The 115,343-nt window shown below is 51.2% G+C and carries 108 protein-coding genes, 1 tRNA gene, 1 other RNA gene and 1 pseudogene (1 of these 111 running past the window's edge); 36 read left to right on the top strand and 75 right to left on the bottom strand.

The window, feature by feature from the left end; genetic code table 11:
• The 7 genes in view from JJL52_RS15955 to JJL52_RS15925 are tightly spaced (at most 31 nt apart) and all read right to left on the bottom strand, a layout consistent with a single transcriptional unit that may run on beyond the window.
• Nucleotides 1–348, bottom strand: the 5' end (the start) of a protein-coding gene (locus JJL52_RS15955; protein WP_202053474.1) for a M48 family metallopeptidase. It extends 384 nt beyond the left edge of the window; the window shows 348 of its 732 coding nt (coding positions 1–348); its start codon is at nucleotides 346–348; its stop codon lies beyond the left edge, outside the window.
• A gap of 2 nt (nucleotides 349–350) precedes the next feature.
• Nucleotides 351–3,617 (bottom strand): type I restriction endonuclease subunit R, encoded by a 3,267-nt coding sequence (locus JJL52_RS15950; RefSeq protein ID WP_202053473.1) that lies wholly within the window; start codon nucleotides 3,615–3,617, stop codon nucleotides 351–353.
• On the bottom strand, nucleotides 3,614–4,375 hold the full coding sequence (locus JJL52_RS15945; protein ID WP_202053472.1) for a Fic family protein: 762 nt from the start codon (nucleotides 4,373–4,375) through the stop codon (nucleotides 3,614–3,616). Before JJL52_RS15945 ends, JJL52_RS15950 begins: the two co-directional genes overlap by 4 nt.
• Nucleotides 4,372–5,490, bottom strand: coding sequence for a restriction endonuclease subunit S (locus JJL52_RS15940; protein WP_202053471.1), 1,119 nt, complete (start codon nucleotides 5,488–5,490; stop codon nucleotides 4,372–4,374). Before JJL52_RS15940 ends, JJL52_RS15945 begins: the two co-directional genes overlap by 4 nt.
• A complete protein-coding gene (locus tag JJL52_RS15935; RefSeq protein WP_202053470.1) occupies nucleotides 5,487–6,551 on the bottom strand; it encodes a PDDEXK nuclease domain-containing protein in 1,065 nt (354 codons plus the stop codon). The genes JJL52_RS15940 and JJL52_RS15935 overlap by 4 nt, the downstream gene beginning before the upstream one ends.
• Entirely contained in the window at nucleotides 6,541–8,052 is a 1,512-nt protein-coding gene (locus tag JJL52_RS15930; protein ID WP_236994304.1) for a type I restriction-modification system subunit M, read from the bottom strand. The genes JJL52_RS15935 and JJL52_RS15930 overlap by 11 nt, the downstream gene beginning before the upstream one ends.
• A 31-nt stretch (nucleotides 8,053–8,083) precedes the next feature.
• Nucleotides 8,084–8,659: a restriction endonuclease subunit S gene (locus tag JJL52_RS15925; RefSeq protein WP_202053468.1), complete on the bottom strand. Its 576-nt coding sequence runs from the start codon at nucleotides 8,657–8,659 to the stop codon at nucleotides 8,084–8,086.
• A 265-nt stretch (nucleotides 8,660–8,924) separates the two neighbouring features.
• On the opposite strand from JJL52_RS15925, the gene mblB reads away from it, so the two are divergent.
• From mblB to JJL52_RS15910, 3 genes are read left to right on the top strand one after another with little or no spacing between them, the layout of a single operon-like run.
• Complete coding sequence (mblB, locus tag JJL52_RS15920; RefSeq protein WP_202053467.1) at nucleotides 8,925–10,100, top strand: anti-phage 6A-MBL system MBL-fold protein; 1,176 nt, start codon at nucleotides 8,925–8,927, stop codon at nucleotides 10,098–10,100.
• A gap of 4 nt (nucleotides 10,101–10,104) precedes the next feature.
• On the top strand, nucleotides 10,105–12,381 hold the full coding sequence (gene cap2-3, locus JJL52_RS15915) for an anti-phage 6A-MBL system cap2_3 protein (protein WP_202053466.1): 2,277 nt from the start codon (nucleotides 10,105–10,107) through the stop codon (nucleotides 12,379–12,381).
• 11 nt (nucleotides 12,382–12,392) lie between these two features.
• Nucleotides 12,393–13,031, top strand: coding sequence for a hypothetical protein (locus JJL52_RS15910; protein WP_202053465.1), 639 nt, complete (start codon nucleotides 12,393–12,395; stop codon nucleotides 13,029–13,031).
• Nucleotides 13,032–13,338: 307 nt separating this feature from the next.
• On the opposite strand, the gene JJL52_RS15905 is transcribed toward JJL52_RS15910, so the two are convergent.
• The 25 genes from JJL52_RS15905 to JJL52_RS15785 all read right to left on the bottom strand — a co-directional run bounded on the left by JJL52_RS15905 (nucleotide 13,339) and on the right by JJL52_RS15785 (nucleotide 44,485).
• Nucleotides 13,339–13,833: a flagella synthesis protein FlgN gene (locus JJL52_RS15905; protein ID WP_202053464.1), complete on the bottom strand. Its 495-nt coding sequence runs from the start codon at nucleotides 13,831–13,833 to the stop codon at nucleotides 13,339–13,341.
• Nucleotides 13,834–13,845: 12 nt separating this feature from the next.
• Nucleotides 13,846–14,148: a flagellar biosynthesis anti-sigma factor FlgM gene (flgM, locus tag JJL52_RS15900; RefSeq protein WP_202053463.1), complete on the bottom strand. Its 303-nt coding sequence runs from the start codon at nucleotides 14,146–14,148 to the stop codon at nucleotides 13,846–13,848.
• Nucleotides 14,149–14,231: 83 nt separating this feature from the next.
• Entirely contained in the window at nucleotides 14,232–14,930 is a 699-nt protein-coding gene (gene flgA / locus JJL52_RS15895; protein ID WP_236994302.1) for a flagellar basal body P-ring formation chaperone FlgA, read from the bottom strand.
• A 92-nt stretch (nucleotides 14,931–15,022) separates the two neighbouring features.
• Entirely contained in the window at nucleotides 15,023–16,837 is a 1,815-nt protein-coding gene (locus JJL52_RS15890; protein ID WP_202053461.1) for a flagellar hook-length control protein FliK, read from the bottom strand.
• Between the two features lie 66 nt (nucleotides 16,838–16,903).
• On the bottom strand, nucleotides 16,904–17,341 hold the full coding sequence (gene fliJ, locus JJL52_RS15885; RefSeq protein WP_202053460.1) for a flagellar export protein FliJ: 438 nt from the start codon (nucleotides 17,339–17,341) through the stop codon (nucleotides 16,904–16,906).
• Between the two features lie 3 nt (nucleotides 17,342–17,344).
• Nucleotides 17,345–18,703, bottom strand: coding sequence for a flagellar protein export ATPase FliI (gene fliI / locus JJL52_RS15880; protein ID WP_202053509.1), 1,359 nt, complete (start codon nucleotides 18,701–18,703; stop codon nucleotides 17,345–17,347).
• A 5-nt stretch (nucleotides 18,704–18,708) separates the two neighbouring features.
• A complete protein-coding gene (gene fliH, locus JJL52_RS15875; RefSeq protein ID WP_202053459.1) occupies nucleotides 18,709–19,443 on the bottom strand; it encodes a flagellar assembly protein FliH in 735 nt (244 codons plus the stop codon).
• Nucleotides 19,427–20,434, bottom strand: coding sequence for a flagellar motor switch protein FliG (gene fliG / locus JJL52_RS15870; protein ID WP_202053458.1), 1,008 nt, complete (start codon nucleotides 20,432–20,434; stop codon nucleotides 19,427–19,429). The genes fliH and fliG overlap by 17 nt, the downstream gene beginning before the upstream one ends.
• The gene (fliF, locus tag JJL52_RS15865) at nucleotides 20,427–22,214 is read right to left on the bottom strand and encodes a flagellar basal-body MS-ring/collar protein FliF (RefSeq protein WP_202053457.1); all 1,788 of its coding nucleotides are present in this window, start codon (nucleotides 22,212–22,214) and stop codon (nucleotides 20,427–20,429) included. The genes fliG and fliF overlap by 8 nt, the downstream gene beginning before the upstream one ends.
• A gap of 24 nt (nucleotides 22,215–22,238) precedes the next feature.
• Complete coding sequence (fliE, locus tag JJL52_RS15860; RefSeq protein WP_202053456.1) at nucleotides 22,239–22,556, bottom strand: flagellar hook-basal body complex protein FliE; 318 nt, start codon at nucleotides 22,554–22,556, stop codon at nucleotides 22,239–22,241.
• Between the two features lie 467 nt (nucleotides 22,557–23,023).
• Entirely contained in the window at nucleotides 23,024–24,496 is a 1,473-nt protein-coding gene (locus JJL52_RS15855; protein WP_202053455.1) for a sigma-54 dependent transcriptional regulator, read from the bottom strand.
• Between the two features lie 276 nt (nucleotides 24,497–24,772).
• Nucleotides 24,773–25,360 carry a chemoreceptor glutamine deamidase CheD gene (gene cheD, locus JJL52_RS15850; RefSeq protein WP_202053454.1) on the bottom strand — a complete coding sequence of 196 codons (588 nt, stop codon included), beginning with the start codon at nucleotides 25,358–25,360 and terminating at the stop codon, nucleotides 24,773–24,775.
• Between the two features lie 6 nt (nucleotides 25,361–25,366).
• Nucleotides 25,367–26,245, bottom strand: a complete 879-nt coding sequence (locus JJL52_RS15845; protein ID WP_202053453.1) for a CheR family methyltransferase — start codon at nucleotides 26,243–26,245, stop codon at nucleotides 25,367–25,369.
• Between the two features lie 183 nt (nucleotides 26,246–26,428).
• Nucleotides 26,429–28,729: a methyl-accepting chemotaxis protein gene (locus tag JJL52_RS15840; RefSeq protein WP_202053452.1), complete on the bottom strand. Its 2,301-nt coding sequence runs from the start codon at nucleotides 28,727–28,729 to the stop codon at nucleotides 26,429–26,431.
• 68 nt (nucleotides 28,730–28,797) lie between these two features.
• Nucleotides 28,798–29,286, bottom strand: a complete 489-nt coding sequence (locus tag JJL52_RS15835) for a chemotaxis protein CheW (RefSeq protein ID WP_202053451.1) — start codon at nucleotides 29,284–29,286, stop codon at nucleotides 28,798–28,800.
• A 438-nt stretch (nucleotides 29,287–29,724) separates the two neighbouring features.
• On the bottom strand, nucleotides 29,725–30,792 hold the full coding sequence (locus JJL52_RS15830; RefSeq protein ID WP_202053450.1) for a protein-glutamate methylesterase/protein-glutamine glutaminase: 1,068 nt from the start codon (nucleotides 30,790–30,792) through the stop codon (nucleotides 29,725–29,727).
• 139 nt (nucleotides 30,793–30,931) lie between these two features.
• Nucleotides 30,932–31,570, bottom strand: coding sequence for a chemoreceptor glutamine deamidase CheD (cheD, locus tag JJL52_RS15825; RefSeq protein ID WP_202053449.1), 639 nt, complete (start codon nucleotides 31,568–31,570; stop codon nucleotides 30,932–30,934).
• A gap of 344 nt (nucleotides 31,571–31,914) precedes the next feature.
• Nucleotides 31,915–32,262, bottom strand: coding sequence for an STAS domain-containing protein (locus JJL52_RS15820; RefSeq protein WP_236994301.1), 348 nt, complete (start codon nucleotides 32,260–32,262; stop codon nucleotides 31,915–31,917).
• 89 nt (nucleotides 32,263–32,351) lie between these two features.
• The gene (locus tag JJL52_RS15815; RefSeq protein WP_202053447.1) at nucleotides 32,352–32,861 is read right to left on the bottom strand and encodes a chemotaxis protein CheW; all 510 of its coding nucleotides are present in this window, start codon (nucleotides 32,859–32,861) and stop codon (nucleotides 32,352–32,354) included.
• A gap of 11 nt (nucleotides 32,862–32,872) precedes the next feature.
• Complete coding sequence (locus JJL52_RS15810) at nucleotides 32,873–35,005, bottom strand: chemotaxis protein CheA (RefSeq protein ID WP_202053446.1); 2,133 nt, start codon at nucleotides 35,003–35,005, stop codon at nucleotides 32,873–32,875.
• A 49-nt stretch (nucleotides 35,006–35,054) separates the two neighbouring features.
• Nucleotides 35,055–35,417, bottom strand: coding sequence for a response regulator (locus JJL52_RS15805; RefSeq protein WP_005371426.1), 363 nt, complete (start codon nucleotides 35,415–35,417; stop codon nucleotides 35,055–35,057).
• Nucleotides 35,418–35,914: 497 nt separating this feature from the next.
• A complete protein-coding gene (locus JJL52_RS15800; RefSeq protein WP_236994300.1) occupies nucleotides 35,915–40,837 on the bottom strand; it encodes an EAL domain-containing protein in 4,923 nt (1,640 codons plus the stop codon).
• Between the two features lie 8 nt (nucleotides 40,838–40,845).
• Nucleotides 40,846–41,340 carry a YfiR family protein gene (locus JJL52_RS15795; protein ID WP_236994299.1) on the bottom strand — a complete coding sequence of 165 codons (495 nt, stop codon included), beginning with the start codon at nucleotides 41,338–41,340 and terminating at the stop codon, nucleotides 40,846–40,848.
• 139 nt (nucleotides 41,341–41,479) lie between these two features.
• A complete protein-coding gene (locus tag JJL52_RS15790) occupies nucleotides 41,480–43,510 on the bottom strand; it encodes a TonB-dependent receptor plug domain-containing protein (protein ID WP_236994298.1) in 2,031 nt (676 codons plus the stop codon).
• A gap of 585 nt (nucleotides 43,511–44,095) precedes the next feature.
• A complete protein-coding gene (locus JJL52_RS15785) occupies nucleotides 44,096–44,485 on the bottom strand; it encodes a response regulator (RefSeq protein ID WP_202053444.1) in 390 nt (129 codons plus the stop codon).
• A gap of 505 nt (nucleotides 44,486–44,990) precedes the next feature.
• Between JJL52_RS15785 and JJL52_RS15780 the strand changes: the two genes are divergently transcribed.
• On the top strand, nucleotides 44,991–45,527 hold the full coding sequence (locus JJL52_RS15780; RefSeq protein WP_202053443.1) for a hypothetical protein: 537 nt from the start codon (nucleotides 44,991–44,993) through the stop codon (nucleotides 45,525–45,527).
• 40 nt (nucleotides 45,528–45,567) lie between these two features.
• Here JJL52_RS15780 and JJL52_RS15775 read toward each other — a convergent pair whose 3' ends face one another.
• The 13 genes from JJL52_RS15775 to JJL52_RS15715 all read right to left on the bottom strand — a co-directional run bounded on the left by JJL52_RS15775 (nucleotide 45,568) and on the right by JJL52_RS15715 (nucleotide 56,603).
• Entirely contained in the window at nucleotides 45,568–45,954 is a 387-nt protein-coding gene (locus JJL52_RS15775) for a DUF2802 domain-containing protein (protein WP_202053442.1), read from the bottom strand.
• Nucleotides 45,955–46,132: 178 nt separating this feature from the next.
• Entirely contained in the window at nucleotides 46,133–46,867 is a 735-nt protein-coding gene (locus JJL52_RS15770; RefSeq protein ID WP_202053441.1) for an RNA polymerase sigma factor FliA, read from the bottom strand.
• On the bottom strand, nucleotides 46,864–47,736 hold the full coding sequence (locus tag JJL52_RS15765; protein WP_272901748.1) for a MinD/ParA family protein: 873 nt from the start codon (nucleotides 47,734–47,736) through the stop codon (nucleotides 46,864–46,866). The genes JJL52_RS15770 and JJL52_RS15765 overlap by 4 nt, the downstream gene beginning before the upstream one ends.
• Before the next feature lie 4 nt (nucleotides 47,737–47,740).
• Nucleotides 47,741–49,153: a flagellar biosynthesis GTPase FlhF gene (gene flhF, locus JJL52_RS15760; RefSeq protein ID WP_202053440.1), complete on the bottom strand. Its 1,413-nt coding sequence runs from the start codon at nucleotides 49,151–49,153 to the stop codon at nucleotides 47,741–47,743.
• Between the two features lie 16 nt (nucleotides 49,154–49,169).
• Entirely contained in the window at nucleotides 49,170–51,266 is a 2,097-nt protein-coding gene (gene flhA / locus JJL52_RS15755; RefSeq protein WP_202053439.1) for a flagellar biosynthesis protein FlhA, read from the bottom strand.
• 2 nt (nucleotides 51,267–51,268) lie between these two features.
• Complete coding sequence (flhB, locus tag JJL52_RS15750) at nucleotides 51,269–52,402, bottom strand: flagellar biosynthesis protein FlhB (protein WP_202053438.1); 1,134 nt, start codon at nucleotides 52,400–52,402, stop codon at nucleotides 51,269–51,271.
• 28 nt (nucleotides 52,403–52,430) lie between these two features.
• Entirely contained in the window at nucleotides 52,431–53,204 is a 774-nt protein-coding gene (gene fliR / locus JJL52_RS15745) for a flagellar biosynthetic protein FliR (RefSeq protein ID WP_202053437.1), read from the bottom strand.
• Nucleotides 53,205–53,207: 3 nt separating this feature from the next.
• Nucleotides 53,208–53,477 (bottom strand): flagellar biosynthesis protein FliQ, encoded by a 270-nt coding sequence (gene fliQ / locus JJL52_RS15740; RefSeq protein ID WP_202053436.1) that lies wholly within the window; start codon nucleotides 53,475–53,477, stop codon nucleotides 53,208–53,210.
• Between the two features lie 16 nt (nucleotides 53,478–53,493).
• Nucleotides 53,494–54,216 (bottom strand): flagellar type III secretion system pore protein FliP, encoded by a 723-nt coding sequence (gene fliP / locus JJL52_RS15735; RefSeq protein WP_436231529.1) that lies wholly within the window; start codon nucleotides 54,214–54,216, stop codon nucleotides 53,494–53,496.
• Between the two features lie 25 nt (nucleotides 54,217–54,241).
• Nucleotides 54,242–54,682, bottom strand: coding sequence for a flagellar biosynthetic protein FliO (fliO, locus tag JJL52_RS15730; protein WP_202053434.1), 441 nt, complete (start codon nucleotides 54,680–54,682; stop codon nucleotides 54,242–54,244).
• A complete protein-coding gene (gene fliN / locus JJL52_RS15725; RefSeq protein WP_202053433.1) occupies nucleotides 54,682–55,047 on the bottom strand; it encodes a flagellar motor switch protein FliN in 366 nt (121 codons plus the stop codon). The genes fliO and fliN overlap by 1 nt, the downstream gene beginning before the upstream one ends.
• 44 nt (nucleotides 55,048–55,091) lie before the next feature.
• Entirely contained in the window at nucleotides 55,092–56,096 is a 1,005-nt protein-coding gene (fliM, locus tag JJL52_RS15720; protein ID WP_202053432.1) for a flagellar motor switch protein FliM, read from the bottom strand.
• A gap of 3 nt (nucleotides 56,097–56,099) precedes the next feature.
• The gene (locus JJL52_RS15715) at nucleotides 56,100–56,603 is read right to left on the bottom strand and encodes a flagellar basal body-associated FliL family protein (protein ID WP_202053431.1); all 504 of its coding nucleotides are present in this window, start codon (nucleotides 56,601–56,603) and stop codon (nucleotides 56,100–56,102) included.
• A 565-nt stretch (nucleotides 56,604–57,168) separates the two neighbouring features.
• Between JJL52_RS15715 and JJL52_RS15710 the strand changes: the two genes are divergently transcribed.
• Nucleotides 57,169–57,399, top strand: coding sequence for an AbrB/MazE/SpoVT family DNA-binding domain-containing protein (locus JJL52_RS15710; RefSeq protein ID WP_202053430.1), 231 nt, complete (start codon nucleotides 57,169–57,171; stop codon nucleotides 57,397–57,399).
• Nucleotides 57,400–57,421: 22 nt separating this feature from the next.
• Entirely contained in the window at nucleotides 57,422–57,820 is a 399-nt protein-coding gene (locus JJL52_RS21675) for a type II toxin-antitoxin system VapC family toxin (RefSeq protein WP_336885084.1), read from the top strand.
• A gap of 173 nt (nucleotides 57,821–57,993) precedes the next feature.
• Here JJL52_RS21675 and JJL52_RS15700 read toward each other — a convergent pair whose 3' ends face one another.
• The 5 genes from JJL52_RS15700 to JJL52_RS21440 all read right to left on the bottom strand — a co-directional run bounded on the left by JJL52_RS15700 (nucleotide 57,994) and on the right by JJL52_RS21440 (nucleotide 62,716).
• Nucleotides 57,994–58,299, bottom strand: coding sequence for a flagellar protein FliT (locus JJL52_RS15700; protein WP_202053429.1), 306 nt, complete (start codon nucleotides 58,297–58,299; stop codon nucleotides 57,994–57,996).
• Nucleotides 58,300–58,315: 16 nt separating this feature from the next.
• Complete coding sequence (fliS, locus tag JJL52_RS15695) at nucleotides 58,316–58,708, bottom strand: flagellar export chaperone FliS (RefSeq protein WP_202053428.1); 393 nt, start codon at nucleotides 58,706–58,708, stop codon at nucleotides 58,316–58,318.
• A 160-nt stretch (nucleotides 58,709–58,868) separates the two neighbouring features.
• Nucleotides 58,869–60,239, bottom strand: coding sequence for a flagellar filament capping protein FliD (gene fliD, locus JJL52_RS15690; RefSeq protein WP_202053427.1), 1,371 nt, complete (start codon nucleotides 60,237–60,239; stop codon nucleotides 58,869–58,871).
• 81 nt (nucleotides 60,240–60,320) lie between these two features.
• Nucleotides 60,321–60,731 (bottom strand): flagellar protein FlaG, encoded by a 411-nt coding sequence (locus JJL52_RS15685; RefSeq protein ID WP_202053426.1) that lies wholly within the window; start codon nucleotides 60,729–60,731, stop codon nucleotides 60,321–60,323.
• 86 nt (nucleotides 60,732–60,817) lie between these two features.
• A complete protein-coding gene (locus tag JJL52_RS21440) occupies nucleotides 60,818–62,716 on the bottom strand; it encodes a flagellin N-terminal helical domain-containing protein (RefSeq protein ID WP_236994296.1) in 1,899 nt (632 codons plus the stop codon).
• 358 nt (nucleotides 62,717–63,074) lie between these two features.
• Here JJL52_RS21440 and JJL52_RS15670 point away from each other — a divergent pair, with 358 nt between their 5' ends.
• Nucleotides 63,075–63,437: a flagellar basal body-associated FliL family protein gene (locus JJL52_RS15670; RefSeq protein WP_236994295.1), complete on the top strand. Its 363-nt coding sequence runs from the start codon at nucleotides 63,075–63,077 to the stop codon at nucleotides 63,435–63,437.
• 174 nt (nucleotides 63,438–63,611) lie between these two features.
• On the opposite strand, the gene JJL52_RS15665 is transcribed toward JJL52_RS15670, so the two are convergent.
• From JJL52_RS15665 to JJL52_RS15655, 3 genes are all read right to left on the bottom strand, one after another.
• A complete protein-coding gene (locus JJL52_RS15665; RefSeq protein ID WP_202053424.1) occupies nucleotides 63,612–63,911 on the bottom strand; it encodes an EscU/YscU/HrcU family type III secretion system export apparatus switch protein in 300 nt (99 codons plus the stop codon).
• Nucleotides 63,908–65,998 carry a flagellar hook-length control protein FliK gene (gene fliK / locus JJL52_RS15660; protein ID WP_202053423.1) on the bottom strand — a complete coding sequence of 697 codons (2,091 nt, stop codon included), beginning with the start codon at nucleotides 65,996–65,998 and terminating at the stop codon, nucleotides 63,908–63,910. The genes JJL52_RS15665 and fliK overlap by 4 nt, the downstream gene beginning before the upstream one ends.
• 104 nt (nucleotides 65,999–66,102) lie before the next feature.
• A complete protein-coding gene (locus JJL52_RS15655; protein ID WP_202053422.1) occupies nucleotides 66,103–66,252 on the bottom strand; it encodes a hypothetical protein in 150 nt (49 codons plus the stop codon).
• A gap of 367 nt (nucleotides 66,253–66,619) precedes the next feature.
• Between JJL52_RS15655 and JJL52_RS15650 the strand changes: the two genes are divergently transcribed.
• Together JJL52_RS15650 and JJL52_RS15645 are read left to right on the top strand one after the other, a co-directional pair.
• A complete protein-coding gene (locus JJL52_RS15650) occupies nucleotides 66,620–69,259 on the top strand; it encodes an MMPL family transporter (RefSeq protein ID WP_202053421.1) in 2,640 nt (879 codons plus the stop codon).
• A gap of 461 nt (nucleotides 69,260–69,720) precedes the next feature.
• Nucleotides 69,721–70,374 carry a hypothetical protein gene (locus JJL52_RS15645; RefSeq protein WP_202053420.1) on the top strand — a complete coding sequence of 218 codons (654 nt, stop codon included), beginning with the start codon at nucleotides 69,721–69,723 and terminating at the stop codon, nucleotides 70,372–70,374.
• 103 nt (nucleotides 70,375–70,477) lie between these two features.
• On the opposite strand, the gene JJL52_RS15640 is transcribed toward JJL52_RS15645, so the two are convergent.
• Both JJL52_RS15640 and ubiA read right to left on the bottom strand, forming a co-directional pair.
• Nucleotides 70,478–70,810, bottom strand: a complete 333-nt coding sequence (locus JJL52_RS15640; RefSeq protein WP_202053419.1) for a hypothetical protein — start codon at nucleotides 70,808–70,810, stop codon at nucleotides 70,478–70,480.
• A gap of 485 nt (nucleotides 70,811–71,295) precedes the next feature.
• Nucleotides 71,296–72,168 carry a 4-hydroxybenzoate octaprenyltransferase gene (ubiA, locus tag JJL52_RS15635; RefSeq protein WP_202053504.1) on the bottom strand — a complete coding sequence of 291 codons (873 nt, stop codon included), beginning with the start codon at nucleotides 72,166–72,168 and terminating at the stop codon, nucleotides 71,296–71,298.
• A gap of 101 nt (nucleotides 72,169–72,269) precedes the next feature.
• Between ubiA and arsC the strand changes: the two genes are divergently transcribed.
• From arsC to JJL52_RS15590, 9 genes are all read left to right on the top strand, one after another.
• Complete coding sequence (arsC, locus tag JJL52_RS15630) at nucleotides 72,270–72,617, top strand: arsenate reductase (glutaredoxin) (RefSeq protein WP_202053418.1); 348 nt, start codon at nucleotides 72,270–72,272, stop codon at nucleotides 72,615–72,617.
• Between the two features lie 2 nt (nucleotides 72,618–72,619).
• Nucleotides 72,620–73,219 carry an NAD(P)H:quinone oxidoreductase gene (gene wrbA / locus JJL52_RS15625; RefSeq protein WP_202053417.1) on the top strand — a complete coding sequence of 200 codons (600 nt, stop codon included), beginning with the start codon at nucleotides 72,620–72,622 and terminating at the stop codon, nucleotides 73,217–73,219.
• Nucleotides 73,216–73,572, top strand: coding sequence for a DUF2069 domain-containing protein (locus JJL52_RS15620; protein WP_202053416.1), 357 nt, complete (start codon nucleotides 73,216–73,218; stop codon nucleotides 73,570–73,572). The genes wrbA and JJL52_RS15620 overlap by 4 nt, the downstream gene beginning before the upstream one ends.
• Before the next feature lie 2 nt (nucleotides 73,573–73,574).
• Entirely contained in the window at nucleotides 73,575–74,282 is a 708-nt protein-coding gene (gene hda, locus JJL52_RS15615; RefSeq protein ID WP_202053503.1) for a DnaA regulatory inactivator Hda, read from the top strand.
• Nucleotides 74,266–75,246 carry a ketopantoate reductase family protein gene (locus JJL52_RS15610; protein ID WP_202053415.1) on the top strand — a complete coding sequence of 327 codons (981 nt, stop codon included), beginning with the start codon at nucleotides 74,266–74,268 and terminating at the stop codon, nucleotides 75,244–75,246. Before hda ends, JJL52_RS15610 begins: the two co-directional genes overlap by 17 nt.
• Nucleotides 75,236–75,751, top strand: a complete 516-nt coding sequence (locus JJL52_RS15605) for a DUF2380 domain-containing protein (RefSeq protein ID WP_202053414.1) — start codon at nucleotides 75,236–75,238, stop codon at nucleotides 75,749–75,751. The genes JJL52_RS15610 and JJL52_RS15605 overlap by 11 nt, the downstream gene beginning before the upstream one ends.
• A gap of 58 nt (nucleotides 75,752–75,809) precedes the next feature.
• The gene (locus tag JJL52_RS15600) at nucleotides 75,810–77,414 is read left to right on the top strand and encodes a potassium channel protein (protein ID WP_202053413.1); all 1,605 of its coding nucleotides are present in this window, start codon (nucleotides 75,810–75,812) and stop codon (nucleotides 77,412–77,414) included.
• Nucleotides 77,411–78,112: an NAD-binding protein gene (locus tag JJL52_RS15595; RefSeq protein WP_202053412.1), complete on the top strand. Its 702-nt coding sequence runs from the start codon at nucleotides 77,411–77,413 to the stop codon at nucleotides 78,110–78,112. The genes JJL52_RS15600 and JJL52_RS15595 overlap by 4 nt, the downstream gene beginning before the upstream one ends.
• Nucleotides 78,113–78,321: 209 nt before the next feature.
• Entirely contained in the window at nucleotides 78,322–81,075 is a 2,754-nt protein-coding gene (locus JJL52_RS15590; RefSeq protein ID WP_202053411.1) for a cation-transporting P-type ATPase, read from the top strand.
• Between the two features lie 597 nt (nucleotides 81,076–81,672).
• Here the strand turns inward: JJL52_RS15590 and JJL52_RS15585 are convergent.
• Entirely contained in the window at nucleotides 81,673–82,458 is a 786-nt protein-coding gene (locus JJL52_RS15585; RefSeq protein ID WP_202053410.1) for a carbonic anhydrase, read from the bottom strand.
• Nucleotides 82,459–82,551: 93 nt separating this feature from the next.
• Here JJL52_RS15585 and JJL52_RS15580 point away from each other — a divergent pair, with 93 nt between their 5' ends.
• From JJL52_RS15580 to JJL52_RS15560, 5 genes are all read left to right on the top strand, one after another.
• A complete protein-coding gene (locus tag JJL52_RS15580; protein ID WP_202053409.1) occupies nucleotides 82,552–82,788 on the top strand; it encodes a hypothetical protein in 237 nt (78 codons plus the stop codon).
• Between the two features lie 703 nt (nucleotides 82,789–83,491).
• Nucleotides 83,492–84,379: a 3-mercaptopyruvate sulfurtransferase gene (gene sseA, locus JJL52_RS15575; RefSeq protein ID WP_202053408.1), complete on the top strand. Its 888-nt coding sequence runs from the start codon at nucleotides 83,492–83,494 to the stop codon at nucleotides 84,377–84,379.
• A 47-nt stretch (nucleotides 84,380–84,426) separates the two neighbouring features.
• Nucleotides 84,427–85,380 carry an ABC transporter ATP-binding protein gene (locus JJL52_RS15570; RefSeq protein ID WP_202053407.1) on the top strand — a complete coding sequence of 318 codons (954 nt, stop codon included), beginning with the start codon at nucleotides 84,427–84,429 and terminating at the stop codon, nucleotides 85,378–85,380.
• Complete coding sequence (locus JJL52_RS15565) at nucleotides 85,377–86,138, top strand: ABC transporter permease (protein ID WP_202053406.1); 762 nt, start codon at nucleotides 85,377–85,379, stop codon at nucleotides 86,136–86,138. The genes JJL52_RS15570 and JJL52_RS15565 overlap by 4 nt, the downstream gene beginning before the upstream one ends.
• A gap of 75 nt (nucleotides 86,139–86,213) precedes the next feature.
• Complete coding sequence (locus JJL52_RS15560; RefSeq protein ID WP_236994294.1) at nucleotides 86,214–86,600, top strand: DUF5710 domain-containing protein; 387 nt, start codon at nucleotides 86,214–86,216, stop codon at nucleotides 86,598–86,600.
• Between the two features lie 150 nt (nucleotides 86,601–86,750).
• Here JJL52_RS15560 and JJL52_RS15555 read toward each other — a convergent pair whose 3' ends face one another.
• The 3 genes from JJL52_RS15555 to JJL52_RS15550 all read right to left on the bottom strand — a co-directional run bounded on the left by JJL52_RS15555 (nucleotide 86,751) and on the right by JJL52_RS15550 (nucleotide 88,750).
• Entirely contained in the window at nucleotides 86,751–86,954 is a 204-nt protein-coding gene (locus tag JJL52_RS15555; protein ID WP_202053405.1) for a DUF3565 domain-containing protein, read from the bottom strand.
• 6 nt (nucleotides 86,955–86,960) lie between these two features.
• Complete coding sequence (locus JJL52_RS21905) at nucleotides 86,961–87,197, bottom strand: hypothetical protein (protein ID WP_494545879.1); 237 nt, start codon at nucleotides 87,195–87,197, stop codon at nucleotides 86,961–86,963.
• Between the two features lie 875 nt (nucleotides 87,198–88,072).
• Nucleotides 88,073–88,750, bottom strand: a complete 678-nt coding sequence (locus JJL52_RS15550) for a cytochrome b/b6 domain-containing protein (RefSeq protein WP_202053404.1) — start codon at nucleotides 88,748–88,750, stop codon at nucleotides 88,073–88,075.
• Nucleotides 88,751–88,882: 132 nt separating this feature from the next.
• Here JJL52_RS15550 and JJL52_RS15545 point away from each other — a divergent pair, with 132 nt between their 5' ends.
• Entirely contained in the window at nucleotides 88,883–89,431 is a 549-nt protein-coding gene (locus JJL52_RS15545) for a helix-turn-helix transcriptional regulator (RefSeq protein WP_202053403.1), read from the top strand.
• Between the two features lie 209 nt (nucleotides 89,432–89,640).
• Here the strand turns inward: JJL52_RS15545 and JJL52_RS15540 are convergent, their stop codons facing one another.
• Together JJL52_RS15540 and JJL52_RS15535 are read right to left on the bottom strand one after the other, a co-directional pair.
• On the bottom strand, nucleotides 89,641–90,984 hold the full coding sequence (locus JJL52_RS15540) for an ATP-binding protein (protein WP_202053402.1): 1,344 nt from the start codon (nucleotides 90,982–90,984) through the stop codon (nucleotides 89,641–89,643).
• Complete coding sequence (locus JJL52_RS15535; RefSeq protein WP_202053401.1) at nucleotides 90,981–91,652, bottom strand: response regulator; 672 nt, start codon at nucleotides 91,650–91,652, stop codon at nucleotides 90,981–90,983. Before JJL52_RS15535 ends, JJL52_RS15540 begins: the two co-directional genes overlap by 4 nt.
• A gap of 384 nt (nucleotides 91,653–92,036) precedes the next feature.
• Here JJL52_RS15535 and JJL52_RS15530 point away from each other — a divergent pair, with 384 nt between their 5' ends.
• The 3 genes from JJL52_RS15530 (at nucleotide 92,037) to JJL52_RS15520 (ending at nucleotide 95,146) form a co-directional block, all read left to right on the top strand.
• The gene (locus JJL52_RS15530) at nucleotides 92,037–92,735 is read left to right on the top strand and encodes a hypothetical protein (RefSeq protein ID WP_236994293.1); all 699 of its coding nucleotides are present in this window, start codon (nucleotides 92,037–92,039) and stop codon (nucleotides 92,733–92,735) included.
• Nucleotides 92,736–92,864: 129 nt separating this feature from the next.
• Nucleotides 92,865–94,481 (top strand): phosphoethanolamine transferase, encoded by a 1,617-nt coding sequence (locus tag JJL52_RS15525; protein WP_202053400.1) that lies wholly within the window; start codon nucleotides 92,865–92,867, stop codon nucleotides 94,479–94,481.
• A 335-nt stretch (nucleotides 94,482–94,816) separates the two neighbouring features.
• Nucleotides 94,817–95,146 (top strand): c-type cytochrome, encoded by a 330-nt coding sequence (locus JJL52_RS15520; protein ID WP_236994292.1) that lies wholly within the window; start codon nucleotides 94,817–94,819, stop codon nucleotides 95,144–95,146.
• Nucleotides 95,147–95,386: 240 nt separating this feature from the next.
• On the opposite strand, the gene JJL52_RS15515 is transcribed toward JJL52_RS15520, so the two are convergent.
• Nucleotides 95,387–96,208, bottom strand: a complete 822-nt coding sequence (locus tag JJL52_RS15515) for a thermonuclease family protein (protein WP_202053399.1) — start codon at nucleotides 96,206–96,208, stop codon at nucleotides 95,387–95,389.
• A 92-nt stretch (nucleotides 96,209–96,300) separates the two neighbouring features.
• Between JJL52_RS15515 and JJL52_RS15510 the strand changes: the two genes are divergently transcribed.
• Nucleotides 96,301–96,699 carry a gamma-glutamylcyclotransferase family protein gene (locus tag JJL52_RS15510; protein ID WP_202053398.1) on the top strand — a complete coding sequence of 133 codons (399 nt, stop codon included), beginning with the start codon at nucleotides 96,301–96,303 and terminating at the stop codon, nucleotides 96,697–96,699.
• A 3-nt stretch (nucleotides 96,700–96,702) separates the two neighbouring features.
• Nucleotides 96,703–97,143, top strand: coding sequence for a D-aminoacyl-tRNA deacylase (gene dtd / locus JJL52_RS15505; protein WP_202053397.1), 441 nt, complete (start codon nucleotides 96,703–96,705; stop codon nucleotides 97,141–97,143).
• A gap of 8 nt (nucleotides 97,144–97,151) precedes the next feature.
• Here the strand turns inward: dtd and JJL52_RS15500 are convergent, their stop codons facing one another.
• The gene (locus JJL52_RS15500; protein WP_202053396.1) at nucleotides 97,152–97,292 is read right to left on the bottom strand and encodes a hypothetical protein; all 141 of its coding nucleotides are present in this window, start codon (nucleotides 97,290–97,292) and stop codon (nucleotides 97,152–97,154) included.
• 179 nt (nucleotides 97,293–97,471) lie between these two features.
• Between JJL52_RS15500 and rraA the strand changes: the two genes are divergently transcribed.
• From rraA to JJL52_RS15485, 3 genes are read left to right on the top strand one after another with little or no spacing between them, the layout of a single operon-like run.
• Nucleotides 97,472–97,957 carry a ribonuclease E activity regulator RraA gene (rraA, locus tag JJL52_RS15495; protein ID WP_202053499.1) on the top strand — a complete coding sequence of 162 codons (486 nt, stop codon included), beginning with the start codon at nucleotides 97,472–97,474 and terminating at the stop codon, nucleotides 97,955–97,957.
• A gap of 36 nt (nucleotides 97,958–97,993) precedes the next feature.
• Nucleotides 97,994–98,944, top strand: a complete 951-nt coding sequence (ispH, locus tag JJL52_RS15490) for a 4-hydroxy-3-methylbut-2-enyl diphosphate reductase (RefSeq protein ID WP_202053395.1) — start codon at nucleotides 97,994–97,996, stop codon at nucleotides 98,942–98,944.
• Nucleotides 98,945–99,349, top strand: coding sequence for an RNA-binding S4 domain-containing protein (locus tag JJL52_RS15485; RefSeq protein WP_202053394.1), 405 nt, complete (start codon nucleotides 98,945–98,947; stop codon nucleotides 99,347–99,349).
• A gap of 108 nt (nucleotides 99,350–99,457) precedes the next feature.
• Here the strand turns inward: JJL52_RS15485 and JJL52_RS15480 are convergent, their stop codons facing one another.
• From JJL52_RS15480 to JJL52_RS15470, 3 genes are read right to left on the bottom strand one after another with little or no spacing between them, the layout of a single operon-like run.
• Complete coding sequence (locus JJL52_RS15480) at nucleotides 99,458–99,790, bottom strand: TusE/DsrC/DsvC family sulfur relay protein (RefSeq protein WP_202053393.1); 333 nt, start codon at nucleotides 99,788–99,790, stop codon at nucleotides 99,458–99,460.
• Nucleotides 99,781–100,071 carry a sulfurtransferase complex subunit TusB gene (gene tusB, locus JJL52_RS15475; protein WP_202053392.1) on the bottom strand — a complete coding sequence of 97 codons (291 nt, stop codon included), beginning with the start codon at nucleotides 100,069–100,071 and terminating at the stop codon, nucleotides 99,781–99,783. Before tusB ends, JJL52_RS15480 begins: the two co-directional genes overlap by 10 nt.
• A complete protein-coding gene (locus JJL52_RS15470) occupies nucleotides 100,071–100,391 on the bottom strand; it encodes a DMT family transporter (protein WP_202053391.1) in 321 nt (106 codons plus the stop codon). The genes tusB and JJL52_RS15470 overlap by 1 nt, the downstream gene beginning before the upstream one ends.
• Nucleotides 100,392–100,506: 115 nt before the next feature.
• On the opposite strand from JJL52_RS15470, the gene JJL52_RS15465 reads away from it, so the two are divergent.
• The gene (locus JJL52_RS15465) at nucleotides 100,507–101,439 is read left to right on the top strand and encodes a histone deacetylase family protein (protein ID WP_202053390.1); all 933 of its coding nucleotides are present in this window, start codon (nucleotides 100,507–100,509) and stop codon (nucleotides 101,437–101,439) included.
• 66 nt (nucleotides 101,440–101,505) lie between these two features.
• Here JJL52_RS15465 and JJL52_RS15460 read toward each other — a convergent pair whose 3' ends face one another.
• Together JJL52_RS15460 and JJL52_RS15455 are read right to left on the bottom strand one after the other, a co-directional pair.
• The gene (locus JJL52_RS15460; protein ID WP_202053389.1) at nucleotides 101,506–102,924 is read right to left on the bottom strand and encodes a high affinity choline transporter 1; all 1,419 of its coding nucleotides are present in this window, start codon (nucleotides 102,922–102,924) and stop codon (nucleotides 101,506–101,508) included.
• Between the two features lie 173 nt (nucleotides 102,925–103,097).
• Nucleotides 103,098–104,618: a CYTH and CHAD domain-containing protein gene (locus JJL52_RS15455; RefSeq protein ID WP_202053388.1), complete on the bottom strand. Its 1,521-nt coding sequence runs from the start codon at nucleotides 104,616–104,618 to the stop codon at nucleotides 103,098–103,100.
• A 179-nt stretch (nucleotides 104,619–104,797) separates the two neighbouring features.
• Here JJL52_RS15455 and JJL52_RS15450 point away from each other — a divergent pair, with 179 nt between their 5' ends.
• On the top strand, nucleotides 104,798–105,301 hold the full coding sequence (locus JJL52_RS15450; RefSeq protein WP_202053387.1) for a SixA phosphatase family protein: 504 nt from the start codon (nucleotides 104,798–104,800) through the stop codon (nucleotides 105,299–105,301).
• A 61-nt stretch (nucleotides 105,302–105,362) separates the two neighbouring features.
• On the opposite strand, the gene JJL52_RS15445 is transcribed toward JJL52_RS15450, so the two are convergent.
• A tRNA-Asp gene (locus JJL52_RS15445) sits at nucleotides 105,363–105,439 on the bottom strand.
• Between the two features lie 319 nt (nucleotides 105,440–105,758).
• Between JJL52_RS15445 and ssrA the strand changes: the two genes are divergently transcribed.
• Nucleotides 105,759–106,151, top strand: a transfer-messenger RNA (tmRNA) gene (ssrA, locus tag JJL52_RS15440).
• Nucleotides 106,152–106,459: 308 nt separating this feature from the next.
• Here ssrA and JJL52_RS15435 read toward each other — a convergent pair.
• The 3 genes and pseudogenes from JJL52_RS15435 to JJL52_RS15425 form a co-directional block, all read right to left on the bottom strand.
• Complete coding sequence (locus JJL52_RS15435; protein ID WP_202053386.1) at nucleotides 106,460–106,993, bottom strand: hypothetical protein; 534 nt, start codon at nucleotides 106,991–106,993, stop codon at nucleotides 106,460–106,462.
• A gap of 286 nt (nucleotides 106,994–107,279) precedes the next feature.
• The gene (trhA, locus tag JJL52_RS15430) at nucleotides 107,280–107,810 is read right to left on the bottom strand and encodes a PAQR family membrane homeostasis protein TrhA (protein WP_236994291.1); all 531 of its coding nucleotides are present in this window, start codon (nucleotides 107,808–107,810) and stop codon (nucleotides 107,280–107,282) included.
• Nucleotides 107,737–108,504: pseudogene (locus tag JJL52_RS15425) on the bottom strand (IS5 family transposase). Before JJL52_RS15425 ends, trhA begins: the two are co-directional and overlap by 74 nt.
• Before the next feature lie 222 nt (nucleotides 108,505–108,726).
• Between JJL52_RS15425 and JJL52_RS15420 the strand changes: the two are divergent.
• A complete protein-coding gene (locus JJL52_RS15420) occupies nucleotides 108,727–112,737 on the top strand; it encodes an RHS repeat-associated core domain-containing protein (RefSeq protein ID WP_202053385.1) in 4,011 nt (1,336 codons plus the stop codon).
• A gap of 246 nt (nucleotides 112,738–112,983) precedes the next feature.
• On the opposite strand, the gene JJL52_RS15415 is transcribed toward JJL52_RS15420, so the two are convergent.
• The 3 genes from JJL52_RS15415 to JJL52_RS21435 form a co-directional block, all read right to left on the bottom strand.
• On the bottom strand, nucleotides 112,984–113,925 hold the full coding sequence (locus JJL52_RS15415) for a YihY/virulence factor BrkB family protein (RefSeq protein WP_202053384.1): 942 nt from the start codon (nucleotides 113,923–113,925) through the stop codon (nucleotides 112,984–112,986).
• Nucleotides 113,926–114,669: 744 nt separating this feature from the next.
• A complete protein-coding gene (locus JJL52_RS15410) occupies nucleotides 114,670–114,852 on the bottom strand; it encodes a hypothetical protein (RefSeq protein ID WP_202053383.1) in 183 nt (60 codons plus the stop codon).
• A gap of 243 nt (nucleotides 114,853–115,095) precedes the next feature.
• On the bottom strand, nucleotides 115,096–115,343 hold a 248-nt coding region (locus tag JJL52_RS21435), incomplete at its 5' end, for a hypothetical protein (RefSeq protein ID WP_236994290.1).

Genomic DNA, 115,343 nt, shown 5'->3' with positions numbered 1-115,343 from the left:
GACCTGCAATTGTCCATGCAGCAGTTTGACGGTTGGTCGATGGCTGTTGGTTAAATCCAGCACTTTTAACGGATAGCGCTTCCCCAAATAAAAATGGCTTTCGCCGCTGATGTACTGCCTGGGCAGGATCTCGGCTTGCGCATCCCGGATACGGGTCAGATTCTGCAGTAACCAGCGCGCACGTTTCTGCACTGCCTGCTTGATTTTAGACGGTTCAGCACCCAAAGGCGCATCGACCTGAACCACACCATCAGGATGGATATGAATGGCAATTTTGGTTGTTTTACCGGCAAGAAAAGTGACTTGATAACTAATTTCTTCAGTGCCGTAGCGGATGAACTGCTGCATCATTACTCTTTGGACAGGCCAACTCGTGTTATTTGCACGATATGCTCAATCACTTCCTTGGCCTTATCCATACCGATCATTTTGAACAGGCGCGGCAACAAGCCTTTACGAATTTCGGCTTCGATGTTTTGCGGATTGACGGAATTTTCCGCAACCGCCTTATCGACCAATTCATCAATGGCTAGTGCCTGTTCGACATAGCTTTGTCTGTTCATATCCGACAGGGCGTTGAACGCCTCTTCACCAAACACCAACTTGAATACCCCAAAGTACGCCTTGGCATGCGGATTGGCCGCTAATGGATCCGGCGTATCCGGCACCTCGCGCTCGGCCAACTTTTCTTCCAAATCCTTAAACAGCACGTATTGTTTGAATGGGTGCTCGAACATGGCTTCGGCGTCGCGAATGGCTTGATCCAACAACTCCGAAAACACTTTTTGCGCGTAAGGATCGTTTTGCAAATCCTGTTCGATGGTTTTCTTCAACCGGGTGCGAATGATGTCGGTTTCGTTGCGCGTCTTTTCATCGCTCCAGTCCTCGGGGTTTTGCTTGCCCAACTCGTTAACGATGAATACCCTCTCCGGCTCGCGAATGCCTTCTCCAACCACATGTTTATCGATCAGTTTTTTGATGCGCGTTGCGTACTCCGAATAATCGATGGTTTCACCGGCATCCTGCCTGGCAATTTGCCGGAGCTGGCTGAAAAACCGAACATCGCGCTTATAGGTGCGAATGTCTTCCTCGCCGAAACTGCGGTCTTCATAAAAGCTGGAAGAACCCAACGCAACTTCCAGACACAAATTAAACGCCGTCAAGGCCTCGTAAAAATCTTCCCGTACCTTTTGCTTAGCATCGTAACTATCCCCCGCGTCGTCGGTTTGGTAATGCGGAATCAACACCTGACGAAACTGTTCCAGATCGGCGCGATTTTTAACCTCTTTGAATATCGCCCACAGCTTGTCATGTAACACAGGCAGTTTCTTATACTCGGTACTCACTTGATGATAGAGCCCTATCAAATCGTCGATGTCATAGCCATCTTGAGTACGTTCAGCCAAATTTTGATAGGCCTCCAAAGTGGTATCCAATTCCTTCAAAATGCCGCGGTAATCGATCAACAAACCAAATTTTTTCAGTTCATGCAGTCGATTAACGCGAGCAATGGCCTGAATCAGGTTGTGCTGTTTAAGCGGCTTGTCGATATATAGCACCGCGTTACGGGGTTCATCGAATCCCGTCAGCAGCTTATCCACCACAATTAGAATTTGCGGGTCGTCTTCGTCGGCGAATCGACGAATCACTTCCTTTGTATAAGCCTCTTCGCTTTGGTTGCCGACATGCTCCAGCCACCATTGCTGCAATTCCGGTGACTGGCTTTCGTCCACTTCCTCGTGACCTTCACGGGTGTCGGGTGGCGACATGACAATGGCGCTGGAAACCAAGCCGGTTTCATCGAGATATTTCTTATAGCGAATTGCAGAAGTCCGACTATCCGTCGCTAATTGCGCCTTCAAACCATCGGTCACGTTCTTGACGAAATGGTCGGCAATATCGTGCGCGATCAGTTCGATGCGGCTTTCCGATTGATAGATTTGGCCTTTCTGCGCGAATTTCTTTTTCAAATCGGCGCGCTGTTTGTCGGTCAAGCCCTCAGTGATACGCTCGAACCAGTTGTCGATGGCTTTGGCATTGGTACCCAGCTCCGGCACCCGTTCTTCGTACAACAAGGGCGTGACTGTGCCATCTTCTACCGCACGTTGCATGGTGTAGGCATGAATGATGGGACCAAATTTATTGGTGGTTTTATCGTTTTTCAGCAGTGGCGTGCCGGTAAAAGCAATGTAAGCCGCGTTCGGCAAGGCCTGACGCATACGTTCGTGGGTTTCTCCGCCATGGCTGCGATGGCCTTCATCGACTAACACGATAATGTCAGAGCTGGGGTTGTGGCACTCGGGCTGCTTGGAGGCGGTCGCGAATTTATTGATGATCGAGAATAGAATCCGCTCGTTACCCTGGCTGATGCGCTGCGCCAAATCCTTGCCCGACGTGGCCTTGGCTTTTTCGATGTCGCGGGGCGAAGCCAAGGCACCGGCATTGGCAAATACCTTGCTAAGTTGATCTTCCAAATCGATTCGGTCAGTCACCACGAAGAAACGGCAGGGTTTTAGCTGCTCATGCAGAATCAATGCCTTGGCCATGAATACCATCGTAAACGACTTGCCGGAACCTGTGGTATGCCAAATCACCCCGCCCTGGCGGGCATCGCGGCTATCCTTACGCGTGACCTGATCGACCAGTTTCTTAATGCCGAAATACTGCTGGTAACGCGCGGCAATCTTGCCGCTCTTCTTGTCGAACAGGATAAAAAAGCGCATGAATTCCAGTAACCTGGCAGGCTTCAACAAGCTGATAATCAGCTTGTCCTGGCCGGTCACTAACAGTTTGCCTTGCGCCGCTTGACTATCGAAATACTGCCTCATCCAAGCCGGTCTGTGTCCGAACAACTGCGCAGCCTGGCTATCCGATAACGCTGTGTTCTTGATCGCGTCAAAGGTGGCGTCTTGCAGCAATTCTTCTCGCCATAGCGCCCAAAACTTGGCCGGTGTCCGGGTCGTACCGTAACGGCCATCCAGACCATTCACCGATAGTAATAATTGGCTGTAGGCAAACAAATGCGGAATCTCGGCGACGCCCTGATTTCTCAGGTGCTGTGATATGCCCTCCTTGAGCATATCCTTGTGCGGATTATGCGGATCGGGCCGCTTGGCTTCGATGCACACCAAGGGAATGCCATTCACGAAACACACAACGTCCGGCCGGCGAGTGCCGGTACCGCCAGCATTCAACACCTCAAATTCGTCGGTGACCTGAAAGCAATTGTTGGCCGGGCTTTCCCAATCGATAATAGGAATTGTCGGTTGGGCCTTTTTGCCGTCGATGAATTCGGTAACGGTAATACCCAGGGTTAAGCGGTCGTAAAGCCGTTCGTTGGCGGACAACAAGCCTTCGCCCAAACCGGGCGTGGCCAACTGGCGGATTATCTCGTCAATCGCATTATTGGAAAGCGGATAGTCCTGACCTTTCCAATTGAACCGGCGTTTGCGCAGTTCGTCGATCAGGACCGGACGCAATAAGATCTCGACGGTCTGGCCGTCGCGCAATTCCATGGCTTGCAACGGTGACAGGTACTCGTAGCCCATCGCCATCAGCACTTGCAGGGCCGGTATTTGCGAGCTGAAGACTTCCTTGGTTTCGGGGATGACGCTCATCGACTGGTATCCATATTGCCTTGCACGATCCGCAGGTAACGCTCCAAAGTGGCTTGTTCCAGGCTGGCTACCAGTTCGATAAACAGACTGTAATCACCCTGGGTGTGCGCGGTATCCAAAGCATCGTAATAAGCTAGGCGCTGTTCGACCGGAATGATCACCGGCAAAAAGCCGCGCCGCATTAATTCGAAGTTCATCAACAAGCGAGAGGTACGGCCGTTGCCGTCGACAAACGGATGGATGCCAACGAAATCGACGTGCAGCCGGGCAGCGCATTCCACGGGATGTAACGCGCTTGAACCGCTGTACCATGCCATCAATCTCTCCATTGCGTCCGGCACATTAAGGTAATCCGGCGGCACATGCTCTGCACCGGCGATCACCACGTTTTCCTGCCGGTATTGGCCGGCATTGCGGTCGTCGATGTTTTTCAACACCAGATGATGAATGGATTTGATTTGCCACTCGCTCAAGGCTTCCTGGTTTTGCACGATGGCCTCGACATAATCGATGGCTTCCTTGTGGTTGATCACCTCGAAATGCTCACGCAACGGCTTTCCGCCGATGGTGATGCCTTCCAGAACCACCTTGGTTTCCTTCAAGGTTAAGGTATTACCCTCGATCGCATTGGAATGGTAAGTCCATTCCAGCACCTGCTGTTCGTGCAGGGTGCGGACGGTGTGTTCCGGCAATGGCCGCAGGCTATCCAGGTGGGATTTGAGGCGGTCGATTTCGGCAAAGCGGGCGGCAGCATTCATAACTCATCGACCTTCACGCGGCATTTGCCGGTGAGTAGTTGTTGCATCAGGGCTTTTTTCTCTTGCTTCAGACAGGTGAGTTTTTGTTGCAGGGTTTCGATTTCGCGATCGGCGGCTGTGAGTATTCGGGCAATTCTTAGTTGTTCCGAGTCAGATGGTATTGCAATAAGAAAATTCGCAATAGCTCCTTTTTGAATGTTTGGAAGTCCTGAGCCGACGCGTAAAGTCATGATTTTTGGTTCATGAAATTTAAGAAACTGGAATAAATAATTAATATCGACTTTTATATCCTTTAAAGTATAACAATGTCCGCCACACCAAAACGGTTGTTTCATGTAAGCAATAAAGCCGCATGAATTGCCCCCTTCACTGATTGTTATAGTAGGAGCCTCGCAATTGTAATCGTCAGTATATCCAGACGGTGTGACACCACCATTAATTACAGGATATTTACCGGTAAGAGTTAAAGTTATTTTATTTATTTGAACTCCCTTATTGATTGAACATATTTTTTCTAATTCAAGTTGTCTCCATTTTTCTTTATTCTCACAATAGCGCAGTTTAAAAGTAAGTAATTGCTGCATTAATGCTTTTTTTTGCTGTTGACTGCTGGATAGCAGTTGTTCATTGATTGAGATTGCCTTATCCCAAGTCGATAGAATTTTTCCAATTTTTCGTTGCTCAGGTAACGACGGGATATTGACCGGAATACATTTGAAATCGTTGAAATACAAACGCAACCTATCGGAAGTTAATCCGTAGGAATACGCCCAAAGCAAATAAATGAGTCGAGAGCTTTTAAATAAATAGGATGCATATAAAGGGTCGATGCCTTTCTTGGGCGCTAGTACGACATAGGCCGGACTTAATAATCCATCCCGATCAGCCAAGCCAGAAGCACCTTGCCACATGCGCATCATGTTGTAGACAATATCGTCTTTCCGCACCAACAAATGCTCTTCGTCGGATAAATTGGTTTCCATCTTTCTATCCAGCGATTCCCGCATCACCACCCCATTATTCATGGTGACCGACAGCATCGGCAGGCCTGGCGTTCCGCGTTCCCGACGACTGGTAAAAAAATCCCCAAGCTTATGGTTGCCTTCATAAATCATGTTTCAACTCCATCGGCTCGACCTTCAGGATCATCCCCTTTTGCTACCAATCGCTGCTGCACCGCTAGTCGTTCCCGGTCCAGCTCAAGTCTCAACTCGTCCTCGGTCGGTAAATATGACAAATACTTGGCGGCGAATAATTGCTGGTTGTCGGCCAGTACCGAGTATTTGGCGATGGTTTCGCTTTTCTGGCTGCACAAGATCAGGCCTATGGACGGATTGTCGTCATCGCCTTTTTTGTGCTGGTCGTAAATCCGCACATAGCTATCCATTTGGCCAACGTCCTGGTGAGTTAGCTTGCCGAGTTTCAGGTCGATCAGTAAAAAGCATTTGAGCTTGAAGTTATAAAACACCAGATCGATGTAAAAATCCTGGTCGTCGGTGCTGATACGTTGTTGCCTGGCAACGAACGCAAAGCCCTTGCCCAACTCCAACAGGAATTGCTGCAAGTTATCGATCAAGCCTTGCTCCAGCTCGCTTTCCAGAAAGGTTTGCGACGGCAGATTCAGAAAGTCCAGCACGTAGGGATCGCGCAGATAGTCTTCCGGCTTGGCGCGCAATTCCGTGGTGTTTGCCTTGGCTTCCTGCTCGACGGCAACGCGATCCTGACTGGCTAACAGGCGTTCGTAATACAGCACGCCGATTTGCCGTTCCAATGCCCGCGCGCTCCAGTTTTGACCCATGGCTTCCTGCAGGTACCATTCCCGCGCCTTTGGATTTTCAACGCGGATCAGTAGCCGGTAGTGTGTCCAGCTTAATTTGTGACGCAGTGCGTCACGATTTGGAAAGCACAGATAAAAACTGCGCATGTTGCGCAGGTTGCTGACATCAAAGCCTTTACCAAACTCCCGTGTCAGTTGTTCAGACAGTTGTAGCAACTGCTGTTTGCCGTAAGCTGCGCGCTGCTGGCCTTGCTGTTCATCTTCGACGACCAAGCGGCCGATATGCCAATAGGCCTGCACCATCTCGCTGTTGACGGTTTGATAAACCTTCTGACGCGCCTGTTCGATGATTTGCCGAATATCCGACAACAGTTGATGGTTTGTGGCATCAAGCGTCATAACCCAGCTCTTTCAAGTAGTGGTTCATTTCGATTTCCAAATCAGCCAATTGCGCCTTTAACTGCTCACGCTCCTTGCGTACAGCTAGTAAATCGATTTCAGCCTCTTCCTCGAAGGTATCGACATAACGCGGAATGTTCAGGTTGAAGTCGTTTTCCTGAATGTCTTCCAGACTGGCGAGATAGGCGTATTTATCGACCGGTACGCGCTGGCGATAAGTGGCGACGATTTTTCGAATATCTTCCAGACGCAGGAAGTTCTGGTTTTTGCCGTCGCGGTAGTCGCAGCTGGCGTCGATGAACAGCACCTTGTCGTCGGTTTTGCGCTTTTTGAATATCAAGATGGCAGCGGGAATGCCGGTACCGTAAAACAGTTTTTCCGGCAAACCGATGACGGCATCCAGCAGGTTTTCTTCGATCAGTTTTCTACGAATCTGTCCCTCGGCGGCACCACGGAACAACACGCCGTGCGGCACGACCACACCCATGCGACCGGTGCCAGGCTTGAGGGTTTCGATCATGTGCAGGATAAAGGCGTAGTCGCCCTTGGTTTTAGGCGGGATGCCACGACGATAGCGGCTGAAGCGGTCATGCTGCGCGTCCTCATAACCCCATTTTTCCAGCGAGAACGGCGGATTGGCGGTCACGATGTCAAAATGTTTGAGGGTTTCATCGGCATTCAACAGTTTCGGGTTGCGTAAAGTGTCGCCCCATTCGATACGGTGATTGTCCTCGCTGTGCAAAAACATGTTCATTTTCGCCAGTGCCCAGGTGGAGCCGATGGCTTCCTGACCGAACAGCGCGTATTTTTTTGAGCCGTTGAAGTTATCGCGGATTTTACGGCCGCATTTCATTAACAATGAGCCGGAGCCACAAGCCGGGTCGCAGATCTCGTCACCTTCTCGCGGTTCCAGGATTTCTGCAATTAAGTCGGAAACTTCCGGCGGTGTATAAAACTCGCCGGCTTTCTTGCCAGCGCTGGCAGCGAAGTTCTTGATTAAAAATTCGTAAGCGCCGCCGATGATGTCCAACTTACCGATGCGCGACGGGCGCAGGTCGAGTGTGGGCTTATTAAAGTCTTCCAGCAAGTGGCGCAGGATGTTGTTTTTCTGTTTGTCATCGCCCAGCTTGTTGGAGTTGAAGGTGATATCCTGAAACACGTCGCGCAGCTTGGTGATGTTGGCTTCTTCGATGGCGTGCAAGGCTTGATCGATGCGCTCGCCGTTGCCGGGCTCATGCCGGCGGTCGAAAAGATTGTAAAAGCTGGCGAATTTTGGCAACACAAAGCGTTCGCTTTTCATCAGCTCTTCGATCAATTCCGGCTCGTCGCCATGTTCCTTTTGGTATTGGTCGTAGTGATCCTGCCAAACGTCAGAAATGTATTTCAAAAACAGCATGGTCAGGACGTAATCCTTGTAAATGCTGGGGTCAACGGTGCCGCGAAAGCTGTCGCAGGCGGCCCATACGGCTTTGTTGATGTCATCCTGTTTGATTGAATCCATGGTCTCATTCATAGCGAATTCTCTGGTGTTTCTAGTTATCACGCAGCAGCTGACGGGTTATACCGGTCATCGTACGCTGCATATTGTCGGTTAAGGCGGCCATCACCCGCAGCTGGTGTTGCCAGGTTTTGTTCAATGCGACGATGGCATGCTGCTTTTCGAGTGGTGGTATTGCCAATTGCATGTTTTCCAATTCTTGCCGACCGATAGCCTGCACCATGCTGCCATGCGATGACTTTTGCAAATATTGCTGAATCGGTTCCTGATTGATCTGCCACGCCAAAAATCCAGGTAGCACGTTAGCCTCGCGCTTTACGGTGAGGTGAAAAAAATGCGGCGATAGAACCGTGTTGAACGGAATCTCATCTAATTGCACCGCAAAGTTGCGATTACCTCTGGCTGCAAATAGCAAATCTCCGGACTTCAACCAATCCGGCTGCTTCTTCCCCGGCAAATCGGTCACCAACAAACCATCCCAATTTACACCGCGCTCGGCGTCAACATCCTTCATCTGAATCACGCGCGCATTTCCATCGAGATCTTCCTCGATCTTGCCGCGAAAAGGATGGCCAGCGCGAATAGTGGCGATTTGCTTTAAGAGCTTCATGTCTTGCTTACAACTGTGAGTGCTTTGATGCATATCTTAGTAAAAATAATTGCATCATACAAGTTGATGCAATATTTTCTTGACACGCTAAAAGACAGTGATAGCATTATTAGCGTCAATTACTTTGATGCGATAAATTTTTATTTAAAGGGAACCTTGAAATCAAATCAGGCAACCCTATATTGACGCTAGTCACTACATGTTGTGTTTATTTTATTAAATAATCATAACATGTAGTGTTATCTCTTCTTTTAGGAGCTTCAACTTGAGCACACGAATTACATTTTTTCCGGTTGGTAACGGCGATATGACACTGATCGAGCTTGACGACGCCAAGCAAACCAGGATTTTGATCGATATGAACATCCGCGAAAGCGCTGATGACGAAGCCAATGAGGATTACTTCGATGTCGCCAGCGAACTGAGAAGTCGCCTTAACAACGATTCGAAAGGCCGCCCTTACATCGATGTCTTCCTGCAAACTCATCCAGACCAAGATCATGTGAGAGGCTTGGCTAAACATTTCCATCTTGGCGCTATTGATGACTACAAAGAGCCCAAAGAAGGCGAACAAGCAAAAATCATTATTCAAGAAATTTGGTCGTCCCCAATCGTGTGGCGGCGCGCAGACCGGCGCACTGGCCACACCTTATGCGAAGATGCAAAAGCGTTTAATACCGAAGCGAAGCGCCGCGTCAACTTGTACAAAGAGACCCAAAAAATCGGCGAAGCTGGTGACCGCATACGCATTATCGGCAAGGATGAAAACGGCAAAACCGATGGCTTGGAAGCAATCTTGACTGAGGTTGATCAAACCTTCACCAAGATTAATGAGCAGGAAACGCAAATGGTCGAAGTGTATGTACTCGGCCCGTTGCAGTCTAAGGATGTAGAGGACGAAGATCGACTATCCAAGAATCACTCAAGTGTCATCATGCAATTTAAAATTGCAGCACAGCCTTATGGCCCTAAAACCAACCGTTTTTTGTGTGGAGGCGATGCAGAAGTCGCAATCTGGGGCGAACTATGGCGCAAACACCAATACGCCCCGCACTGTTTACGTTACGACATCTTATTAACGCCGCATCATTGTTCCTGGCACAGTTTGTCGGAAGACAGTTGGAGTCGCAGCAAAAACCCTAAAGTGGACGAAGACGCGAAATCGGCATTGTCTCAAGCAGAACGCTACGCCCAACTTATCGCCAGCAGCAACGCCATCAAAGACGATGATAACGATCCACCGTGCTGGGGCGCCAAAAAAGAATACGAAGCGATCGCGGCTAATGTCAGTGGTGAATTTATCTGCACAGGCACCAAAGACCAAGAGGTCATTGGAATCGCTCTAACATCTGGAGGACCGCAAAAAAGCCCCAAACGGGCAAGCAATATTACCTTAGGCGCCGGTCTTGCCTCAAGCGCAACCCCCAAGCCACACGGTTGATCGCATGGGATTTCTGTCACAGGAACTACCAATCGCTGTGAATGCTGCGATTGGCCAAATCTTAGCTCATCCTTCTGTCAACGAGGTAGTCACCACGCCCAGTAAGGACAAGCACGGTAATTGGATAATCGAAATTAACATGGACGTTCCATTGCCTCGCGATGCAAGGGATAAAGGGATAACGGCAACAGGTGTCAAGGCAATGGAGTGGGTAAGAATTGTGTTTCCAACATCTTTTCCCGCCCACGCACCCAGGCTTTTTTTACGCGCCGATTTCAATCGCGCTCATCCGCATATCAATCCTGGCAGACCAGGGGAGTTGGTCTCGCCTTGCATTTATGAAGGCAAACTTGACGACTTATTGCATGAGCCAGATTGGATAAATGGCATTATCAACCAACTCGCTGATTGGTTACGCAAGGCCGCGACTGGCGAGTTGCTTGATAGCTCTGGCCAGGGGTGGGAGCCCATTCGTAGGGATAGCGTAGATGGGACGATTGTTGGCGATATCTCCATCATTCGTGAGCGCATAGTCAACGCGAAGAACCCGATAAGTCAGTATTTTAGGTATGAATATTGGCAGTCTATCGTTGGACATTCGGGCCGGATTATTGATGAAAGTACCTTATACCCCAACCTTGGTGAAGCCGTTCGAAAGTTTAGGATAGGAAACAATGAGCACTCACCGTTTAGAAGCAATTTTTCGTTGGCAATGGTTATTTCAGGCGGCACCAAGAAAACGATTGATGTTTACCAGCCGGATAATGTCGATTGCCTTGAACAGTTATTGGTCAGAGCCGAAAGCTATGGCTGTCGAACTGGATTGGAAAACCGTCTGAAGGAGATTACCGAAAACATTGTCCTACCTTTGATAGAGCAGACGCTCGAGGTTGCAGTCCTATTTGCTGTGAAACGCCCCTGTAATCTGATCGGTGAAGCCAGTGATATTGAAATCATACCCTATGGAATTACTTTTACTTCGGACAAAAACCACCGATTGCAATTGACGCGAACATCGCTATTCCCATTAGTGCTGATTCAGAAAGTGAGTCAGCAGTTACTAGCCGAAACTTCGGATCGTAATTTCAATGAAGCAGACCGCCGCAAGGAAATTGCCATGATAGGCTGTGGCAGCCTGGGCTCAAAAATTGCCATGCATCTCGCTCGCTCTGGGCATGGTCCCTTTAGGCTTTATGATAAGGATTGTTTTTCGCCACATAATATTGCGAGACATGCTGTGGCGAATCTGGCCGCTGCCGAATTTATGGCACCCAAGTTTTGGTTAACGCAAAACCTCCTATCGCAAGTTGGTGCCAAAGTTACTCAAGTCAATAATTCCTATAAAGATGTCATTTCCCTTTTGCAAACCAAGCCCGATCTATTTACAAAATGTAACGGGCTAATTATCGATGCGACGGCTTCGAGATCTGTTCAAGATGCTCTTTGCATGACTAGCTCAAAGTATTTTGGTGCACCACTGCTGCAAGTTGCACTGTATGGTCGCGGAAAAGTTGGATTTTTCGGCCTGGAAGGAAAAGATCGTAATCCAAGAATCGATGATTTGGTTGCCCAACTTTATCAACTAGGCTGGGATTCCAGCCTGATTGGAACTGCGTTATATCAAGCCACTAATTTTGATCGTATAAACACCGGCCAAGGCTGCGCATCGTTCTCGATGAAAATGTCTGACGCAAAGATCTCGTTGTTCTCAGCGGGTATTTCTGAGCGAACATCACAGCTACTCGACAACGGCATTCCAAAAGCAGGAGAACTTCTGGTTGGATTGCTTACGGAAGATGGTCTAGGAGTGAACTGGCTGAGCCAACCTACGACCAAAATCGAAATTCTCTATATTGGTGACACATCAAAATGGGAGCTAAGAATTCCTGTTGCCTTAAAAGATCAGATGCGCATGGAGGCTGAGCAGCGCAGACCATTCGAAACCGGAGGCGTCTTAATTGGACACATCAATTGGGGGAGACAAGTCATTTATGTCACCGGCCTTCTTCCGCCTCCTACGGATAGTGAATTTCGAACTGACGAATTCGTGCTTGGTATTAAAGGCCTGAAAAAGCATATCAGTGTTATTGAAAAGACTACGAGCCATACGCTCACCTATTTGGGAACTTGGCACAGTCATCCGAATGGTGGCGGCGCGTCCGGGAAAGACCGAAGCACATTGGCGGAACTGACGAGAGAGCGGGGCAACGTTCCAAGCGTCTGTTTAATTTATCGGCCACAAGGGTTAATAGCAGTACCTGGTCCAGTCACAAATCCATAGGAGAATATCGAATGCCATCGTTAAAAACTCTCAATATGCCAAGTATCGTGCCCGTTACATTGATTAACACCGGGCTAATATATTTCTTCTCGCAGGGAGTCGAAATAGATACTCAAACCGTTGCTTCATTTCTGACCAACTGGAAACTTTCCGGATTAGCCGCAGCTGGGTCGACAGCGACCATCGGAGCATTGGGCCTGATGCTTCCAAGACAGATTAAAGATGCACTGGTTTATTTACGCTGGCCCTATGCAGCCCCCGGTTACCGAGCATTTTCAATCTATGCTCAACGCGATATGCGAGTGGATTATGATCGATTAAAAACAGAATTTCCTGAGTTGCAAGATCAATGGTCTTTAACACCAGAAATTGAAAACAAGGTTTGGTATCGAATATTCAAGAAACACGAAAAAGTCCCCGCGGTTTCCCATGCGCATCGCATGTGGCTAATGTTCAGAGATCTGACATCATTAGTTTATCTATTCCTCGGAGCATTTATTGTTGCTGGGCTGTTCTTCAAACCTGATGTCAACTGGGCATTTTATTTGAGTATTGTTCTCCTGGAATTATTGATTTTCTGGAGAGCTGCATGGAATTCAGGCGAGCAACTCATTTGTAATGTACTAGCATCGGCATCTGCTGCTAAGTAAAAAACGTCTAACTGTTATGAATTCGGTCGCCTCGGCGCGTGACAGCATCCAACTGATCAGTTAGCCTATCGAGCAGGTATTACGGAGCTTATTTTGCCTTTATGGTTGAAAATACGGTTAAGTCGGCAATCTCACGATGGATGAACCGCTATTTCAAAAAACATCCACGAAACGTACAACCCTCTGGAAAGCAACGTTGCCACAATTTCTTGCGCTTTGCGCGGGCGGATTACATCAACAACCATCTAAACATCAAAACCGTTAGTTTCGACACAGAGCCCCGGACTCAGAGCCGACAATTTTTGCACTATACCGATATGAGGGTGTGGCCCAAATAGTCGGTTTTGGCAATGCCGTCGGGCCCATAAGTATTTCCAATTTGCGGTTTGCCTTTAATAATCTGCAAAGAGCGCTTGGCATGGCGCGACAGAAGATCGATGCATGCCCCGTTGCGTTCGTTTAGCGCTTTACAGTCCGCGGAAAGCCGGACGACTTGTGCCCAGCTGCGGGCTGCTTCCGAGGTAGAAAATCCCGCAGCTTCGGCGCGCTGAAAGCATAGCGAAATCCCTTCCCGATTATTGGGCAACTTTTCCAGGGCCAATAACTCGCCCAGTTGCCGGTTCACCCGCTCCATCTGTTCGACGAGCTGACTTTTGTTGCTCGCGATAAAACCGATCAGCTCGGCTTGCGGCGTCTGTTTCAGGTTTTCGGCCTCCTGATTGAGCTGCTGATAGAGTAATTCAACCAACGGCAGAATACTGAGGATCTGTTTTTCGATGAGAGGAAATATTTTTTCTATCATGGTCAAGTACCGTTAATCCGGCGGCAATAATTTTTCAAATTCAATCATTTTTTGGGCGATCTTTTCAGCATCGATCTGATACTTTCCTTCGGCAAGCGCCTTCTTTACCGCGTTGATTCGATCAACATCAAGAGTGGCGGCGGGCGATAATTCGACCGCTTTTTTAAAGTCCCGTATAACCGTGGAGGCGAGAGTATCGTCTTCATGTTTGACGGTCTTGGCCGACACCTGCTTTTGATCGTCGGCGTCAGCCTTTTTGACGGGTTTAACCGGGGCAAGACTGCTAAGTCTTCCGGCGATGGGTTCTATGGCCATATCAAATACCTCTATTTCGCTCTATCTATACCTAACTAGCGGCAGGGTATAGTAAAACTTTAACAGTTTTTTTGATAGGCCCTTTAATAATCAACCGATACGATCCCCGATTCTACTACGGAGGCGCTAATGACGCGCCCCGAACTTTCGTTCTTAACCCGAATCTTTTGACCCCGCGCACCGTCCATCATCGCCTGGCCGTTCATTCGGACTTCAAAGCCGGGCCGGCTGGACGTAATGGCGATTTTTTCTCCCCGTCTTATCAGTATCGGCTCGGCAACCAATCGGGGGCTGAGAACGACTCCTGCCGGCAGAAAACGCGTGGCTTGTTTGTTTTCGAGCTGCTCGGGCTGGGCGGCGACAGCGTCGCCCAGCCGGGCGATTTCTCTTTTCTCGAAGGTAAAGTGTTGCCGGGTAATGATATCGCCACGATGTACGGGCTGCGTCAGGACCGGAACTTCCTGATAAAACTTGACGATGGCAGTAACGAATATCGACCATCTGTTTCCCGAGTTGCAGCGTACGCCTACCGCAACCCGCCCTGAGGCTTTGCTCAAATCGCTCGTCGTATAGGCTTGCAGCGGCTCCAAACAGGCGGACAACGTCAATAGATTGTCGATCGGAACCACGCTGACCTCATATTCGTACATCGGGCTGATATTTTGCTCGATATAATCCTTTACGGTTTCATAAATGCTTTCATGGGATTGCAAAGGCTGTTCCGCCCTGGCCGGATTCATCCACATCCAGGCCAATACGCAAATGCTATATAGAATCTTCATCGCAAAATTTGCCGGTTTTCTGACTCGGCAATTATCTAGCATATTTAATGCCAAAGCTTTCCACATTTTGACAGCCCAGACTTCCGCGCACATCAAGCATAAATATTCAATAATCCTTTATTGACGACGGCACCTCCGCTCTCAGGCTCTTCACCCGCTTCGGCCATGCTACCCGCCAGATGCCCCCCTCCTTCGAAATGCTTCGGCGACTGCTGAAAAGAGGATTGTTGCTGCTGTTGGCCTGAAGACGTATTTTGCGAAATATTGACGTCCGTCAGATTGAGCTGCTGCTCGCTCATCATCTCGCGCAATTTGGGAATGGACGCTTCCAGCACCTCACGTACCGCGGCGTGCTGCGCCGTAAACGCGATCGTTGCCTGATCGTTCTGCATTTCGATACGTACCGAAATCGGCCCGAGATGCTCCGGATTCAACTTGATTTCGGCGGCGGACAATTCTTTATTGTTCATCCACAAAATCCGTTCTCCCAAATCTTTGTTCCAGTCGGGATGATGTAGCGGCTTGGTCATTGCAGGCGTATCCGTCCGGTTTTCAGAAGGCTGCCGATTGGATTGGACAACCTCCGCCATGCCGCGGAGCGAGGCATTGTCCGTATCCGGAATAGAAAGGCCGGCTTCGTTCAAATTCGCATCGTTCGAAGACAGCGATTTTTCCGGGATATCGACATTCGGAAATTGAAATTCCTTGACGATCCGGCCAAATGCTCCATCCTGCTTCGAGGCGTCTTCGGATAGCGCCTGCGCTCCTACGCCATTCGATTTCAATTCTTCGAATAACGGCTTAATAAATGATTGGGGCGATATTTTGCGCCCTGCTTCTTCGTTTCCGAAATCATCAATGCCCTTTTCTTCGCCGACAGCCGGGGACATAGGCTGAGGCGGTACGGACGTCGACGTCAATGCGGTCATGGAGGGTATAGTCTGCGCCGGCTCGTCGGTGTCTTTATCTAACTCTTGTTCCTTCTTTTTTGCGCCATCCGCATGAACCGTAGAGTTGGCCTGGTCAATTTTTTGACGGGATAGTTCGATGGTCTCGGGTAGAAGCGCACTCTCGTTTGGCTTATTGCCGGCGTTTCCACCGGATTCAAGGCTTGACGGCCCGTTTTTTGCCGGTTGGACCGGATTTTGCGGATGTACCAGTCCGCCCCGATTCGAACCTTCGGGCGTTTGCACCCACTCCGGTCTAGTACCTTGACGCTCCGCCGGAGTTTCGCCCGTTTGCGGGCGGAATTCGATAGCTTCCACTAAAGACATTTCCTGAGCCGAAGCGACCGTCGGCACAACTTCGGAATCGCTGTCTTTGCTGATATCGGCGGGTTTCACGGAATGCTCCGCAACAGATTGCCGCTCTCCCGGATACTGTCCTGCAGGATGTTCCGCCGTAGGGAGCGATGCACCTTCGGCATTTCCTTTCGCACTGTAACTCAAGCTGTCCGTCACAGCCTCCAGGGCGGCTTTGGTATCGGCCGCCTGGTCGGCTGCGCCTGTCCCCGCATCCCCGGCGGTTGGTTGCGCCGAAGTTCGGCTGTTCTGAAAAGCCGCATTGGCCGGCAAGCCAAGATCGACGGCTTCCGGCTGCGTCAAAGCCTGATCGATCGGCTCCGGCAAAAGCGGCAGGGTCGTCGCGTCAGATTGCCGATCGCTCGGCAGCTCCGAAAATTCGGCAAGACGGGCCCGCGGATTCGCCTGTTGAAGCGCAACCGGAGCAGCGTACTGTCCCGGCGGTAACGTCCCCTTCGCTTTGGCCTCGCCCAATGACGCCAACTGTCCCCGCAAGGCGTCCGCAAATCCCCTTGTCGAGGGGCCGTTATCGATCAACGATTGTCCACTCCCTTCAGCCGCAACCGGCTGGAGTACGGAGGCTAATTTACTCCCCTCGATATTCATAACCACCCTCTTGTCAATTCTGTCAAAGATTTCCTTCGATTTTCGGGCTCTTTTTCGGATCGGCCTTTAGCGGCTCATAACGAATCTCGTAGCCCATTCATCCTGTTCCCCTTGCTCGATCTTGTCATCGAGCTTCTTTTCCGTCACGACAGCCGTATCGCAAACTTTCTGCAGACTCGTCGTCTGATTATGCTGGTTTTCCCAGTGTTTCTTTTTTGCCCGGAATTCCGCCTGGCTTCCATACAGGGAAAGTTCCTGGCCTCTGATCGCCGTATCCAGCTTATCCATGAACGACCTGAACTCCATCAATTGGGCAACACTGGTGCCCTCGCCTCCCAAACGATTGAACCGTTCCTGATAGTCTCGTCGGTAACTCTTTAAATTTTCCAATTGCGCTTCGATTTCCTGCATTTTCTTCCGAGAGGCGCTCAAAGCTTCCAGGGCATTTTTTTCCTGGACCGCCTTGATCTCCACAATCGCTTTGATTCGCTGGGATCTTTTCATCGTTTATCCCTTATTTCTTAATTCCAACAGTATTTCCAACTCTTTCAGGCTTCGTTCCACGTTGACCGCTTCGTTCATATCCTGTTTCAGAAACTCCAGAATCGCCGGATTTTTTTCGATAGCCTTGTCGATACGCGGATCAGAGCCGGTCTGGTAGGCGCCGACGCTGATCAAATCCAGATTTTGCCGGTAAATGGAGTATAAACGCCGGACCTCCAGCGCCATCTTCATGTGCTCACTATCGACGATATCCGGCATGACGCGGCTCACCGAAGCTTCGATATCGATCGCCGGGAAATGCCCGGACTCGGCTAAACTTCTGGACAGGAAAATATGGCCGTCCAACACTCCCCGGGCCGAATCGGCAATCGGGTCGTTATTATCGTCGCCCTCGGTCAGCACCGTATAAAAAGCGGTGATCGATCCGCCGCCCTCGCTGCCGTTACCGGCACGTTCCACCAGATGCGGCAGCTTGGCAAAGACGGATGGGGGATAACCTTTGGTAGCCGGCGGTTCGCCAATCGCCAAAGCGATTTCGCGATGGGCCTGGGCAAACCGAGTCAACGAATCCATCAGCAATAACACATCTTGCCCCTGATCGCGAAAATATTCCGCAATGCTGGTCGCCAGCAAAGCGCCGTGCACCCGCATCAGGGGAGGATCGTCGGCCGGCGTGGCGACGACAACGGCCCTCTTCAGCCCCTCTTCGCCCAATATCTTCTGAACGAATTCATTGACTTCGCGCCCCCGCTCGCCGATCAGCCCGACTACCACGATGTCCGCCGCCGTAAACTTGGTCATCATGCCGAGCAGGATGCTTTTTCCGACGCCGGTTCCCGCAAACAATCCCATGCGCTGGCCTCGGCCGACGCAGAGCATCGAATTGATCGCCCTAACGCCGACATCGAGCGGCGTACGGATCGGCTTTCGCGTCAAGGGATTGATCGTCGTGCCGTTGAGCGAAATACGCGCATCCGCGTTCAGAGGCCCTTTGTTATCGAGCGGTCTGCCCGCTCCGTCCAAGACTCTTCCAAGCAAGCTGGCACCTACGCCAGCCAGACTGTTTTCACCCATCGGAATGACGCGGCAATCCGGCTCCAACCCATACAGTTCGCCTGCCGACATTAAAAAGACCCGTTCACCTGCAAAACCGACCACCTCTGCCTCAATTTTTCTCCCGCCTTTCATCTCGATTCGGCAGCGCGAGCCGATCGCCGCTCTGCATCCCACGGCCTCCAGAGTCAGCCCCACCATTCGGGACAACTTTCCTTCAACCGCGAGGCCGGGCGTCTGCTCAATTCTTTGCGAGTAAGGCTTTAATCTGTCGACCCAAACCCTGGACCGGTTCGCTTCCGGAATCATCGGCTTCAATCTCCCTGCCGTTCGCCGCCGAACAGCGTTGCAATCACAGACGCCAAACGATTTTCTATCGAGGCGTCAATATGCGAAACTTCGGTATCGACTTTGCAGCCGCCGCGGGTAATCAACGGATCCTCGATCAAGTTCCAGGGGGGAGACAGCTCCGTCGGAGCCAGTACGGAGCGTACCAATTCCGCATCGTCCGGGTGCAGATGCAAATAGATTTTCTGAGAAGACAGCGGCAGTATCTTGATCGATTCTTTGACGGCGGCAATGATCTGCCCGGGGTCCATTTTGATTTCCCGGCGTATGATTTGGGTGGCGATAGCGATCGCCAATCTAACCAGCTCCTTTTCGACTTCATCGTCGAGTACTTTGAACGGTTCGCTCAAGGATTCCATAAGCCGGGCAAACTCCGCGGCCTGCTCCTGCAATAAGTGCTGATTTTCATCATAGCCTTTTTTGATGCCTTCGGTGAGTCCCTCATCGAAGCCTTTTTTTACGCCTTCGTCAAAGCCCTGCCGAAAACCGTCCTGTTTCCCTTGCGCAAAAGCTTCCTCATACGCCTGCTTTTGAACCGCTTCGATCTCCTCAACCGTCAACTTCGGTGTTCGGCCTGGAATAAAAATCGATGCTTCAGCTTTCTCCTGCGTAACCGGAGTGGAAACTTCCGGCAAATTCCATAATTCAAACGCTTCCGTTTCTGACGGGGAAAAGCCGGATGTTTTAGACGAGCTTGTCATCGCCGCCTCCAAATGTAATCGCCCCCGACTCGGCCAGGCTTCTTACTATCAGCAAAATTTCCTTCTGCGCCTGCTCTACTTCGCTCAGTTTGGCAGGCGGCGCGGCCTCCAGGTCATCGCGCAGCATATCTGCCGCACGCTTGGACAGATTGTTGAAGATTTTATTCTTCAGCGCCTCGCTAACGCCGCGCAATGCCAGCAGCAGCCGGTCCGCCGCCACCTCGCGCAGAAACGTTTGCATGCCCCTGTCGTCCAGATTGATAAGATCTTCGAAAATAAACATTTTGTCCTGGATCTTTTGCGCCAATTCGGAGCTGTTTCCCGATATTTCCTCCAACAAGCGGGTACTGACGGGGCTATCCATGTGATTCAGAATATTGGCTGCGACATTGATTCCGCCGACAAAGGAAGACTTGATGTTTTCGTTGCCCTCTAACTGCTCTTCCATGATTTCGTCCAGTTCGCGCAAGGCGGCAAGCGGCACCCCTTCCAGCGAGGCAATTCGCATCAACAGGTTCGGGCGCACTTCTTCGGGTAAGGACATGATCACATCCGCCGCCCGCTGACCATCGAGCAAAGACAGAATATTAGCGACGATCTGGGGGTGTTCTCCGCGCACCAGATCCGCTATCGAGCGCGTATCCATCCATTTCAATTGGTTAATGCCTTTCGACCTGCCTCCGATCAATATTCTGTCGATAATGATTTCCGCTTTTTCGGGACCTAAAGCATGCGTTAGAACGCTGCGAATATAGTCTTCCGAATCAACCCCCAACGCGGTCTGTTTTTTGACGGTAACGACAAATTCGTCCAAAACGGCATCCATCATTTCCGGCGAGATATCTTTCAACGACACCATGTTGGCGCCGATCAACTCTACTTCCCTGGGCTCCAGGTATTTCATAATCTCGCCAGCCCTTTTTTGCCCTAACGCAAAAAGCAGCAAGGAAGCGCGCTCAACGCCGGTTAAAGTTCCTTCGGAGCTATTCATCTTTGATCCACGCCTTAATCGTTTGAACCACTAATTTCGGATTTTCATCCACTAACCTTTGCACATACTCCATATGCCTTTCGTAACTCTGCGGCGCCGACAACAGCGAGAACTCATCCCCCCTCGCGGACGCCAACGCGGCATGTTCCGCTCTTTGATCATCAGCCGGCACGGCTTCGGGGACGGCTTTATCGGTCGGAGAATTCCCATCCACAGAGGAATTATTTACCTTAGCCTCAGCCTCGGCCGCCGCCTTGTCTGCCTGTTTTTTATCCTCGACGCGACCTATAAGGCCGCGCACGGCAGGACGCAATACGCCGAACAGCAGAAGCAGGATAGTTGCCGCGGCAATGAGTTGCTTCATCAGTTCCGCAAACCAGACTTGTTCCCAGACCGGAATTTCCGGCAAGCTCTCCATTTCTTCGTTCGGATTGAAGGAGACGTTGGTAACCGTGACCTGATCTCCCCGTTTACTGTCAAAGCCCACAGCCTGCTTTACCAAATCGCTGAGCCGGTTGATATCATCGGCGGTATAGGGTTGATTGGCGGTTTTGCCATCCTTTCCAACGGTATGGCGGTCGTCCACCACGACAGCGACAGTCAGACGGCTGACAGCGCCGGTTCCCATGCGAGTATGGGTAATGGTCTTGTCCAATTCGAAGTTTCTGGTGGTACTTTTGGAAAAGGAGCCGTTTTCCGTATTCGCCGCATTCTTTTGGGAATCCGCTGCCGCCACTTTTTCCGGCGCAGTGCCCGCAGGAGTCGGCTGGTTGGATAACGCCCCCGGCACCCCCTGAACTGCGGACAGCGTATTTTTTTCTTCCGCCGCTTGTTCACTTCTCAATACCGAACCTTCCGGGTTGAACATTTCCTGCGTTTTTTCGGTTTGCGTGAAATCGACATCCGCGGAAAGCTGGACGCGCATTCCGTTGGAGCCGACCAGGGGCGTCAAAATATTGGCTATCCGCTCCATCAGATGCTCTTCGATATTTTTTTTGTATTCCAATTGCCTGGAGGCGAGATAAACTTCCGACGACGAATCCTTGCTATTCAATAATTGCCCTTTCTGATCCACGACCGTCACTTGCTCCGCTTCGAGCAGCGGAACACTGGAGGCCACCAAATGGATGATCGATTGAATTTGCTCTTTATCCAACGATCTGCCTTGGTACAGATTGACCATGACCGAAGCGCTCGGCTTTTTACGGTCTCTGACAAACACCGACTGCTGAGGCATTGCCAATAATACTTTCGCCGATTTTACATTCTGGATCGACATAATGGTTTGCGCGATTTCGCCTTCGAGAGCCCGTTGAAAACGGAGCGCCTCGACACTCTTGCTCGTTCCGAATCCTTGGTCCTTATCCAGTAAATCGTAGCCCAGACTTTTGCTTTTGGGCAGCCCCTGGGACGCCAGCTTAAGCTTTAGCTCATGGACTTTATCGGCCGGCACCATGATCGCTCCGGATCCGGACTCTACCCGGTACTTGACGCCTTCCGACTCAAGAACTTCCAGAATTTCAGACGCATCCTTATCGCCGACTTCCGAAAATAATAACCCGTAAGAAGGCGCTTGCGACCAAAGCACAACCGCAACGCCCACTGCCACGCTGAGCGCCAACCCCAGCATCAAACCGATCTGACGCGCTATCGTCAGCCCGGCCAAACCTTGCATGACAGGATGAGCGCTGCCGGTTACCGCTAACGCTCCTTGAGCACCGGCATTCGTTAAATCTTGAGTGCCGGCATTCACTAAATTGTTACCGTTTTGCACGCTCATTTTTCAGTCGCTTTGCCGCATTCATTAAATCGGCATGTTCATTACGTCTTTATAGGCGTCCACAAGTTTGTTTCTGACTTGTAGCATGGCCTGAAACGAAACGCTCGCCTTTTGCGAAGCCAGCATGACTTCTGCCAGGCTGGCCCCGGACTCTCCGGTTTCGAACGCCTCCGCCATAGTTCGTGCCGTTTGTTGGGAGCCGTTGACGGAATCAATGGTCTGCCTCAGCAACGCCGAAAAATCCGTGTTACCGCTGCTGCCTGTTTCCTGCACTCGATTTCCGGCTTCAAGAGACATAGCCCGCATCTCGGCCAACATACGGTTTATGTTCATATCGTTCATTGCATTTCCTCTTGATTTATGTGCACAGGCTGACAAAGGGAAAAAGTCCGATGCCCGGACAATATCATTGTCCTATTTTTATGCATGAATGATGCCAATCCTGCTCCATACCCCTGCTCTACGCCGAGGAATGGCAGCCGGCTCTCGATACGTTACCCGATATTTCCCAATTAAATCCGTCAAGTGAATGACGGCGCATATTTTTGGAGCCGTTGCCGCATGGCAATTAATAAGGGATGACGCCTACTCGGAGTACCGCTGCATTTCCTGCCATCGTCAAAACTTTGACAAAAGCCTCGTTTGTAAATCGAGCGTACACAAACTCTGCAAACAAAGCGAGAGAAAAAATGCGCCCTTGCAAATGCATCGCTCGGTTGCCATTGCAACCGAGCTGTACGGATAAAAGCGGGAAAAAGGAATCGAGACTCAGGATCCGCCCCGGTCCGAGAAACGAGCTTGGGAACAGCTTAAAACTGCAAGTCCAATTTGCGTAACTTTTCAACAAGCGTAGTGCGGCGAAGATTCAACCGCTTGGCCGCGTGCGCAACAATGCCATTGCTTTCTTCCAGTGCTTGACGAATCAAATGGCTTTCCATCGTATCCAGGTACTTTTTGAGGTCGATGCCTTGCTCGGGCAAAGATACACCCTCCGCTTTCATTACATTTTCCAAAACCTTATCTGCTTCCGTAGGCTCCGCCAATTCGACGCTTTCCCCTACTTCTTCCGGGTCGGCCATGGCTTCATCCGAGAGATCGGCAAAACGCTGAAATTTTTCCGGCAGGTCGGCGGCATTAACCACTGCCCCGGGATAAATAATAGCCAGCCGCTCGATCAGGTTCGCCAACTCGCGGACATTACCGGGCCACTCGTATCGCATCAGCGCCGCCATGCACGCATTGCTCAATCTGACTGAGCCCCGGCTTGAAGCTTCCATTCTGGCGACGATGTCCTTGACTAAGAGGGGAATATCCTCCGGGCGATGCCTTAATGAAGGAACTTCGATAGGAAAAACATTCAGGCGATAGTACAAATCTTCCCTAAAACGGTTTTCTTTGATCTGATTCTCAAGGTGCCGATGCGTAGCAGCAATAATCCTGACATCGCAGTGTATGGGTTTGCTGCTGCCCACCCGCTCGAATGTCCGTTCCTGTAAAACTCTCAGCAATTTGACTTGCATCACCAGGGGCATATCGCCGATTTCGTCCAGAAAAAGCGTGCCGCCCTCCGCCAATTCGAAGCGCCCCACCCGGGAATTTAAGGCGCCTGTAAAAGCCCCTTTCTCATGGCCAAATAGCTCGCTTTCCAACAGCTCGCCCGGGATCGCCCCGCAATTAATCGGCACGAACGGCTTTGATCTTCGAAGGGAAGCGTCATGCAAAGACCGGGCGATGACTTCTTTGCCGGTGCCCGACTCGCCAAGAATCAAAACAGTGGCATCCGAATCCGCAACCTGATCGATGAGTTTTCGAACATTGACGATCGCCGGACTATTGCCTTGCAACCGCACAACCGATGACGAACGACGATCGTAGGCTCTACGATCCGAATGGGGATTGTTAAGCCCGATTTCCTGCCAGAAAGCGGTAAAGAGCTTGTCAGTGACACGCTTTAAGCTGGCGTACGTGATTGGCCATTCCAATATCTGATGGATCATTTTGTCGATCGCAGACGGAATCTCGTCAATAGTCCCCTTGTCCACCAGGAGAATAAGCGGTATTTTTCCCGCCTGGGCCGCGATATCCTTGATCACAAGCGCTCGTTTCTGCGGATCGACATCGCCAACAAAAACGCCCGCATATTGTTCGATCTGCCCGGTAATCGACCCATAATCGGAAGCATCGGCAAAAACGGCCTGATATTCCATAAATTGAAAGATGACTTCAAGCTGCTGGGATCTTGTAGTGTTATTGTCGATTACTAAAATTCTCGGCAAAACCATATTTCCACACTCGTACTCAAGTATAAACTCTAAGAGAAGGCATCTGTCACAAACTCCGAATTATAAATAACTCGACTGCAGCCGCGGACGAAACCGCCTATTCCCAGACAAGGCTTTCAATTATAGCCGGATAAGGTCATCATTCAACCAAAGCTTATTTTCGGCTTCGAAAAAGTTCTTCATCCATATTGAACAGAAAAAGGTCGACCCCGTTCGCGAAAGATAATGCGATAGAAAACAAGGTCGCCCTTTGAAAAGTTCATCGCACTCCCGACCTCATCCTCCATGCAACAGGCGATTAACGTATTCTTCCTCGCGCTGAATAATAGTGGCGTTATGGAGTCTTATCAGTTTCTTGACCATGACTTTGCCTTGCTCCGGAAAAAAATAGATTTTACGAGGATAGCGATCATATAAATCTTCGGCGACGATGGGTATCGCTTTAAGCTTCAGGTAGTTACGTATAAAGTCGGCAGTACGCCGCCCCAGGTTATCCAGCCTGTCGTTTCGGAATGGATCGCCGCCGCCGAACAATTTGGCCTCAAGATTTTCATAGCGCGCCCCCATCCCGAGCAAATGATCGATCAGAACCCCCATGGCACGGCTGCCGTAATCAGTCGAATCATAAACCGATTCTCCGTCCTTTCTCTGAGGCGGCAACATGAAATGATGCATTCCGCCGATACCGCTTTCCCGATCGCGAACGCAGACCGCTACACACGATCCCAATACGGTTACGATCAGGATGGGGCGTGCAGTGACATAATATTCGCCGGGTACAATCTTGACCGCATCAATATCAAAATAATTGTCATAATAAAAATTAGGAGCCGGTATCTCGTCGTCTGAAAAAAATTCGGACATGAATCCTTAAATCGAATTATGAAGATGACTTGATGGCAATGCAGCCTTTGAATGACGCACAGACGAGGCAAGTTCGTAAACGGTCTTGCCTCGCAATTTGAAGATATCCGCCGCGTGATGCAGGCTTTCCGAATGACCGGCGAACAGCAATCCGTTTGCTTCCAGTTTCGGGGCGAAGCGTTTGAGAATTTTGTATTGTGTTGGCTTATCGAAATAGATCATTACATTACGGCAAAAAATAGCATCGAAGCCTCCCCCGATAGGCCAATGTTCATCCAGCAAATTAAGTCTTCGAAAACTTACCAATTCGCGCAACTCTTTCCGTACCTGAACATATCCGTTATTATTTCCCGAACCTTTCAGGAAGAAGCGCTTGAGCGTTTCCCTGGGTAGCTTTTCCACCCGTTCTATTGGATAGATACCGGCTTCGGCCTTACTTAAAACGTTTGTGTCAATATCGGTGGCGATAATCTCCACAGGGGGATTAAAGGTGCCGAAAGCTTCCACCATGGTCATGGCTATGGTATAAGGCTCCTCTCCGGTCGACGAAGCCGAGCACCACAAACGAATGGGCCGCTTTGACAGACTCAGTACATGTTCCTTCAGAATCGGAAAATGATGGGGTTCACGGTAAAACGCCGTAAGATTGGTCGTAAGCGAGTTAATGAATGCTTCCCACTCCTCGCCTTGATCCCGTTCCACCCTTATCAGGTATTCTTTAAAGGTTTTTAAACCGGTAGCCCGCAATCGACGCCCTAGCCGTGTATAGACCATTTCCTTTTTGCTATCGTTGAGCTTGATGCCGCTGTGCTGATAAAGGATGGTCCGAATCCGTTCGAAGTCTTCCTTCGTGTATAAAAACTCCTTTTGTTCTTGTTTGCTCATCTTGCTCTTATCCTGACTGAAAATGAAATTATATTATTTAACCCATACAGGCTTCGGAAATGATATTGCCCTATGAATGGCTGAACCAAGACAGGAGGGACGGCTTGAAACGGTCCCTCAGCATCAATAGATAAAAATTAAAACCTTCAGTCAATGTATAGCGCCCGAGGTGATGCTTCTCGGCTAGAATTCCGTCCACTCATCGGCATGGGTTTGGTTCAGCTTGACATTGCCGGCGGTTAACCGAGCCGAAGGTTTATAGGCGGACGACAAACTAGCCACAGGACGCGGCGAGGAAGAGGTAAATCGGCTTGCGGATGAAGTGTCGAGGCGGAACTGATTCACCGTTTCCGATAGCGTTAACGACTGTTCCTCCAATGACTCTGCCGCTGCAGCAGCCTGTTCGACAAGCGCGGCGTTCTGCTGAGTCGCTTCATCCATCTGGGCTACTGCGGTATTAACCTGTTCGATACCGGAGCTTTGTTCTACAGACGCAGAGGCAATCTGCGACATGATATCGGTCACTCGCTTCACCGAGGAAACAATCTCATCCATTGTTTTGCCCGCTTCGAGCACCTGCTGGCTACCATCTTCAACCTTTTCCACCGAATCGCTGATCAGTCCTTTGATTTCCTTGGCCGCCGCCGCCGACCGCTGAGCCAGATTACGCACCTCACTCGCCACGACCGCAAAGCCTCGACCCTGTTCACCAGCCCGCGCCGCTTCCACGGCGGCATTCAACGCTAAGATATTAGTCTGTAAAGCAATCCCGTCGATCACGCTAATAATGTCGACAATCTTACGGGAGCTTTCGTTGATCGCGTGCATCGTATCGACCACTTGCTGCACGACACCGCCACCTTTAACGGCAACGTCTGCAGCCGACAGCGCCATTTGGTTTGCCTGCTTGGCATTCTCGGCATTTTGTTTCACCGTGGAAGCAAGCTCCTCCATGCTGGAAGCCGTTTCTTCAAGACTGGCAGCCTGCTGTTCCGTCCGATGTGACAAGTCGGCATTGCCGGCGGAAATTTCCTTTGCTGCCGTATGAATTGAATCGGTAGCCTCTCTAATGGTTAAGACAGCCTGAGCCAGATTATCTACCGAGACATTGACGTTGTCGCATAATCTGGCAAATGTACCTTGGTAATTTGTCGTAATTTTTTCAGTCAGATCTCTTTTTGCAAGCGCTCCCATCACCCAGACCACTTCATTGATGGGCCCCACGATAGCATCCAGCGTGTCATTAATCCCTTTAACGATGCGCTGATAGCCGCCCTGATGCCGCGATGCATCGGCGCGAGTATCCAAGCGGCCGTCCAAAGCAGCTTGAGTCAGCAAATCGGTATCCACGATCAGCGCCTTCAGATTAGTGCGCACCTGTTCGATCGTCTCGTTAACAAGCCCCTTCTTACCGGGAAACTTTTCCAATGGTGCATCGAAATTACCTTCCCCGAATTCCTTGATGCATTCCATTGCCTTCATATTCATCTCAATATGGCCGCTGACCATTTCATTGATGCGCTGCACGACGGTTTTATATACTCCTTGAAAGCGGTCGACATCAATTAACCAGTCGATGTTGCCATTGCCATGCTCCTCCGACATGAGCTGTTGACAAGTGAGAAGGCCGTTGAGCACACCTATGCTGACATTGAGATTCTTTCTAAGTGTATTGAAATCACCCTTATACTCATCCGTAATCCGCTCGGGGATATTGCCTTGGGCAATTTCCCCAATATATCGAGCAGTCATCGTTATAGGATTAATTAGCGCTTCCAGTACCTTATTAATACCTTCCAATATTTTTTTATGTTCACCTTCTTCCAGTTCCTCCGGTTTGGCTCGGACCGATAAAACGCCATTAACCGTACCGTTGACGATTTCGTCGATCTGCTTAAAGAAGAGCACTTCGGACGTATGGTCTACCCATTCGACAACAGAGCCTAGACGCACCCCCTTCTCATCGATAATGGGACTGGCCGTTAAACTGAAAATACGGGAGCCGACGGTAATCTGCGCCTTATGAATGCTGTTTAATTCCCCTAGAATCCGCTGTTGATGCGCCGGATTCTTATGAAAAACATCCATATTCGTGCCGATAAGGCGATTAGTATCAAAACCGGGAAACACCTTACGGAGATCGGCCTCCGCATTTCTCAGCATTTGAATAACCGCAGGATTCATATAAATGATGTTGCGCTCCTTATCGGCCATCATCACGCAGGAGGTTATGGTATCGAGGGCGGTTTTCATTCTACAAAGATGGACCCCCTGCTCTGCACTCGTGTCCGTAGCTCGACGGCTTTCCAATATCCGACGCTCAAACGTGACCTGACTATTTTTCAATGCCTTCATAAGAGGAGCAATGACATCACTGCCTGCTGTTTCGATATGGCCAGTAAAATCACCATCATTCATTTTATCGATGATTTTTACTGCCTCGTCAATGCGGGATTTCACCGCTTTATTGAGTAATAATGCCATTTTAATGCCTCTACCTTACCAATTAGCGAAAATATTATTTATTGTTATTTTATGGTTTAACTTAATTATTAAGCAGCGACTCTTTCAATGAGAGCCATATCTTTGGCCGACATGAGTTGCTCAATATCCACCAGAATTATCATACGCTCTTCGACTGAGCCTAAACCTATAATGTATTGAGTATCAATGCTCGCCCCTAATTCCGGTGTGGAATGAATTTGTTCAGGTGTTAATTCGATTACGTCGGATACACCGTCAACCACCATACCAATCACTCGACCACAGACATTTAAAACGATCACTACTGTAAACTGGTTGTATTCCACATTCCCTAATTGGAATTTTATACGCATATCAACAACGGGCACTATAACGCCCCGCAAGTTAATTACACCCTTGATGAAATCCGGAGTATTGGCAATCTTAGTGACCGTTTCATAACCGCGAATTTCCTGAACCTTAAGAATATCGATTCCATAATCTTCATCGCCCAGTTTGAAGGCTAGATATTCCCTGCCGGTAGATGCAGCTCCGCCGGGCTTCTGATTGTCTTGCATAAATAACCCCAATTCTTAATATTGTGAATATTTAATATCGAATTTCAAAAATGGTGCTGTGCATCCCATCGGTTAACTTTTGGCGGATTTAAGAATCCCTATCCTAAGGCACCTTTCCTGCTCGCACTACAGTCTTAATTAAGCATAGTAAAACAAAGCTGCAAGTCAAACCGTTATTGCAACTTTTTTATATCAAAAGTAATGCGGGATTGTTAAGCCAAGAACTTGTAGAAGCATCCCGGCAATAAAAGGAATCTATGAAACAAAAAGCTGGATGGCCCAAACTAATCATATTAATAAGCTTGGCGGAATGAGACAATTTAGCTAACTTGACATTTAATGAATTTTCCGCCCAGATAGAATTCTACAAATAAGAAACTTTCCGAAAGAAAATCAGAGAGCTTGAATTGCCTTATTGATGCATTCTGAAAAAATTTCTCAGATGAGAGACAGTACTTTATTAGCAATTCCATGGAGCGGCACAATATGATCAACGCATCCCAGTTTATAGGCTGCTCCAGGCATACCCCATACAATGCTGGTCCGTTCATCCTGAATAACAGTGATTGCCCCGGCATCATGCATTTCTCTCATTCCTTTGGCACCGTCAACCCCCATGCCGGTCAATAAAACGGCTATTGCATTTGCGCCGACGCTACGGGCAAGAGAGCTGAACATGACATCGACAGCCGGCTTATGACGATTAACGTACTCGCCATTATGCAAATGGATGACCAAACGGGAACCTTCCTTCATCACTTTCATATGCCTGTCTCCAGGAGCCAAATAGATATGGCCGGCTTCCACTATCTGGCCGTGCTTTGGTATACAGGTTGTCATTTCAGTCACAAGGTCAATATGCTTGGCAAATGATTCGCTGAAAGCTAAAGGAAGATGTTGTGTAATGACGACAGCCGGAGTGTCTGCCGGAAACCCCTTGACGACTGATTTAATCGCCTCGGTTCCTCCCGTGGAAGCTCCCAGAGCAATAATCTTATTGAAGGTCGTGGAGCTTTTCTTTATGAGATACGGTTTTTCATTGAGTTGGCCCGGTATTTTTTCGATATCGCCGGATTTTAATCCCTTATTTTCGAAGTTTCTGATGTTAGCCAATGCCGCCATTTTGACCTTGCCAATAATCTCTTCCGCATAATCGTTTAATGTATTGGCAACATCTACTTTAGGTTTGGGGACAAAATCGACAGCCCCCAAGGAAAGCGCTTCTAACGTAATATCAGCCCCTCTTTCGGTGAGAGTCGAAATCATTACAACCGGCGTCGGCCTCAAACGCATCAAATTTTTCAGAAAAGTAATGCCATCCATCTCCGGCATTTCGATATCCAAAGTCAGCACATCCGGATTGAGCTGCTTGATCATATCCCTGGCAATATAGGGGTTGGCCGCAGTACCGACCACTTCGATATCAGGCGATGAGTTAAAAATTTCAGTCAATATTCTTCTTATCAACAAAGAGTCATCAATGATTAATACCCGTACTTTATTCATGCGCTATTTCTTTATCAAATTACATGTCGCCCTGCATACGCACTTGGCCACTACTTCCCGGTTTGCTTAGACTCTATCGGCCATATGGCAGATCAACGATGAATCTCTTGCTCTATACTTTACTATAAGGGGACTTCAATCAAAAAAGTTCAACTTCGCCGGCAACAGGAGTATTTTTAAGACTATTAAAATATTGGCGCTCTCTTTGGATAACCGTATCGTTATGCAAGTCTTTTATTTTTTTCATTGCAGCTTTTCCGGTTTTCGGGAAATAAATTATTTTTCGGGGATAAATATCGCCCAAATCCTGAGATAGCAATTTTAATCCTTCCTGATCGAGATAATCCAAAACAAAATTAATATTTTTAATTCCAACATCCGTTAAAGTCGGAATAATCTTTCCGCCTCCGAATACTTTTACTTCCAGATTTTTACGTTTTCCGCCATTGCTCAATATGGTATTGATCAAATGTTCCATAGCATAGTTTCCGTAACGCGTAGAAGCCCCGATAATAGATTCATTGCTCTTTTTCATCTGACCGTAATTTCCTTCCGGCAGCATAAAATGATTCATCCCTCCAATACCCGATTCTTTATCTCTGATACAAGCCGATACACATGATCCTAATACTGTGGTAATCATCTCATCTTCTTGCGTCACATAGTACTCTCCAGGAAGAATCTTAACTGCTATGGTTTCCCGGTCTTTATCCCAATATCGATTAAGACGCTCAAACCCTGCAATCGACGGCCTATTAATCTTAATGTGCGCATTCATCAGTTACTTAATCTTCCTATAAATAGTATATGCAATCTATTCAAAGCCCTAAGAGCGAATTTGAGGATTCTGAATGCCCAATAAACAACTGCTAACAAATTCCTGAAAAAAATATTACGATTAATTTCGACATTTATTTAATTTATATTGTTAGATACCAAAAAAATCATATTTAAATCCATCCACAATAATAATTATCTTCGCTAACAGCACTAAAACACTTATACCTTATCAATCTGCAAATCTTTATCCAGTCATTATTTCATTATTAACTAATGCGAACATGACCCGTGTAAATAAAAATATAACTAGAATGCGCTTAGCCACTTCCCGATGCCATCTATTTATTGAGCAAAAGCATCGAGTTCCAACACTTCCAATAATCCCAGCAGGCCTGCGGATTCTATAAACCGTTGGGATGGCTCCATAACTACAATATTTTTTTGCTGTTTACCGGCTTCTTTTTTCAACGCGACTAATAACTGTAAGGTGGCCGTATCAATCGAGGCCACCTGAGAAGCGTTAATCTCAATCGAATCATGCAAAGCAAAGGAATTTTTAAGTTTTTCATGCAATTCAGTAATATTCTGAATACTTAAGACCGTATCTAAATTGATACCCGGTCCGGCATCCTCACACTCCGTATCTGAGTTAGAACTTTGGTCTTCCTGCACATCCGTCATTAAGTTCATATCGTTTTCGGTAGTCATCTTTAGAAAATTACTCACATTTTCCTGCTCAAGGTTATAAGAGTAGCCATTCCGTATCCCTTTTTAGGCTGCTAATTATTATGATTTTCCAATTCTTCCAGTTTGAGTAGTTTATCCACATCCAACAGAATCACCATACGCTCGTTGACTGATGTCAGGCCGGCGATGAATTCATTACTGACTTTCGAACCAAAATCAGGCGCTTTCTGAATCTTGTTTTTGTCTATGGTAATAACATCCGATACGGCATCAACCACTACCCCCATGGTCCTTGTTCTATTACCGTCTCGGGTTTGTAGTACAACGACAACGGTCAACGGGGTGTAGTCGGAAAACTTCAAATCGAATCGCTCTCTCAAGTCGATAATCGGTACGATGGATCCTCGCAAATTAACCACACCTTTTTCATAATAAGGAACATTGGGCACTCGGGAAACCGGCTCCCAACTGCGAATTTCCTGGACCCGAAGAATATCGACCCCGTATTCTTCATTTTCCATCGTAAAACTCAAATATTGGACCGCATCGATTTCCTTATGATAACGGTTCTGGTCCGAACTATTTTTTATCTCTTGTGCCATATTCGCTCTCGCTATGCCGCCGAAGACAGCTGCGTCTGACGATTGGAATACCTTACCAAACCCGGAACGTCAAGAATTAAAGCGACCGAACCGTCGCCAAGAATGGTAGCGCCTGAAATACCTTCCACTCTTCGATAATTCGCTTCCAATGATTTAACGACTACCTGTTGCGGTCCCAGTAATTCGTCGACAAACAAGCCGCACAACGCTCCTTGCCTTTCTACCACAACAATTACCCCCTCGGATGGCTTAGACTTGTCTTTGGGCGGAACATTGAATACCTCGTGCATCCGTATGATCGGAATGTATTGATTCCGCAGTTTGAATGCTTCGCCTTTGCCGGCTATCTTATTAAGCATTTTTTCGGTGACATTGATTGATTCGATAATTGAAACCAAAGGCACAATATAGATTTCATCGCCGACGGCAACGGACTGACCGTCAATAATAGCCAAAGTCAGCGGCAGATGAATGGAAATCGTCGTACCTTTTCCAAGTTGGGAAATGATTTCGATATTCCCTCCCAAAGCCTGGATGTTCTTTCTTACGACATCCATGCCGACACCGCGGCCGGAAATATCGGTAATACTTTCCGCCGTTGAAAAACCCGGCATGAAGATCAATTCAAAAGCCTGTTTGTCGCTCAACAGGCTATTTTCAGCAATTAACCCTTTCTCGACAGCCTTGGCGATCAACTTATTTCTATCCAGTCCCCTTCCGTCATCAATAATCTCGATAACGATATGGCCGCCCCGATGATAGGCATTCAGTTCTATCGTACCGGTTTCGGGCTTGCCTTCAGCCAGCCGGTCCGCAGGCATTTCTATGCCGTGATCCAGGCTGTTCCTGATTAAATGCACCAAAGGGTCATTGATTAATTCAACGACGGCCTTATCCACCTCGGTGTTTTCCCCCACTAATTTCAACTCAATTTTTTTGCCTAACTTGGCACTGATATCATGGACCAGCCGGGGGAATCGGCTAAATACAAAACTAATGGGCAGCATCCGTATGTTCATGACGCTTTGCTGCATGTCCCGGGTATGGCGTTCGAGCTGTGAAAGCCCTCTTTTCAACTGCTCCAGCTGATCCATGGTAAAATTCTCACTGATCAGGCCCAGCATGGATTGCGTTATGACGACTTCGCCCACCAAATCGATCAAGGCATCAATTTTTGCGGTATCGACACGGATTGAATTGGAGCCGGAAGATTTAGGAGATTTAGTTTGATCATTATCGGGTTGGGGGATGCTCTGTTTGATGCTTTCCGGATTGCCCGTCCCGGTTTTTGCTTCGGTTTCGTCCAATTCTGTTTTCGCTGCGCCGGTTTCAGGCAGAATCGGCTCCGGCTCGATTTTTTTTACTGCCGGAACTGTTTTGCCAGGCTTTGTTAAAGGCTGAATGTCGAGTTCGCAGTCCCCTTCAACCCAGGAAAATACCTCATTGACTTCCTGAAGAGAAATGTCGCCTTTTATCTGTAATGTCCAGGAAAGATTGCACTCCTCCGGGTCCAGCTCAAAAAGCCCCGGCACATCCCGCGCATTGACGGATACGGAATAGTCGCCCAACTCGGCGAGCTCGCGGAACATCCTCACCGGATCGTTTCCGGTCTTAAGCAGATCGAGGTAAGGGCAAAAGGCTATCTTCCAGCCTTGCTCCGGCATTTCGTAGGCTTCGGACGCGACAACCTCATCGTCCGCCTTTTCGGGCTCAGTCCGGGAAGAAGGTTGTTCAGGAGCCGGAGCTCCCCCCGCCGCGCCGCTCAGCTGAACTTCCAAGGCGTGTTTATATTTTTCTACCGCAGCCTGATCTACGCTTTCCCCTTCCTGAATTGAAGTCAGCATGGTTCTCAGACAATCCACCGAACCTAGCAAAACATCGACCGCGGGTTGCGTCACTTTCCTTCGCCCATCGCGCATCTCATCAAGTAAGGTTTCCATCACATGGGTAAAATCAGCCACATCGTGAAACCCGAAAGTGCCGCTTCCTCCCTTAATCGAATGCGCCCCCCGGAAAATGGTATTAATCATTTCCGCATCTATATCTCCAGTATCAAGGTTTAATAACCCGGACTCCATCGCATCCAATCCTTCGAAGCATTCTTCAAAAAAGACCTGATGGAATTGAGACATATCGATAGACATAGGCTTACCTTTGTAATACGAGAATTTGAGTCATTACTTTGACTATAAATTAGCCAAGAACCTTTTTTAATGTTCTTAATAGCTGTTCCGGATCAAAAGGTTTAACGATCCATCCCGTAGCTCCGGCAGCCTTGCCTTCTTGTTTTTTTTCAATCCCGGACTCTGTCGTCAGCATCAGCATGGGTATGTATTTATAATCGGGCAATGATCTCAAATCTCTGATGAGGGCAATACCGTCCTTATTCGGCATATTGACATCGGTGACGATGCAATCAAATTTCTTGATTTGGGCTTTTGTCAATGCATCAACCCCATCTACAGCCTCTTCGACTTCATAGCCAGCACCTTTAAGAGTAAAGGCGACCATTTTTCTCATAGAGGCTGAATCGTCAACTGCAAGAATACTTGCCATTGTTTTCTCCATTGTTGTACTTAAAGCAAAATCGGGCCAATAGCAGCGAAACGTCAATCGTTTCCTGAAAGTATAGTAAAAAAAATTTTTTTGTTGGATTTTGCGAATTGAAAAGGAAAGTAGACAGCCGAGGCGGAAGCTTTACAAGCTAGATAACATCAGCGAGTAGACAAGGTGACTCGCCGGGAAATGGAATTCCCCTGGATTAAGAATCTAGGAATGGAATTCCGCTATGACGCAACAAGGTAATAATTTTGCAAATCAAAGGAGAACGCCTCCGCTGTAAGCGCTATAGACAGTTACAGCGCCATGCTGACCTCTCTTCCGCTTCAATCAAGTGTTCTCCAGCGATAAGAATCCCTAACCGAACCTAAGCCGAAGGCAAATTATTGGCATAAAATTTGTTAATGCCGTTCAAGGCTCAATAAACGGAAATCAACAACACCACAGTATGATTCCGGCTTTTTCTAAGCGAGATTTGACGCTCATCCGCAGCTTTAAAACTCCGCTAGCTTCCTTTCGCCTGATAATTTTAAATGTTTAGCGAACAAATTCGGCAGCTCTCCGGCCGGAACCGGTCTGCTGAACAAATATCCCTGGATAATTTCACAGCCTTTTTCCTGCAATACTGCTAATTGCTCTGCGGTTTCAACCCCTTCGGCTACCAAATCGTAGCCCATGGCAGAGGTTATACTAATAATGGCGTCCAAAATAACCGGCGTTAGAGGATCGTATAATAAATCCTGTACGAAAGTCTTGTCGATTTTCAAACAGTCGATAGGCAGTTTTTTGAGCGAAGCAAGGGAGGAATAACCGGTACCGAAATCGTCAATGGCAATCTTGACGCCGAGTTTTTTCAAGTGCGCGAATATCTCTAAGTCGCCTTGAGTTTGCATCACGCTTTCCGTCACTTCCAATACCAAATATTCAGGAGCCACGCCCGCTTTGCTCAAGATATCGCTGACCGTTTCGATGAGTTGAGAATCTCGAAAATGCAGCGGCGAAATATTGACGGCCACCTGCAGGAGCGGCATACCCTGCCGATGCCATTGCACAATCTGTGCGCAGGCGGTTTCGATGACCCAGGTTCCGAGCTTCTTGATCAACCCCAGATTCTCGGCCAGCGTAATGAATTCAGCCGGCCCCACAAAGCCGCGGTGCGGATGCAGCCATCGCAGCAAGGCTTCGACACCGGTTATCGTGCCCGTAATTGAATTGACCTGCGGCTGGTAGAATAAAACGAACTGGTCCTTTTCAATGGCCTCGCGTAAAAGGTGTTCGTCCTGCAAGCGTTTTAAGGCCAGTGCCGTCATCTCGGGACGGTAGTAAGCATAACGTTGTTTACCGGAGTTTTTCGCCGAGTACATCGCGGCGTCAGCGGCTTTCATTAAGTCATGCTCATTTTTTCCATCCTGCGGATACGTCGCAATCCCTATACTGACACGCGGTTTCAAATGATGCGAACCCAACAGCAACGGCCGGTTGATCTCGATTAAACAGCGCTCGGCGACTTCGGTCGCCGGAAAGTCGTTCGTAATGTTGTCAACGATGATACAGAATTCGTCACCGCCGAGACGGGCGGCAAAATCGACATCCCTGATCACGGATTTAATCCGTTGCGCAATCGCTTTCAGGAATTGATCACCTACGTTATGCCCGAAACTGTCGTTCACATATTTGAATTCGTCGATGTCCAAATACAAAAAAGCGAACTGCTCGTGCCCGCGTTTTGCGCATTTAATAATCTGGTCGATGCGCTCATGATAGAAAGCGCGGCTGGCAAGCCCAGTCAACTCGTCGTAATAGGCTAACTGATGAATTATTCTTTCGGTTTCCTTCTGCCTTGAAACATCCTGTACAGTGCCGGTCAATACTTTTTCCGAACAGCCCGGCATCAGTACTGTTTCCTGGCGGACGGCAAGATACGATTCTCCGCCGGTTTGCAGTCTGTATTCCACATAGTCCGTGTCCTCGCCCTCCAGCGCCGTATAAATGACATCTTCAACCTTGAGACAGTCTTCGGGAGCGACTAAAGTCAGAAAGCCGTCGAGGGTTTCATCGAATGAATGCAAGTCAATGACGCAAAGCTCAGCCAAATAAGGTGAAACAACAAATTTATTCTGTTCCACATACCAGATCCAGTAACCCAGTCGGGCAATTTTCTGCGCTGCTGAAAGCTGCTGTTTGATGCCTCTGAGCTCGGACGTATCCCGGCTCGTACGCAGCAAGAACTGGATATGGTATTGCAACAGGGTGTAATTTACCGGTTTAAGAATGAAATCCGACGCACCGGCCGAATAAGCCTTATTGATCGACTCAATATCGTTCAGCCCCGTCGACATGATGATCGGCACATCCGCCAATGCGGGCAAGGCTCGAAGGGCTTTGCAGGTTTCAAAACCATCCATGTCATCCATCAGAGCGTCCAGAATAATTAAATCAGGCTGCGTGATTTTGACTTTTTGCAAAGCCGTATTTCCGTTTTTCGCTTCGATTACCCGGTAACCCAGGCTTATTAAAGTCTCGGCAGTAATCAAACGAAATGTTGCATCATCGTCCACCACCAATATGGTGACACTAAGCTCAATTTTTCGGCTTAACTGCTCGGGAAATGCCGCCTCGCCCATCCTTGTTTCATACTGGACACGCTCCAACTCCAGTTTTAGTGCATGTCGAACCTGAATAAAATGGCTTGCAAAATCACTATAAAGACTTTCTAACCTGCTCAAGTCACCATTTCTTCCCGCCGTTTCCAGAGCCTGGCATTGAGCGGCCAGAGTTTTTGCACCCAAATTGGCGCTGGACGATTTTAAGCAGTGGACCAGCTTGCCTATTTCATCCGTATTCCGACGGCTTACCGACGCGTGGATTTTTTCAGCGCAATCCGGCGCGGTCTGCAAATAAATAGCGGCCGCTTTCTCGAACAGGCTCACCCCGTGATTATCCTTGACCGATTTCAGGCTTGCCACGGTATCGCAGTCCAATATCTCCCTTGCGAAAATCTGTTGTTCATTTGCGCCTTCCGCCTTGATCCTGTCCCGTTTTTCTTTAGCATTCGTCAACCATATCTCGAGCACGTTTTTCAGTTGCGTAAGATCGAAAGGTTTACTCAGGTAATCGTCCATGCCCGCATTTCGGCATTGATCCTCTATTCCTTTTTGGACATCGGCGGTCAACGCAACAATAGGCGTCCGTTTTTTACACTTTGACGCTTCATGCTCACGTATTTTACGGGTAGCGGCAAATCCGTCTAATTCGGGCATATGGCAATCCATCAGGATCAAATCGTAATCTCTGTGAATAGCTGCTTCCATCGCTTCCAAGCCGTTATTCGAAATCACCGTGCTGCAGCCGATTGAGTCTAGAAAACCTTTTGTGACTTCTTGATTGACCAAATTGTCTTCCGCGAGCAGAATCAGCGCGTTGAACGGCGGCGATTTTATTACGTGAGCCTCCGATTCCGCCTTGGAATCAGGTTTTTTCGCCAACAGTTCCAAAAGGCAATCCAACAGTTTGTTCTGAAAGACGGGCTTGTTCAGAAAATAACTGATGCCGAAAAAATCGCTTCCATCCTGTTCAAAACTCATGCTTTCAGAACTCAGCATGATCAAGGGCAACTTAGAAATAAACGGAGAGGCCTGAATCGCTCTCGCTAAAGACAAACCATCCATATTGGGCATATGCCAGTCCAGGAGCGCCAACCGGTACTGAATATTCCGATGGCGGGCATCATGCAAAAGTTTAAGCGCCTTAGGCCCGCTATCGACGCTGGTTACATTGGCTCCCCATTGTATTAGCTGCCCTTCCAATATCTGGCGATTAGTCGCGTTATCATCGACAATCAGGACATGAATTCCCTTCAGCGCAATGATATCGGCTTTAGGGATTGCCTTCAGGGGCGATAAAGGCAATTGCAGCGAAAAATAAAAGCGCGCCCCCTGTCCGGGCATACTTTGTAGCATGAGCTGGCCTCCCATTAAATCGACCAGCTGCTTGGAGATGGTCAATCCCAACCCGGTACCGCCATAGCGCCGGGTAATGGTGCCGTCCTGCTGAGTAAAGCTTTCAAAAATATGACTTTGCGTTTCAAGCGCAATACCGGGCCCCGTATCGATGATTTCGAACAATAAATTGACGCTTTCAGCGGCATCGGCGGCGTCCTTCAGGGGACTCAATCTTAGCTGCACCTCTCCCGCATCGGTAAATTTGACGGCATTGCCGACAAGATTGACCAATACTTGCCGTAATCTTTCCGGATCGCTATAGGCTACGAGGTTAAAGTCGAAGGGAATATTCAGAATCAGCTCCACCCCCTTCCGATAAGCCTGTTCGGCAAATAATTCGACGGTTTCTTCCAGCAGGGCACGCACGTCAAAATCGATCGGCATCAGTTGAAGTTTACCGGCCTCAATTTTGGAAAAATCCAAAATATTGTTGATAATGCCTAGGAGTGACTTGGCGGACCGATACGCCTTTTCGGCCAACTGGCTTTGGCGCTCGTTTAGCTCCGTATTCATGAGCAACTCGGTCATGCCCAAAACCCCGTTCATCGGCGTACGGATTTCATGGCTCATCGTCGCCAGAAACTGCGACTTGGCTATGCTGGCGGCCTGCGCCGCTTCCATTGCTTGGCGCAAATCAGCGGTCCTGAGTTCCACTTCATGTTCCAGCCACCCGCGCTGATTTTCCAAATCCTTATCACGCTCCTGAACTTGCTCGATCATCCGGTTAAAGCTTTGAACGAGCTGCCCTATTTCATCTTTGCCCGTTTCTGTCGCACGCACGCTATAATTTTTTTCGCTGGAAACCTGGGTCGCCAATTTCGACAAGCGAATCAAGGGCGCAGCGATTCGTCTAGATAAACGCCGCCCGTAAAACGCCGATATCAGATAAGCCAGCATTATCACCAGAGAAATCCGGATGATATTGCTTAGCGCATTTTCCCACATGGTTTTTAAGTCGATTACCAGACGAAGAGTCCCAATCCTGTCTTTGTGGTGAATCACGGGATGAAGCAAGACCTGATTCATGAACTGATAATCCCGTTTGAGCAATTCGTCTTCAGCTTGTTTCAGCGTCGATGGAAAGGCCGCTCCTTTATGATCCGTCGATGTATAGTCTGCAAACACCGCCCCTTGGGCGTCATATAGCTGCGCCGCCATAATCTCGGAGCGGCCGCGCAAGGAGGCAAGAATATCCTTGCCGGATTCGGCATCGTTAAACAATAGCGCAGCGGCTGCGTTAAAACCGATCACTTCCCCTATCGAGACAGCTTCACGTATGTTATCCCGGCGCACTTGCCATACCTGCGTAAGGCTGCTGATGAATAAGATAAGCACCAACGCCAAACCGACCGTCAGCGCTTGCAGGCGCTGCAATTTCTTGGTGATAGGCAAATCACTCAATGCCTGATTGTTCATATGCATTATCAGCTTGCCCCCACAATGGTCTTGGCCAACTTCAGCAACGTAGCAAAAATACGGATGCGGGATTCTTTCGCAGCCTGCAGATTGACTTCAAATTTCAGACGATTCCCGTCCAACAACAAACCAATCATACCGCCTTCTCTAACGAAATCTTTATGATCACCGACGGTCAGCACTGGAAATCCTCTGAGTTCGTGAGCTATCGTCAGCGCCTCGTCCTTTCCCACGAATACCAAATGGCAGGTTTTTAGAACGTCCATACTTACTCCGCGAAGCAAATTAATCGGCTTGCCGTCAATGCTTTTATTCTTTAACACCAAAAGTTTGTCCCCCAAAGCATCCTTTGCGGAGGTGCACAGATTGAAAGCAGCCTGATCGTTTTGCCCCGGCCATTCGATAAATCTTAAAACGTTGAAGAGAAAAGCCACTTTTACTGCTTCGGCACTGCCCGATTCAGCACGGGCCTGAGCGGGAGAGATTAACAGAATAATTGTCAACAGGATACTCAGGCTTAGGCATATTGTCGGTAAAGCCTGTCTGGCCTCTGAACACGATAATAAGCACACAAGCACACGCTTATGCCCTTTTCGATCGAAGAAAACTTGAAGCCAGCCCACTGAAGAAAGGAACCGCATCTTAAAACTCAAGGACAGCTTTGAACCGAAATTCGCGACCGTTCATTCTTAGGATGTCTTGCCTTAAATCGTTATCGGAGCCGTCACCGCCCACCATTTGATAATGGTTGTCCAACAGGTTATAAACGCCAAAGGAAAGGTCCAAATTCGGTATCAACCTGTCCGAACTGAGGTTGACATTAACCAGATAATACGGTTCAGCCATGCCGCCCTGGAGGGTTTTACGCTGATCGACAAAAATATTTTCTATGCCAAGCATCGCTTTGTCGCCGAACAAAGGCTCGGCGTAATGAAGCTTGAACAGATTTTGCGGAGACGCAACTGCCCAGTGCCCGCCACGCGCTTCATCCGTCATTAAATTATAGGTGTATGAGGCCTTCAATAGCCGTCCGCCGTCCCAGCGTTTTTCAGATTCAAGCTCGAAACCGTAGGTCGTATAGGCGCCGTTGTTAAAGAACGACATCGCTTCCGCATTAACCGGTTCCGTCTCCAAGACCTGCGTCATTTCGTTATAGAAAAAATTACCGAGAACTTTCAGGCCATAGCCGTCCCGCCATTCCAGAATGCCTTCATACGTCCTGATCCGCTCTTCCTTCAAATTCGGATTTGCCACTATACCAAAGGCATCTAGATCGCTTTCATACGCATTGGGAGCGCGAAAGGTGGTACTGTACAGAATCTTGACGGTGGTTGAGTCCAGCGGATTCCATATGAGGCCCAATCTCGGATTGAGCTGCATGCTGTTGACCATGTGATGATAATCCAGCCGCAAACCCACGTTAAAAAGTAAGTCATCGCGTATTGCAAACTCATCCTGAACATAAAGCTCGACTCTGTGACCGCTTCCGTCACTGTCGAAATAAAGTACGTAAGGATCTTTATCGAAATTGGCTTGATGCTGCTTTTGGTCGTATTGATACTCGAGCCCCATCATCAGCCGATGGCGATCGATCGCGGTCGTGGTGAATTGTGCCTCACCGCCGCCCCAGCGCCCGCTGACTAGATCGCGATTGACGATGCGCCGGCCTCCGGCATAGGGCAAATCGGATCGATAGTCATAGCCCTGATAAAATCCGCGGAGCAGCAGCGTAGAATCATCCGTCAGCTTATTTTGATAGATGAGGTCGGTGTAGAATTGAGCGTCATCGGTATAAAAACCGGGATCGTTAAAAATTGTGCCGAAAGCTGCGGTCGGTACCCGCTTATAGCGATCGACATAGCCGCCCGAAAGGGTAAGATTTCCGTATTTAAGCTTGCCGAATAAACGGTCGGCGCGCTCGCCATCCATATTGTGCGCAATGCCGTTATTGGCCGACGGAGTATCGAATTCCCTGAAATAGAGATTCTCAGGACCGCTGCTGTCGTAGTGCGATGCCGACAATAACCCTTCGGTACCATTCTGCCAAACCTTGCTTACAGTCGCGCGCCCCTTATAAGCATTGAAAGTACCGATTTCACCCGCCAATTGCGCTCCGTCGATCGCCTGAGCATTCTTAGTGACCACGTTGATCATGCCGGTATATGCGTTAGCTCCGTAAATGCTCGCGCCGGAGCCCGGTATGAATTCGATACGCTCCACCAAATCCATATCGAGTACGAATTCCTGCCCGATATATGCTCCGTCGTAAATGTTCTCATTCATCCGTTTGCCGTCGATCATCAACAAAACTCTCGAATTGTAATCGCCCGTATGAATGAACCCGCGGACGCCCAGATAGTTGTAGTTCCGGTCGTTCGTATAAAATAAACCGCGCATGCCGTTGAGCGCATCACCCAACGTGCGCCAACCGAAGGTATGAATGTCCTTGGCCGTCACGACGGAAATGGAGGTAGGCGCCATATTCTCTTTCTGTCCTAAACGGGATGCGTTGATGACCTCGACGTTGAGCAACTGCTCCATCGAAAGACCGGTTAAATCTTCCTCCGAAGGCCTATCCGCCATAACAGGAGCGATAATCAGGGATAATAGCCCCATGTATACAACATGGATCAGGCTGAATCGTTTAAGACAGGCTAAATGGAATCCGCGCATAGTTCACCTCAGACTTGCAAAAGGATGATATCGGGGGAAGAAGTGACTGAAGGCGGGAACCTGAAAAAAAATTATTGTTTGATTGAGATGTAAATAGTTGAGAAGGAGTGTCTGAAAGGAAGACATTATGACTTTAATGAATATGACTTGATGAGCATCTATTTTTAATAGCCCATTAGCAGCAAGCGAGGAGAGTCTTTACTGAAACCTAAAAACAAGAAGTAAAGCACATTTTGGAAGGAAGTGATTACTTGGAACGAATAAATGTAGGGAGGAGGGAATTTTTGAACTGAATTTTCTGTCATCCGTCGGGGCAGCATTGAGCTCCGGTTCGCTCGCCTGACCCGATGAACCGTAAAATCCATCCCGAAAACCGAATCCCGCGGGCGGAACTCACCTTTCCAAGCATGGTAGAAGTCGACTCTTGTTGGGGAGCAAAGCGGCTGCAGCTCTCAGAGACATAGACAGGCTCCTCTGTCAAACGGGGGTATGCGGAGTTAACGAAGGAGCCTTGTATATTTTTTTGATCGGCCCATCCCCAATAACTTCAATGAAATGAATTATCAGGGGTTCAGGCTTACATAATCACGATAGCATAGTGCCAATTTTCTTTATTAAATCAGCAGGTTTATAAGGTTTTATAATATAAGCCGTTATGCCTGCCTCGATAGCTTCTTTGACTTTGCTGCCTTCTGACGACGAAGTGAGCATAATAAAAGGCGTACCTGACAATTTAGGCTCTGCCTTTACAGCTTTGAACAAATCCAGGCCGCTCATTCCCGGCATGTTCCAATCACAAACTACCAGATTAACTTTTATCCTTTTCATCAATTTGAGCGCTTCTTCTCCATCGGGCACATCAAAAACGTGTGCAAAACCAGCATCTCGTAAAACTGCTTTGGTCATGCTGCGCATAGATAAGGCGTCATCGACAACCAAGATTTTGTTCTGAAGTAATTCGTTCGTTAAGTCCATCGTTGTTCCAAAAAACAAGAGCTATAAATTTCCACGTGCTCAACAAAATTAGGCAAAATCAATAGGAAATCAGCTAAGCACTATTTTGACTAAAAGGAAGAAAAAAGACCTCAAAAACGCCAAGCGACTCAAGCCAATCAAGCTTTTAAAGCATTTCCTTCCCTGCTCGCACTCTATAATAATAGCAAAAACGGATAAATTGGCATGGGTAAAATGCCTTCCCGGCATCTTTCACATCCAGATAATGATAACGGCTTCTCAAATCCAAAAGATTAAGTCCGGAATAAACGCCTTCTTCCGGCCTTCCGGGCACTCACGATTTTTATTGAGAGGACACTATCCTGCTTATCCTGTGTAATTTGCCGGCACTACATTTCTTATGTAGAATTAGACACCTCATTTTTAGCTCGGAATATGAAAATGTCTAATGTTTTTCACCGATCGAAAAAAATTTTGGCGATTTTGTAACCCTTATTTGGCAGTTTATTCTTGCATGGTGAAATAATTGACTCATTCCGATTCGAAAAAACCCGATCTTGATTGGAGCCAGGTCCGAGAAACCGTCAAATTGTTGACATTGTCAGCCGCGCAGGTAGACGTGATCATGCAGGAAAGCGACTTGGCAGTCGATACACTGACCGACTCGTTTACCGAAATTGTAGAAAGTATGCAGGCGATGAACCAGCATCTTTTGGCCCTTGTGGATTCCAATGAGAGGGAACAGGCTTTAGCTTGCTGTTCGAAGACTCAGGAAAAGATTCAAGCAGCCATCGTTGCGTTTCAGTTTTACGACCGCATGCAGCAGTGCCTGTATCATGTCACATCAAACTTAAGAGGATTGTCCCATCTTGTTGGAAGTCCGGAACGCCTCTATAATCCTGATGCATGGCGAGAGCTTCAAGGAGAGATAAGATCCAGATTTACAATGGAATCCGAAAAAGTGATGTTTGACGCTATTCTTCAAGGCAAATCGGTCGATGAAGCAATTGCCGCAAAGACCGCCTTCCAGGAAAACGAGTCGGACAATATAGAACTCTTCTGAGTCTGACAAAAACTTCCTTCGTTCCGAACACAGAATAACTTCAGCCCGGCCCTGATCCGTGCAGGCGCATCAGTAATACGGCTTCGTCCCTGCACAAGCTACAATCGCGCATCAGCTCTTCCACACTCGCGCCATGGCGAATTTTCTGAATGATGGCGTTATAGGGATTTGCCGATTGCTCATTTTGCTGAAAAGCCGAAAGCTTTGCCGATAACCCTTTCAATTGCTCATCGATAAACGCCAGCCGGCTATCCGCCGCCAATGCGGACGAACTCAAGCCGGCTAAATATTGATCGTTTTTTTGAACAATATTTTGCAATACCTGCAATTCGCCCTTCAGTTTCGTATAAGTACGCGCCAACCATAACAGCATAACCACGACCGTTACCGTAACATGGGCAAGGACGATCAAAAACAAACTAGTCATCGATCAATTTCGTTTCATGAAGAGAGTGAGCCGAATGCTTTTTCCGGATTTTACAGTTTCTTGTTCATGTCTTACAGGCTGTGGTGGAATGAATTTTCCACTGTCCATCCGCTCTATTATCATCCAAATAAAGCCGACAGGAAGACACCGGGACAAAACATTATAACGCAAAAAAATTTTACCTACTCTGTTCCAACCAGCCTTTCATTCTGGAACGCAATCTCAACACCGCTTGCGAACTGATCTGGCTCACCCTCGATTCGCTGACATTTAACACCTCCCCAATCTCGCGCAGATTCAGCTCTTCGCCATAATAGAGCGACAACACGAGCCGTTCACGCTCTGGAAGTCCCGAGATTGCTTCAGCCAGGGCCTTTTGCAGCCCCTCCCGGCTCACATCCTCAAAGGGTGCCTCGGCAAAATTCGCCGCTTCGTCAAGATAATGATCGCCGGACTCTGACAATTCTTCGATACTGAAAATGCGGCAGCTACTGGAATCTTCAAGTATGCGATGATATTCTTCGAGAGAGATCCCTAAAAATTCGGCAATATCCTCCGCCCTTGCTTCCTGTCCCGTCTTATTTTCAATCATACGAATAGCGTCTGTCACCAGTCGCCATTTTTTATGCACCGAACGCGGCGTCCAGTCGGAACGCCTCACCTCATCCAGCATCGCTCCGCGAATACGTATCCCGGCATAGGTTTCAAAACTGGCGCCTTGGCCGATGTCGTAGTTTTTGATGGCGTCCAACAATCCCAGCATCCCGGCCTGAACCAGATCATCAAGCTGCACAGCATCGGTCAATCGGTTCAACAAGTGCTGGGCGATTCGCCTGACGAGCGGCGCATATTGCATGACGTGCTGATCAATGCCGCCGGTCTGAACCGCACTGTACATCGCTACTCCGCTCATACATAATCCTCATGGGAACTGTATTGAACCATTCGTTCAATGAAAAATTCGAGATAGCCGCCTGCCTGATATTTTACCGGCAAGGAATCGATTTTTTCGGCGATCTCCGTGATTGCCAGGGAGATGTCGCTCTTGGGGTATTCCAATACAACGGGGCTTTGCTGCTGGACCGATTTACGCAAGCTCAAGTCGTAGGGTATGCTGCCGATAAACTGCAGGTTAACGTCCAGGTAGGCGTCGGTAACTTTACATAATTTTTGAAATAACTTTCTGCCTTGCTCCGCGGTTTGGACCATGTTGGCGATGACATTAAAATCACTGACTGTATAGTCTCTATTCAGCAGCTTGATAAATGCATAGGCATCGGTTAGAGAGGTAGGTTCATCGCAAATCACCACCATGACCTCCTGGCAGGCGCGCACAAAGTTTACCACGCTCGCTGAAATTCCGGCCGCGGTATCCACGATCAGAACATCTATCTCCTGATCGATTTCGCTGAACGCCCGGATCAGCGCGGCCTGTTCCATGGTGGTAAGCTCCGACATCTTCTGAATACCGGAAGATCCCGGGATGACCTTCAAGCCCAACGGACCTTCCACCATGATCTCATTCATAGATTTCTCTCCGGACAGAACATGAGCCAGATTGAATTTCGGGTAAATGCCCAGCAAAATATCGACGTTGGCCAGTCCCATATCGGCGTCGAGCAAGGCAACGCGGCGGCCTTTTTTAGCAAGAGCAACCGCAACATTCACCGACACATTGGTTTTACCTACCCCTCCCTTTCCGCTGGCGACCGCAATGACCTTGACTGGCTTAACGCTTTTCATATTTCTAATCCCTTGAGCTTGATCATGATGCTGCTGCATGATTTTATGCCACAAACATTTCGTAATTTTCAAAATCGCCGAGGCTGTTATCCGCTTTCGATTCGGCTGCACATTGGCCGATAAGCGCTCTGGCCACAGGGACAAACATATCTTCGGGAACGCGCTGTCCATTCGTGATAAACGATACCGGCAGATTTTGCTCTATCAGCGCGGAAAGCCCCGGACCGGCGGTAACGGCCTCGTCGAGCTTAGTCAGGATACAGGCCTGCGGCTCAAAAAACCGGAAGGCATTAATGATTTCATTCATAACCCTGTATTCGGATGCGGCCGACATCACGAGATAAGCTTTAATCGAGAAAACGCTTTGCCGCAGCATATTGATCTGCTCTACCAGCTTCATATCCCGCTGGCTCATGCCGGCCGTATCGATCAGAATCAGGCGCTTATCGGCCAGGCCGAGGATAAGGTTCCGTAATTCCTCGCTGTTGGACGCCACCCGAACCGGCACACCGAGAATACGGCCGTATGTATTGATCTGCTCGTGAGCGCCGATTCGATAATTATCGGTAGTGATCAGGGCGACCTGCGACGGGCCATGCTTCAGAATGAATTTGGCGGCCAACTTGGCGATGGTCGTTGTTTTGCCGACACCGGTAGGGCCAATCAGCGCCACGACTCCGCCTATGTCCAATAGGTTGTCTTGGGCGATGGGCAGCATTTCCGCCATCAATTCCTGAGCTTCTGCAAAAGCCAAATCGATATTGGCATAACTGTTCAGTTGATTGGCGACGTTCATGCTCGTTTTTTTGGAAATGCCCATCTTGGCCAATTGCTGTAACAGATGAGCCCGGATCGGATTAGCTTGTGCAAGATTTGCAACGCCTGTGTCTACCATTTTGTTGTCGAAAGCGGCTTTCAAGGACTTAAGATCCCTGCACATTTCCAGCAGCAGTTTATCCGAGAGAGTGGTGGGGTGCTTCGTTTCCGCCGTCTTGGCTTTTTCGACCGGATTTTCTTTTTCAAAAGGACGAACGACAGCAGCCGGAGCCGGTTTAGTTTCTTTTACCGGCAACGCGTTTTCTTGACTGCGGAACTGCATTTTTTCAGCATAGCCGACAAACTGATCAGCCGCGGCCCGCGGAATGTGATTCGGCATCATGCCTCCGCGGCTTCTTTTTTCATCGTTACTCAAGCTCTCGGAACGATTCATTTCGGCCTGCAAACCCGGCGCTTGACGAGGAGGAGCCGCTCTATTCGATGCCGTCGGTAACGGCTCGCCGGATTGCTCCACCAGCTTGCTTTGAATCAATTGTTCGTCAAAATCACGGGCCGCAACAATTTCAATGCCGCCGTCAACGGATTTGTTCGACATGATCACTGCGTCCGCACCCAATTCTTCTTTGACCATACGCATCGCCTGGCGTATATCCGGCGCAAAAAAACGTTTTATTTTCATAGCGTTGCCTCATTTCTCATGTCCATCGCCCTATGGTTGAAACCACTTTGATTTGCCGGTCCGGCGGTATTTCGTTATAAGCCAGAACGTGCAGGCCGGAAATCGAATGGCGGACGAATCTGGCCAGCCAGGGACGCACGTAGGAAGAGACCAGCAAGACTGGAGCTTGCCCTTCCATTTCCATTTTTTGCGTATTTTCCTGTAACGACCTGTGCATTTTTTCCGCCAAACCCGGTTCGATGCCGGCACCGTGTTCGCCTGCGGTTTGCAAAGATTTATGCAATAACTGTTCCAAATCGTACTCCAGGGTCATGACCGACAATTCCTGCTGTATCCCATTGATCTCATGGATGATCAATCGACCTAACGAAGCGCGAACCGCTGACGTCAAGATGTCGGGATCTTGACTCTTGACCCCGTATTCCGCCAAAGTTTCGGCAATCGTGCGCATATCGCGGATGGGCACGCGCTCCTGAAGCAAATTTTGCAGGACCTTGACAACCAACCCCAAAGGCAGAATTTTCGGCACCAGATCATCGACCAGCTTCGGCGCCGTCTTCGCCAGGTTTTCAAGGACTTTCTGCGCTTCCTCGTAGCCGAACAATTTATGGGCATGAACCTGAAGCAGATAGCTTAGATGCGTAGCAACCACGGTGCTGGGGTCCACAACAGTATAACCCAATGTTTGTGCATAATTTTTCTGGGCCGGCTCTATCCAGACCGCTTCCAGTCCAAAAGAAGGATCGCGGCAGGCTTTGCCTTCCAATGTTCCGAATACGCGCCCCGGATTGATCGCCATTTCCAATTCAGGCATGATTTCGGCCTCCCCCACCGTAACGCCCATCAATGAAATCCTGTACTCGGTAGGATTTAAATCCAGATTATCGCGTATATGAACGGACGGAACCAAAAAGCCGAGCTCCTGCGAGAGTTTTTTTCGTACGCCCTTGATTCGCGCCATCAACTGCCCGCCCTGATTCTTATCGACCAAGGGGATGAGCCGATAACCGACCTCCAGCCCTACAACATCGATCGGCATGACATCATCCCAACCCAATTCCTTCACTTCGGGCACAATGGGAGCCGACATATCCACCGGATAATTTTCATCCACCATCTCGCCCTGCTTGCGCCGTTTATCGATCAAATAAGCGGAACCCGCCAGCAGCGAAGCCAGCAAAATAAAAACAAGATTCGGCATGCCCGGAATGATGCCCAGCGCCGCGATGACCCCTGCTGTAATCAGCAAGGCTTTCGGATTTTCGAAAAGCTGCGTGCTGACTTGCTGGCCGAGATTCTGGCTGGTGCTGCCGACTTTGGTCACCACGATCGCAGAAGCGGTTGAGAGCAGCAAGGAAGGAATCTGGGCGACCAAGCCGTCGCCGATGGTCAATAAGGTATAGATTTTCCCGGCATCGGCAAAGCTCATGCCGTGCTGACCGACGCCGATCGCCATACCGCCGATCATGTTGATGAATAAAATGAGGATGCCCGCCACCGCATCGCCGCGAACGAATTTGCTGGCACCGTCCATCGAACCGTAAAAGTCGGCTTCAGTCGCAACCTCGGCCCGGCGGGCACGCGCTTCATCCTGAGTAATCAAACCGGCATTCAGGTCCGCATCGATCGCCATCTGTTTGCCCGGCATCGCATCCAGCGTAAACCGTGCGCCGACTTCCGCGACCCGTCCTGCACCTTTAGTCACGACGACGAAATTGATCACGACCAGAATGGAAAAAACGACGAGGCCTACGGCAAAGTTGCCGCCGATCACGAAGGCGCCGAAGGCCTCGATCACCTTACCGGCCGCATCTCCGCCGTTATGTCCCTCCAGTAATACAATCCGGGTCGAAGCCACGTTCAACGCCAGGCGCAATAATGTCGCCAACAGAATCACCGTCGGGAAAGCCGCAAACTCCAGCGGCTTGAGGGTATAGACGACGACCAGCAGAATGATCAACGAGAAGGCGATGTTGAAGGTGAACAGCAAATCCAGCAAAAACGCCGGCAACGGCAACATGATCATCGCCAGGATCATCATGATGACGATCGGCGCCCCCAGCTCCGCCTTGCCTAAAAATTTGACGGCCGAAGTAATTTTACTTAATTCCATACTTATCTATCTTGTTTGAACTCGTCAGGGACTTGAATATTGACGGGAGGACTGGGCTCGTCCCAGTGATTTTCCCTGGCCATTTTTAATTGATAAACATAAGCCAGCACCTGTGCCACCGCCACATAAAGTCCTTGCGGTATCTCCCGGTCGATGTCGGTCGAATAATACAGCGCTCTTGCCAGAGGCGGAGCCGAGACCAGGGGCACGCTGGCGCCGACCGCCAGTGAGCGAATCTGGGCGGCCATTAAATCGGTACCTTTCGCTACCAGTATAGGCGCCCCCTTGGAATTCATGTCATACTTCAAAGCAACGGCGTAATGGGTCGGGTTGGTAACCACCACGTCGGCTTTCGGTACTTCCGCCATCATCCGATTCTGCGCCATTTCCATCTGAATCCGTCGCTGCCGTCCCTTCACTTCCGGCTTTCCTTCGGTTTCCTTCATTTCATCCTTGATTTCCTGCAACGTCATTTTCAGTTTGCGGTTGTGGTCCCATAACTGATAGGGCACGTCAATCATCACCACCACGATCAACGAAGCGCTGAGAACGAGAAAGCAGATCGCCACAATATGCAGCGCATGGAGGATGGACTGATTGACCGGTTCCACGCCCAACCCGATCAGTTCGCCGATGAAATGCCGATACAATAAAAAAGCGACAGCCAAGATCAATAGGAATTTCAACAGGGCTTTGAGCAGTTCAATCAATCCCCTCAGGGAAAACATTCTGGCAAGGCCTTTGATCGGATCGAGCTTTTCCAGCTTGGGCGCAATCGATTCCCAACTGAAAATCCATCCGCCCAGCGCCAAAGGAGAGATCACGGCGACGACGACCATCACCGCAATAAAAGGAGCGATCAACAACAAACCGTCAAGCATGGCCTGCTTGAACTGAATGACGGAACTTAAGGGATCGAAAATGGCTTCCCGTTTGAGTTGAAACTGCTCCCGCATGATGTTCAGCAATCCATTGCCCATTTGCTCTCCCGTCATCAGCAGGAGAATGGCGCTGGTTATCAGCATGGCGAAGGTGTTCAGTTCGCGGGAACGGGCGATCTGACCTTGTTTTCGGGCGTCTTCAAGACGCTTACTGGTGGGTTCTTCGGTTTTTTCCTGATCTGAATCTTCAGCCATGACGCACAATCTTCACTGACAATAAATCTCACAGCCGCAACATCTGCTCGATCAGCTCATAGGCGTCGGTCAAAAGACCGGAAAGTTGCCCTAATACATTGGGAAAAGTCAGCCAGATCAACGCCAGCCCCAACATCAGCGTTACCGGAAACCCCACTGAAAAAATATTCAGTTGCGGAGCGGCGCGCGTCGCCACCCCGAAACCGATATTGACCAGCAGCAAGCTGACAATGAGAGGCATCGCCAATAATACGCCCCCTGCAAACATGCGGCTGCTCCAGGCAATGATCGCCCAAAGGTCGGCCTTGGCAAGACCGTCAGGTCCAATCGGCAAACTGGTAAAACTGTCCAGCAACATTTTGATCAACAGCAAATGGCCATCCAGGCTGAGAAATACCAAAGTCCCGGTCATCGTATAAAGCTGGGAGATCAGCGGCGCCGGCTGACCATTTTGGGGGTCTACCAAGGAAGCGAATCCCAGCCCCATACTCAACGCGACACTTTGCCCCGCAAATGAAAGCGCAGAAAATACCATCTGCACAATAAAACCGATTACCAGGCCGATAGCGACTTGTTGGGCGATAATCAGCATGCCTTCATAACTCAGCATGTCGACAGCAGGAACCCGAGGCAATAACGGCATGACGACAAACGTCATCGCCGCCGTAAGAATCAACCGCGCCCGGGCCGGTACGGCCTGAAAACTGAACAAAGGAACAGCCGTAAACATCGCGCCGATACGGATCATGGGCAAAAAAAATGAAGCAACCTGATTCAAAATTTGGGCTTCGGTAAAATCCACGGTTTATCCAATCAATTGCGGAATCGTCTTTATCAAGCCTTGAAAATAATCGAGAAACAATTGCAGCATCCAGGGTCCGGCAATCAGCAGTACGAGCCCAATGATAATTAATTTAGGGACGAAGGTCAGCGTTGCTTCATTGATTTGGGTCGCAGCCTGAAACATAGCAATAATCAAACCAACCCCTAAAGAGGGCAGTAAAACGGGGGCCGTTAGCTTGATTGCAACGATCATCGCATCCTGACTGATATCATAAATGGTATTCGGCGTCATAATTTTGACTTTGATTTCAGTTGACGTAAAAACTCGCCGCCAACATCTCCATAATTAAGGACCAGCCATCGGCCAGCACGAACAACATGATTTTGAACGGCAATGAAACGATCATCGGGGACAGCATCATCATCCCCATCGTCATCAGCACACTCGCAACGACAAGATCGATGATCAGAAACGGCAGGAAAATCAGAAATCCTATTTGAAAAGCCGTTTTCAACTCGCTCGTGACATAAGCGGAAAGCAATAATGAAAAAGGAACCTCTTCGACGGAATTCAGGTCGCCATGTCCGGAGATCCTGATAAACATCTCCAGATCGGTTTCGCGGGTTTGCTTCAGCATAAACTGGCGGAACGGCTCCGAAGCTTTGGTAATTGCCGTAGCCGCATCGATTTTTTCTTCGAGGTAAGGCTGCACCGCCTCCGTATTGACTTTCTCAAGTACCGGCATCATGATGAAAATCGTCAAAAACAAAGACAAGCCCAATAACACCTGATTGCTTGGCGCCTGTCCCGTGCCTAGAGCCTGCCGCAGTAAACTCAGTACAATCACGATCCGGGTAAACGCGGTCATCGTCAGCAGCAACGCCGGCAACACGGTCAGCAAGGTCATTAACGCCAGAATCTGGATCGTGACGCTATAGGTCTGGCTGCCCTGTTTGCCGGTGGTTACGGTAACGGCCTCGATTCCGGCTGCGAACACAGGCGCCTCAGTCCATAGACAACCGGCGGCCATGAGCAAAACAGTCAACACGAGGGAGCTACGCATCGGAACGGGATTTAATCGCTTGCATGAGTTTTTGAGCAAATACGCCCTTGACGGAACTTTTGGCGGCGTCCTCTCCGGCCAAACAGTCATCTCCCTCCAGCACATGCAAGGTCTGAATCCGGCCGGGCGTAACACCTAGAACCAGTTGTTTTTTACCTACCTGCAACAGGATGACTTTTTCCCGCATGCCCAGGGAGAGTCCGCCGATCACTCGCATCCTCTCTGCACCGGCCGCAGTCATTCGGCTGAATTTGCCGATAACCCAAATGCAAAGAAAAAAAATCCCCAGTACAACCAGGAGCCCTAGAGTCCAATGGACCAGGTCAGCGGAAGCCACGCTTCGAAAGGGCGGTTTTGAAACATCCTTCGGCAAGGCAAAACTCACGGGTGAACATAGAAATAAAAAAACGCAAAAGATAGGTTTTATCGACATCAGGCCAGTCTTTTGACGCGTTCAGACAGACTGATAATGTCGGTCAGGCGAATACCGAATTTTTCATTGACGACAACCACTTCGCCATGCGCAACCAAGGTGCCGTTAACCAGGATATCGAGCGGTTCGCCCGCGAGACGGTCGAGTTCGACAATCGACCCCTGATTCAATTTCAACAAATTTCTGATGCTGATCTGGGTCCGGCCAAATTCCATGGAAAGGGTAACAGGGACATCCAGAATGACGTCGAGATTGAGTTCTTCCGATGAGGCGCTTAACGGTTTCTCGTATTCATTGTGAAGAGTTCCCGCTTCTTCGAATTCATTAACTTTAACTTCACCCGATTCAAGGGGATCTTTATTCATATTGTTTGTATAACCATTTGAATTGTTAACACTACCCGAATCACTTACACGGACTCGGTTCTCACTACCTTATCAATAATCTGCACGGCATAATGACCTTCCGAGGTGCAAGGTCTGCACGTAAAGACAGACACGCCTTCGGCCTTTAAGGACAGGGTTTTCGGCATGTCGATCGGGATGATATCGCCTTTCTTCAACCGCAAAATATCGCTGATGGACAGGTTCTTCTCGACCAACTGGGTATTCACTTTCAATTTAGCCTCCATCACTTCTTTTCTCAAAGCCGCCCGCCATTGTGTATCGGATTCCGCACTGTCCTCCCCCACCGTCTCCAACAATCCCTTAATCGGTTCGATCATCGCATAGGGCATCAAAATGTTGATATCGCCGCCGCCTCCCTCCAATGCAATGTTGACAGTGGTGATCATCACATAATCGTCCACTCCGACAATCGCCGCATAATTCGGATTGACTTCCGAACTTAAATATTCGAAATTGATCGCCAGCACCGGCTCCCAGGCATCTTTCAGGTCTTTGAAAATCATGTCCAGTATCTTCTGGATTACCCTCATTTCGGTCCGGGTAAATTCGCGGCCTTGAGAATTGTGATCGTACTGACCGTTGCCGCCAAAGAAATTATCGACCACGGTAAACACGAAGTAGGGGTCCATCACGATCAATGCCCGTCCCCGAAGCGGGGAAATCCGAACAATATTCAAGTTGGTCGGAGTGCGCAATCGGTCCATAAAATCGGAAAACTTCTGAAACTGAATCCCCGATACGAAAATTTCCGGAGAACGGTGCAACAATTTAAACAGCGATGTACGGAAAGAGTTGGAGAAACGGTCGTTAATCATCTCCAGCGTGCGTATATGGCGCCGCTGGACCACCCTTTCCTGGGTGTTGAAGTCATAGGCCTTGACGACATCTCGAGTATGAACTTTCTCTGCTACGCTTTCAATTTCGGTTTCAGGCTCAAAATCGCCCTCTTCAACACTATTGAGCAGAGCCTCGATCTCTTCCTGGGAAAGTAAATCCGACGTACTCATAATCTATTGCATGACGAAGGCAGTAAAAAACAATTCCTTAACCTGACTCTTTCCTGCCATTTTTTTCAAAATAGAAGTCACCTCATTCAACATGGCGGCGCGCAGTTTTTCCTTCTCCTCACGCATGTTCAAGTTTTCGGGTTTTTGAGCACTGATCAGCATTAATAAGTTATTGCGAATCATTGGCTCATGCTTTTTCAAAACTTCCAAGGCGTCCTCTTTGCCGGCAACCAGAAAAGCGAGCGAAATTTGGATCATCTGAATGGATGAGCCTCTGGGAAAATTCACCGTCAGGGGTTTAGCCATCTCATAATAAAGCTTTTCAGCTTCCTCTTCCTCTTCCTCTTCATCGTTATGCGCCGTTTTTTCGCCATTGTCCTTATGTTGGAGATAATAGAAGACGCCAGCGCCTATACCACCGGCTAATAAAACTCCCACCAGAACAATGGCGAGCAGTTTCATTGTAGATTTTTTACCGTTATCACCTTTTTGATCGGATTCTGCCATAATCGAAGTCCTTTGTATGCGTGAACCACCTGCCGTTGCCAACTGCCACGGTCCAGAGCTGTGAATTTGTTTTTTCCTTGATCAGAACCGATGACGTCAAGTTAACAAGCCCATCATTGCGATGTCGATGAAGCCGAAAAATTGGCGAAGTAACAGCCTGAGAACATCGGTTTAGAAAAGAGAAATTAAAATCAGCAGGAACCTGATCAGCCGGATCGGCATAAATTTTTTGATTCTAATATTATAGACATTGGCAGGGGAAAGCGATAGGAAGGGCTCAGAAACACACGCTTTCTCGTAGCCTTCAAGCGGATAAAAAAGAAAAGGGGTAAAAAAGACACGCCATACAGCCGGTGAAGGATTACAAAAAAGAAGAACTCTCACGCAGTACGGGGTTGGCAAACCCCATCCCTAACGTTTCTATACCTTGAAGCCTATGGAAACCGTGCGGCCACGGCAATATGCCTCCTCCGGCGAGAGGATATATATTTTTCCTCTCTCTATATTTACTTTTTCCGCTATAGAGTACTACTGTTAAAGTATTACTTTCCCCCTGGTAATCATCATGCGCGTTACAAGCAAAGGCCAAGTCACCATTCCTCAAAACGTCCGGGAAAGCATGGGCATTCTTCCCGCCGAAACCGAGATCGAATTCGTGCAGGACGAAAACGGGCGCTGGTACATCGCCAAAGTCAAAGGCCGGCCTCAAAAAGCCAGCCGGTTCCGAACCGCTCATAAAACGGCAAAATTAACGATGAACACCGGCGATATCATGGCCTTAACGCGAGCCGGCTGATGGCCGTTATCCTGATCGATAGCTGCATGGTCACAGACCTGTCCGACCCTGTGAAAGCGCCTGGTTCGAATGGAGCGTCGCAATCCTGGAGCAATTCGACCAGAACAATATCCTGGTCATTAACCCGATCATTTACGCCGAGTGCTCCATAGGATTCGAGCGCATCGAAGAAGTGGAATCGTTGTTCGAACATCTGGGCTTCGTCATCCAGCCGATCCCGAAAGAGACCCTGTTTTTGGCGGGGAAAGCCTTTTTACAGTACAAGAAGCGCCACGGCGGCAAAAGCAATGGGCTGCCGGATTTTTTCATTGGGGCTCACACCGCAGTAGCAAATTACCGGCTGATTACGCGGAACCGGGGGCGCTTTAGCACCTCCTTGCCCAGCGTCGAGTTGATTATGCCGAATCGCCTAACGCACTGAATTGATAGGGTCCTCAAGGAAATCCCACGCGGGATAGGATTTTTCAACCTCATTCCTAACGTTTGCATAGTGCAGACACCTTGAAGCCTGCGGAAACTCTGCGGCCTGGACAACATGCGGTGTTCGAGCTTCGCAGCCCCCTCGGTTCCGCGAAGCTTCATCAAGGCTACCTGCTAAATACTGTACGCCTTCACTGCTTTCTTTCCCTGCTCCATCTGCCGTAAAGCCAGGCTCGCCTCCTGTTTTTCGGCCAGTCCTAGCGTCGCTATTTCATGATCCATCGCCAGAATATTTCGGATACTTTCCGCAACCGGAGAAACCAATTCAGGCTCAACAGGGGTGAGAAAAAAGGCGGAAATCCGCTCGCGCCTATTCGCTTCTAAGGCGATCACCTCCTCCCAAAGCGAAACCTGGGCTTTTTCCAGCATTGCCCGGGTCAGCTCAACCAGTTGCTGAAGATCGGCTATCCTGTCGTTCATTTAGAACCAACCGGTCCTAAACGTTCAAAATACCGGGGATCTCGTCCCATCCGGCTTTAATTTCAAGCATCAAATCGGCAACCTCATCGAGAATCGCTTCGTTGCTCTGAATGTTGGCCATCAACAGCCGTTGAGACATATAGTCATACAGGCTATTCAGATTCTCCGCCAACTCGCCGCCTTTTTCCTTATCCAACGAGGCCTGCAATCCGCCGACGATCGTAATGGCTTTACTGATGTTCTCGCCTTTTTGAGCGATTTCTTTCCGAAGGATATTGCCTTTCGCCAGCGCGATTTTTTCGAGCACCCCTTCCATCAGCATCTGGATAAGGCGGTGCGGCGTCGCATCCATCACCGAGGACTGAACACGCACTTCTTTGTATTGGTTCATTGCCAGGCTAGCATTCATTTGACTCTCCTCTGTATTTTTTATGCTTTGAAATCAGAATTATCCGATAACTTTAGCGGCAGTTTTATCTGGAACTTTAGGGCTAAAAGAAAAAAAATTGCTAATTTTCTGATATTCCGATTTTGCTAAAACTCAGCAAAAGCGTCTTATCCATCTGTACTTACGACGCCACGACGCCGGGTAAACTGTCCAATTGTTGTGTCAAGAAGCTCCCGGTACTCTGCAATTGCGCCACCAAGGCATCCATCGCCGTAAACTGCTTGCGGTAGCGGGACTCCAGCGCGGTCAGCCTCACGTCAAGGGCTTTACGTTGATCGGTAATATCGGCAATGCTTTTGTTGACGCCGTTGAGGCGCGAAGACAAAGGGCCATCGGAAGCCAGATACTCTTTTAAAGTGCTGTCGAATTTTTTGGCCAAGCCGTTTTCGGAAGAAAATAAATTGGCGATGGCATCGAAATTGGCCGTCATCGCTTTGTCCAGTTTGGCGGAATCCAGCTGCAAGTTGCCGGTTTTATCGCTGACAATGCCGATATCGGCTAAAGCCGAGATACTGCCCCCACCTTGCACGACACCCGACAGCACTTGGCGAAGCTGATTCTGTACGCCGCGCAACGTGGCGTCGCCCAGCAACGGCCCGCCGGTTTGGGTCGCGGCGTTATAGCTGGACAAATTGCTCATCGTCTTGACGAGCGAATTGTACGACTTGATAAACTCATTGAGTTTGGAGGTGACGGAACTTTTGTCCATCGCGATGGTGACTTTGCCGGTCGTGGCCGGATCGGCTTTCACCAATGAGAGGGTAACACCGGTAATCGCGTCGGAAAAGCTGTTGCTGTCACGAGTCACCTGCTGCCCGTCGATGTGAATGATGGCATCCTGGGCGGACTGGACAGTGGTCAGATTGGCGGCCGCCAGCCGGGTTAAATCCTTGCCGTCCGACGCATTCACATCATTTGCGGTTATTGAGACGGTATTGGCGGCGCCGACCTTTTCGGAAGTCAGCACCAATTGCGAACCGGTATCGACTTTGATGATCGCCGCCTTGAGGCCCGGATTATCCGTAGCAGAGTTGATCGCATCGCGAAGGCCGGCCAAAGTCATATCGGCGCCGACGGCAATGTTGAAGCTGGAAGATCCCAAACCGATCGTCAGACTGCCTTCACCTACCACCTCGGTTTCGGCGCTGAAATCCCCGGAACGCACTTTCGCGGCCTGCGCCAGCTGGTCGACGACGATCGAGAAGCTGCCGGCCACGGCGGCGCTGCCGGCGGTTACGGTGAATAAATCGGGATTGCTGGAAGTGGCGGTGCGCACCTTGAACGCGGAAGGCTCCTTAAGCGCCTGTACGCTGGTCTGAAACGAAGACAAGGCGCCTTTCAGCGAACCGTAGGCCGAAAGATCCGCTTGTAATGTGGCTTCTTGACTGTTTAACCGATTTACCGTCGGCTGTCCTTCGGCAGTCACCAGCTTCGACACCAAGCCTTCGATATCCAGCCCGGACCCTACCCCGGCGGAAGTAATTGCAGCCATGTTGAGTCACCTCTTATTTAAAACAGCGCCGCAATGCGCTGGGCAAACGATTTTCTTCGTTTGGCTATCATACCGAACTCATCAGGCCGTGGAACTGAATATCGTCAATTTTCCCTTATCATTCTGCTCCGCTAGACTGCGCGCCAACCTCAATGCTTCTTCGGACGGAATCTGCCGGATGACTTGTTGGCTTTTCGCATCGATGACTTTAACGATCATCTCGCCGCTTTCCTCGTCAAGGCTGAATTGCAGATCCCTCTGGATATTCTGCACAAAATCGTTCAGTTTACTGACGGCCTTACCCAACTTTTCCGGATCTTTTGCCTGATTTTTCTCGGCGCCGGAAACGGCATCAGGCACAAGACGTGCCTCTACCTTTGCCGCCTCAACTTGCAGAGCCGGGTCGATCGGAACTTTCGCCTGAACCGCCGGCTCAGGCGTTGCGGCCGGAGCAGGAGGGCGCTGTTGAGTCATGCTGGTACTAATGTCCATGTTAACCTCCTCATCAAACTCCTCTTTCCATGATCATGAAAAAACGGAAGCCCGGCGTCACCGCCGGGCAATGGCATAGCACTATATTATCTCAAAAGACTCAAAACGCCTTGAGGAAGCTGATTGGCCTGAGACAACATCGCAGTACCGGCCTGCTGCAGGATTTGCGCGCGGGTCAGGTTGGCGGTTTCCTTCGCGAAGTCGGCATCGGTGATCCGGCTCTTCGATGCACTCAAGTTTTCGGTCCGCGTTTGCAGACTGTCCACCACGGTAGCAAAACGGTTTTGGTAAGAGCCGAGCGAGGCGCGCGAAGTGTTGATCGTCTGCAGAGCCCCATCGATTGCGTCCAGGGCTTTCGAAGCATTGGCGGCGGTCAGCACATTCAAAGAAGCTATGCTGTTCACGGACGAGGTGGTAGTAGCCGTTGTCGTCCCCGCAGTAAAGCCCGCATTGCCCGCCGCGGCACCGCCGAGGACAATGCCGTCGGCGCTGGTGCTGGACAAGGTGATGGTACCATGATTCGCGGCATTGACGCCTGCTGATACACCAGTTCCTGTACCCGCTGTCGTGGTGCCGACAAAACCAGCTCCGGAAAAAGTGCCTCCCCCAGTAGTACCCGCTGCGGCCCCGCCAGAACCATCGGTGAAAGCACTGGCAATCACGACCGCGGAACCATCTAATTTGGAGATTTGCAGGTCGCCTCCGGCAACTGTGCCTGTTACGGTATAAGCAGCACTATTGGCACTTGCGAAAGTATCTATAGCCGACTGTAAGGCACTTGCTGTAATACCACCAGCACCAACAACACCGGACGTGTCATCCAATACCGCTATACCATCAATAGAAAGATTGAAGGCATCCGTAGCCGTAGTAGAAGTTGCTGCTGTAAATGTTCCCGCAGCAACAGTTGTAGTTGTCTCGCTTCCTTGAGTTCCTACATTCGCAGAGGCCAAACCGGTCTGGCTCAAAAACGTTGTTTTATTGGCTGTTGCCGTAGTTGCATCGGCTGCCGCCCCGTTCAATCCGATATTGATATCGCGGCCGTCGGCGGCAGTCAAGGTCAAAGCCCCTGTGGTCGTATTCGCGGTAGCGGTAACGCCCGTTTGTGTGGATACCTTATTGATCGCCGCTGCTATGTTGGCACCTTGCCCGGCTGCTGTTGTGCCGGCCGCAACAGCGCCTACATTGATTCCGTTGATGCTGAAAGTATCGGCTGCAATTGCAGTGAACGCTGTAGCCGCAGTGCCTGTAACAGTATTCGGATTGGCGGTCGCGGTTACGCCGGATTGCCCGGAAATCGCGTTGATTGCTTCGGCGATCGAAAACGCACTGGCTGCGCTTTGGCCGGGCAACGCACCGATTTTCGAGGCACCAACCTGCTGGCCGTTCAACGTCAAATCGCCGGAGGCAAGAGCTGCAGTCGTTACCCCGCCGGTATTGGTGGCTTTGTAAGACGAACCCGCGCTGCCCAAATCCGAAGTCCGGGCGCTGGAAATCGACGAAATCTGAATCACGTCGCTGGAAGAATTGTTGGCGCCGATCTGGAAGTTTTTAGCGGTAAACGAACCATCCAGCAACTTGGTGCCGTTGAAAGACGAGTTTTCCGCGACCCGGTCGATTTCCGAAATCAGCGATTGCACTTCGCCGTTGATCGCCGCACGGTCGGAATCGGAGTTGGTGGCATTGGCTGCCTGCACCGCCAGTTCGCGCATCCGCTGCAGGTTATTGCTGATCGTGTTCAAATCGCCTTCGGCCGTTTGCGCCAGCGAGATACCGTCGTTGGCGTTACGTTGCGCTTGTTCGTTACCCCGGATTTGCGTGGTGAAACGCTCGCTGATCGCCAGGCCGGCCGCGTCGTCCTTGGCACTGTTGATGCGCAGGCCGGAAGACAAACGTTGCAGCGAAGTCGCCAGCGAAGCCTGCGACGTACTCAGGTTTCTTTGGGCGTTTAATGAAGAAATGTTGGAGTTGATAACTTGTGCCATGGTAGCTCTCCGGTATATGGACTCAAAAGGCCAAACGGCTTGGCCGGCTTAAAAGTATCGGGATTTTTTATTGCTGATTGCCCCGCCTTTGTCTTAGTTATCGACGGCGTTTTTTAAAACTTTAATGTTTTTTTATCCTGTCATGCGTTTTGTGATTCGCTTCACAAAAATCGTTCTTTCCAGAGCATTTTCATACGGTGCTTAGAAGCAAATGGATTCACTTCCACAGCAGGCTGTACACCCGAACCGAAAATACGCCAGCGCCTCGCCAAAATGGCCTATACTGAAATTCTGATTATCGTCAGCTTAACGGGAGCCAATTGTGCGTTTATCGGTTTTATTACTCAGCTTTTTACTCATGTCTTCTTGGGCTTATGCGAACGAAGGATCCTCATCGGGGGAAGGCGGTATGGAATACCTGGAAATCACGCCCAAGATTACAGTCAATCTGGCTGAACCGAGAAGCTACTTGCTGGTCAATATTCAGCTTTTAGCCGAAGGCCCGCAGGCGATCGAAAAACTCAAAAAACATATGCCGGCAATCAAGCACGAGCTGATCATGCTGTTCAGCGGCAGATCGACCGATTCGATTCAAACGATGGAACAGCGTGAAGCCTTACGCAAAGAAACCGCCGCCGCCATTAAAAAAACCTTAGAGCACTATGAGAATAGCGATGGCTTTCGGGATGCTTTTTTCAGCGAGTTTTTAATCAGCTATTAGGTAAAACGGTTCCGCATAACGACTGCAGGGAGCAGAGCTTTATTCCTCGGCTATAGTTCTGCTCCTGACCGCCTTCTGAGTGGAGGCACCCTTGCAAGTTGCCGAGCAAACCGTCACCCGCCACGCCTAAGATTAAATTTCGAAATGGCGAAGGCCCGACGGCAAATCCGCCTTTCAGCCGCCTCGTTGCTTCGAAACATTATCCTCCGGCCGCTTGCCGCTCAGCATGTAGGCGAACGCAATCACTTCGGCAACCGCGACGTAAAGCTCGCGCGGGATCTCGCGCTCCAAAGGTACACTGGCCAATACTTGAACCAACCCCGCGTCGTGACGCAGAGGAATATGATGCGCTTCGGCCAGCTCGATAATCTGTTCCGCCAGCACTCCTCTTCCCTTGGCGGTAACTCTGGGAGCGCCGGTTCCGTCATAGTTCAGTGCGACAGCAAGGGTGGATTTTTGGTTGTTTTGGGTCATGCGAGAAGGTCCAGCAAGTGTAAGTCAACCGTTTCTGCGAGCGGCGATGAAGGAGGCCGGTCCAATACGGTTAGCGCCCCGACCGCCAACCCGGCCTGCTCCAGTCTAGCGCGCAGCGTTTCAGTCGTCTGGCCGATCCTGTCGGCGGTTTCTTCCCGATCGCTCCAGAGACAGGCATCGATTTGCGTGCCGTTCCAGATAATACGGGCGTTAAAGGCGCCCATGCAGGGAGGCTGGAGCTGGATCGTCGCGGTCCAGGCGGGAACGCGATCCTCAGCCAGGGACCCGCCCTCCGCGGTAATCGACAGCTCGGCATTGTCCTGATGGTTTCCTGCCACGAAAGGCAAATTCAATTGCAAACATACCGTGCCGTCGTCGCGCGGCTGAGAGGCCAATTGATCAACGGCAATTTTAGCCAAAGCCCCTTCCGCTTTCTGCGCCAGCTTGGCCGGGTCGATCTCTTCCGGTTTACTGAAACTGTCTTCGGCTTTCCCCGCAGAAGGAAGAGTCGGCGCGCTCCGAGCCGTCGATAGGCTCGTTTCGAATGGCTGCGGTTTGGCTCCGACCACCAGCCCTTCTTTCTCGGGCTTCTGAAAATCCACGGAATTAGCCGCTTTATCGGCAGCGAGTTTAGCCGCGCTTTGCTCCGCCGCAGCCGGCACCGGCACGCTGACTTTCTCTCCCGATTGAGTCGCCAACGACGGGGCAGGCGGCGCGGCCGGGAACTGCCCCTCGGCAGCGCCTTTACTTTGCGATGGCAGTAAGGATTCGCCGATCGTTTTAGGCAAGGCGCTGTCCGTCCGTTGCGGCACCTTGTCCGGATTCAAACTGGCCTGATCGCCCGCCTCTTCCGAAGCTTGTGCCGCCGTTTGGGAAGGCACCGTGCCGGGCGGAGACAGGGCGTTTTCCTGCTGCAAAGCTTGAGCAGGGGCAGCCGCCTTCCCGCCTTCCCCTGGCTGCAGAACGGCCAACAGATTCAGCAGGCGCGCCTTCAAATCATTTTCCGGAAGCGGCGCGCCTTCGGTCAGGGCAGCGGCCAGCGACGCCTCAAGAAATACCCCCGAATTCCGGACGGCTTTTTGCAAACCCTCGGGCGTCATCAGCTTTTCCGCTTGCGGCAGTGCCGCGGCAAGACGCTCCTCCGTAGAATTAGCCGCTTTATCGGCAGCGAGTTTAGCCGCGCTTTGCTCCGCCGCAGCCGGCACCGGCACGCTGACTTTCTCTCCCGATTGAGTCGCCAACGACGGGGCAGGCGGCGCGGCCGGGAACTGCCCCTCGGCAGCGCCTTTACTTTGCGATGGCAGTAAGGATTCGCCGATCGTTTTAGGCAAGGCGCTGTCCGTCCGTTGCGGCACCTTGTCCGGATTCAAACTGGCCTGATCGCCCGCCTCTTCCGAAGCTTGTGCCGCCGTTTGGGAAGGCACCGTGCCGGGCGGAGACAGGGCGTTTTCCTGCTGCAAAGCTTGAGCAGGGGCAGCCGCCTTCCCGCCTTCCCCTGGCTGCAGAACGGCCAACAGATTCAGCAGGCGCGCCTTCAAATCATTTTCCGGAAGCGGCGCGCCTTCGGTCAGGGCAGCGGCCAGCGACGCCTCAAGAAATACCCCCGAATTCCGGACGGCTTTTTGCAAACCCTCGGGCGTCATCAGCTTTTCCGCTTGCGGCAGTGCCGCGGCAAGACGCTCCACAGCCAGATGCACCGGCCCCGGCAAATTCGAAGGATTTGAGGACGGCAACCGGCCCACCATCGTGGCGAGCTCCTTCAAATCGATCTGCTTTGGCAACAGCTCGCGCAGCGCCTTGGGCACGACTTCCGGCCTAGGCGGCTCGGCAGGAACAACACGTAATTCGGGCAGCGCGCCGAGCCGGCTCACCTGAACCTGTAAGCGCTGGCCGACGGTCAATTCCGACTGGCTCATCGCGGTCAGCGGTTCGCCACCCGGTAACCGCTGAAGCTGAAAACGATTTTCGCCCATCCGCGCCTGGACTACGACATCGAGAATAGCGTCCAGTTTAAGGGACGCAATCTGTTGAGGAGACGTGGCGGTCGCTGCAGCGTTCGAGAGAGTCGCATTATTGCGAATTTCCATCATCCAAACCTCGGTCGGGTACGGTAAAGGGGGGATTGGGCACCGCGCCAAGCGCAGGCCGGCTAGACACTCAAAATCATGCTTTCAATACCGCACCCGATTTTTTAGGTGCCGAATCGCGAAACCGCGAACGTTTCGCGATTTTTCTGCACGGATTGCTCATGATGATTGGGATCATGCCGATTTTGGCCTTTGGTATTTTCACACCCATCAAGCCATGCCAGCATGAAAAGCATCAGCATAGACGATTTCATCGTACCCTCCTCATTCGGTTGGCGGTGAAATATAAAATAGCAAATTCCGGCATAAATCACCAAGTCCGGGCACGAAGACCACAAGCAAAGCCCCGATGGATCAGATAGACCGGCGGCAGTTGCTGCATCTCTGCCCTACCATGGAAGTTGCCATATCCGCCGCGAATGCAAGCCGCCGCAGCCGAAGCGTTGGGCCGGTTCGGGCCTCGTTTTCAAGGCAGCCCCATAAGCCGGCTGTGGGAGGCATGCCCCCGCCTTGCTGTTACTTGAGGAATTTCGTCGTTTTTGCAGTCTATAAATCTGTTGCCCAAGCCGCGAAAGTAGTTTCCGGATTCTGTCCCGAACACAAAAAAGCTAAAGGTGCCGCATGAAAAAAATTACCGAAGTTTATGGCCAATTGATCGCCAAACTGGACGGCAGATTGCTGCGTTATCCGAAAACGCTGATCCTGACGTTCCTGCTGCTCTGCGGACTCAGCGTGTACTATACCGCCAAGCACCTGGGCATCGATGCCGATACGACCGATATCCTTTCGAAAGACCTGCAGTTCCAGAAAGATCGCGAGCGATTTATCCGGGCCTTTCCGCAGGATGATCAGGCGATCCTGGTCGTAGTCGATGCCCGAACGCCGGAACAGGCAACGCGCGCATTGGATTATCTCAAAGTAGAATTCGGCAGAGAGCAGCAGATCAAATCGGTTTACATCCCGGGCGCAGGCGAGTTCTTCGAGCGGCACGGCCTGCTTTATCTCGATCTTGACAACCTGGAGGATCTGGCCGCCAAAATGACGGAAGCCCAGCCCTTCATCGGCACGCTGTCCAAGGATAACAGCCTGAAAGGACTGCTCAATATTCTCGAACAGGCCATTACCTCGGAAACGCATGAATTGCCGGTCGACCTGAATCCCCTGCTCGATAAAGTCGGCGCGGCGATCCGGGCCGTACTGGACGGCAGGGCTTATCAGTTATCCTGGCAGCAGTTAATGGTGGGGGAAAACCGGGACCTGTTGAGCACCCGGCGCTTCATCCTGCTCAAGCCCCATCTGAATTTCGAAGAGCTGATGCCGGCCGAAAAGCCCCTGGCGGCGGTGCGGGCCGCCGCGGCAAAAGCCGAGCAGGCCTTCCCCGGCATCAACATACGACTGACCGGCGAAGTCGTGCTGGAACACGACGAATTGGCCACGGTAACCTATAGCGCGGAAATGGCTTCGGCGTTCTCGTTCCTGCTGGTCTTCCTGTCCTTACTGATCGGCTTCCGGTCGGTCAAACTGACGCTGGCCACGCTCAGCGTGCTGACCATGGGCCTGATGCTGACTTTCGGTTTTGCCGCGCTGGCCATCGGCCATCTGAACATTATTTCGGTGTCCTTCGCGGCATTGTATATCGGTATCGGCGATGATTACGCGGTCCAGGTCTGCATGCGCTACCGCGAACTGATCAGGCAGAACATGCCTCGCGGGCAGGCCCTGCTCGAAGCCGTGCGCAAAGTCGCACCGCCGATCACTTTGTGCGCGATCACAGGCGCGACAGGCTTTTTTGCCTTCTTGCCGACCCAATACACCGGCGTTTCCGAACTGGGGCTGATCGCCGGCGTGGGCATCTTCATTTCGCTGCTGATCACGCTGATCGTACTTCCGGCGGTGTTGAAGCTGTTTCCGCCGAATTCGGGGCCTTCAAAAAAATCCGACGATCTGTTTCCTGACTGGGTTTACCTGTTCCCGATCCGGCACGCCGCCCCGGTCAAATGGGCTACTGCCGCGCTGATAGCGGCAGGCCTGGCCTTGCTGACCCAGGCCCGGTTCGATATCAACCCGCTCAATTTGCGCGATCCCGACAGCGAATCGGTCTCTACGTTCAGGGAATTGCTGAAAACCAAGGATACCTCGCCGATGACACTGACCGTACTGGCGGACAGTAAAGACGAAGCATTGGCCACGGCGCAAAGGCTGGGGCAACTGGAATCGGTCGAAAACGCAATCACGATCTATGACTATATCCCATCCAACCAGAAGGCCAAGTTGAGCATCATCGACGATTTGTCTCTGGTCATGGGACTCCAGCTGGCCGCGTTTCCGGCCCCGCATCAGGATAGCGTTGAAAACGGCATGGCGGTGCTGGAAAAATTCAGTCAGGCTGTCGACAAGCATTTAAAAGAAAAGCCCGACAGCGAGCTTGCGGCAATCCTGCGTCCATTACGCCAGAAAGTGGAATCGCTGATTGCGGCGCTGCAGGCAAAATCGGCCCCGGAAAGAAAAACCATGCTGGACAAATTGCAATTCAGCCTGCTGGACACGCTGCCGGACACCATGAATACGTTGCTGAAAGGGTTGAATCCGGGAGAGGTCACCCTCGATACGCTGCCGCCCGACCTCGCCGAACGCTGGCTCAGCAAAGACGGCCTCTATCGGATCATGGCCTCGCCCAGCAAGGACCTCAACGATGAGAAAAACCTGAAAGACTTCATCCGCGAAGTCCGCCAGGTCTCCCCACATGCGACCGATCTGCCGGTCATTTACCTGGAATCGGGCAATGCAATCGTAAGAGCCTTTCAGCAGGCGCTGGCCAGCGCCGTCGCAGCCATTGTGATCGTATTGATGTTCACGCAGCGCAACACCAAGGACGCGCTGTTGATTCTGCTGCCGCTGATGATGACGGCTGTCCTGACCGGGGCCTCTACGGTACTGATGGACAATCCGTTCAATTTTGCCAATATCATCGTCATCCCGATTCTGTTCGGCCTGGGTGTCGATGCCGGCATCAACATTATGAACCGGCTGCGCCATCCGGATCGGGAGGACAGCGTTCTCAGAACCGGCACGGCCAGAGGCGTCGTGTTCAGCGAACTGACCACGATGTGCAGCCTGGTCAGCATGGCGTTCACGCCGCATCTCGGCCTTGCCAGTATGGGGCAACTGCTGTCGATCGGATTGCTTCTGAATATTATCTGCACACTGGTCGTATTGCCGGCGTTTGTTTCCGGAAAAGATGGGCGAATAGCCCGCGGATAAGGCAACAGCCGAGAATGGGCTGCGGGACGGGGTTTATAACCCCGTCCCGCTGTTTGAAAATTCTCCGCAAACACAAAATCATCCTCCCTGTCCGTCCCTCTTTAAGCGTTGCGAACGGGATAAATACCCCGTCCGGCATGCAGCACCGTAGGGTACGCTGTGCGTACCTTTTCACCCCCAATGGTACGCACAGCGTACCCTACAACTGAAAACAGGAGCGATCAGGCGGCATGCCGGGAGGGTTATTTTTAGCCACATCCAAAACGGTTTGCAAGTGGAGATGAAATTTATCATCATTGTCCAGCCGTCCCTGTGTATTACCAAAACTCAGACCGGTAAGCGTTGCGCTCATCACTGCCCAACTGCGCTTCTCAGGCTGACGGTATATCCGGAGATGGCGTGAGGTCGACCGCCCTTACCTCCATTAGACATTCACTTATCAACGCAAAGGTTATAGTTTTATGATTGAGCGATATTTTTTTCCGGGTGCTACATTCAGTTGGGCCCCTCCTCAAGCGATTACCACGCAACCTAAAGACGGAACCGTGACCGTGAGTCCTCCGACTCCGTCGGCCATGACTTTTCAGGATCTGGATACTTACCACTTCGATACGAATGCAATGAACCGTTTCAGAAGCTTGGGGTTAGCGAAAAACCAGGCGATACCTCACGACTGGCTATGCTACATTCATGGACGCACCGCCAAAATCAGTTCGACAAACGATGTGCTGACCGGATTCATGAGCGGCTGCTATATCGCCGTCTGGACAGACAACACAGGCAGACAAGTCGGCCACATCGGAACCATAGAAAGCGTGGGTAAGACCCAGCCGCCGAATTCAACGGTGAAACAAACTTTCTCGGCCATGATGCCTGACAATGTCAAGGCCTATAATCCGGCCGAAGCGTGGAGTTTTAACGAAATCATGGCATTGACGCGAAAATACCCACAGTACGATGGCTGGTGGAACGTGCTGAGCCTGGTGGCGTCCGATAGCCGCTTCTATTCCATCCTACTGTTGAAACATCGCCGTAATGATCCCTTGATTACCTGTGCCGGCATAAAGAGTTGCGCAGGCATCGGGGTCAATATGATGCGGCAGCTTTTGGCTTAAGCCGCCAGATTCCTTACCGGAGTCCGGAAAATGCGCCGAGGTCGCCCCCTCGGCCGCGAATGACGCGGTTCGCGCCTTGGCCCATCTTCCGGCCCGGATCCAATTACTTTTTCTTATAAAAATTAGAGGTATAGCAAGACATCAGTGCGCCCCTGACCAGGGCAACATCATTTTGCCGATAGAGTTGACTTTCCTTATCGCTGAGCGTGGGCATAAGTTTTTTGGTTTCATCGGAGATATCGCTATTGCTGAAAACCGCATCAGCCACACAATTACAATAGGAGTTGGCCTGCTCAGCGGGACGCGTGGAGCTCTCCTGATTGATACAGCTGTTTACGAAAACCGGTTTAACCTGGTACGTATCGCGATTTTCTCCGGTACATGCCGATAAATCGATGCATAAAACCGCAATAAACACTAAATTTTTTTTATTCATTATTATTCCTTGTCATCGATATTACATACCGAGAAATTGTAATCGTTTATTGATTAAATAGGATAAAGAGAAGGGCTTTTATTCAGGGTTCCTCACACCTTATCGCCCGTCCCTCTAAGACATGGCAAAAAATAACTTCCCGACATGCCGCCCGATCGTCCCCCCGCACTGCGCACACATGAGACATCTCGCAGGGCGACAATGGTATAGAGACGTTGTTTAAACACAAATCCCTATTTTCAGTTGTAGGGTACGCTGTGCGTACCTTTCCCCCCTCATGGCACGAACAGCGTACCCTACAGCGGTAACCCAACCCCTCGGAGCACCCCACCCCCACCGTGGAGTGTTTTCGCGTAGCCTAGACAAGGATGTATCACGATGAGAACGCCGTTCGAACCACTCCGCGGTTCGGGGACACGGAGTGTTCTCGGCCAGGTTCCCACGCAAAGCGCAAGAACTATGAGAAGAAGTTAATCGACCCAATCCTAAACAAACCGGTAATCCAGTACCAATCCGATAAAAACCGCCAGCCCGAACCAGTTGTTATTCAAAAATGCCTTGAAGCAGAGCATCCTTTCGCGGCGGAAAATCAGTTTCTGCTGGTAAACCGCCAGCCCTGCCGCTACCAGCAGCCCGGCGTAATAGAACAAACCCAAACCCCGCATGCTGCCGACGATCGCCAGCAAGCCGAGAATCACGATCTGCAGAGCGGCCATGATATGCCGGTCGTAGTCGCCGAACAGGATTGCGGTCGATTTGACGCCGATTTTCAGGTCGTCGTCCTTGTCGACCATCGCGTACATCGTGTCGTAGACCAGCGCCCAGAGCAGCACGGTCAGATACAAAAGCCAGCCGACCAGGGGAATCGCATTCAATTGCGCGGCAAACGCCATCGGCACCGCCCAGCCGAAAGCGGCTCCGAGATAAGCCTGCGGCAGATGCGTGAAGCGCTTCATGAACGGATAGCTGGCGGCCAGAAAGGCGCCGATGAAGGACAACCCGATCGTGAACGGATTCATCAGCAGGACCAGCCCGAACGAAATCAGGCACAAAACTGCGAACAGGATCAGGGCTTCCTTCGGCCGGACGCGCCCGGCCGCAATCGGGCGCTGCCGGGTGCGTTCGACGTGCGGATCGAAATTGCGGTCGGCGTAATCGTTGATCACGCAGCCGGCGGCCCGCATCAGCACAACGCCCAGCACGAATACCGTGCATACCAGCGCATCCGGTTTGCCGTTTCCCGCAAGCCACAGCGCCCACAGCGTCGGCCATAATAGAATTAACGTACCGATCGGACGGTCGAAACGGGCAAGCAGCCAATATTGTTTGGCGCGATCGCAAATACGATCCGAAATCAGTGCGGACAAGACATGACCCCTTTTTCAGCGAGAGTTTTGACGAGAAATGTTATTATAACTTTTTTATTGGAAAGCGCGCCGAAGCGCCAGAGGCAGCCGTTATGAAGGTAAAAATTTATCATAATCCGCGTTGCAGCAAATCCCGCGAAACGCTGCAACTGTTGCGCGACAAGGGCATCGAACCCGAAATTATCGAATATCTGAAAACGCCGCCGAGCGCGGAAGAACTCGACGGGATCCTGCAAAAACTCGGCATTGAGCCGCGCGATTTGATGCGCAAAAAAGAAAAGCCTTACGACGAATACGACTTGTTCGACAAATCGCTGGACAGGGAAACCCTGATCCGCGCGATGGTCGAGCACCCGATCCTGATCGAACGCCCGATCGTGGTGGCCGGCGATAAGGCCGCGATCGGCCGGCCTCCGGAAAACGTGCTCGCGATTCTGTAACGATGACTAAGATCCTGGTACTGTATTTCTCCCGACACGGCGCGACCGCCGACATGGCGATGCAGGTCGCACGCGGCGTCGATGCGGTCGAGGGCGCCGAAGCGGTCATCCGGACCGTGCCCGACGTGTCCGCAGTCTGTGAAAAAACCGCCGAGCGGATTCCGGCGCACGGCACAATGTATGCGACGCTGGACGACCTGAAAAATTGCGATGGCCTTGCCCTGGGCAGTCCGACCCATTTCGGGAATATGGCTGCGCCGTTGAAGTATTTTCTCGACAGCACGACCCCGATCTGGTTTTCGGGCGCCCTAGCCGGCAAACCCGCCGGCGTTTTCACCTCGACCGGCAGCATGCACGGCGGCCAGGAAAGCACGCTGCTTTCGATGATGCTGCCCTTGCTGCATCACGGCATGCTCCTCCTGGGCCTGCCGTATACCGAGACGGCCTTGCGCGAAACCGCCTCGGGCGGCACACCGTACGGGCCGAGTCATCTAACGGAGCGAAATGCCGTGTTGACCGACCACGAAAAAACGTTGTGCCGGGTATTGGGCAAGCGTTTGGCCGTCACGGCAAAAGCCCTAAAAGCGGGAATGCCGATTTGATCAGCAGCCGGCCGATTTTCTTCCACTATCTGGCGCTCGCTGGCTATTTCGGACTGTTTGCGCTGATGATGCTGTGGCCTACCGTACTGGTCCCATCAACCCGGTTTCCGGTGGCGCTGATTCTGGTCGCAACGGTAACGCCGCTGTTGCCGCTGCTCCGCGGTTTGCTGGCGTTCAACCCCAGAAGCCATGCATGGGCCGGGTTTCTCAGCCTACCGTACTTCGTGCACGGCACGGTCGAAGCGTATGCCAATGCCGGCGCCCGTCATTTGGCTGCGGCCGAGGTCCTGTTTAGCCTGCTGCTGTTTTTCGGTTCCGCACTCGCGATCCGTTTCAGCAGGAAATCGCAGTGAGCATGGCAAAGCAGCTGCCGTTGCAGTTCGTGTTCAGAGCCAACCAGACGTTCCAGGATTTTTTTTCGGGCGTCAATTCGGCTGTCGTCAATCATCTGCAGCAGTGCGTTGCGGGCAACGGCGAAGCATTCATCTTCCTTTGGGGACAGACCGGCCTCGGCAAGAGCCATTTGCTGCACGCCTGCTGCCATGAAGCGCAGCAGCGGAAACTCTCATGCTTCTATTTCGATTTTAATCTGGCGCAGGCCGCCGATTCTTCCGTACACCTGTTCAACGACCTGGAAACCTTCGAGCTGGTATGCCTGGACAATGTGGAAGCGATCGCCGGCCATGCCGACTGGGAGCAGGCCCTGTTCAACTTCTTCAACCAGCACCGGGATTTGGGACATAAGCTGATCGTTTCTTCCCGCACAGCTCCGAAAGAACTGCCTGTCCAACTGCCCGATTTGAAAACGCGGCTGAACTGGGGGCTCAGTCTGAAAATCCAAACGCCGGACGACGAGGGAAAGACCGCCGCGCTGATTTATAAAGCCCGGCGCATGGGTCTGGAGATTTCGCCGCAGGCCGGACGCTTCCTGTTGAACCGCGCCAGCCGCGACATGAACTCGCTATGGGGCCTGCTCGACCGACTCGACCAGGCCTCGCTGTCCGCGCAGCGTAAATTGACCATACCGTTTTTGAAGCAGATTCTCGATGAGCGCCCAGGCTAGCCAGGTCCTGATCGTCGGCGCCGGCGCGATCGGCGCATTCTACGGTTCGCTGCTCGCGAAAGCCGGGGCGGAAGTGTCGGTCGTCTGCCGCTCGGATTACGAAACGGTCAAAAAATCGGGGTTCAGGATCGAAAGCGCCGAACAGGGCGATTACCACTTCATGCCGAAGCAGGTCCTCAAGGACGTCAGGGATTACCAAGGCACTGCCGACTACGTGCTGCTCTGCACGAAGGTACTCCCGAGCATGGATCGGGCCGCTTTGCTGCGCCCGGTCGCCGCGCCGCAAACCGCGCTCGTCTTTATTCAGAACGGCGTCGACATCGAACGGGAAATGCTCGCCGCCTTCCCCGGTCGCGAAGTCGTCAGCGGCCTCGCATTCATCTGCAGCAACCGGCTAGGACCGGGAAGAATCGCGCATCTGGCCTATGGACGCCTGGCGCTGGGCAACCTGCCGGGCTCGGTCAGCGCCAAGACCCGGGAATTGTGTCGGCTGTTTCGACACGCCGGGATCGAATGCGAGGCGACGGAGAATATCGTGGCCAAACGCTGGCTCAAATGTGTCTGGAACGCCCCCTTCAATCCGCTGTCGGTACTGTCGGACGGCCTCAGCACGGCCGAGATCCTGGGCACCGAAGAACCGTTCGTGCGCCATATCATGCAGGATGTCTGCCGGATAGCCTCGGCCCAGGGATATCCGTTACCCGCGGATGCGGTTGATCGGAACATCGAAATGACTTACAGCATGCCGCCCTACAAAACCAGCATGCTGCTCGACTACGAGCAGGGCCGTCCCCTGGAAATCGAGGCGATTCTCGGCAATGCGCTACGCGCCGCCGAACGCGCGCATGTCCCCTGCCCTTATCTCGAATCGGTCTATGCTTCGGTCCGGTTAAAACTACTGGGCGATGAAAAGCGCGGGCGCAGAGCCATTCCACCCGACGGAGCCTACAGCCATGCCTCATAAAAAATTTTCAGCAAGCCTACTTGCATTTCTGCTGCTGTTTGCGGTTTGTTGCAGTGCCGCACCCCGCATCGCGGTGCTCGACTTCGAATTGAAGGATTTGACGCCCGCGCCCAACATTCCGTCCGAAATCGCCCGCACGGCCAGCATCAAACCGCTTCTGGAACAGGAACTGGCGAAAAAGGGCTTTAACATCGTACGGATCGCCCCGGATGCCGTCGCAAAAGCCGCGGCCGGCCCCGGCTATCTGTTCGATCACCACGACCTTGCCGGGCAACTGGCGCGAACGGTCGAAGCCGATTACATCGTGGCCGGCAGGCTGCACAAGCCCAGTTATTTGTTCGTTTATTTGATGGCGCATCTGGTCGATGCAAAACAAGGCAAACTGATCGGCGACTATATCTCCGAGGTCAAAGGCGGCGATAGGAAACTGACGGCGAAAGGCGTGGAAAGCCTGGCCGAGAAGATTCGAAAAACGCTGGACCGAACCGCCTTCCCGCCAAAGTAAGCGTTGAATGTCAGAGCAAACCGGCCGCAGCAGTTAATCTCAATCCATTTTTGCCGCCATGCTGACGCGACTTCTGGTTTACTTCGCCTATTTCCTGAAAACTTCCACCCGCTATCAAAACGCCAAACACTTTTTCCGGCGTCTCCTGGTACTCCCCCAGAGTCGGCCGAAAGCCTATTTCGATGTTTTCATGATCGTGATGGTGGTGATCAGCGTATTTCTGCAACTCGATGAGGTCCAGCATCAGGCGCAGCCGTGGCACGGCGTTTTCGAAGCCTGCATCGTCTGGCTGTTCATTATCGAATATCTGCTGCGCGCCTGGCTCCACAACGACAGCCACCAGATCGTCCTGGACCATTACGAACGATCGGAATATCTGGAGATTCCGTTCAAAGTGCATAAAGTGCTGAAGGCGATCGCGGTGAAAAAAATCGAATATGTCTTGAGTCCTCCGGCGCTGGTCGATTTGCTGGCCATTTTGCCGAGTTACCGGCCGCTGCGCTTTTTGCGCGTCTTTTTGATTTTCCGGCTGTTCAAGCTGTTCCGCTATATCGACAGCATCAAGCTGTTCACCCAGATCCTTTCGAACAAGCGCTTCGAACTTTACACGCTGGCCGTGTTTCTGGGTTTGCTGATCTTTATCGGCAGCACCGCCATCTTTCTGTTCGAGAATCCGGAAAGCGGCGGCCATGTCAACGATTTGTTCGATGCCTTCTATCTGGCCGTCGTGACCATGTCGACGGTCGGCTACGGCGACATCGCGCCCGAAACCCCGGGAGGGCGTCTGGTCGTGATGGGTCTGATTTTTGCCGGGCTCGGCATCTTGTCATTCTTTACCTCGATCATCGTCTCGGCCTTTAACGATAGAGCGAACGATCTGCGCGAAAATCAGGTTTATGCCGAATTGGGCCGGCATGAAGAAATCGTGATCATTTGCGGGTTCGGTCGGGTCGGCATGCACATCGCGCACCAGCTTGCTCGTCATCGCCAGCCTTTCGTGGTCATCGATAAAGTAGAGCATCATGTGGCAAATGCGAGACGCCTCGGCTATTTGGCCATCCACGGCGACGCGAGTAAAAACGAGGTACTGGCCAAGGCCGGCATCAATCGCAACGCCTCGGCGATTCTATGCACGACCGGAGACGATGTCAGCAATGTGTATATCACGCTGACCGGCCGGCAGTTGAATCCGGCCATTCGAATCATCTCGCGCGCCTACCAGCCCAATAATGTCCGTAAACTCTACCAAGCCGGCGCGAACCATGTGATCGAGCCTTTCGAGATTGCCGGCATGGTTGCCGCCGAATATGTCGGGCAACCGGTCGCGTTCGACGCGATTGTCGGAATCATGCACGAGGAAAAAGAATTCGTGCTCGACACGGTGCATGCGCATCCCAATTCGTCGATCATCAATAAAAAAATCGCCGAAATCGATTTCGACCATAGCAAGCTGATGCTGGTCGGCGTGATTAGCTCCCATCCCCCGCATCTCAAGCAAAATGAAAGTTACCAAATGCAGGACCGGCATTTTTATTTCAATCCGAAAAGCTATTTCGAGGTGCAGGCGGGCGACCAGCTTGTCGTGCTGGGTAAACAGATCGGCATCGAATATTTTCGCTACCAGATCGAAAAAAGCCGGCTGAAAATAGGCAGGAAACGATGAAAAAAATTGCGGTATTCGGCGATCCTCGCATGGCCCTGGAAGCTTTGGCCCGGTTCGACAAGGAAACCTGCGTGGCGGTCTATGCGGCCCAGAACCGCCACGATGCGGAGTTCATCGGCGCCCAAGGCTTCGCCTCCGAAGTGGTCGATTTTCGCGACGACGGTGCACTGCATGCGTTCGGCATCGGCGTGGACATCGATTATTTGTTCTGTTTTTTCGCGGCCGATTCGGACAATGTGTTTTTGACGATCTCGGCGCGCACACTGGACAAAAACTTGAGCATCATCGCTACCGTCGACGATCCGGACTCTGCCGAGAAATTATCCGCCGCCGGCGCGAACAAGATCATCGATCCCTACGAAATCACCGGACGCAAAACCTACGAGATGCTGACCAAACCGGAAATCACCCATATTCTCGACCAGAGCGTGCATCGGCGGCACACGCTGAATATCGCCGAAGTCGAAATTCCGGAAGGCTCGTGGCTGGAAAACCGCAAAACCAGCACGCTGAGATTAAACGAGCGCCATAATCTGATCCTGCTCGGCGTGGTGGACAGGGAACTCGGCGACCGGCTGCATTTCGTGGTCGGCGACAAGGAGCATATTCTGAACAACCGCGATGTGCTGGTGGTGATGGGGCCGGCCAGGGATATCAAATCCTTTAAGGAAGCGTTGATAAGAACCGATACGGCCTGACCCTGATCGGGTTTGTCTTTCCGGTTAAAGGAGGGACTCTCTAAGCTTCCCCCGTATTCGCCCTCACTTCATACTCAAAGTCAACAGGCTGCTGAAATCCCGGTCTGTAAAGTGATTATCCCATCCCGCACCTGAAACAATACCTTTTGTCAGGCCGAGAGGAGAAGGTAGAATCGGTCAATCATCGTCAGCTTAATCTTGGAGCATACATGCCTAAGCAAAAAACCGCCGATAAACAAGCGACGAGTTGGCATACGCTTGCCGCCGACGACGCGGTCGCGCATCTGAATTCGGATAAGCATCACGGCTTGTCTTCCAACGAGGCGCATGCGCGGCTGAAACAATACGGACGCAACCGCCTTCCGCGGCCGCCCAAGCGTTCCGCTTTCATGCGCTTTCTGCTCCAATTCCATAATATTCTGATTTATGTGATGCTGGCGGCCGCCGGCACGACAGCCATGCTGGGCGATTGGGTCGACACCGGCGTCCTGTTGGCCGCGGTGGTTGTCAATGCGATCATCGGCTTTATCCAGGAAGGCAAGGCGGAACAGGCGATGGATGCGATCCGCGGCATGCTCTCCCTGCATACGACAGTCATTCGCGACGGCAAACGCCTGGAAATCGAAGCCGAAAAACTGGTGCCGGGCGACATCGTGGCGCTGGCTTCCGGGGACAAAGTACCGGCCGACCTCCGGCTTATCTCCAGTAAGAGCTTGCGGGTGAACGAGGCGATATTGACCGGCGAATCCGAAGCGGTCGAAAAAACAACCGGCCCGATCCCAAATGACGCCCCGCTGGGCGAGCGTTTTTGCATGCTTTTTTCCGGCACCCTGGTCACCTCCGGACAGGCGTCGGCTATCGTGGTCGCAACCGGCCTTCGCACCGAACTGGGCCGGATCAGCTCGCTGCTCCGACAGGTCCGGAGCACGATCACGCCGCTGTTGCGTCAGATCGACAGATTCGGCCGCTGGCTGGCGCTGGCGATTGTGCTGCTGTCCGTCGTTACATTTATTGTCGGCGTGCTGTGGCACGGACATCCGCCTAAAGAAATGTTCATGATGGCCGTAGCCCTCGCCGCATCGGCCATACCCGAAGGACTGCCCGCCATCATGACCATCACGCTGGCGCTCGGGATGCGCCGGATGGCGAAACGCCATGCGATCATCCGGCATCTGCCGGCGGTGGAAACGCTGGGTTCGGTCACGGTCATTTGCTCCGACAAGACCGGTACGCTGACCCGAAACGAAATGACGGTGCAAAAACTGGCTACCGCTGATCATGTTTTCACTATCAGCGGCGTGGGGTACGAGCCGGACGGCGGGGTTTATTTGAACGGCGCCGCGGTCACCGCTGACGACTGCCCGGAACTGGAAGAAATTGCCCGCGCCGCCGTGCTGTGCAATGACGCGCAATTGCACCGGGATGCCGATGAGTCCTGGCAACTGGCAGGCGATCCGACCGAAGGCGCCCTCCTCGCATTCGCCGTCAAAACCGGCAAAGATCCTGCCTGGGAGCGCGAAAAGCGGCCGCGTACCGACGCCATCCCGTTCGAATCGGAACACCGGCTGATGGCGACCCTCCACCACGATCATAAAGACAACGGCTTCATTTTCGTTAAGGGCGCTCCCGAACGCATTCTGGAAATGTGCGATCGCCAGGGCGGCCTCCAGCAGAACCAGACCGCGCTGGATGCCGGATATTGGCATCGCTGTGCGAAGGAATTCGCCGCCGACGGCTTGCGCGTCCTAGCGATTGCCGGAAAATTAGTCGAGGATTCCAAGCGCGAGGTCAATTTTGCGGATCTGGAAAACGGCTTTACTCTACTCGCCCTAGTGGGAATCATCGATCCGCCCCGGGAGGAAGCGATCGCTGCGGTGAGAACGTGTGCCGGTGCCGGCATCCGCGTCAAAATGATCACCGGCGATCATACCGATACGGCACAGGAGATCGGAAACCGGCTCGGCATCGGCCGAGGCAAACTAACCTTGAGCGGGGCCCAGATCGAAACCCTGAATGACGAGCAACTGCAGGGAGTCGCACTGGAGGTCGACGTGTTCGCGCGTGCAAGCCCGGAACACAAGCTGCGCCTGGTAGAGGCTCTGCAGGCGGCAGGCCAGGTCGTCGCGATGACCGGCGACGGCGTGAACGACGCGCCGGCGCTAAAGCGGGCCGATGTCGGCATTGCCATGGGCCTGAAAGGGACCGAGGCGGCCAAGGAAGCGTCGGACATGGTGCTGGCCGACGACAATTTCGCCACGATCGGCAACGCTGTGTACGTAGGCAGGGGCATTTACGACAATATCCGGAAATTCATCCTGTTCATGCTGCCGACGAACGGCGGAGAAGCCCTTGTCGTGCTGGCGGCCATTTTTTTCGAACTGACCCTGCCTTTGACGCCGGCTCAGGTGCTTTGGATCAATATGGTCACTTCCAGCACCCTGGGACTCGCTCTCGCTTTCGAGCGTCCGGAGCGTGACGTGATGAACAGGCCGCCCCGCGACCCGCGGGAATCGCTGCTTTCCTGGTTCTTCGCCTGGCGTGTGCTGATGGTTTCCACGCTCTTCATGATCGGCGCGCTGGGCCTGTTCCTCTGGGAGACGCAGCGAGGAGCCAGCCTGGAAACGGCACGCACGATGGCGGTCAGCACCGTGGTCGGCGCGGAAATGTTCTACCTGGTCAACAGCCGCTACATTTACAAATCGGTTTTATCGTTTGAAGGATTATTCGGCAACGTCTACGTCCTGATCGCGATCGCCGCCTCTGCAGCCTTGCAGATTGTTTACACTCATACCGCTCCTATGCAGGCCCTGTTCGGGTCGACCGACCTGTCCCTGGACGAATGGCTGAAAGTCGCCTGTGTCGGCTTTTTCATCTTTGTCGCCGCGGAATTGGAAAAAGCCGTGATTCGCGGGTTTTTCGGCGACAGAATCTGGCATTCGGGCCAGCGAAAAGGCAACGGATAAAGGGGGCCGGCGGCTTCGCCGGGGTTGCAAGGGCGGGGCATTCCCGAGGCCCGGCCGGACTCTGCATGCGCTGTAAAGCCAGCTGGTTGCCGGCTTCGACCCACGGATGAATCATGAAATCCGCACCGAGCTGTTCCAGCTGCTGCTTTTCCGGAAAATACCAGATCGTACCGATCAGTCCCCGATACCCCCTTTTTCTGAGCTGGCGTATCGCCGAGCATCGCGCATCGAATTCGGGCCGCGTCAGAATGATCCCTTTTACCCGGTCCAGCGGCAATGCGAGCATGCAGACCGGCCAGCTGAATAGACCCGCACGCGTACCATTGTTCAAAGTATGCCGGTTAATTCAGACCCAAAAAGTACGCGGTGCGGCCCTATGCGGCTCAGCATGCTTCCGCCCGGCCAAATTCAGGCACTCATTATTTCTCAGAGGAAACCTGCTTCCTCTGAGCAAGCTTTCGTTCGACAACATCTACAGCTAGAGAGGCATCCCTGCCCAAGTCCAACAATCAAGCCGGCTCCCTGTTTGAATAAACAAATTCTGTAACTTTGTTTATGCAAAGATTTCAAGCAAAACCAGAGGCTCCGAGATTAAAGTCAGTTTTTGACTTTTCCTGTAACTACCCGACCATTCAAGGCCTGAGCATGTCTTGCATTATCGGAATAGAGAGATTCCAATTGGCTCAACTGGGCCGTTGAAACAGCCACTGGCTTGGCTAAGACATACCAACTCACACCTTCACTGCATGGCGGTGTAGTCAACGATCCAGCATAGGTATAAAAGTGACTTACATCATGAGGAAGCAATGATTTTGGATTAATTTCAATACCAGTATTTGCATTGTGTTCCGATGCGGTTGGCTTGACATTGTCAAGTATGGTTTGAAGTGTTTCATTAGCCGCCCCTTCTTCAAGCAAAACGCCCAAAACAGCAATCCGTCCATCCTCTCTGATGTGCACAAAATGCAATTCGGCAGGGTATGTCGTTCCGTTTATGACATGCTCACTTGGAGCGTGAAAATGATATTGGATCAATGGGTATAAATCATTACCGATTTTTAATTCCCCTTTGTAATTAGCCGATGAGTTAACTTGTACCGCATGTCCACTATTATAAAAGTCTGGTTTATCTTTAGTATATTTAACTTGAAGCGTATTGAGCTTGCGGGCATTGCTTTGCCCGCCTAAGTCTACCGGAGACTGATGTGTACCGATGCTGCACTCCGCATAAGGATACATCAGAGGAGCTGTTGTCTGTGTAGGATCTTCAATCGCACCCCAATCAGCTTGCTCTTCATGTGTCCAGTGTGGAGCAGCAACAGCTCCATTAGACATCCATCCCAAAATCATGGCTGCCGCTATAAAATTCGACTTTAGTTTCATAATTGATAATTCTATTCTCTACAATCTACTTAACAAGTATGTTCTTTACAATATTCAGCCAAAGTGGGCTTTTTCTCACTCTCTTGCTGGGTATTGGGCGAATTATCGGTAGATGGAGCGGCTGATTGTGGTGTGGAATCACTTTGGGGTGGTGTATTTTCAGCGGCAGCCAAAGTAGATACCATTATTCCGAACGCGAGGAAGATTATTTTTAGAAGCATAATTTCTCCATATCATACTGTATATTATTTTAGTGTAGTGCTTGGCTATTTAAGGTTTATAAGTATTTATCCTATCAACATAGAGAAATATAAAAATCAACACGTATAATTATTATAGTTTATTTCTTTATTTCGCCATTATCCATTCAATTTAAATCCGAAAAAACCCCAGGCTCGGCCAATTAAGCAAGAATTAAGCCACAACTTATTACCCTAAAGCATCAAGCTTGGTTTTTTAAAAATCAATTAGATTTAAATACCTTAAAAAAATATTGGCTTATTTGTTTTTTCTGTTAGATCTGGCAGCGAAGATAATGTGTAAAGTAAATGTTCATTAACGGTTCAAATGAACCGCGGCATGGTTCATTTGAACCGCAGCATTACGACATAGTTAAGTTTTGCCCTGCCAGGGTATTTCGTATAACGCTGCGTAATCCACACATTTACTCGCGCTCACTCTTTGGCAATGTGTCTGACTCCACGAGTTTGAGAAAATTGAGAACGGGAATTAAGATCAAGCCTTACCCCAGAACCCATCATTCATTGTCATTGCTTGCTTTGAATTAATGACTGCCGCTTAATCAGACAGGATAAGCAGCAGAAAAAGGTCGATAGCCCTCATCCCCGATATCAAGTTCAAAGCGGGGGATGATTCTCGGATTATATTTCCTTTCCCGCCGGATTTTCCGGGAGAGCGCTTCCGGTCCGGTTTATTCTGATGATGATATTAGCGATGCGGATTGCGGTGTCTTTTCCTGTTGCATATCCGAAAGCAGCCCCGCATACTGATTTCTTTTCTTCCAAGTGAAAGCATGAGCACTCCCCCATTTCCGGCCAATACCGACCTCAATAGCGACAGCGCCTTGGTCAGTTGCGAATGGTTAGGCCAGCATCTTGCGCATCCCGATTTAGTGATCCTGGACGCCACTTTCTTTTTACCGAGACAACAACGGAGCGCCCATGAAGAATACAACCGCCAGCACATTAAGAATGCCCAATTTTTCGACATCGACGACATCGCCGACCGGGCTAATCCTCTCCCGCATACCCTTCCCCGCGCCGCGCAGTTCGGGCGACAAGTGGGCCAATTGGGCATCGATAACCATACCTGGATAATCGTTTACGACCGTAACCATTTTTTTGCCTCGGCCCGCGTCTGGTGGATGTTTCGAGTCTTCGGGCACGACAAAATCAAAATCCTGGATGGCGGTTTAACTCGATGGAAACAATTGTCTTTTCCACTGACCGACGTGAGGATAAAACTCTTTCCTAAAGTATTTGAGGCGGTATTTCATCCCGAACTGTTTGCCGATTTAAAACAGATGCGGAGAATCCAGCAGCAAGGCGGCAGACAAATTCTGGACTCCCGCTCCGCAGACAGTTTCGACGGCCGGCGTCCGCTGCATGAGCCGGACCTTCAACCGGGTCATATCCCCGGCAGCTTCAATATTCCCTATCAGCACTTATATAGAGAAGAAGACCATCGGTTAAGGCCGGTCGAGGATTTGCAACAACTTTTTTCATTCGCTGGAGTGGATGATTCAAAACCCTTCGTCGCTACATGCGGCTCGGGTGTTTCAGCAGCGGTCTTGCTCCTGGCGCTGTATCAGATGGGGATTCACGAGGTTCCGCTTTTCGACGGCTCCTGGGCGGAATGGGGACGGCGAAGGGATTTGCTTATCGAGCAGGGGAATGAATAAACTGTAATTCACATTCATCTATGAAAAAATACCCGCATCCGCCTCCCATGAACACCCATAATCCCGTCCCCATCCTCTCCGTGCGCGGCGTTAACAAGATCTATGCCGGCGGTTTCCGAGCGCTCAACAACATCAATCTGGACATCCAACGCGGCGAGATATTCGCCTTGCTCGGGCCGAATGGGGCGGGCAAGACGACACTGATCAGCCTGATCTGCGGCATCGTCAAAGCCTCGTCCGGAACCGTTATTGCGGACGGTCATGATATCGTGCGGGACTACCGCGCGGCGCGGGCAACCATTGGCTTGGTACCGCAGGAACTGCATACGGACTCGTTCGAGTCGGTCTGGGCCACAGTCAAATTCAGCCGAGGACTGTATGGTAAGGCGCCCGATGCGGCTTACCTGGAAAACGTACTGCGCGCGCTGTCCCTGTGGGACAAGCGTAAAGCGAAAATCATGACGCTCTCCGGCGGCATGAAGCGCCGCGTGCTGATCGCCAAGGCCCTCGCGCATGAGCCAACGATATTGTTCCTGGATGAACCGAGTGCCGGCGTGGATGTGGAGCTACGGCACGCCATGTGGCGCATGGTGCGCGAGCTAAGGGCGCAGGGCACCACGATCATTTTGACCACCCATTACATTGAGGAGGCCGAAGACATGGCAGACCGCATCGGCGTCATCAACCAAGGGGAACTGATCGTGGTAGAAGACAAATCCGTACTGATGCGCAAGCTTGGCAAAAAGCAGCTCAGCCTGACTTTGCGGCAGCCCCTATCCCGCATCCCTACCGAGCTCAACGCTTGGCCGTTGACGCTTTCCGGCGACGGACACACCCTGATTTATCGCTTCGACGCCCAGGCAGAAGAAAGCGGTATCGCCGCGCTGTTGCGCACGCTCAATGAGCACGGCATCGACTTCAAAGACTTACGCTCCAGCGAGAGTTCGTTGGAAGACATCTTCGTCGGTCTAGTGCATCAGTCCAAGCAGGAGCTGACATGAACCTCTACGGCATCCGAGCCATTTACCATTTTGAAATGGCGCGCACCTTTCGTACATTGGCGGAAAGCATCGCCGCACCGGTGCTGACCACCTCGCTGTACTTCATCGTATTCGGCAAAGCCATCGGTTCGCGCCTGGGCGACATCGACAGCGTCAGTTACGGCGCTTTCATCATCCCGGGGCTGGTCATGCTGAATTTACTGAACGAAAGCATCGCCAATGCCTCGTTCGGGATTTACATGCCCAAGTGGTCGGGCACGATTTACGAGCTGCTCTCGGCACCGGTTTCGTGGATCGAAGTGCTGATCGGTTATGTGGGCGCGGCGGCAACCAAGTCGGTGGTTTTGGGCCTGCTCATTATGGGCACTGCCCGCCTTTTTGTGCCTTACGAGATCGCCCATCCGGGATGGATGATCGCCTTTCTCTTGCTCACGGCGGTGACGTTCAGTCTATTCGGCTTCATTATCGGCCTGTGGGCCGATAATTTTCAGAAACTCCAGGTGGTGCCGATGCTGGTCGTCACCCCGCTCACCTTTCTGGGCGGCGCGTTCTATTCGATCACTATGCTGCCCCCCTTGTGGCAGAAGATTACGCTATTCAATCCGGTGGTGTATCTGATCAGCGGCTTTCGCTGGAGTTTTTACGGTGTTGCCGATGTACACATCGCCATGAGCATTGGCATGATATGCGGATTTCTCATGCTCTGCCTGGCTTATGTAGGGTGGGTGTTTAAGACGGGGTACAAGATTAGAAATTGAAGCGGCGTTCATGGATCTGATGCAATGCTTTCTACGCGCGGAAAAACAGCTTTATGATTCTGATAAAGCTGCTGTATGTTACCGGCCCGTTGGCGCTCGGTAATTGAAGCAATCATTTACTCTTCTCTTTTTTACCAAATTCGGCATTCTTTATCACAACATAAAATGGAAAATTCAAGAATTTATTTGGCTGTGCCCTACGCGCAGAAAGATGCCGCCAAAGCGCTCGGCGCACGATGGGATGCGGCTCAGAAGAAATGGTATATCCCCGCCACGCTGGACATTGCGCCGTTTGCGAAATGGCATTCCGAAGCTGTCACTGCGGAATTATCTACGGCCGCCACCACTAAACCCAAAACACGGGCGCCGTCTTCCGGAAATAGCGCATCTCGCCCTGCGGTGACTTATCCGACAGTGAAAGAGTTTGTCGCTTATAACGGTGATTTGCCACCCTGGGAATAACGCTTATCCCTTGCCTATACAAAATCTCCTGGGCACATCGCCCCCATCATTCTTAGGCCTAGCAAAAAATCCCGCTCGTAAACGCATGGCGGCGGTTTTTTGCAGATTGGGGAAAACGAAATTCGGAACAACCCGGCAGCATGGCGACTATCAGTGATCCGGTGGAATCCCGGCATCACACTTCTTACACGGAAGCTTGTAGCCTATCATGGACGCACGGCCTTCCGGTGTGGTGACCCAAGGGCGGTTCACCCAGGGCGGATCGTGGCGGGTATGCTGAAAGTGCCCGCACTCCAGTTCAGCCACCCAGTGATGTTCGATGTCCTGGTGAAAGCCAACAATGCTACGTTCCATTATTTGTTATCCTCGAACATAAATTTGGTAGCTGATCATGATACGGCATAAACCGATTAATACTTGCCACTCAGCGGCGTGATCGCGCAAATACTCCCGATAAGCCGCCGCATCGGTAAGGCCTAATGCGGTAATACGCCGGCCGATCCGTTTGCAGAGCTGCGTTCTGGCTCGGCGAACACCGGGCCCAGCGCAAGTGCATCTTAGACAATGCCCATTGCAGAAATTGAACGCAAGCCTCATCGTTCATGCAGTATTGCCCATCAAAAACAGAGCGCGTTATCCTTAAGCAAAACCGGTTAGATTCTGAACACCCAGTTTGGCCAGTTTCTGCCGATCGAGGCAAGGTTATCCCGATGAGATGGCTAGCAATGAATGCGACCAGCTAAAAAGCACTCGATTCGTTGGTTCGACAGGAGCAAATCCGCTACCGAGCTTGAGCAGCCTATATACGCCGTAAAAAAATCAATTTCCATAGCCAGACACCAGCGCTAATCGGCCGGCCAAACAATGTTGGCAGATTGATACCAGGGATAGGTCGCTGCCGAAAGCGCGAGGCATTCCGCACCGCCTTCGTGTAAGAAATACTCTCTGAAAGGCAATTCGAAAATGCAACCTTGATCGATTCCTTCGATCAGATTGCCGAAGCCATGCCAATAAGCAAAATACCACTTCGAGGATGAAACAGGTCCCAGGCAGTGGGCGAGTTCCACGGCCGTATCGAGTGAGAGCGAGCCCTCGTCGCATTTTCTCGGATTGGTATCTCGAACTGAATCAAACAGCTCCCGGCCATCGATATCTTCGCGCCAGCTATGCCCTAAATCCGGGAGTAGATTACGCCACTTAACCCGGCGTCCCCCGACCTCAACAGTGGATATATCCGCACATAAGCGTCAAAGTGAGCCGGAAGAATCAGGCTCCAACTGCCTCGTTGCCAATCGATTGCCTCTTGAAGCCACCGAGTCTGTTCCGCATTCCGGGAAGGTTCAAGGAAAATCGGCATAGCGGCCTAAACAGGTGATTATACAGACCGGGTCAACTTACATGTTTTCCCGCTCGACTGTCAATAATCCCGCTTCAGCGGTAGATGTTTGGGTTTTGAATATTATGCTCATGGTCTATCGGTAAGTGTCGTCGATTTCCTTTTTGCCGCTCAGCATGGCTTTCACCAGTTTCTCTTTATCGATGACACTGGAGACGATGACGCCAAGAATGTGCAAAAACACCAGTGCTAAGGTAAGGTTGGCGAATGTTTCATGCCACTCTTCCCAAAATTCTTCGGCTTGCTTATCTACCTTGTGGCCGAAATTTAGGTCTTTGTGAACTTTATTTTCGTCGTCATCCTCGGCATTGGCATTCTCCACAAGGCTGAAAGAATGGGTCGGCATCAGCTGCGCCGCCACGGCAAAAGGTCCTGCATTTTCTTCCACGGCGTACAGTTTCATGCCGGTAACAGCAGTTCCTGCCAAACAGATCAAGAGCGCGGCGACCATGGTGCCTCCCGCCGGGTTGTGCCCGATGTAATGCTGGGGTTTCCCTGCAAGCAGATTTTTGAGATACCCGAAGACCTTTGCCGGCGAGTACAGAAAACTCCTGAAGCGGGCATATCGGCTGCCGATCACGCCCCACACTAGACGAACCAGCACATAAGCGCTGACGATATAACCGGCCCACACATGTTGGGCCAGGAAGTCGTCTTCGGTAAGATAAGCGGTAAAAAATGCAATCACCAGAGTCCAGTGCCCGATACGGACCAGCGGATCCCAAACCTTAACCGTTCTTTTGCCATTTTTCATAAGCGTCCACCTTTCAATTGTCGGATAGAGATAAAATGTAGCGATATAGTGCGCGCATTTTATGCATTTCACATCCGTCATCCGACGGATAGGCGGCGGATGTAGATGGTATTTTTGGATAAAGAGCAGTCGATGAACGAAAAAAAGCGGTATAGCTATGGGGCGATCGCCCTCAGTGCGGTGGTTCTTGTGCTGATTACGTTGGATATGGTCGGCGATTATCGAGAGGGCGTCGTCTGGACGCATTTATTTGTTGAACTGCTGATTCTGGTAGTTTCCCTGGCAGGTCTCGTCTATTTTGGTCGGTTGTATTATCAATCCGCGCAATCCAAAATTCATTTGCTTGAGCAAAATTTGGCGTCGGCGACCCAACAGGCCCAACAATGGCGTGAGGCAAATCGCGAGCTGATTGCAGGCTTGGCGGCGCAAATTCAAAAACAATTTGATGGCTGGCGACTGACCCCTGCTGAGGCGGAAGTCGGTTTTCTGATCTTAAAAGGACTGAGCCATACCGAAATTGCGTCTTTGCGCAATGCCAGCGAGCGCACCATTCGCGACCAAGCCCGTGCAATTTACCGAAAGTCCGGCACGGCCGGACGCTCGGAGCTTTCCGCATTTTTTCTTGAGGATTTGCTGCTTCCACGACAGGAACAACAGACAAACCAAAACATGCGGCACTAACGATATGTCATAAAACTCAGCAATAGGATATTTCGTTTGCCGGTATCCGTCGAACGCTTTCTTATTCCTGGTTGCCGACTGAATTGAAACTACCGTCCATGTTTATTAAATCCCAGCCTGACAAGAGGTCCATAGTTCAATCCGAAACGGAGACGGCAAATGTCTCGAATCAAAAGTTTTCTCCTATTCTCTGTCGAGAATAGAGGGATTTATTTGTTTTGCCCCAAATTCGACATTTGAATAACAGCTTCCGCGTAAAATCCACCTAAATGGTTAGAACGGCCCAACACAAGCTGACCTCCGTATTGTTCGACGATCAGTTTGGCGATTGATAACCCTAGTCCATGACCGTTGACCGACTCATCCAGCCGGGAACCGCGCTGCATTAATTTTTCAATTTCGGAGGCTTCAACGCCCGGCCCGTCGTCCTCGATGATCAAGTGTATCGACTCATTGCACTCCACCTTCATGTCAACCGAGGATTTGGCCCATTTGCAGGCGTTGTCGAGCAGATTGCCAGCCAGTTCCAGCATATCTTCGCGGTCGATCGGCAGCATGCAGAGAGGGAGGGCGGAAAAGCGGATGGTCAGGTTTTTTTCCCTGTATATGTTTTTCATCACCTGGATCAATGCCGGAATTTCCTGATGCGTGTCGAATTTTGCCGCGGCCGGGCCGGAACCGGCCAGGCGTGCGCGTTTCAGCACCCGTTCCATCAAGCGTAGCATGTGGGCTGTTTGCGTATTCAAAATCTCGCCGAGTTCCGGATGTTGCCGTATGGCATCTTCTCGGGACAGTTGCTGGAGTACCGTCAACGGTGTTTTGAGCGCATGCGCAAGGTCGGCAAGTGAATTGCGCTTGCGCAGCATGCGTTGATCGAGCACGGTCAATAGGTGGTTGAACTCGCCGACCAGTGCGGAAATTTCCTGCGGCACATCCGTATCGATCTGGCTGCGTTCGCCGCGTTCCAGCGCTTTCAGCTGTTTTTGAAGGCGGGCCAGAGGGCGAAAGCCTTTGCGCAAAATGGCGATTTGTATAAGCACTAAAACCAGCAGTAAGACGACCGCGATCATAGAAAAGCGTTTTTGAAATTCGGCGATCAGGATCAAGGTTGGCGACAGGTCTTCGGCAATTGCGACCGTAATCGCGCGGCCGTCTTTCTGATAGCCGAAGGCCATGCCCAATAGCGGCTGGTGCTGCGGGCCGTCCAGGTAAAGCCGCTGCCGCGTTCCAAATGCGACCGTCGGCAGAGTCAAACGGTCGTCACCGAAAGAGGGCGATTTGATGATTTGCTGGCCACTTGCGACCCAGTAGTAATGGCCGGAATGAAGTCTGCTATAGACAGGTTCGATATCGGAATGGGTCAACGCGATTGTCGTCGGGCTGTCCGCATAAACAGCGGTATAAATAGCTTCCGCATCGTGCCCGAGATGTTCGGCGACAGTATTTTCGGCCAGTTGCCGGATCAGGCGTTTGGTTTGCCACCCTAACAGTGAGACTGCGCAGAGTAGGCTGATCAGCAACGCGATCGCCAGGCGTAATTGCAGTGATTTCATGGTAATTCATCTTTAAAAATATAGCCCTGTCCGCGACGCGTTTCGAAACGCTCCTTTCCGAGTTTGCGGCGCAGGTGATTCACATAAACCTCGATCACATTACTGTCCTTATCCGAATCGAAATCGTAAAGCTGTTCATTAAGCGTCGATTTGCTGATCACTTGGCCGCGGTGGAGCAGAAAATAGCGCAGCAATTTGAATTCGGCGCCGGTTAAGTCGATCCGTTTGCCGTTTTCGGTAACCACTTGCTGACGATCCTGATCCAGTATCAAGCCGCCGACCTGTACGTTACCACCGCCAGGTAGCTGGTGAAAACGATGCAGCAGCGCGTTTATTCGGACCAGCATTTCTTCGATATGAAAGGGTTTGGCCAGATAATCGTCGGCGCCGGCTTTGAATCCGTCCACCTTTTCATACCAAGCGTCGCGCGCGGTCAGAATCAACACGGGCAGGTCATTTTGTTGCGCACGCCAGTTTTTCAGAACGGTAATGCCGTTGCGCTGCGGCAGGCCGAGATCGAGGATGGCCAATTCGTAAACGCCTTCATTGCCGAGATATTCGCCCTCGATCCCGTCGTGAGACACATCGACGGAGTAACCGGCTTTTTCCAGATTTTTTTTAAGAAGCCGAGCCAGGTCCCGATCATCTTCCACCAACAAGAGGCGCATAAATATGTCTTTCCAGGATTAATGCCGAGCCAAAGTTTACCATGAGTGAGAAAACCAAAGCAGTCGGCTATGGTTAACGCGCCATAAGGATTTGATCGATATTGACTTCCTAGTAGGGGGTGGTAGACCTGCCAGGTTTTTAAAATCTGGCAGGTCTTGGGCCGGGAAGTTATTTGGAGCCAAATCCTAAGCATCCTATACGGTTTGAAGCCGGAACCAGGGCCGCAGTTTTACACCCCGGTTGCCAATGAAAATCAGTTTCATGTTTTTAAGGTTGAATTTAACTTCACCTAATAGATTACATTTTTATAGGGAAATAAACCGGAGCTTGCAGCCACGGTTCCACGGATCCATCAATACTTTCCATAAAGAGAGTAAATTCATATGAAGAGCAAAAAAATCATTTTCTCGGCAGTAATCTCGTTTATGGCTATCGGGATTTTAGGTGCGCCAGTTTGGGCGGCTGCTCCTGTGCAAATCGGAGCAAGCGGTAAAACATACGCTTCCAGCATGGTGCAATGCGACGCCAACCCAACCACAGGTGTGCAATCGCCGGTAGTAGAAGCAGGTCTATTTAACCCAAAACAGGGTACAACTGCCACCGTGTCGCTGAACGGAACCCCTGTGGCAACACTCACGGCCTCTGATCCGCCCGTCCAAGTCTGGCTCGCTGATGGTAATAACTCAGTAAGGATAGCGCTCAGCAAAAGGACTGCCGATAGCTATACGTTTGCCGTACAACCCGATATATGCGCCCTTCCGGACACCTCCGGCAATACATTCAACGCCGACGGCACATTGGAATATGCCGCCAGCGGTAAATCCTACGCTACGGTGACGCCAGGTTGTGCTTTGAATCCGGCCACCGGTCTGGCGCAACCGTATGTAAACCTGTTTGATAATGGCGGTTACCTGCTCAATGTTTCCGCCAATGGCGTACCGCTTACACAGCTAAGCGCAAGCCGCCCCCATACCCCCGTCTTTCTGGGCGCCGGCGACAATGTCATCTCAGCGGCTAACGGCAGCTTATCCATCGACTATTACGTTCGCGACGGTGGTGACGGCGCCTGTACGCTACCGTAGCAGTAAAACGAGCCACACAGAGAAGAGCATCCATAGCCCCCTGTATGGCCCGAATGCGTAAGCGGTAGAGTCGGCGTAAATTGCGCTGCATATAAATAAACGTAATTTTCAATGGCCTATTTATAGTTCATGCAACAACTCAAACGTTTGGCTCTACCTGATCCTATTCTCTCCAGTTCTATATTTTTAATTCTCTTTAACAATACGGCATTGTGGCGAGAATTGTTCAAAATCAAAGGCGGTGTTTCGGTTGAGAGCCTCGTGTTCTACACCCCTTTTTTTCTGGTGCTGATGCTGCTTTTGACGCTGTTTTTCAGTTTATTCCGCTTCAAATATCTGCTTAAAACCGTTCTTGTCTTGTTTCTATTGGCCGCTGCAGCCATTGACTATTTCACGCTCGCTTATGGTGTGCTTATTGACAAGGGCATGGTACAAAACGCGCTGGAAACCAATGCCGGAGAAGTGGCCGAGCTGCTGACCCGGCAGATGTTTTTTCATCTGTTGATTTTCGGCGGCATTCCGGCCGCTTTTATTGCCCGCATGCGCCTGATCTATAAACCGGCGCTTCGGCAATTATTCAGTAATTTCGGCACTTTGCTGATATGCAGCGGACTTATCATCGGCTTGTGTTATTTTTTTTATGGCGACTACACCTCGATTTACAGAAACAATCGGCAACTGCGTTACTTAATCAACCCGGTCAATCTGGTTGATTCTTCAGTTTCTATTCTCAAACACAAATTAAGGGGCCAGCACACCCTGATTCCGGTCGGCATGGATGCCAAGCTGGCTGACGATCCGAAGCATGCCGGCAAAAAACGCTTAACGGTTTTGGTGCTGGGAGAAACCGCCAGAGCGGCCAACTTTGCCTTGGATGGTTATCCCCGTCCCACCAATCCTTATTTGAGTCGGGAGTCAGTGTTCAGTTTTACGAATGTACACTCCTGCGGCACGGCTACCGCGGCTTCTGTCCCATGCATGTTCTCGGGCTTTAGCCGGGAAAACTACGATCCGGCCAAAGCCGAATATACGGAGAACGTGTTGGATGTATTAAGCCATGCAGGCATTAAAGTGTTATGGCGCAATAACAATGATGGCTGTAAAAACGTATGTAAGCGGGTTAGCAGTGAAGACTTGTCGCATTTGAAACTGCCGGATCTGTGCAGAGCCGAGGAATGTTACGATGAGGTGTTGCTGTATCGTCTGCAAGCTTATGTCGATACATTGACAAGCAACGGCATGATTGTGTTACATCAAAAAGGCAGCCATGGCCCCGGTTATCATTTGCGGCACCCGCCAAAATTTAAAGTTTTCAGCCCTGAATGCCATCAAGCCAATCTAAATGACTGCAGCCGGCAGGAAGTGATCAATGCCTACGACAATACGATCGTTTATACGGACTTTTTTCTGGAAAAAGTGATTCAGTTTTTAAAGAAAAACGCGGCTCAATATGACACAGCCTTATTGTATGTTTCCGATCATGGCGAGTCCTTAGGAGAAAACAATGTTTATCTGCACGGGTTGCCGTATTTCGTCGCCCCCGATGAGCAAAAGCATGTGCCATTAATCACCTGGTTTTCAAAGGATTTCATTGCTCACAATAAAATTGATAGCGCTTGTTTGTACCAGCATAAGGACACCTCCTATAGCCACGAGAATCTGTTTCATTCGCTGTTAGGGCTAATGAACGTTAAAACAAACGTTTATAATGCCAAACTTGATATTTTCGCGACTTGCAAAGCTTAGGAGGTATCGGCGGTCATGACGGTTTTGCGCAGAAACTCCCGAAGATCGTCGTCGGTTTCCAGAATGTTTGGCGATATCGAAAGGGGGGAAGGATTTCGCTCATCGCTGGTTCTCCAGCGTATTCAAAATGGCTTTGGCTTTCCCGATATCCGGCTCCTGGTTGGATTTGTCGACGCCGGCCAGTAAGCAGCCCGCAAAGGACGGGATAGCGAAGCGTGTTCCCCCAATGGCCTCAATAAAATAAACGGTACATTCCCTGACTGGCTCTTTTTAGAGTAAGATGAAGGGGCGTTCTGTTAATCTCACCCAATACAAGTCATTTTTGGAGAATAAATATGTCACGTTCATCTCTTTTACTTGTTTTAAGTGTGCTTACCTTAAATTTCATGAGCCCTGCTCAGGCGGCCGATGCGTCCGCGGGGACGGAAGTATTTTCCAAAAATTGTACCGCGTGCCATGCCGGCGGAAAAAATATCATGAATCCGGCCAAAACGTTAAGCCTAAACGATTTAAAAAGCAATCAGAGGGACTCTGAAGCGGCAATCGTTACGCTGGTTACCAACGGTATCCCTCCTATGCCGGCATTTGGCAAAAGCCTGTCAGAGGAACAGATTAAAAATGTAGCGGCCTATGTCATACAGCAGGCAAATGCAGGCTGGAAATAGGAAATAATGACGCATCAACTGCAAGTAGCCCGGATAAGGCGCAAAGCAACCCGGACTACTTGTTAAGGATTCGGTCGATAATAGCTATCCCTGATCGTTCCCACACTCTGCGTGGGAACGATCAGGCGGCATTTCGGGAAGTTATTTTTTACCACATCCTAAACAGGAATAAAGTTATCAAGGGGTTTGCAGAACCTGTTCGACCGAAATACCGGGAGCTTTGGCGATCGATCGCCTGAATCAACTGCGGGAATCGCCCACGATCGCGCTCGGGTGGCGGATCAGCATCGAATAGCCCCCCTTGTATTTGTTCAGCCAGCCGCGTACCTCGACCGATCGGCCCTGGTAACGGCTTAAATCCGGGAACATCGGTAATCCCTTCTTTTCGATCCGGGCTTCGAACTTGTCGGAAAATTTCAGATAGACGAATTTCCGGCTGCTGCGCAAAGCGGCAACTCGGCCGGTCACCCGGGTCCAACCCGGATGGCCCGAAGCCGGCAAGTGCTCGGCCGGAATCGGCGCGTATTCCAGCCTATGCCAAATTCCCAGCCGTGCCTGCTCGGCGCGGCGTTCGGCATCGACCAGCCGGTCGACATACAGCAGATTCGGCGGATAGATATTCACCGCCGCCAGCCCCTGCTCGACCAACTGCAGATTGATATGCTCCTTCTGATCGGTAAACACATGCGCCAGCGTTCGACCATATTTGTCGGTCGCTTCGGCATCCATCTCCAGGCGCACTTTGCGGTTTTGCAGCTTGGCGGCGAGCCAGCGTTTCGCTTCCTCGCCGCCCGCCTGTTCCGGTTGATTGCGATGTTCGATCTCTGGAGTATTCACACCGAGCAGCCTGACCTTGCGGCCGTCTTCGAGCATCAGCGTGTCGCCGTCGAACACTTTTTTGACCCGGTAGAAGCCGTACCCCGGTTTGACGTCGAGTACTTTCGCCGCCGCAGCCGGACGGTCGGAGTAATGTTTGTTGCCGGCGCCGTCCTGCCAGCCGTAGATTTCCGCGTTGACCCAATAGGCCAGACATAACAATAATAGCGAGACGATACGCCGCATGGATTTCCTTAAAAGGCGAAAAAGACCGGCCAAACCGTGTTGACCCGAAGAGAATTTCAATCCCCTTATTTTAGCCTAACCGTCGGAATGCTTTGATTAACGACTTATTATTCGTTTACGGTACGCTTCGCCGCGAAAGCAGCCATCCGCTAGCCCGGCTGTTGGCTGAAAATGCCGAATGGCTCGGTTTCGCCTATTTTAGCGGCCGGCTGTTCGACCTCGACGCGTACCCCGGCGCGGTGCCGTCCGGCGATCCCGCGCACCGGGTCCGGGGCGATCTCTATCGGCTTAACGATCCCGCTGCGATGCTGCCCCTGCTCGACCGCTACGAAGAATTCGGCGAGGAGTTCCCCGAGCCGAACGAATTCATCCGCTCGCTGCAGGCGGTCCGTTTCCAAGGGTGCGCGTTGAAAGCCTGGATTTACCTTTATAATCTGCCCACCGACAACCTTTCTGTCCTCAGACACGATTATTCCTACAAACTTAAGTAATTCATGATCACGATCATCCAGCGCGTTGCGACCGCCCATGTCGCAGTCGACAATCAAATCATCGGCAAAATCGAGACCGGCATCATGGCGCTGGTTGCGGTCGAAAAGGAGGATGGAGAAAAACAGGCCGAGCGCCTGCTCGAACGGATTCTGAATTACCGGATTTTTCCGGACGAGGCCGGCAAAATGAACCTGAGCCTGAAGGACATCGACGGCGGCCTGCTGCTGGTGCCGCAATTCACGCTGGCCGCCGATACGCAAAAAGGCAACCGTCCCAGCTTTACCTCCGCCGCACCGCCGGAGCACGGCAAGAAGCTGTTCGGCTATCTGCAGGATCTGGCACTGAACGTCTATCCTTCCGTACAATTCGGCCGCTTTGGCGCCGACATGCAGGTGGCGCTAGTCAACGACGGCCCGGTGACCTTTACCCTCAGGTCGCAGTAGCGCCCCCCTTACCAGCCGCTGTCGTCATCGTTCCGATAGGGCTGCGGCTTCACCTTGTCGGAAATTTTAGGAATCTTCGCCGAGCGCAGCAGAATTAAGGCGCTGCCCAGGACGAACAGCAGGGCGACGATAAACAAAACGATCCACATCGGATAATCCTCAAGTTGCCTGAAAACCTTTAATAGACTATAAAATAGCCGCATAACGTTCCCATTTTAACGCGCTAAAGGTGCGAGGCGTGGAACGATTCATAAGGAATTTCGGGAAGCGTTTTATGACTCTTCTTGATGGCGCCGCTTTGAAACCGACTGTTTGGGAAACCGATCCGATGACTTTTACCACCGCCCGCCTCTGCGATGCCCACTCCCACGATGTGCAATTTCATATCGCCGAACCGCTGTTCAAGCCGTACGGAGCGAAGCCGGTATTCTGGGGCCGCATCACGACCTTGAAAGTTTTCGAAGACCATGGACAGATCAAAACCATCCTGCAGGAAAAAGCGGACGGCCGCGTGCTGGTGGTCGATGGCGGCGGGTCGCACCGCTGCGCGCTGATCGACGCCGAACTGGCCAAACTGGCGGTCGCTAACGGCTGGCAGGGACTGGTGGTTTACGGTTGCGTCCGCGATACCGCAGAGCTGATCGAACTGCCGCTCGGCATCCGCGCACTGCATGCGCACCCGCTGCAAAGCCATCAAAAAAACTTCGGCGACCGCGATCTGCCGGTCTTTTTTGCCGGCGTCCACTTTAAAAAAGATCATTTTATCTATGCCGATCATGACGGAATCGTCGTCTCGGACAAAATGTTGAGTTAAAATAAGCGGATATTTCCCCACTATAGAAGTCAAGATATGCAAATCGTACTCGCTAACCCTCGCGGATTCTGCGCCGGCGTCGACCGGGCCATCGAAATCGTCGACCAGGCGCTCGAAACCTTCGGCGCGCCGATTTATGTGCGCCACGAAGTCGTGCACAACCGCACTGTCGTCGACGGATTGAAAGCGAAAGGCGCGGTCTTCATCGAAGATTTGAAAGAAGTACCGGTCGGCTCGTATCTGATCTTCAGCGCCCACGGCGTTTCCAAGCTGGTGCAGAAGGAAGCCGAAGAACGGCAGCTGACCGTTTTCGATGCGACCTGCCCTTTGGTTACCAAAGTGCATATCCAGGTCGCCAAGCATGCCAAATCGGACCGCGAAGTGATCCTGATCGGCCATGCCGGCCATCCGGAAGTCGAAGGCACGATGGGCCAATACGAAAAGTGCACCGAGAACGGCGGCATTTATCTGGTCGAAACGCCGGAAGACGTCGCGAACCTGCAGGTGAACAACCCGGACAATCTGGCCTATGTAACACAGACCACTCTGTCGATGACCGATACGAAGGTGATGGTCGACGCCTTGAAAGCGCGCTTCACCGGCATCAAGGAACAGAAAAAGGACGATATCTGCTACGCGACGCAAAACCGCCAGGACGCGGTTCAGAATCTGGCCAAAAAAGCCGACGTGATCCTGGTCGTCGGCTCGCCGAATAGCTCGAACTCGAACCGCCTGCGCGAAATCGCCGAACAGCTCGGCAAACAGGCCTACCTGATCGATACCGCCAGGGACATGCAACGGGAATGGTTCGACGGTATCGAAGTCGTCGGTGTGACCGCCGGCGCCTCTGCTCCGGAAGTACTGGTGCAGGAAGTGATCAGCCAGCTGAAGCAATGGGGCGGCTCGACCACCACCGAATTACCCGGTATCGAGGAAAAAGTCGTCTTTTCGCTGCCGAAAGAGCTGAAAAAACACATGGTGCAGTAATTGCCCGCCGAACTCGACTCGCTCCGCCTCGATAAATGGCTCTGGGCCGCGCGTTTTTTCAAGACGCGCAATTTGGCCCAGGAAGCGATCGCGGGCGGCAAGGTGCACGTCAACGAACAGCGTGTGAAACCCGGCAAGGAAGTGAAGCCGGGCATGCGCCTATCCATCACCAAGGACAACCTGCACTGGGAAATCACGATCGTGGCGCTCTCCGCGCAACGTCGGCCCGCCAAGGAAGCGGCGCTGCTCTACGAAGAAGATCCCGAAAGCCACGCCAAACGCCAACAGCAGATCATCGACGAACGCGAAATGCGCGCGCTGATGCCCAACAACGGCCCTGACCAGCGGCCGAACAAAAAGCAGCGGCGGATGATCCACCGTTTCAAGCAGGACTTCGATCTCTAACGTAGGGCACGCTCGACTGCAGGGATGCAGGAGGTAGAGCAATGCAGGAGCAATTGCCGAGTGCGTACCTTTCTTAATGCTTCCGGTTCATGGTACGCGTAGCGTACCCTACATACATGTCGGCGGTTTCGGCAGCCCCGCCAGCTTGCAGGCGTATTTCAAAGGTCCCTCGGGAAATAGGCGATGCAGATACCGGCTGTTGCCCTTTTCCTCGCCGAGCGCCTTCGCAACCGCTTTCGCAAACACCCGCGCATTCGGCAAATGTTTGAACTCGAAGTAATAATTCCGGATGAAGCGAATGATCTCCCAGTGCGCGGGGCTCAATTCGATCCGCTCCGCCTCGGCCAGCTTGACCGCCACGGCGTCGTTCCAGTCGGAGGCATTGACCAGAAACCCCTGATCGGTCGTCGCCAGCGCCCTATCGCCGACTTTCAATTCCATGATTGAATCAACGGATGTGCGACGGTCAGTTCGACCAATCCCTGGTAATCGATCACTTCGATGCCTTCTACGATCCGGTCGGCCTCGATGCCGCGCATCAGCAGATCGGCGGACAGCGCATACAGATGGTGATCGGCCAGCATCCCTGCCAGACGATCGTACAACCGGCCATCACGTAAAATCCAGAGCACCGCATTTTCCAGAAACACCACGCTGCTGCCCGGATCGATCCTTTCCAGAACGGCTGGCGGAACCGGCGAAGCGGAAATCAGATGCAGCATTAATGCGCTTCGGTCAGTTTAAGACCGATGATGCCGAGAATCACCAGCGAAATCGATACCATCCGGAACACATCCGCCGATTCCCTGAACAATAGAATGCCGAGCAGCGCAACGCCGACCGCGCCCATCCCGGTCCAGACCGCATACGCGGTGCCGAGCGGCAGACTTCTGATCGCCAGCATCAACAGGTAAAAACTGCACAATCCCGACACGCAGGTGATTACGCTGGGCCACAATTTGGTGAAACCTTCGTTGAACTTCAGGCTCAATGCAAAAACAATCTCCGCAAGACCGGCGGAGAACAACAATAACCAGGCCATTTAGCGCCTCTTGCTTTATTTCGGTAAAAGCGACTATTCTACCCTAGGCGACGGCCTCGAAGAAATCTCTCCGAGCAGCGGCATTGCATGGCCATCCACTTCGTTTTCCGGTTCTATGACGACGCTTTATTACGCGCACGACGACTTTCTAAGACATACCCCGCCCTTTGAGCATCCCGAGTCGCCGGACCGGCTGCGCCGCATCGAAAAAGCCTTACAGGCGCCCGAATTCGCCAAACTGGTCAGAAAATCGCCGCCTCTCGGGCCAGCGCAATACGATCAAATCCGGCTGATCCACCCCCAGGCGCATACCGACCGGGTTTTACGCCCCATCCCGGAAGGCAGCCATCAATACCTCGATCCGGACACCTATCTTTCGCACGGCAGCGCGAACGCGGCCTTGCGTGCAGTCGGCGCAGTCTGCGACGCGGTCGATCAGGTGGTCGGCGGCAAGGCCGACAACGCTTTTTGCGCGGTGCGCCCGCCCGGTCATCATGCCGAACCGGATCGGTCGATGGGTTTTTGCCTGTTCAACAATATCGCGATCGCCGCCGAACATGCGCGGAAACACCATTCGATCCGACGCATTGCAATCGTCGATTTCGACGTGCATCACGGCAACGGCACACAAGCCGCTTTCGAACGGCAAGCCGAAGTGCTGTACGTTTCCACTCACGAAATGCCTTTTTATCCGGGCACCGGTTATCCGAACGAAACCGGCGTCGGCAACATCGTCAACATTCCGCTCGCGGCAGGCACGGACGGCGCCGAATATCGCCGGAAGGTCGAAATGATCGCCCTACCCGCCCTGCAGCGGTTCGAACCCGAACTGCTGCTGGTTTCGGCCGGCTTCGACGCGCACCGAGACGACCCGCTCGCGGACATCGAGTTGGTCGAGGACGATTACCGCTGGATTACGGAGGAATTGGTCGCCGTCGCCAAGGAATTTTGCAAGGGCCGGCTGATATCGGTTCTGGAAGGCGGCTACAACTTGGAAGCCCTGGCGCGCAGCGTGGCGGCGCATGTGGGAGTATTGCTGCAGGCTTGAACACCAAAGCGACTGTCCCACCCTCACAGACCTGCCAGGTTTTGAAAACCTGGCAGGTCTTCTACATTAACGCTCCTCACGCAGCCAGGCCGCAATAAGGCCCAATTTCATTTCACCCGCCCGCGCGCGCTCCCAACAGGCCACCAGGATGTAACTTGCCAGCGCAACCGACAGCGAAACCAGATAAGGCGTCGCCAGATCCAGAACATGATGCCCGATAATCCAGGTCAGCATACCCGCAGCCAACGTTACGCCGGCACTGAACGCGCCGCCGAACGAAGTGAAAAGCCCGAAAATCACCACCGTAAAAATACCCGCGCTGCCGAAAGCGGAAGCCTCTTCGACCAGCGTATAGACCCGGCCGGCGTTCAACGCCAGCGCAAAGGCGACGATTCCGCTCGCCAGCACGATCATCCGGGCGATTTTGACTTTCGCCGCCTCGTCCTGAATCCTCATCAGCGGCACGACCAGATTGTGCGACAACAGCGCCGAAGCGGCCAGTAAGGCACTGTCGACAGTCGACAAAATCGCCGAGATCAGCGCGCCGGCGAAAACGACATAGAAAAAAGAATGCAGATATTTTTGCGCCAGCGTCGGCAAAATCTGCTCCGGTTCGTTCAATCCGGGCAGGAGCTGCATGCCGAGCAGCCCGAGCGTGACCGGAATCAGGCCGACCGCCAGATAAAGCAGGCCGCCGTATACGCAGGCGCGGCGCGCCGCTTCGGGAGAGCGGCTGGCCAGCACCCGTGCGACCAACTCCTGCGAGAGCACCGAGCCGCAGATCGGGATCGCCCACTGTTCCAGCGTTTCGAGGCCCGATGTTTCCGACGTTCCGAAAAATCCCAGCTGCTCTGCATCAAGACGCGCGATCGCCACGTCGATGCCTCCGCCCGCCTCCAGTACGAGCACCAGCAACAACAGCAACCCAATGATCAATGCGATGCCCTGCACCGCATCGGTCACCACGTCGGCCAAAAGACCGCCGTACATCGTGTAGACGATCACGACCACTGCCGCGACCGCAATCGCGATGTCGACTTCGAGCCCGGACGCCGAAGACAACACCTGCCCGAATGCGCGAACCTGCGCCGCCGCCCACATGATCGAAGTCGGCGCGATCAGGAGCACGGCAAAGCTCTGGATTCCGGCCGAATAGCGCTGCAGGAACAGATCGGCCAGCGTGGTCAGATTGCGCCGCCACAAATGCGCCGCAAACACCAGGCCCATTAAAACCAGACACAGGGTGTAGCCGAACGGATCGACCGTCGCGCCCGACAGTCCGTTTTCGTAAACCGAACCCGCAGCGCCGATACAGGTCTCCGCCCCGAACCAGGTCGCGAACACACTCAGGCTTCCCATGCCGACGCCGAGACTGCGCCCGGCCAACAGATAATCGCTTTCGCTGGCGATCTTTCGCGAACAATAAACACCGACCAGCAGTTGCAGCAGGATGTAAACGACGATGCCGACAAGTACGGAATTCATGCAACGGATACGGGAGCGAAGTCAAAAAACGGCTCATTGTATCCCAGGAAAGCGGGAAGTCGGGAGAGATTCGAGGCCCGTGCGGATTGCGTAAAATGCACAATCCAACCTGCGAAGCCTATGATCGGGACGAGACGGGGGGAGTCGGCGAAAACCGAACCCCCATGAAAAACCTACTGCTGCCCCGCGAACAGCGCTTTGAACACCGCTTGATTTTTCGCCTGCACAAACGCATCGAATGCCGGCTGATAATGTTTGCGCACCCGCGCTTTTTGGCCGGTCAATTGGTGAATCAGCTCGTCCAGGGCTCTCAGCGTGGCGGGCGGCAACTCGCCTTTGTTGTCCTTGCAGCACCGGTCGATATAATCGATCTGCACGTCGAGGTCCTGAAAATCGCCAAGCACGTCCTGCAGCCCTTTAAGCTGCTTGATCAGCTTTCTAACCTGTTGCCTGGGATACAGGCTTTGAAAAAATTCGATGAGGTAACGCAATTTCTTACAGGTCTTGCGCAATTCGTGCAAATTTTCCGCCGGCGAATGCGGCGTAATCGCCCGGCCTTCTTTGACTACGCGACGATAGATCTTCCAGATCCGGCGATCGGCCAGCGTTTTGATGTCAGGGCACTGTGCCGCTGTTGATTCCGGATACGATCGGCTTTTCAGGCAGTGCTCCCATTCCGTCAGCGTCTTGCGGTACTTTGCCGAACTCAATTTTTCGGCCAAATCCCGCTGATTTTGGGCCCGCTTTTCCTGCAGCAGCCCCAGAAACGGCTCGATATCCGCATGCGAATCGGCAGGCAGATGAAGCATGTAGCGCTCGAATTTCGCCAGGTAAACGTCGAGATCGCGCGTCGGGCCGGTGACCTGGCCCAACCAGGAGAAAAAATCCGCGAAATAGCTTGTTACATCGGCCGTCAGCACATCCTTGAGCTGGCTGAGGCCGGTGCGGCTTCGGCGCACCGCGACCCGAAAATCGTGCAGAAACTCGGAATCCAGATCGGCAATCACGCCCTGTTCGTTCAACTTCATCGTTTTCAATAAAGCGCCGAAGATGAATTTGACGGCCAGATCGGCGCGCATTGAGGAATCGAGATCGATTTTGAGCTTGGACGAATAATCGTTCGGCTTGCGACCTTCGAGCGCGAGCGCAAGGTCCAATGGCGACCGGGTGAGCGGCTTCATGCCGAGCTCTTCGGCCAGGGTCGCGGCGATATGTTCCGCGGTTTTCAGGAAACCTCTGACCGGCTGAAGCGTCAGTTGGCTGTTCAGGAGTTCGTAATCTTCGAGCAGCAGGCGCAGGATGATGCGCTTTTCTTCATTGCGCAGCAACAAATGATAGGCTTCGTACTCCAGCGAACAGAGAGGCAGCAGCGCGCGCGGTTCCAGATAGGTTTCCAGCGTAGTGCGCACCTTGCCCGCTTTAAGAAGACCGGCCCGGTGAGGGACCTCCGGCGTTTCCAGGGTCGCAAAAACCCGGCCGTTCTGCAGATTTTTCAATACCAGGTTGGAAGCCGTCCGAGACCGGTTGAATTCACACAAAATTTCGTTTTGATAAAGGCGCCAGTCGAAACTGTCGTAATAGGTGCGGAGGCAATACTCCTGCAGAACCAACTGCACGTCGGCAAACTTGTCCAGGGACGCGATCAGCTTATCAACGCCCAGACCCGCAGGCAATTCGAATCGTAAGTCCATCATCCCGTCGTTCCGGAAGCAGATTTTGAGATAAAAGGCATAAATCCTTTATACTGCCATTCTTATATGACAGTTTAATGACGTCGGCCGCCATACACAAGCACAGCCGGCAGGGTTGTTAATTTTGACCGCCGAAGTCCGTCAAGATTGCAAAAAACCCATTTATTTTGAAGGGTAAAACGATGAGAGAATTATGGTTGTTACGCCATGGCAAATCGGACCGCGATGCGGTGGGTTCCGACTTCGACCGCCCGTTGAAGCCGCGCGGCAGACGTGCGGCGCACCGTCTTGGCGAGTGGCTGCAGGAGCGCGGGCTATGCCCGGATTTGATCATTACATCGCCTGCCCGCCGTGCGCTGAATACCGCCCAACTGGTCTGTGACGCGCTGAAACGGCCCGAGCCGCCGACACAGGAGCCGCGGCTTTATTTTTCCGGCATGGAAGAAATCAAAAACGTACTCGCCGGATGTCCCAAATCGGCCCAATGCGTATTGGTGGTCGGACATAACCCGGACCTTGAAGAGCTGCTGGTCGAACTGGCGAGCGAAGACGGCCTGCCCGAGGTCGAGAAACTGATGCCCACGGCAGCTTTGGCTCGGCTTGAAATGCCGGATGACTGGAGCGAACTGGAAGCCGGCTGCGCCAGACTGATCGAAATTCTCTATCCGAAATCTTTGCCGGAATAGAAAAGCGACTGGAGAAAAAGGAGAGGGGGAGCAAAAAAGCTCTCCCTATGAAGAAGACAGATGGCGGAGCGGACGGGACTCGAACCCGCGACCCCCGGCGTGACAGGCCGGTATTCTAACCGACTGAACTACCGCTCCGCGTTAGAAGCCGGGCATTTTACAGGATTTCTGAAATTCGTCAAGTACTATTGCTGACTTTGTAGGGTACGCTGCCTGCCATCAGCCAAAAAATGGTACGCATAGCGTACCCTACAAAGAAATCGCGTTTCGGCAGGCTGGCGCCCTGCCTTTGGAATGAAGAATCCTGTATGGATATTTCCGCTGATGGGCTATAATAGCCAGCTTAAATATTTTCAATTTTTCCCCGTGCCGTTTGGCGTGAGTCGCCGAATCGGAGAAATTTTTCGAAAATTGAATTTTTTTAAAATATCTCTATCTTAGGATATGAAACAGTTAAGGGGGCGACCTGGCTTCGACGTGGGTAGCGAAACCTTAAGTGCATGCCGAGGACTGTACACCTCGTAAAACCTACAGAAAAAAAGTATTCGCAAACGACGAAAACTACTCAATGGCTTTGGCTGCCTAAAAACAGCCTCCATTCCTTTGACTGTCTGTGCTTATGCGGGCAGAGTTCTTAATGTCCCTCGGGACAAGCGGAACGCTCAGAGGTCATTTACATAAGATCGCGCCAAAATTTGTCCGGAGTGGCGGCGCTAAAACCTAACGGAATCGCTGACAGTTTTCTTGGCCCGACGGGTAGCTGGCAGTTAAATCAAAAGCGCGGGATAAGCATGTAGACCTTACGGCGGAGTACTTGCGGACGCGGGTTCAATTCCCGCCGCCTCCACCAATTTAAAGCAACAAAATCAGCAACTTATATATTACTTGCTGATTTTGTGCACATCTTTGGCACATTTGCTGGTTTTTGAGGCCAGCAAATGTTCCATCTTCGACAGCGCGTAGGCTGGGTTGGAGCTTCGCGGAAACCCAGCTCATTATGTTGGTGGCGGTTCAGGACCGTAGGGCGCAATAGGCAAAGCCGTATTATGCCGCATGGAAACTCCACATCCGGCGAAATACGCTTCGCTATTCCGCCCTACGCGGGCTACCTTTTTAGACAATGCATTTATGCAGGACCGTAGCTCCGATTACGCTTCGCTAATCGGAGCTACGCGGACTAACCGTGTCGACCATGTCCGTCTCCACCCCCATGGCGACCGCCTCCTTCGGAACCTCTGCCCCAATGGTGACCGCCGCCTCCGGAGCCACCTCCGCCCCAATGATGGCCGCCACCTCCGGAGCCACCTCTGCCCCAATGATGGCCGCCACCACCGGAGCCCCCTCCATCGCCCCAATGGTGTCCGCCACCCCCCCCCAGCCATGCCTGCCTTGCCATCCGTGATGTCCGCCCCAGTTATCGTGATTGTGGGGCCGGTAGCTGTAAGAGTTATAAGACCGGGAAGGTAGACCTCCGTAATAGTTGTAAGACAACGAGGGCGAATAGCCGCCATAATAGCCGTAGCTGTTATAGCCGTATGCCGGATAGCTGTAGGCGGGTCCAGAGGTGTAACTGCTGCCGTAAGACGAACCGTAGTCCGTATAAGCCACTGCGCCTCCGGACGGATAAACCGCGCAGCCCTGCGAGGTAAATGCCATTCCCAAAATCACCGAAATTTCCGCTAATCGTTTCATATAAACCTCTACAATGCCTTACGCAATCAATCCTTTTTCATCTTTACGATATAGCGTAGGCCTTGACCGCTGAACGCCGGCTTAATATATGGGATTTATTTTGATAGCCTTCTTTCAGGCGGCCGGATTAGGGCCGTAGCTCCGATTAGCGCAGCGTAATCGTACGAATTTGAAATCTACATTCCTCCGATTACGCTGCGCTAATCGGAGCTACGCGGGCTATTCTCTCCCATTTAGTAAGTTCAACCAGTAAACTCATTCTGACCCTCCCAGGTTGGGTCGAGGGCTACACGGCGTACCAAAGCACGGCAAAGTAGTGGCACGAAGTCCCGGCAATGACGCACACATGCCAGATTAAATGGCCATACCTCAGGTAAGAATCCGTGACCAGGAAAGCCACTCCCACCGTATAAGCCACACCGCCGGCAATTAACAAGCGCACACCAGATTCCGGCACGACGGCAAATAAGGGATCAAAGGCAATTACGATAAGCCAGCCCATGAGCAGATAAAGGCTGGTAGGAACCATCAGGTGGAGCATTTTATTGAAGAGCACCAGTGCCACTCCGAGCGTGGCCAGCCCCCAGATCAGGCCGAGCAGAGTCCAGCCCCAGGCTCCGTGAAGAATCCCGAGCGTGAAAGGCGTATAGGTACTGGCAATGAAGATGAAGATGGCGGCTTGTTCGCTGGCCCGAAACACATGCTTGGCTTTTCCTGTAGGCATAGCATGGTACATAGTGTCGTCACAAGATAGCTGCCCATAAAGCGATACAGCGAATCTGGACAGCGGCCAAAAATGAAGCGGTGTTCTTGGCATAGCGGGTGGCGATGCCTCGCCAACGCTTGAGATGCAAGAAAGCGTTTTCCACCAAATGCCGGTGCCGATACAGCGCTCTATCGTAGTCGCGAGGGGCCTTACGGTTTTTGCGAGGAGGAATCACAGCCGTCATCTTTTGGTTGTCGGCCTGCGCAATAATTTCGTCGCTATCGTAACCTTTATCCGCTAGCAGATACTGAGCATCAATACCCCCCAATCAAAGATTGAGCCTTTGCACAATCTGCTGTGGTACCTGACGTAATAAATACTCTGATCGGCATACCATGCGCATCCACGGCCAAATGTATCTTGCTGTTGAGCCCCCTTTTGTGCGCTCCATGGCCTGATTGCCCCCTTGAGCACCGGCGGCATGCGGATGGACTTTAATGTGGCTGGCGTCGATCATCAGCCATTCAAAATCCGGCTCCGTGATCAATTGCTCTAAAAGCGCTTCCCAAATTCCCTTGTCGCGCCAGCGACAAAAACGGCGGTGGGTATTCTTCCAATCCCCATAATCGGGCGGTAGGTCACGCCACGGCGCGCCGGTGCGCAAAATCCAGAAGACCGCATTGATGAACAAGCGGTTATCTCGGGCCTGGCCGCCCCAGGCGCCCGCACGGCCAGGTAAGTGCGGCTCCAGCAAGCTCCAAACAGCATCGGAAATGTCGTGGCGGCGGTGGGCAGGGAGGATCATCAGTCAATCTCATTAGGCATTACAATCTTTCCATTATCGCAGATTATGACTCACCTCGTGACGACACTATGTAGTGTAGCAATTTCAATATTTCATTCGCATGAAAGTCAATTATTAATCCGAACAGTTCCAGAATATCCATGTTTTAAGTTTGTCTTGTAGGCCATCGATGGCTATATTACACTTAAAACAATTAATACTTTATCTATTTGGAGAATTTGGATGCTCTTTTCGAGATTCTTTATTAGCACTTTCTTGTTATTTTTGATATTTACTTATGATGTAAACGCGGGATGTTCTTTAAAATTTAATTCTCCAGCAAATGGAAGTCAGATTACTACGCCCGATATTCTTGTAACAGGAAGTGGTTCTGCTTCAGGTTCTCCGGGAGAAAATTGGGCAGTTCAAGGCTATATCAATGGTCGGCAATTTATGAGTTTATCTGGTAGCTTTGATCCAGATAATGAAACGGTCGGATGGGGTGGGGGAACAAGGAGCTTTTCAGTACAGCTGCAACAAGGGGTTAACACACTCACATTAACAGGACATACAGCTACGTGCAGCGCATCTGATACTGTTAAGGTGTATTATCTTAAAGATAAAAAAGATAACGGCAAGCCTGAATGCCCCGACAATGGAACTAACCCCATCAATGGCAGCAATGGCAATAAATTTCAGGAAGAAGTCGACTATAGTGGCGTCGGTAATGTACCGTTAACCTTCACTCGGTATTACAACAGTCAATATGTTCAATCAGCACATTTAGGCGGGCAATGGCGACATAGTTATGACCGTCGATTAACCCTAACCGATAATGATGCGTTTGCATTTCGTCCTGACGGGCGTACTTACCATTTTCAAAAAACTGGAGATAATTGGTTATCTGATGGAGATGTTACCGATAAACTTGCAGCCGTAACCGATCAAACCGGCGCCGTCACTGGCTGGCAGTATCGATTCAGCAAGGGTGATTCTGAAATCTATGACACTGAAGGTAAATTAATAAAAACAATCAGTAGCGATGGTTTTACCCAGCAATTTAGCTACGACAGTGATGGCCGCTTGGTTTTGGTTCACGATGACTTATCTGGTCGTGAGCTTACATTTGCCTACGATGCCTCTAATCATTTGATTCAGATGACTGATCCGAGTGGGCAAGGCTACTTATATGCCTACGACAATCAGGAGCGATTGGTCCGCGTTAGTTACCCGGACAATACGCCCGGCGATACGACTGACAACCCCCTGCGCATTTATCATTACGAAAAGGCGAATTTTCCCCAAGCTTTGACTGGCATTACCGATGAAAACGGCAGTCGCTATGCCACCTACCAATATGATGACCAAGGCCGAGCGATATCCAGTGAGCATGCCGGCGGAGCAGATAAACACCAACTGCTTTATAACGGTGATGGCACTACCACAATCACTGATGCTATAGGCAGTAGTCGCACCTATACCTTTCAAAGTATTCTCGGCGTCAATCGCACCACTGGACAAAGCCAGCCTGGCGGGGCTGGATGCAGCGCTGCGGCAAGCGCATGGACTTATGATGCCAATAGCAATCTCAGTACCGAAACCGATTTTAACGGTAATAAGACGAGTTATAACTACGATCCAACCCGAAACTTAGAACTGTCACGTACCGAGGCGGTCGGCACCGCGCTGCAAAGAACAATCACGACCACATGGCACCCCACGCTGGCTGTGCCAACTGAAATTTCGGAGCCGAACCGCACGGCAACCTTCAAATACGATGACAAGGGACATCTGATAGAAAAATCAATCACCGCCGGTGGCGTCAGCCGAATCTGGCAGTACACCTACAATGAGAGTGGTCAAGTCAGCCAAGCCACTGATGCCAGCATGAATGCTCGTACGTCTTTTGAATACGACAATCAAGGCAACCTCAGCAAAATAACCGATGCATTGGGAAGCATTACTCAAATTCAAGGACATGATGCCCATGGGCGCCCTCTGCAAATCAAAGAACCGAGCGGCTTAGTAACCACATTATCCTATGATTCGAGAGGACGACTTATTAACCAAAAAGCCGATATGGAAGAAACCCATTATAGCTATGACAAGGTGGGTCAGTTGACGAAAATCACCTGGCCGAGCGGTGCTATTGCATCGTTTATCTACAATGATGCCCATCGGTTAACCCAGATTACTGACGATCAAGGGAACAAAATCGTTTATACGCTTGATGCGGCTGGCAATCAAATTCAAAAAGATGTCTATGACAAGAACAGCAATCTAGTAAGAACCCGATCACAGCAATTCGATGCATTGAGTCGTCTAGCAAAAGTGATTGGTTCCCAAGGGCAAACAACTGAGATTTTTTACGATGCCAATGGCAATCGCACTCAAAGCAAGTATCCTCTCCAACACATCACTACGGCTACTTACGACGCGCTAAATCATCTGATTGGGCATACCGACGCCAACCGTAATGCCATTCAATATGAGTATGACAACAATGACAATTTAATTGAGGTAATCGATCCTCGGGGTATAACTACCCGCTATGAAAAAGATGGATTTGGTAATGTTACGCAGATTAGTAGCCCTGATACCGGTGAGACAAAAAATACCTATGATGCCGTAGGTAACCGCATCACCTCGACCGATGCACGAGGCCAAACTACTCGTTATAGCTATGATGCTCTCAATAATCTTATAAATACCGTCTACGCGGACGGCAAAACGGTGTCATTTAGTTATGACATAGCGCATCGGCTTTCTAAGATGACTGATAGTTTCGGTTACACTCAATGGAGCTACGATAAACGCAATCGCGTAGCCCAAAAAACACAAAAAATCGGCAAAATCACAAAAAAGACCAAATATCAATATGACGTAGCGGGTCACTTAATAGCGATGACCTATCCGTCAGGCAAGAAAGTCAGTTATCTCTACCAAAATGGTCGGTTGACGCAAATTTCAATCAAAAAAGCCTGGTTGCTGACCGGTATTCAATATGAACCCTTCGGGCCGGCAAGCCATTGGACGTGGGGTAACGGACAACCTTATCAACGAACTTTTGATCTCGACGGACTGTTAACTCATTACCCGCTTGGCGGACGCTCCCGCGATCTGGTCTACGATGCCAATGGCCAAATTTCCGATTACCTCGATTCCGATACATCGCTAAACCAAAGCTTCACCTACGATCCAATAGGCCAGCTTACCCAAGCGACTACTGCTACGGAAAATTATGACTGGAACTATGATGACAACGGCAATCGCTTATCGTCCAACCAAGGTGGACAGTTGCAAAGTTATATTTATGCGAATGACAGCAATCGTTTGCAGCAAAGCGTTGCGGGCGATGACACAACAAACTATAGCTATGATGCGTCGGGCAATACAACCAGCAACGGCCAGTATTCATTTACTTACGATAGTACTGGCCGCATGGTGGCGGCAAACGGGGCTTCCTCGAGCGCGGCATACGTCATTAACGGCTTGGGCCAGCGTGTCAGCAAGACTGTTGACAATGACGCGCGGCTGTTTGCCTATGACGAATCTGGTCGTCTGATTGGGGAATACACCGGTACCGGAAAACTTATTCAAGAAACCGTCTATTTGGGAGACATGCCGGTAGCGGTACTGACAAACAAAGCAAATTACTTTATCTACCCCGATCACCTCAATACGCCGAGAGCCATCGCCGATCAAACCGGTGCCATTGTTTGGCGCTGGGACAGCGAACCCTTCGGAACCGCTCTCCCTATGGAAGACCCCGATGCCAATGGCGTGACATTTAGCTACAACCTAAGACTCCCCGGTCAATACTACGATCGTGAGACCGGACTGCATTATAATTATTTTAGGGATTATGATCCTAATACAGGGCGTTATGCGCAATCTGATCCGATTGGGTTGAATGGAGGCATTAATACCTATGCCTATGTAAGCAACAATCCTTTAGGTTATGTTGATCCAGAGGGAAAAAATGCTTCTTTAATTATTGGAGCTTTGACATGTGCATCTATTGGCATAGCATATGCTAAATGCATGTTAGACCATGACATTGAGAGAGAGGAGCGATTACTGAATCTTTGCCAAGGAGATTCAGAATGTATCAAGAGAAATAAAGATGCACTGAAAAATGGTACAAAAAATGATGCAGCTATTTGCGGGCTTGAACAAGCTATAGATTGGATTAAAGACACTTTAACTGATCACGCTCTTGATTATGCGAAAGGCTCACTAAAGAAAAAATAATATATCCCTATGTTGGTAATAATCCGTTAAGTCATATTGTGTAGTAATTCAAATCTAATCGGACAGTGACTGGTGTTTTAGCTGTGTCTGTCCTGTTAAATTCAGCCTAGATCTTTTTCTTTCCAGGGCCGTAGGTACAATTAGCGAAGCGTAATCGTACGAATTTGAAATCTACATTCCTCCGATTACGCTTCGCTAACCGGAGCTACGCGGGCTGCACTCGCCTGACGAGGTTTTTTATCTGATTTAATAGGGCGATACAGGGCGAGGCTGATTGTGCGGGCGCAGGCTGCCAAACTGCAAGGCAAACTGGCGGGTAAACTCGGCCCCAAAAAAGAAGATTTGCGCGGAATAATAAACCCAGAGTAACAGGGCGATCACTGAGCCGGCGGCGCCAAAACCGGAGGTTACACCGCTGTTACCCAGGTAAGCCCCAATGCTGTATTTGCCCAGGGTGAACAAAAGGGCCGTGAACAGCGCACCGAACCAGGTATCCTGCCAAGTCATCGGAGCTTCCGGCAGCATTTTATAAATTACCGCAAACAGACCGGCTGTGACCCCAAAGGAAATCAGCGCGGCCAATGGAGACAGCAACAGGGCCGCCACACTCCACAGGCCGCTGAAGATATACTGATGAATCAGCGCCAGAGCGGCGCTGATAACCAACGAGATCAGTAATAAAAACGCTAAAATCAACACCAGGCCGAAAGACAAAATCCGGGTTTTTAATACCAGGCTGACAGCGGAGGTTTGAGGTTTATCGGTACCCCACATTTCATCGAGGCTATCCTTGATCTCAACGAATACGCTGGTGGTTCCCACCAGCAGCAAGAATGTGGCGATGATCGAGGCGGTAACCCCAGATTCGGGGTTGCGTGCGGCGGCGAGCAAGGCATTGATAGCTTGGGCGCCATTAGGTCCTATCAATCTTTGCATTTGGGCAATAATTTCTCCTTGCGCCGCCTCCGCGCCAAAAAAATTGCCCGCCAAGGCTATGGCCAGCACCAGGATGGGCGTCAGGGAAAACAGGGTATAAAAAGCCACGGCAGCCCCTTTACTCGGAGCGCGATGGGCCAGCCAGGCAGCCAGCGAGGGCGACAACAGAGTGTACCCGCAGCGCAGGCCCTTAAGTGTGACTGAAACGGCCTGCTTGAAGGAAAACTCTCTGAAAAGGTCTGTTAGTCTCATAGATGTAAGCCTCTACTACCAGGCATCGACCGGGTCCGGGTTGACAGCATAGTTGAGTCAACGTGTTTTACTCAGTTCGATAACGCACCTATAAGGATCTGCCGCAAATATAGACTGAATCCAGGCCCAGAGGATGGGCTGGCAACGGTCAAATGGGACGAACAGAGCGATAACGCCGGCAAACCCGACGATAGGACGTTTCGCATAAGCGAAACAAGCGCTGTTTTTTTAGAGGATCCGTGTTTGGCTTTGAAAGCTCAACCTGATGAAGGCAGCAAAGCGCGGTATGCCGAACACAGGCTTGCAGGAACAACTTGAGCCGGGAAATCATAGCCTACTTATTAGGAAGTAAGGATTACATGGATTACGCTTTTTCGGCCTTGCATGGTTATAAATCCGAGCTTCTCCGACGCACGCGGGCTAAAGCCCTTTTGGATATCCTGGCAATCCGTTTTAAACGTTCGGTATTCTCAGGACTTGTCGGTTGGGATACGACCTGATGCAATTTACTTTTACTCGCTTAAAACCATCACGTATATGCGCTACCGAACAGAAACTCATCCGGTAATCAGGCAAGCTAGCCCTACCTCACCTCCGAGGTCTGGCCGCTTATCGCGCTATCCGGCGGGGATTCCTACCCCCTAGCCAGACAGAACGCCCGGCAGGGAAGCCGGGAGCGGGCTAGGGACTGGCGTAGACCGGCGATTCCGCCCGGGGCCCCGTCAGCATGGCCAGCAAGGGCGTTCAATGATGCGCAACCGCATCATAACGCCGGCTGACGCGCCGATAGGCCTTTTGGCAAAGCTGATGGATGCGTTGCGTTTCAGTTGAAGTGTCCATCGGCTTTTCAAGGTAAGCATGATGCAGCAAACACAGATTTCGATGGAGCCGAAGGGCCTGATCCAGCAATTCCACGTGAGAAGCCATACAATGCGCCTCTTTTTTCCTAGTATATTGTGAGTCGTTAAGATCCGGCTTGATTAAACACCATAGCGTGACTCAGTGTCACGGTTGCCCGCCTTAGCCTTCCTTCCTGGACTCCTATATCAAACGGAATGTTAAGTCGTGGGATGACGTCCTGGGTGAAAGGTTCCGATGATTTCTACCTCATTCTAGTTCAGTCATCGCTTCTAAGGGTTGAAATATTCGTCCCGCAGGCGCGAGCTGCGGTTAGTCCATGCGAATGGCTTCAAAACTCCGACAAACCCGACGATAGGACGTTTCGCATAAGCAATACAGACGCTGTTTTTTTAGAGGATCCACGTGGAGTTCTAAACGATGAAGCGCGCAAAGCCTGGCATGCAGGGTACAGGCTTGCAGGAACAACGCGAGCCGGGTAACCATGATTTCGGGTTTTACCCCCCCCAATGCCGTTAAGTTAAGCCTTACCGATACTGCCGTCTGGGTTTGGGCGTGAT

Source organism: Candidatus Methylomicrobium oryzae (assembly GCF_016745425.1).
In the GTDB taxonomy this organism is placed as follows: Bacteria; Pseudomonadota; Gammaproteobacteria; order Methylococcales; family Methylomonadaceae; genus Methylomicrobium; species Methylomicrobium oryzae.
Note: the sequence above shows the minus strand (reverse complement) of the source record. Positions and strands in the feature narration are given on the sequence as shown.

Excerpts from the sequence above, each read along its gene's own strand:
- JJL52_RS15950 (WP_202053473.1), bottom strand. The coding sequence starts at position 3,617 with ATGAGCGTCATCCCCGAAACCAAGGAAGTCTTCAGCTCGCAAATACCG.
- JJL52_RS15945 (WP_202053472.1), bottom strand. The coding sequence starts at position 4,375 with ATGAATGCTGCCGCCCGCTTTGCCGAAATCGACCGCCTCAAATCCCAC.
- JJL52_RS15940 (WP_202053471.1), bottom strand. The coding sequence starts at position 5,490 with ATGATTTATGAAGGCAACCATAAGCTTGGGGATTTTTTTACCAGTCGT.
- JJL52_RS15935 (WP_202053470.1), bottom strand. The coding sequence starts at position 6,551 with ATGACGCTTGATGCCACAAACCATCAACTGTTGTCGGATATTCGGCAA.
- JJL52_RS15930 (WP_236994304.1), bottom strand. The coding sequence starts at position 8,052 with ATGGATTCAATCAAACAGGATGACATCAACAAAGCCGTATGGGCCGCC.
- JJL52_RS15925 (WP_202053468.1), bottom strand. The coding sequence starts at position 8,659 with ATGAAGCTCTTAAAGCAAATCGCCACTATTCGCGCTGGCCATCCTTTT.
- cap2-3 (WP_202053466.1), top strand. The coding sequence starts at position 10,105 with ATGGGATTTCTGTCACAGGAACTACCAATCGCTGTGAATGCTGCGATT.
- JJL52_RS15910 (WP_202053465.1), top strand. The coding sequence starts at position 12,393 with ATGCCATCGTTAAAAACTCTCAATATGCCAAGTATCGTGCCCGTTACA.
- JJL52_RS15905 (WP_202053464.1), bottom strand. The coding sequence starts at position 13,833 with ATGATAGAAAAAATATTTCCTCTCATCGAAAAACAGATCCTCAGTATT.
- flgM (WP_202053463.1), bottom strand. The coding sequence starts at position 14,148 with ATGGCCATAGAACCCATCGCCGGAAGACTTAGCAGTCTTGCCCCGGTT.
- flgA (WP_236994302.1), bottom strand. The coding sequence starts at position 14,930 with ATGAAGATTCTATATAGCATTTGCGTATTGGCCTGGATGTGGATGAAT.
- JJL52_RS15890 (WP_202053461.1), bottom strand. The coding sequence starts at position 16,837 with ATGAATATCGAGGGGAGTAAATTAGCCTCCGTACTCCAGCCGGTTGCG.
- fliJ (WP_202053460.1), bottom strand. The coding sequence starts at position 17,341 with ATGAAAAGATCCCAGCGAATCAAAGCGATTGTGGAGATCAAGGCGGTC.
- fliI (WP_202053509.1), bottom strand. The coding sequence starts at position 18,703 with ATGATTCCGGAAGCGAACCGGTCCAGGGTTTGGGTCGACAGATTAAAG.
- fliH (WP_202053459.1), bottom strand. The coding sequence starts at position 19,443 with ATGACAAGCTCGTCTAAAACATCCGGCTTTTCCCCGTCAGAAACGGAA.
- fliG (WP_202053458.1), bottom strand. The coding sequence starts at position 20,434 with ATGAATAGCTCCGAAGGAACTTTAACCGGCGTTGAGCGCGCTTCCTTG.
- fliF (WP_202053457.1), bottom strand. The coding sequence starts at position 22,214 with ATGAGCGTGCAAAACGGTAACAATTTAGTGAATGCCGGCACTCAAGAT.
- fliE (WP_202053456.1), bottom strand. The coding sequence starts at position 22,556 with ATGAACGATATGAACATAAACCGTATGTTGGCCGAGATGCGGGCTATG.
- JJL52_RS15855 (WP_202053455.1), bottom strand. The coding sequence starts at position 24,496 with ATGGTTTTGCCGAGAATTTTAGTAATCGACAATAACACTACAAGATCC.
- cheD (WP_202053454.1), bottom strand. The coding sequence starts at position 25,360 with ATGTCCGAATTTTTTTCAGACGACGAGATACCGGCTCCTAATTTTTAT.
- JJL52_RS15845 (WP_202053453.1), bottom strand. The coding sequence starts at position 26,245 with ATGAGCAAACAAGAACAAAAGGAGTTTTTATACACGAAGGAAGACTTC.
- JJL52_RS15840 (WP_202053452.1), bottom strand. The coding sequence starts at position 28,729 with ATGGCATTATTACTCAATAAAGCGGTGAAATCCCGCATTGACGAGGCA.
- JJL52_RS15835 (WP_202053451.1), bottom strand. The coding sequence starts at position 29,286 with ATGCAAGACAATCAGAAGCCCGGCGGAGCTGCATCTACCGGCAGGGAA.
- JJL52_RS15830 (WP_202053450.1), bottom strand. The coding sequence starts at position 30,792 with ATGAATAAAGTACGGGTATTAATCATTGATGACTCTTTGTTGATAAGA.
- cheD (WP_202053449.1), bottom strand. The coding sequence starts at position 31,570 with ATGAATGCGCACATTAAGATTAATAGGCCGTCGATTGCAGGGTTTGAG.
- JJL52_RS15820 (WP_236994301.1), bottom strand. The coding sequence starts at position 32,262 with ATGAACTTAATGACGGATGTGCAGGAAGACCAAAGTTCTAACTCAGAT.
- JJL52_RS15815 (WP_202053447.1), bottom strand. The coding sequence starts at position 32,861 with ATGGCACAAGAGATAAAAAATAGTTCGGACCAGAACCGTTATCATAAG.
- JJL52_RS15810 (WP_202053446.1), bottom strand. The coding sequence starts at position 35,005 with ATGTCTATCGATATGTCTCAATTCCATCAGGTCTTTTTTGAAGAATGC.
- JJL52_RS15805 (WP_005371426.1), bottom strand. The coding sequence starts at position 35,417 with ATGGCAAGTATTCTTGCAGTTGACGATTCAGCCTCTATGAGAAAAATG.
- JJL52_RS15800 (WP_236994300.1), bottom strand. The coding sequence starts at position 40,837 with ATGAACAATCAGGCATTGAGTGATTTGCCTATCACCAAGAAATTGCAG.
- JJL52_RS15790 (WP_236994298.1), bottom strand. The coding sequence starts at position 43,510 with ATGCGCGGATTCCATTTAGCCTGTCTTAAACGATTCAGCCTGATCCAT.
- JJL52_RS15785 (WP_202053444.1), bottom strand. The coding sequence starts at position 44,485 with ATGGACTTAACGAACGAATTACTTCAGAACAAAATCTTGGTTGTCGAT.
- JJL52_RS15775 (WP_202053442.1), bottom strand. The coding sequence starts at position 45,954 with ATGACTAGTTTGTTTTTGATCGTCCTTGCCCATGTTACGGTAACGGTC.
- JJL52_RS15770 (WP_202053441.1), bottom strand. The coding sequence starts at position 46,867 with ATGAGCGGAGTAGCGATGTACAGTGCGGTTCAGACCGGCGGCATTGAT.
- JJL52_RS15765 (WP_272901748.1), bottom strand. The coding sequence starts at position 47,736 with ATGCAGCAGCATCATGATCAAGCTCAAGGGATTAGAAATATGAAAAGC.
- flhF (WP_202053440.1), bottom strand. The coding sequence starts at position 49,153 with ATGAAAATAAAACGTTTTTTTGCGCCGGATATACGCCAGGCGATGCGT.
- flhA (WP_202053439.1), bottom strand. The coding sequence starts at position 51,266 with ATGGAATTAAGTAAAATTACTTCGGCCGTCAAATTTTTAGGCAAGGCG.
- flhB (WP_202053438.1), bottom strand. The coding sequence starts at position 52,402 with ATGGCTGAAGATTCAGATCAGGAAAAAACCGAAGAACCCACCAGTAAG.
- fliQ (WP_202053436.1), bottom strand. The coding sequence starts at position 53,477 with ATGACGCCGAATACCATTTATGATATCAGTCAGGATGCGATGATCGTT.
- fliP (WP_436231529.1), bottom strand. The coding sequence starts at position 54,216 with ATGGCCGCCGGTTGTCTATGGACTGAGGCGCCTGTGTTCGCAGCCGGA.
- fliO (WP_202053434.1), bottom strand. The coding sequence starts at position 54,682 with ATGTCGATAAAACCTATCTTTTGCGTTTTTTTATTTCTATGTTCACCC.
- fliN (WP_202053433.1), bottom strand. The coding sequence starts at position 55,047 with ATGAATAAAGATCCCCTTGAATCGGGTGAAGTTAAAGTTAATGAATTC.
- fliM (WP_202053432.1), bottom strand. The coding sequence starts at position 56,096 with ATGAGTACGTCGGATTTACTTTCCCAGGAAGAGATCGAGGCTCTGCTC.
- JJL52_RS15715 (WP_202053431.1), bottom strand. The coding sequence starts at position 56,603 with ATGGCAGAATCCGATCAAAAAGGTGATAACGGTAAAAAATCTACAATG.
- JJL52_RS15710 (WP_202053430.1), top strand. The coding sequence starts at position 57,169 with ATGCGCGTTACAAGCAAAGGCCAAGTCACCATTCCTCAAAACGTCCGG.
- JJL52_RS15700 (WP_202053429.1), bottom strand. The coding sequence starts at position 58,299 with ATGAACGACAGGATAGCCGATCTTCAGCAACTGGTTGAGCTGACCCGG.
- fliS (WP_202053428.1), bottom strand. The coding sequence starts at position 58,708 with ATGAATGCTAGCCTGGCAATGAACCAATACAAAGAAGTGCGTGTTCAG.
- fliD (WP_202053427.1), bottom strand. The coding sequence starts at position 60,239 with ATGGCTGCAATTACTTCCGCCGGGGTAGGGTCCGGGCTGGATATCGAA.
- JJL52_RS15685 (WP_202053426.1), bottom strand. The coding sequence starts at position 60,731 with ATGGACATTAGTACCAGCATGACTCAACAGCGCCCTCCTGCTCCGGCC.
- JJL52_RS21440 (WP_236994296.1), bottom strand. The coding sequence starts at position 62,716 with ATGGCACAAGTTATCAACTCCAACATTTCTTCATTAAACGCCCAAAGA.
- JJL52_RS15670 (WP_236994295.1), top strand. The coding sequence starts at position 63,075 with ATGTCTTCTTGGGCTTATGCGAACGAAGGATCCTCATCGGGGGAAGGC.
- JJL52_RS15665 (WP_202053424.1), bottom strand. The coding sequence starts at position 63,911 with ATGACCCAAAACAACCAAAAATCCACCCTTGCTGTCGCACTGAACTAT.
- fliK (WP_202053423.1), bottom strand. The coding sequence starts at position 65,998 with ATGGAAATTCGCAATAATGCGACTCTCTCGAACGCTGCAGCGACCGCC.
- JJL52_RS15655 (WP_202053422.1), bottom strand. The coding sequence starts at position 66,252 with ATGAAATCGTCTATGCTGATGCTTTTCATGCTGGCATGGCTTGATGGG.
- JJL52_RS15650 (WP_202053421.1), top strand. The coding sequence starts at position 66,620 with ATGAAAAAAATTACCGAAGTTTATGGCCAATTGATCGCCAAACTGGAC.
- JJL52_RS15645 (WP_202053420.1), top strand. The coding sequence starts at position 69,721 with ATGATTGAGCGATATTTTTTTCCGGGTGCTACATTCAGTTGGGCCCCT.
- JJL52_RS15640 (WP_202053419.1), bottom strand. The coding sequence starts at position 70,810 with ATGAATAAAAAAAATTTAGTGTTTATTGCGGTTTTATGCATCGATTTA.
- arsC (WP_202053418.1), top strand. The coding sequence starts at position 72,270 with ATGAAGGTAAAAATTTATCATAATCCGCGTTGCAGCAAATCCCGCGAA.
- wrbA (WP_202053417.1), top strand. The coding sequence starts at position 72,620 with ATGACTAAGATCCTGGTACTGTATTTCTCCCGACACGGCGCGACCGCC.
- hda (WP_202053503.1), top strand. The coding sequence starts at position 73,575 with ATGGCAAAGCAGCTGCCGTTGCAGTTCGTGTTCAGAGCCAACCAGACG.
- JJL52_RS15610 (WP_202053415.1), top strand. The coding sequence starts at position 74,266 with ATGAGCGCCCAGGCTAGCCAGGTCCTGATCGTCGGCGCCGGCGCGATC.
- JJL52_RS15605 (WP_202053414.1), top strand. The coding sequence starts at position 75,236 with ATGCCTCATAAAAAATTTTCAGCAAGCCTACTTGCATTTCTGCTGCTG.
- JJL52_RS15600 (WP_202053413.1), top strand. The coding sequence starts at position 75,810 with ATGCTGACGCGACTTCTGGTTTACTTCGCCTATTTCCTGAAAACTTCC.
- JJL52_RS15595 (WP_202053412.1), top strand. The coding sequence starts at position 77,411 with ATGAAAAAAATTGCGGTATTCGGCGATCCTCGCATGGCCCTGGAAGCT.
- JJL52_RS15590 (WP_202053411.1), top strand. The coding sequence starts at position 78,322 with ATGCCTAAGCAAAAAACCGCCGATAAACAAGCGACGAGTTGGCATACG.
- JJL52_RS15585 (WP_202053410.1), bottom strand. The coding sequence starts at position 82,458 with ATGAAACTAAAGTCGAATTTTATAGCGGCAGCCATGATTTTGGGATGG.
- sseA (WP_202053408.1), top strand. The coding sequence starts at position 83,492 with ATGAGCACTCCCCCATTTCCGGCCAATACCGACCTCAATAGCGACAGC.
- JJL52_RS15570 (WP_202053407.1), top strand. The coding sequence starts at position 84,427 with ATGAACACCCATAATCCCGTCCCCATCCTCTCCGTGCGCGGCGTTAAC.
- JJL52_RS15565 (WP_202053406.1), top strand. The coding sequence starts at position 85,377 with ATGAACCTCTACGGCATCCGAGCCATTTACCATTTTGAAATGGCGCGC.
- JJL52_RS15560 (WP_236994294.1), top strand. The coding sequence starts at position 86,214 with ATGTTACCGGCCCGTTGGCGCTCGGTAATTGAAGCAATCATTTACTCT.
- JJL52_RS15555 (WP_202053405.1), bottom strand. The coding sequence starts at position 86,954 with ATGGAACGTAGCATTGTTGGCTTTCACCAGGACATCGAACATCACTGG.
- JJL52_RS21905 (WP_494545879.1), bottom strand. The coding sequence starts at position 87,197 with ATGAGGCTTGCGTTCAATTTCTGCAATGGGCATTGTCTAAGATGCACT.
- JJL52_RS15550 (WP_202053404.1), bottom strand. The coding sequence starts at position 88,750 with ATGAAAAATGGCAAAAGAACGGTTAAGGTTTGGGATCCGCTGGTCCGT.
- JJL52_RS15545 (WP_202053403.1), top strand. The coding sequence starts at position 88,883 with ATGAACGAAAAAAAGCGGTATAGCTATGGGGCGATCGCCCTCAGTGCG.
- JJL52_RS15540 (WP_202053402.1), bottom strand. The coding sequence starts at position 90,984 with ATGAAATCACTGCAATTACGCCTGGCGATCGCGTTGCTGATCAGCCTA.
- JJL52_RS15535 (WP_202053401.1), bottom strand. The coding sequence starts at position 91,652 with ATGCGCCTCTTGTTGGTGGAAGATGATCGGGACCTGGCTCGGCTTCTT.
- JJL52_RS15530 (WP_236994293.1), top strand. The coding sequence starts at position 92,037 with ATGAAGAGCAAAAAAATCATTTTCTCGGCAGTAATCTCGTTTATGGCT.
- JJL52_RS15525 (WP_202053400.1), top strand. The coding sequence starts at position 92,865 with ATGCAACAACTCAAACGTTTGGCTCTACCTGATCCTATTCTCTCCAGT.
- JJL52_RS15520 (WP_236994292.1), top strand. The coding sequence starts at position 94,817 with ATGTCACGTTCATCTCTTTTACTTGTTTTAAGTGTGCTTACCTTAAAT.
- JJL52_RS15515 (WP_202053399.1), bottom strand. The coding sequence starts at position 96,208 with ATGCGGCGTATCGTCTCGCTATTATTGTTATGTCTGGCCTATTGGGTC.
- dtd (WP_202053397.1), top strand. The coding sequence starts at position 96,703 with ATGATCACGATCATCCAGCGCGTTGCGACCGCCCATGTCGCAGTCGAC.
- JJL52_RS15500 (WP_202053396.1), bottom strand. The coding sequence starts at position 97,292 with ATGTGGATCGTTTTGTTTATCGTCGCCCTGCTGTTCGTCCTGGGCAGC.
- rraA (WP_202053499.1), top strand. The coding sequence starts at position 97,472 with ATGACTTTTACCACCGCCCGCCTCTGCGATGCCCACTCCCACGATGTG.
- ispH (WP_202053395.1), top strand. The coding sequence starts at position 97,994 with ATGCAAATCGTACTCGCTAACCCTCGCGGATTCTGCGCCGGCGTCGAC.
- JJL52_RS15480 (WP_202053393.1), bottom strand. The coding sequence starts at position 99,790 with ATGGAATTGAAAGTCGGCGATAGGGCGCTGGCGACGACCGATCAGGGG.
- tusB (WP_202053392.1), bottom strand. The coding sequence starts at position 100,071 with ATGCTGCATCTGATTTCCGCTTCGCCGGTTCCGCCAGCCGTTCTGGAA.
- JJL52_RS15470 (WP_202053391.1), bottom strand. The coding sequence starts at position 100,391 with ATGGCCTGGTTATTGTTGTTCTCCGCCGGTCTTGCGGAGATTGTTTTT.
- JJL52_RS15465 (WP_202053390.1), top strand. The coding sequence starts at position 100,507 with ATGACGACGCTTTATTACGCGCACGACGACTTTCTAAGACATACCCCG.
- JJL52_RS15460 (WP_202053389.1), bottom strand. The coding sequence starts at position 102,924 with ATGAATTCCGTACTTGTCGGCATCGTCGTTTACATCCTGCTGCAACTG.
- JJL52_RS15455 (WP_202053388.1), bottom strand. The coding sequence starts at position 104,618 with ATGATGGACTTACGATTCGAATTGCCTGCGGGTCTGGGCGTTGATAAG.
- JJL52_RS15450 (WP_202053387.1), top strand. The coding sequence starts at position 104,798 with ATGAGAGAATTATGGTTGTTACGCCATGGCAAATCGGACCGCGATGCG.
- JJL52_RS15435 (WP_202053386.1), bottom strand. The coding sequence starts at position 106,993 with ATGAAACGATTAGCGGAAATTTCGGTGATTTTGGGAATGGCATTTACC.
- trhA (WP_236994291.1), bottom strand. The coding sequence starts at position 107,810 with ATGCCAAGAACACCGCTTCATTTTTGGCCGCTGTCCAGATTCGCTGTA.
- JJL52_RS15420 (WP_202053385.1), top strand. The coding sequence starts at position 108,727 with ATGCTCTTTTCGAGATTCTTTATTAGCACTTTCTTGTTATTTTTGATA.
- JJL52_RS15415 (WP_202053384.1), bottom strand. The coding sequence starts at position 113,925 with ATGAGACTAACAGACCTTTTCAGAGAGTTTTCCTTCAAGCAGGCCGTT.
- JJL52_RS15410 (WP_202053383.1), bottom strand. The coding sequence starts at position 114,852 with ATGGCTTCTCACGTGGAATTGCTGGATCAGGCCCTTCGGCTCCATCGA.